The organism is Streptomyces sp. NPDC048295 (assembly GCF_040652135.1).
Taxonomy (GTDB): Bacteria; Actinomycetota; Actinomycetes; order Streptomycetales; family Streptomycetaceae; genus Streptomyces.
This window is the reverse complement of sequence record NZ_JBEZLL010000001.1, coordinates 173,579-287,899: the sequence shown is the minus strand read 5'-3', so window position 1 is coordinate 287,899 and position 114,321 is coordinate 173,579. Positions and strand designations below refer to the sequence as shown.

Below are 114,321 nucleotides of genomic sequence, written 5' to 3'. Positions count from 1 at the left end.
ATGCTGGGCGGTACGGAATTCGTCGGGCGCGCCGTCACCGAGGCGGCGCTGGCGCGGGGCTGGGACGTCACGGTGTTCCACCGCGGCCGGCACGCACCCCCGCCGGGTGTGACGGAACTCCTGGGCGACCGCACCGCCGAGAACGGCCTCGCCGCCCTGGCCCGGCCGGGCGACGACCCCGACGGCGGGTACGCCTGGGACCTGGTCGTCGACACCTGGAGCGGCGCGCCCTCGGCGGTACGGGACGCGGCCCGCCTGCTGGCCGGCCGGGCCGCCCGGTACGCCTATGTCTCCAGCCGCTCCGTGTACGACTACCCGGCCCCGGCCGGCCTGGCGGAGGAGGGTCCGCTGGTGACCGGCGCCTCGCCCGACGCAGGCGGGGACGTCTCGTACCCCCTGGCCAAGCGCGGCGGCGAACTGGCCGCGCTGGACGCCTTCGGCGACCGGGCCCTCCTCGCCCGCGCCGGACTGATCCTGGGCCCCTGGGAGAACATCGGCAGACTGCCCTGGTGGCTGGGACGGATCGCCCGCGGCGGTCCCGTACTGGCCCCGGGCACACCGGATCTGAGGCTTCAGTACATCGACGCCCGCGACCTCGCCGACTGGCTGCTGGACGCCGCCCGCAGCGGACTGCACGGACCGTACAACCTGGTGAGCCGCCCGGGCCACGCCACCATGGGGCAGCTGCTGGAGGCCTGTGTGCGTGTCACCGGCTCCGACGCGGCACTGCGCTGGACACCCGCGGAGAAGATCCTCACGGCGGGCGTGGAGCCGTGGAGCGATCTGCCGGTCTGGCTGCCGCCGGGCGAGCTGTACGACACCCTGCACTGCGGAGACGTCAGCAAGGCGTACGCGACCGGCCTGCGTTGCCGCCCGGTCGAGGAGACGGTCGCCGACACCTGGAAGTGGCTGGAGGAGCTGGGCGGTCAGGCCCCGCAGCGTCCGGACCGGCCCGAGGTCGGCCTGGACCCGGGGGTGGAGGCCGAACTGCTGGCGGACACCGCCTGACCCGCCGCCGAAGCCGCCGAAGGCGACCGCGTATCGCCGGGGACGACCGGCTTGTGACCGACGGCTGTTGACGCACCGCCGGCCTCGGCCCCGCGCGTGACCGCGCGCTCGGGCGATTCCGGTCGCGGCTCCGCTTATCCGGGTGCATCAGGGGTGAACCGGGCGTGGCATTCCTTTCGTTTGGTAAGTAAACCTGCATATTGCCCCTTATGGCAACAGAAGTGCGTAGGCGAGGCAAAGGTATCCGGGCGGCGGTGGCCACGGCGGCGGCCGCTGCCATGGTGGGCGCGATGGCGTCCATCGCTCTGGCCGACCCGTTGCCCGGCGGGCTCGGCCCGTGTCTGGGCAGCGACTGCCCGGACACCTGGCCCGACCCGAACAACGGGCCCGTCAGTTTCCACGACAGCAACATCAACATCTTCGTCGGCGGCGACTTCCTGGTCCGGGAGGCCGCCGCCGAGGCCGAGGGGAAGATCGTCACCCTCGGGCAGTTCGACATGAACAAGCGCGAGGGGGCCTCGCAGGTCTACAACGTCGGCGTGGCCGGCGTGGGCTCCCGGGTGCCGCCCCCCGACGGCTCCGACTATCTGACCGTGGGCGGGCCCCTGGCCGTCGCGACCGGACAGCGGCTGCTCGCCGAGGAAGGCACGAACCACGGCGTGGTCAAGTACGCCGACACCGTCAGCGGAACGGTGATCCCGGCCCCGGTCCACGACCCGGCCGCCACGGCCCCGTACGCGCAACTGCGCGACCAGCTGACCGCGGCCAGCCACTGTTACGCCTACGACGACAACCAGGACCACCGCCGCCCTGCCACGGGCACCGTGGTGAACACCGGTTCCGAGACAGTCTTCACCGGCGACGGCACCTCGTCCCTCCAGGTCTTCGCCGTCGACGCCGACCTGACGACGGCCCAGGGCGGTCAGCAGGGCATCACGTTCAACGCGGTCCCGGCGGGTGCGACCGTCCTGGTCAACCTCTACGGCAGTGCCCGCAACATCAGTACGTACATGGGCTCACTGCCCCAGGCCGGGCTGCGCGAGCACCTTCTGTGGAACTTCCCGGACGCCACCGAGGTCGGCCTGCACGGCACCGGACAGTTCCAGGGCAGCATCCTGATCGGCCAGCAGTCGAGCACGGCCACGCTGGACATGAGCGGGACCAACGGCCGTTTCTACAACGCCGGTTCACTGATTCACACCTCGGCCGGCGAGTCGGGCGGCCAGGAGATGCACTCCTATCCCTTCGACGGGGACCTGCCGACCTGCGGCGAGGAGCCCACCCCGACTCCGACTCCGACGGACACGTCGACCCCGACTCCGACTCCGACGGACACGTCGACCCCGACCCCGACTCCGACGGACACGTCGACCCCGACCCCGACCCCGACGGACACATCGACCCCGACTCCGACCCACACCCCGACCCACACACCGGGACCGAAGCCCACCCCGTCCCACACCTGGCCGCACAAGCCCGACTGGCCGGACAAGCCCGGTCCCTGGCCGGACAAGCCCCATCCCGGGGGCGAGTTGCCGCACACGGGCGCGCACGGAGGTGAGTGGGTACTCGGCGGAATCGCCGCCGCTCTGCTCGTGGCCGGATCGGCGGCCACGCTGATGGCCCGAAGGGCGCGTCGACGCGGTTAGCTTTGGCCCATGGCCGAACTGCTGCTGCACCTCACCGAAGGCCCCCTGTGGGAGGCGGCCCGCGGGATCGGGACGTACGAGATGTCCACCCGCGGCCGCACCCTGCACGAAGAGGGCTTCATCCACTGCTCGCTGCCGCACCAGCTCGCCGGCGTGGCCGAGATGCTGTACGGCGCCGGGAGCGGGGCCGGGACCGGTGACCAGGAACTCGTGGTCCTCGTCATCGATCCCGACCGGCTCCCGGCGCCCGTACGGTACGAGTCCGTCGCGCCCGGCGGCGAGGAGTTCCCGCACATCTACGGCCCCGTCCCGGTGGACGCGGTCGTGGAGGTGCGGCCCTGGCCGCGCAAGGAAGGCGCCCCCGCATGAACAACCCACCCCCCACCGGCCCGGAGACCCCGGGCGCCCCCATCGTCGCCGTCACCGGCGCGGGCGGAGCCGTCGGCGGCCGTGTCGCGCGGCGTCTGGCGCGCGCCGGCGTGCCCGTGCGGCTCCTCGGGCGCGACCCGTCCCGGCTGCCCGAGCTGCCCGGCGCGGTCGCCGCGCCGCCCGCCCCGTACGGCGACGGCGAGGCCATGCGCCGCGCCCTGGCCGGGGCGCACACGCTGTTCCTCGTCTCGGCGCACGAGAGCCCGTACCGGGTGCGCGAGCACACGACGGCCGTGGACGCGGCGGTCGCCGTGGGCGTCGAACGCATCGTGTACGTCTCCTTCCTGGGCGCGGCGCCGGACGCCACGTTCACCTTCGCCCGCGACCACTGGCACACCGAGGCGCACATCCGGGCCGCCGATGTCCGCCACACCTTCCTGCGCGACAGCCTGTACCTCGCCGGGATCCCGGCGATGACCGGTGCCGACGGGGTGCTGCGCGGCCCGGCGGGCGACGGCCGGGTGGCGGCGGTGGCGCACGACGACATCGCGGACGCCGCGGTCGCCGTCCTGCTGGCCGACACCGAGAGCGACGACACCCGCCACGACGGGATCACCTACGACCTCACGGGCCCGCAGGCGTTCACCCTCGCCGAGGCGGCCGAGGAGCTCGGCAGGGTCACCGGCAGGACCGTCACCTACCTGCCGGAGACCCGGGAGGAGGCCTACGCCTCCCGGGCGCAGTACGGTGCCGAGGACTGGGAGGTCGCCGGCTGGGTGACGTCGTACGAGGCCATCGCCGCCGGCGAGATGGCCACGGTCTCGGAGGCGGTGCCGGACCTCACCGGGCATCCGGCGACGAGCCTGGCCGCCTTCCTGCGGGAGCATCCGGACAGCTACCGGCATCTGCTGAAGACGGACTGACCCCGCGGCGGGCGGTGCCGGAGAGGAAAGGGACCTGAGGCCATGCGTACGGAGACCCCGTGGGGCGCCTGGGATCCGCCTCCGCCGGACGAGGCCGCCCGCCTCTTCGCGCCGCTGCGTGTCCCCTGGTGGATCGCCGGGGGATACGCGGTCGAGTTCGCCGTGGGCCGCGCCTTCCGGGAGCACGGCGACATCGACGTACTCCTGCTCCGCCGCGACCAGCTCGCCGCCCAGCACCTCCTGGCGGACTGGGAGTGGTGGGCCGCGGACCCGCCCGGCACCCTGCGCCGCTGGCTCGCCGGCGAGGTCCTGCCGCCGTACGTGCACGACATCTGGTGCCGCCCGGGGCCCGACGAGCCCTGGCGCGTCCAGCTCATGCTCGACGACGCGGAGGGCGGCGACTGGCTGTTCCGCCGCGATCCCCGCATCCGCCTGCCGGTCGGACGGCTCGGCCGGCTCTCCGGGGACGGCGTTCCCTATCTCCGCCCCGAGGTGCAGCTCCTGTACAAGGCGAGATCCCCGCGCCCCAAGGACGAGCGGGACTTCGCCCGGGTGCTGCCGGTCCTCACCGCCGACCAGCGCGCCTGGCTGACCGAGACCCTCACCCTGGCCGAGGGCGCCGGGCACCCGTGGGCGGCCCGTCTGCGGGCGCACCCGGCGGGCTGACGGGCCGGCGCCTTCGGCCGGCGTCCCCGGCTACCCGACGTACGCGCCCGACCGCGCCGCCGCCTCGGCGGCCTCGGCGGCACGGTCCGCGGCCGCCTCGTCGAGCGGGTCGCCGCTGGCCAGCAGCCGGTAGTAGAGCGGCGCCGAGACGGCGCGGATCACCTCGTCCGGGTCCGTGCCCGCGGGCAGCTCCCCGCGCTCGACCGCCTCGGTGACGCAGCCGGACCACTCCTTGATGCGGATCGCGTAGAACCGGTGCAGCGCCTCGGCCGTGCGCGGGTCGCAGGTGGCCGCGGCGATCACGGACTTGAAGAGCGCGCCCTGCCGCGGGTCGGAGAGGGTCCTGACCACCAGTCGGGCGTTGGCCCGGAGGTCCTCGGCCAGCGAACCCGTGGCGGTACGGGGCGAGGACTGCTCGGCCATGTCGTCGAGCAGGTCCGCGATCAGGCCGGTGGGCGAGGACCAGCGCCGGTAGACGGTCGTCTTGCCGACCTCCGCCCGGCGCGCGACATCGGCGAGGTCCAGGCGGTCGAAGCCGTGCTCGGCCAGGGCGTCGCCCGCCGCCCGCAGGACCGATTCGCGGACCCGGGCGGTACGGCCACCGGGTCGGACGCTGCCGGGCTCCACACCCTCAGAAGCCATAACGGGTCTCCAGTTCCATTAGTAACCCTTCCTCTGCTACGGTGACTCCACTTTAACGGAACTGCAGTCCCGTTAAAACCTCTCCCTGAGGAAGGCCATCATGTCCGCACCCAGCCAGGCCCCATCGGATACGACCGGCACCACCGCCGCTTCCCCCTCGCCCTCTCCCTCCCCTTCCCTCGTCCCTGCCCCGTCCCGGACCCGCATGACCGGACGGCAGAAGCTGGTCCTCGCACTCCTCCTCGGCGCCCAGTTCATGATCGCCGTGGACTTCTCGATCCTGAACGTCGCGCTGCCGGTCGTCGGCGAGGGGCTCGGCTTCTCCCTCTCCCATCTCCAGTGGATCGCCACCTCGTTCGCGCTCGCCGCGGCCGGCTTCACCCTGCTCCTCGGCCGGATCGCCGACCTCGTCGGCCGCAAGCGGCTGTTCCTCATCGGGATGGCCGTCCTCGGTCTCTCCTCCGCCCTCGGCGGGCTCGCCGTCTCGCCCGAAATGCTGCTCGTGGCAAGGGTGTTGCAGGGGCTGGCCACGGCGGCCGTCACCCCGGCCGGACTCGCGCTGCTGACCACCGCCTTCAAGGAGGGCCCGCTGCGCGAACGCGCCCTGGGGCTCAACGGGGCGCTGATGTCCGCCGGGTTCACCGCCGGTGCCATCCTCGGCGGCCTGCTCACCGACCTGCTCTCCTGGCGCTGGGCGTTCTTCATCAACGTGCCGGTCGCCGCCCTGGTGGTCGCCCTCGCCCCGGCCGTCATCACCGACTCGCGCCCGGCCGGGCGCCCCCGGCTCGACGTCCCCGGGGCCGTGACCGTCACCGGCGGACTGCTGCTGCTCGTCTACGGTCTGACGCAGGCCGGTGAGTCCGGCTGGACCGGGCCCACCACCCTGGCCGCCCTGCTCGCCGGGCTCGTGCTCCTCGTCGCCTTCCGGGCCGTCGAGAAGAGGGCGGCGGCGCCGCTGGTCCCCGTACACATCCTGAAGCGGCGCAGCGTCATCTGGGGCAACACCGCGGGCCTGATCGCCTTCGTCACCGAGACCTCGCTGGTCTTCCTGCTCACCCTCTACCTCCAGGAAGTCCTCGGCTACTCGCCCCTCGCCACCGGCCTCGCCTTCGGTGTCCTGGGCATCGGCACGGTGATCGGCGGAACGCTCGGCGGCCGTGCGGTCGGCCGGTTCGGGAGCCGTACGACCATCGTCACCGGCGGGGTCGTCCAGGCCGTCGCCACGCTCTCCCTGGTGGCGCTCGGGACGTCAGGGGGCTGGATCACCCTTCTGCTGGCGGCCACCTTCGTCGGCGGTATCGGCAACATGCTGATGATCGTCGGTTTCATGGTCACCGCGACCTCCGGACTCCCCGACGAGGAACAGGGCCTGGCCACCGGCCTCGCCACCATGACCCAGCAGGTCGGCATCACCATGGGCATCCCGGTCATGAGCGCCGTCGCCACCGCCCGGATGTCCGCCCTCGGCGACACCGGCCCCGAGGGCGTCCTCTCGGGAGTCTCGGTCGCGATCCTGGTCAACTCGGCCCTGGTCCTGGCCGGCGCGCTGCTCGCGGGCACCTTCCTCGGACCGCGGCGCGCGAGGAGCGGCGCGCGAAGGTGACGACGGGCAGGGCCGGTCGGGCGCCGGTGCGCGGATGCCGGAGGACACGGATCCACCGACTCCCGTCGGATCCACCTCCGGCATCGCCGCGTCCGCGCGGCTCAGCCCTCGTCGTGCGCCTTCCGCAGCGTGGCGATGTCCAGCTTCTTCATGGTCATCATCGCGGCGGTGGTCCGGGCGGCCTTGGTCCCGTCCGGGTCCAGGAGCAGCTCGGTCAGACCCTCGGGTACGACCTGCCAGGAGAGGCCGTACCGGTCCTTCAGCCAGCCGCAGGGCCCCTCTTCGCCGCCGTCGGTGAGGCTGCTCCAGTAGTGGTCCACCTCGGCCTGGTCCGCGCAGCCGATCTGGAACGAGACGGCCTCGTCGAAAGTGAACTCCGGCCCGCCGTTCAGCCCGACGAACCGCTGCCCGTTGAGCTCGAACTCGACCGTCATCACCGACCCGGCGGGCCCCGGCCCCGCCTCGCTGTAGCGTCCGGTCCTGCCGAGGCGCGAGTTCTTGAAGACCGAGACGTAGTACTCCGCCGCCTCCTCGGCCTGCCCGTCGAACCACAGACATGTGGTGAAGCCCTCGGTGGTCATTGTTGTCTCCCCTCGTGCGCGCAGCCCCGTCGCCCGCGCATGTCCACCCATACCGACCGATCCTGCCCCGAAAGCTCATCGATGGTACGAGGAGCGATTCGACGGGGGACCGGCACAGGCCGACTTCATATGGTCCCCTCGGGAGAGGCGAAACCCCTGGCGACACGGCCGCGTTCCAGGTAAACGGCTTCGCAAACTCCTCCGCGGATCCTTCGCGAACGCCTCCGCGCGCTCCCGAGAACAACTCCGCGTACGGACTCCGCGTACGACTCCGTAAACGCCTTTCTCGCGCCGGGACGTCACCCCTACGATCACCGCAGCGGGACCGCGCGGTCCCGCAGACTGCGGTGCCGTGGCAGAGCGGCCCATTGCGATCGGCGTCCGGAGGTCACCCGTACGCCGACTGGCGGGAACAGGGCGGACCTGCCCTCCCTGCCCGCGGGTTCGAATCCCGCCGGCGTCGCAGTCGACCACAGCATGCCTCCTGGCCCCCGATCCCGGAAACCGGCCCGAGGCCGCGGTGGTTGTCAGTCCCTGCCGCTACCGTCCGGTCGTTCACGATCTTCAGGGAGGGCGGCTTCATGGGTGCCAGTGGATGGGACTACGTCACCGGGTACGACGGGGACGTCGAGGCGGCCCTGGAGGCCTTGCGGACCAGGTTGTTCCGGGAGCAGTACGGCGACGGATCCCGCTACCGCAGCCTGGAGGAACTGTACGAGGACGCGGAGTTCATGGGGAACGAGGGCACCCATACGGTCCTCGACATCGACAGGGTCGTTGCCACGGACGACCCGCCGACGCAGTCCCGTCCCTCCGACCACGGCACCCTTCGCCCTCTGGCGCCCGGCCGAGTGGTTCACCACTTCGGTACGGACCGCCCCACGGTCGCGCGGTACGAAGAACTCGTCGCCGCTGCCGACGATGCCGCGAGCCACGAGGAACACGAGCGGAGCCTCCTGGGCGAGTGCCGGATGCGGTGGACCGGCTATTACGTCGTCCTTTACACCGATGGCGAGCCCACCCACCTCGGAATCTTCGGATTCTCGGGCGATTAGGGCCGATTCGGCGGGACGGGTGACCACTCCTGCCGACGGCGTACCGTAGGAGTCCCGCGCACCGACCGCCCACCGCAGCCGACAAGACGGCAGAACACCCATGACCTCCACATCGATCCGCCTGATCGAGCCCTCCGACGGCTCCGCACTCGCCGGCCTGCTCTCCCGGGACAAGCAGGAGTACGCGCGCTGGCTGCCCGCGAGGCCCGCGGAGTTCTACACGCCCGACGGGCAGGCCGCGGTCATCGAATCCCTTCTGGCCTCCCACGACAACGGGCTCGCATGGCCCGGCGTCGTGGTCTCCGGCGAGACCGTCATCGGGCAGGTCTCCATCAGCTCGATCCTGCGCGGACCGTTCCAGAAGGGATTCCTCGGCTACTGGGTCTCCTCTCTCCACCAGGGACTCGGACACACGAGCCGTGCCGTCGGCCTCGCGCTGCGGATAGCCGAGGACGAGCTGAACCTGCATCGGCTGGAGGCACACACCCAACTGGAGAACGTCGCGTCCCAGGCGATCCTGCGCAGACACGGATTCACTTCCTGGGGCATCGCCCATGACCACTTCTACGCCGACGGCGCATGGCGCGACGAGGTCTTCTGGGAAAGGAAACTGACCGGCGGGCACGTCCACTGACCGCCTGCGGATCCCGGCCGATCCGGCCGAGGCCGAGGCCGCGCCGATAGGCTGCCGCCATGTCGTATCCGCCGATGTCGCTCCAACTCGAAACCGCCCGCCTGACGTTGCGTCCGTGGACCGATTCCGACATCGACGCCCATCGCGAGCTCGTCGCCGAACGCGGCGGCGGCATGCCGTCGATCCAGCACAACCGGCAGATGATCGAGGACGAACGGGCCGCGTCGGTACGGACAGGCATTGCCCTGCTGCCCGTCATCCGTCGCGATGTGGGCGACTTCATCGGGTACTGCGGGCTCACCGTCGGCCGGGCGTCCGTCGACGAGCCCGAGATCGCGTACGAGTTGTTCCGGCGCGTGCACGGACAGGGCTACGCGACCGAGGCGGCCTCCGCGGTGCTCGACGCCGCGATCGCGACCGGACGGCAGAGGCTCTGGTCGACGGTGCGCCCCTGGAACGCGCCGTCGTTTCGCGTCCTGGACAAGCTCGGGTTCGAGCGCGACCACGTATCGACCGACGACCGCGGCGAACTGGTATGGCTCACCCGCTCGCTGCCATGAGAGGAGCGTTGCGGTGGGGCCGGGGCGACGCTCACCGCAGGACCACCGGGCCGACCCGCCGGAGGCCGGCAGTTCCCGGCACACGGTTCCGCTCGACGAGACCGCGACCTGCGTTCTTCGGCGCACCCTGCGGCGCGGCCTTCGAAGCAGTGGAACCGGGTCCGCCTGCGGCCCGGCGGAAAAGTCCGCACCCGGTCCGCCACGGACGCCGTGCTCGGCGGCCTGCGGGCCGGGTGCGGGGAGGCGGGCGATGCGAGCCGCGAGAGCGCGGGTCGGACGGCCCGGCCGGAGATCAGGCCTTCTTCGTCTCCTAGTAATGACCCGCCGGTGACCTGCGGGGATCTTCTCTGTGGGGCGCTGACCTGGCCTTGTGCTGATGGCTCGCGATGGGGTACGACGGTCTTAATCGGGTGTCTTGCGGACTGTGTGCGGACTGCTCTGTCTCTGGTGTACGGATCACGCGCTGACGCTAGGAATCACCATCGTCGGCACGCACCGCCATCAGCACCCTTTGTAGTGTGGTGATACGTGGATCCCCATCCGGACGGATTTCCCGGGCGCGGTCCAGGAGAGATTCAAGCTCCTCCTGCGCTGCGCGGGGCTGTCCGGCCTCCCACAGCAGCTGAGCTCGACGGTACCGCGCGTCCCAGACAGAGTCGTGGTCCGCGCCGCGTGTACGCGCCCAGCCGGCCGCCACTTCCTTGAACTCCTCAGCGCTTTTCGCCGGCTGCCCTGCCCTACTTAGACTCTCGCCGAGGTTCTTGCGCGCCAGCAGCGTCTCCGGGTGATCAGGCCCCAACGTGCGGTCCCGGCGCTCCACGACGTCGCGGAACCGGGGAATGGCCTCCGTGAGTTTTCCCTGGTTTCCCAGTGTCATGGCCAGATTGTGATTATTTGTCAGAGTCTCGGGATGGTCGATTCCGAGGGCCTTCCGGCATGCGGACAGCGCATCGCGGTACTCCGTCTCCGCTTCAGGGAATCGCTCCTGATCGGCCAGTAGGTGTGCCAAGTTCCCTTGGACGGACAGGGTTCTTGGATGATCAGGCCCCATGACGCGGGCTGATAACGACAGGATTTCCCTGAATGCGGCTTCGGCTTCGGTGGCGAACCCCTTGCCATCCAGAATGCGGGCTAGGGAAAGTCGAGTGGTGAGCGACTCGGGGTGCTCAAGCCCGTGCCTGCGTTCCTGGATCTTCAGGATCGCCGAGTGTTCCCTCTCTGCCTCGTCGAGATTGCCCTGGATGCGCATGACGACGGCGAGATTGTGTCGTAGCGTCAGTACCAAAGGTTGATCGTCGGAATGCTTGCAGGCCGCGTCTCTCAGGGCTTCCCGGTAGACGGAAGCTGCCTCCTCGATCCTCCCGAAGTCCTTTAGCGCGACCCCGAGGCTGTTGCGGGCGGTAATCGTGTTGGGATGTGCGGGCCCCGATTTCTTTTGTTCCTGGTCGGCGATCTCCCGCAACTGGAGGATGGCCTCCCGCAGCCTTCCACGCGCGTGCAACACCGCCACCAGGTCGTGTCGCACGTCCAGACGGCGCCCGTCGTCCTCCGGTAGGGAATTCAATGCTTGCTGCAACTGCTCCTCTGCCTCGGCAAGGCTTCCCTGCTGCAGTAGAAGCGTGCCCAGCGATGCTCGAACATTGGTGACGTTGCGGTGAGAGCTGCCCAGCACGGTCTCCTGGAGGGCCAGGACATTGCGCACCTCGGATACGGCTTCGTCCGTTCGCCCGATGCGCCCCAAGGCCATGGCCCACTCGTAGTGGGCGTTGAGCGTGACTGGGTGATGTTCGCCATGGCGCTTAGTTGTCGAATCCAAAATCGACCTGTACTCCGATTCCGCCTGGGTCAGTTCACCCAGAGAACGGAGTGCCGCAGCACGGCTGTTACGACCTGCCAACACGTTGGGATGGTCGTCGACGAGCTGCCTCTTCTGTGCATCGGTCAGCTCCGCGAAGACCACCGCGGCGCTCTTCGCGTCGAGTTCTCCTTGTTGTGTGAGAAGCATGGTCATGCTGTGACGTGCGTCGAGCGTCTCGGGATGATCAGGCCCCAGGATGCGTGTCCGAGCGTCCAGCACAGCCTGAATCTCGCTCTCAGCTGCGGTGAACTCCTGTCGCAGGGCGAGGGTGATGGCCAGATTCGCACGAGTGATCAGCGTGGATGGGTGCTCAGCTCCGAGAACCTCTTCTTCCAGTTCGAGAACCTGGCGGAAAAGCTCCTCGGCATGCTGGTTCTCCCCCTGATCGCGCAGAGAGATCGCGAATTCGTGCTGGGCTTCTAGGACATCGGGGTGGTCTTCTCCCAGCTCGGCTCGCAGTCCTTCCAGCACCAGTCTTCCCTCGTCCGCAGCTTCACCGAGGCGGCCCATGCCTCTGATGCAGATGGCACGACCGTGCCGCGAGCGCAACGTGGTGGCAGCTTCGGCGCCGAACAGCCGGGTCTCATGGCGGATCACCTCGTCGTACTCGCGCTCCGCCTCCTCTAGCTTTCCTCGTTGACATGCCACTCGCGCCCGCTGGTAGCGCACGGTCAGGGTGGTGGAGTCTGCCTCCCCGAACTGCCTGACGCACTCCTCCGCAATGCGGTCAAGTTCGGACTCCGCCGCCGTCAGATCGCCCATCTCCTCGACTGCGACGGCCCGGTGCCTGCGGACATTCACCCGGACCCAGGGCGCGGCTTCTGCGGAATCAGCACGCTCCAACGCTTCGTCCGCCAGTTCGCAGGCGGCAGCGTACTCGCCTCGGAAGTGCAGGTAGGAAACAGCGACCCCGGCACCGATCAACAGCCCATTGAGACGGTCATCGGCCGTGGTACCCCATCGAGGCAATCGTTGCAGCATCACCTGCCAGTGCGGGATGAGCCCCTGCCAAGCCGGCCAGGAACTCGGATCCCGCGGATTCTCCATGTGGGGAGTAGCTGCCACCAGCAGATCGGCGGCCGAGTCCCATACCTCTCGATAGGCCCCGGGCTCTGTGAGGAGTGGGGCGACCGACACCTCGGCCACGAGCCGGTGGATCTGGTAGACGGGTTCCGTAGAACCTGTGTTGACCCCGATGAGGCCGAACCTGCGAAGACCACCCATGGCAGTTCTGATTGCCCGGGGCGGAAGCTTCGCGGGCCACATCGGTAGAGCGGCAATGGCGGAGAGGTCGAGCAGAGCGTTCGGCAGGGAGGCGGTTGGGGCGAAGCAGGACAGCAGTTGTAGCAAGCTGCGGGCATGCTCTGTGCCCTGCCTTTCGAGGAGGGACAGGGACAGCTCCCACGTACCGGCAATGGTCCGGCGGGCCCGGTCCTCCTCGTTGCGTAGATCCCCGTGCATACCCTCGGTCGCGTCGTCGAGGAACAGCGGGGAGCCGTCGAGCACGTCGGAGTATTCGGCGAAGGTCTGTGCTTCGGCCAGTGGATCGCCGTGTGCCATGGCCAGGTATGTGCCCGCCAAGTGCAGTGCAAGGGGCAAGGAGCCCAGCCGGTCGGCCAGAGCCCCGGCGGAGGCCGCGTCCCCTGCCTCACGAGCCAGTTCTCGGAGGACCCCGCCTGCGAATTCGACTTTCAGGACCTCAAGTCGGTGGAAGCGTGCAATTCGGTTGCCCCAGGATCGCTCGTTGCCGTCGCGTGTGGTGACGACTACGCCACGTGACATGCCGATCGGGGGCCTGACCCAGCCCGTGGCGTCGGCGAGCGCGGCCCCTGGGCAGGTCAGCACGTTGAGATCGTCGGCATCGTCGACGACAAGCAGCCAGGGGCGGTCCAGGTCCGCCAGATGGCGCCACACCAGATCGGCTGCAGGCCGTCCGCCCTTCTCCCAGGCATGGGCGACGTGCTCGGCCGGTGCTCCGGCACGGAGAGCCGCCTGCTGCATCCCGTCGGCCACAGCAGCTGCGGATCCGGCCTGGATCCAGAAGACCTCGGCTCCGGCGTCCTTGGCCCGCTCGGCTGCGCTCAGAGCGACCGTTGTCTTCCCCACTCCGCCCATCCCGGATAGGACTTGGATACGGGGATCGTCCACGCTCTGTGTGAGGGCCGTCAGGATGCTGTCACGCCCCAGCACGGCCTGTGGAAGCCTGCCGTAGGGAGCCTCTACCGAGCTGAGTGCGAGCAACTCCTGGAAGGAGGGGGCGGGGGGGGGCTGAGGCCCGTGACGTTAACGGTGACCGAATCGTGGAAATGCGCCGCCGGAGCGTTGAGACCCGTGGAGCCCAAGACGCTGTTAGCCGTTGTGTCCCGAGCGGGTTCGGGGCTCGTCGTCATCGTGCTTGCTCGGACTGACCGAACGACATGTGCACCTCACCGTTGAAGGTTCCCCCAGGCGCATTGAGCCCCTGGGATCCGTGCACGGTGTTGGCGGTGGAGCCAGTGGGCTTAGCGAGGAGCGACAACCACTCCTCCACCTCACGACGGAACTCAGGATCAACCGCGGCCTCACTACGCAGGACCTCGCCAAGTAGAGCGACGGCAGCTGGATCCTCGCTATTTCGCGCCTCAAGGACGGCGACAGCCTGGTCATTGCGCGAGAAGCGGTTCCGAAGACGCTGCCATAGATCCGTTACGACTGCCTCGCTCAGGCTTCCGCTGGCGCCACCCAGCGCGGCAAGTGCCAGTTCGGCCAACGCCAAGTCCATCTGAACCCCCAGGGTGTCGATCAACGAATCGCTCTAGGCGCCACCTTAGTGATGAGAAGCCCCTTGAGGCTGATCTCGGCTAAACGGTCGGCCGACTGCTTCAGTGACTTGTCCGCGTGATCTCGATGGCGAGGGCACTCAGGGCCTCCTTCTCGGGGCCGTAAATCGTGCGGAAGAACAGGAAACCACTGGTGGCACGGTTCGGTGGAATTCCCCTCCAACGGCAGCGAGCGGCGGAACTCGCCGATCGCGAGCCGGTCCGGGTGGACTATCCGCAGAAGGAACTCATCGCGAGACTTCTGGCGGACACCTGCGAGATCTGCGGAAGCAAGGGCAACGTGCAAGTGCACCACGTCCGTGCTCTCGCTGACCTTGCGCATGCCGGATGGCAGCCCTCCGACTGGGCGCGCGTCATGCTCCAACGGCGCCGCAAAACGGTCGTGGCCTGCGACGTCTGCCACGACCGCATCCATTTGGAACAGCCAGCCAGAACGCTCACGCAGTAGTCACTGGAGAGCCGGATGACCGGGAAACCGTCATGTCCGGTTCGGCGGGAGGCCGCGCGGAACAGGACCTGCCACTGCAGGTACCTCACCGCGCGGCCGACCCAACCGCCTGGCTGCACGGCTTCCGGCGCCTCCGCGTTCGCTGGGAACGACGCGACGACATCCACGAAGCCTTCCTCGGCCTCGCCACCTGTCTCATCACCCACCGCCACGTCCAACGCCTTGGGTGGGACCTCTTAGGCGTAGGCGCGCTGGTAGCAGTTGCCGTTGGCCGGGTCGGTGGCCAGTTCGTGCGGGGCGTTGTCGAGGGCACTGAAGGGCACCTCGGTGGGGAGGCCGAAGCGGTCGCGCAGTCGGGCGGCCATGGCGAAGGCCAGGGACTGCACGAGCGAGGTGCCGATGTGCGGGGCGCCGTTGATCTGGGTGCCGACGACCAGCACGATCCGCTCAGGCGGGGGAGTCAGGATGCGCGGGGTCAGGACGTCCTCGGCGTGGTGGAGGGCGTTGGCGAGAACGGTGTTCGGCGAGACGGGGTGCATGGTCACGTGGTGTCTACCTGGGCGCCGGTGGTGTGGGGCGGCATGGGTACGGCCCCGCTGTTGGCACGGTCGAATGCGACCCAGACGCACTTTCCGGGGCCTCTCCGCTCCTTCACGCCCCAGCTGTCGGCGGTCGCGGCGACGATCAGCAGACCGCGGCCGTCGACGGCGGACTCCTCGGGAACGCGCTTCGTCGGCTTGTTCTTGCCGCTGTCGTGGACCTCGATCCGCAGCTCCTCGTCGAGGGACTCCACGCGTACGAGGACCAGTCGGCCCACGGGCGCCCCGTGAAGCACGGCGTTGGTGACGAGTTCCGAGGTGCACAGCCGCATGTCGTCGAGGCGGCTCGTCTCACCCCATTTGGTCAGCGTGGCGGCGACGAAGTCGCGAGCGGTACGCGGTGTGGTCCGGCGGCGGGGGAACAGCATGGCGCGGTGTCGACCCGTGCTCGGAAGGGGGTACAGGGCGGCGTCCTTGGACTGGTTGGTGAGTCTGCTTGCCATGGTCAACAGCAAAGCGGCATAACTCATTTGGGTCGGGAGCCAGCGTGGGGGCCAAGGCGGGGGCCACTATGGGGGCCAGAGGTCACGTGTTCCGAGGGGACGGCATGGGCGACACCGGGATCGGCGCCTTGCTCGTCCGGCTGCGTACCGAGCGCGGCTGGAGCCAGCAGAGAGTTGCCGACGAGTACAACGCCCTGGAGGGGCGTTCCGCGAAGACCGGCAAGGAGATTGGGCGGTACGAGCGCGAAGCCCGAGTCCCTGTTCCCTACACCCGGAATTACCTGGCGCAGGTCTTCAGCGTCGATGTCTCCGTGCTCGACCAAGCTGTTGCCGTCAGTAAGGGGCGGCGGGACGGGTCCGATGCCGCCGAGGTTGAGATTGTGCCGCCGGTGCTGCCGCCCGAAGACACCCACGTCTGTGGAGACCCGCTCTCTGAGGACGCGGTGCGTTCGGCGGACTTCGCCCGCTTCATCGCGCAGCGGAACGCCGACGAGTTCGTCGTCGAGCAGTTGGAGGCGGACGTCGGTCGGCTCGCCCGTACGTACGTCAGCCACCCGCTGATGGAGCAGTACGTCGAGATCAAGCGCTTACGGGACGGGGCGTTCGAGCTGCTCCGCGGGCGGCAGCACCCCAGGCAGACCACTGACCTCTACCTCTCTGCTTCTCGCCTCTGTGGCCTGTCTGCGCACGTCTGCCTCGACCTCGGCGACTACGACTCGGCTGCCACCCATGCCCGCACCGCACGGGCCTGCGCTGAGGCGGCCGGGCACGAGGGGATGCTGGCCTGGGTACGGGCCGTGGAGTCGTTGATCGCGTACTGGACCGGGCGGTACGAGCAGGCGGCCCAGTTGGCGCAGGCCGGCCGGCGGCACAGGGCGCGCGGCAGTATCGGTGCACGGCTGGCGAGTCTGGAGGCGCGGGCGTTGGCGATAGTCGGCGACTCGGCAGGTGCGCTCGCCGCCCTGTCGGATGCCGAACGATCTCGCGAGGCGATCTCGGGTGGGGACGAGGTGCTAGGAGTCTTCGACTTCCCCGCGGCCAAGCAGTTCGCGTACGCCGGAACAACCCTCCTGGCCGTGGGCGGGCAGGAGCACGTCCAGCGGGCCATCGTCAGCGCGGAGACGGCGATCCGCCTCTATCGCGGCGCGGACGGAGATGACCAGTCGGTCGGTGACCTGTTCGCCGCGCACCTCGATCTCGCCAGCGGGCACCTGCTCCTGGGCGACCTGGACGGCACTCAGAAGATGCTCGGCTTCGTACTCCAGTCCTCGCCGGAGCGCATGTCGGCCAGCATTGTGCGCCGGCTCTTCGTTCTCGGGCGGGAGCTGGAAGGGCCGCAGTACGGTGGAGCCGCGCAGGCGGTACACCTGCGCGAACGACTCCAGCACACGGCCGCCCGTGCGTCCCTGCCTGCCGCCCACCCTCCGGAGTTGCCGACGTGACTGAGCTGTCCGCTGCCCACGACGCCGCTGTCACCGACCGGACCCGCCTGGCGGGCAGTGCCTACAACGGAGACCGGGACCTGGCTGCCAGGCAGTCGCTCTACCGATGGCAGACGCCCCGGTACGACCTGCCCGGCATCGTCGCCGAGAAGCTGGGCGACGTACGCGGGCGGGTCGTCGACATCGGCTGCGGCAACGGCAAGTTCATCCAGCGCCTCCGTCAGGACCGTCTGGACCTGTCCCTGCTCGGCCTCGACATCGCTCCCGGAATCCTCGCCGGCGTCCCCGGCCCGGTCGCCGTGGCGGATGCCACGAGGCTGCCGCTGGCGGCAGAGAGCGTCGACGCCGCTCTCGCGCTCCACATGCTTTACCACGTACCGGACATCCCTCAGGCGGTCAGGGAGCTGGCCCGGATCGTGGGCCGCGACGGAATGGTGATCGCGTCCACGAACAGCGACCGCGACAAGGCCGAACTCGACGGCCTCTGGCAGCGGGCAGCCGGCGATGTCCTCGGCATCGGCCGGGGCCCAGCCCGGATCTCGCTCAGCGCCCGCTTCTCCCTGGAGAAGGCCCCGGCCTTCCTCGGCGAGGAGTTCAGCCGCGTGGAGCTGATCGAACTGCCCGGGACCATCACCGTCCCAGTCCCCGACCCTGTCATCGCCCACATGTCTTCGTACCGCGCCTGGGCAGATCAGCACGATGTCCCCTTCGAGGCGACCATCGACCGCGCCCGCACGCTGGTTGCCGACCACATCGCCCATTACGGCGCCTACGAGATCACGTGCCGCGGCGGCATTCTCGTCTGCCGCCGGTGAACCGATCCCGGGGCGGTGGCCAGGGGCCGGCGAGCAGGCGTCCTGCTCCCGGACGATCGCCGGCGCCAGGGGTTCTCGGCCAAGCAGGCCGAGTTCGGTGTGCCGGTCGGGCCACCGCGGCGAGCCGTGCGGGAGCCCGGCGGCGAGGAAGACGCGGTGGTCTGCCGAGAATGTGAGGCCGAACCGCGTCTCGACCGCGTCGAGTTCCCGCTCGGTGAGCCCCGGTCCGATCTCGGTTCGGAGCATGCCCTGAAAGGCACGGGCGGCGTTCAGGGGCAGTAGTGGGGTCGACGGCGTGTTCACGCCTGCCAGCGCGGTGAGCGGTACAGCCGCAGATGCCAGGAGGTTGTGGCAGTCCTCTGCCTCATCGCGTATTCGCTGCGACGGGCCGCGACGACCTCGGTACCGTGGCGCCATGACGGGCAGGGGAGAACCGCAGGTCGTTGCGAACCGATGGGCCGACGTTTCGGATCCGGTGCCGGGAGGGCGCGGGATCTTCCGGGACTTCTGCTCCTGCTTCGACCAGTCCAGGTCCCATCCGCGAGCCCGCGTCGGGTTTCACGCCGAGCGGCAGGACCCCGCCGCGCCGGGCTGGCGGCGCCTGCTGGAGCTGGTCGAGGAGGCTGCCGCCGACGGGCGCGAAGAGTTCAAGCCGCTGATCGAGTTGAGCCCGGAGGAGCGACGGCAGGTCGTCACTCTGCCGCCGAGCATCGCCAAACTGACGGCGGTCAAGCACCTCGTGCTCTACGGCAGCAACCTGGTTCGGCTCCCGCCCGAGATCGGGGCGATGGCCGGCCTGGAGGAGTTCACCCCGTACACCTCCTACCGGCTGCACTGGTTCCCCTACGAGATCACCCGCTGCCGACGGCTGGCCCGCAGTACGGTGAGCACACGAGCCCTCTTCGGCAACTTCAAGCTCCGGCCGCCCTTCCCGAAACTGACGTCGTCCCCGGACTCCCTCATGGCCCTCGATCCGGAACGTCTGGATCCCGGGCGCTGGGGCCCTACAGCCCTCCAAGGATGCAGCGTCTGCGACGGCCCGATTGCACAAGGCGGGCTCCAACAGGTGTGGATCTCCCTGCACGTGGCCACAGACGTGTTGCCGTTGCTGGTCAACGCCTGCTCGCCGGAGTGCGTCGCCTCCCTCCCCGGCGGTGCTCGTGACCACATCCCCACAGCTCACAGGGGCGGTCGAGTCGACCAGCCGCCGTCCTACCGGGACTGATCGGCAAGACGGCTTCGGAAGCTTCATCACCGTCCGGAGCGTGGTCCGTCCGCGGGCGGTATTCGGTTCGGCTTCACGGACGGCGGAGTGGATGCGGCGCGAGGTGCGGCCCGGTGCGGGCCGTGCGTGGCGAGGGCCGGACCGTGGAGGACGTCGCCGAAGGCGGCCAGGCGGGCCCGGGTCATGGCGTCGTCGGCGGAGTCGAGGGGCGTGTGGGTGGCGTGCAGGGCGGATGCGGCCCTGCACCACGTCTGCGCCGGGTCCGACGTCCGCCGGGGGCGGTCCGCCACATCCTGGCTCACGAGGCGTTCGCGCAGGCGGTTGAGGGAAAGGCCGGGAGCGAGCTTGGAAGCGTCGTACCAGACGGATTCGCCTGCGCACCCGGTCCGCCACGGACGCCGTGCTCGGCGGCCTGCGGGCCGGGTGCGGACAGCCGAGCGGCCTGACCCGCGAGAGTGCAGGTCAGGCCGCTCAGAGGGAGATCAGGCCTTCTTGGTCTCCCAGAAGATCTTGTCGATCTGGGCGATGAGGTCCAGCGCCTTCTGGCCCGTCGCCGGGTCCGTGGAGGCCTTCGCGGCCGAAAGGGCCTTGAGGGCGTCGTTGACCAGCTGGTGCAGCTCCGGGTACTTCTCGAAGTGCGGGGGCTTGAAGTAGTCGCTCCACAGCACCGAGATGTGGTGCTTGGCGAGCTCGGCGCGCTGCTCCTTGATGACCACCGCGCGGGCCCGGAAGTGCGGGTCCTCGTTGGCCTGGTACTTCTCCTGGACGGCCTTGACGGACTCCGCCTCGATGCGGGCCTGGGCCGGGTCGTACACGCCGCAGGGCAGGTCGCAGTGGGCGCTGACCTTCACCTTGGGGGCAAACAGGCGGGAAAGCATTGAGCTGTCCTTCCTCGTGATCGTCTTCTCAGGTGGGACATTACTCCGTGAGAGACGTGTTTTCGTGGGTGCCCCCATGGGCTTAGGCCAAAAGTCCAGGGCGAGGATGGGACCAGTGGCCGAATGTACGGAACGCTGTGCAGGACGTGTACTGGACGGACCGGGGAGGTGCCGGAGAGATGCGGGAGGTGCCGGAGGTGCCGGAGCTGACGCAGGGGCAGCCCGGGCGGGGGCTGGCGGGGCGGATGCCGTTCCAGGTGGTGGAGGTGACCGGGCCGTCGATGGTGCCGACGCTCCATCACGGGGACTGGCTGCTCGTGCAGTACGGGGCGCCGGTGCGCCCCGGTGACGTGGTGATCCTCAGGCATCCGTTCCAGCAGGACCTGCTGGTCGTGAAGCGGGCCGCCGAGCGCCGTCGGGGCGGCTGGTGGGTGCTGGCCGACAACAGCTTCGCGGGCGGGGACAGCACGGACTACGGGGTGGTGCCCGAGGAGTTCGTACTGGCCAGGGTCCGGGCGCGCTACCGGCCGTTGAAGAAGGATCAGCGGTCGGTGCTGGGCGTGGTGGCCTGGGCGGTCTCCGCGCTGCGGCCGGTGTCGGCCGCCCGTTCCGTCTCCAGGCGTTTGCGGGCCCGGTAGGCGGCCACATTGGCGCGGGTCGCGCAGCGGTCGGAGCAGTAGCGGCGGGACCGGTTGGTCGAGGTGTCGAGGTAGGCGTTGCGGCACGGCGATGCCTCGCACAGGCCGAGCCGGTCGACCCCGTACGAGGTGAGGTGGAAGGCGAGGCCCATCGCCGCGATGGCGGCGTACCCGGCCGTCGCGTTCGACGGATGGTCGGCCAGGTGCATGTGCCAGTCCGGCTTGCCGTCCTCGTCGCGGGTCTCGTGGCCGGAGATCTGCGGGCTGACCGGGAACTCCAGCAGCAGTGAGTTGAGCAGGTCGACGGCGAGCGTCTCGTCCCCGCCGTCGGCCGCCTCGAAGACCGAGCGCAGCCGCGCCCGTACGGACCTGAAGCGGGTCACGTCCGCGTCGGTCGCCCGCCGGGCCGCCTGGCGGTTGACGCCGAAGAGCTCGCGGACCGCCTCCACGGAGGTGAGGGAGTCCTTGTTGCGGTCCGGCTCCTCGGTGTTGACCAGACGTACGGCGTAGTCCGAGTAATAGGCCAGTTCCACTTGTAGTCCTTACGGCGTCGGTCTATGGTCGATGCAGCGAACGGTGTAATGGGCTTCTACGGGTCCAGGGTATTACATGGAGGTTCCTGGTGACTGAGACATCGACAGGTACGGACTGGCGGGCCTGGCAGGAGAGCTGGGACCGGCAGCAGGAGTGGTACATGCCCGACCGCGAGGAGCGGTTCCGGGTGATGCTGGACATGGTCGAGGCCCTTGTGGGACCGCGGCCGAGGGTGCTCGATCTCGCATGCGGTACGGGAAGTATTACGGACCGGCTGCTCAAGCGGTTCCCGGAAGCCACCAGCACCGGCGTGGACCTCGACCCGGCGCTGCTCGCCATCGCGCGCGGCTACTTCGAGGGCGACGAGCGCGTCACCTTCGTCGCCGCGGACCTCAAGGACCCCGAGTGGACGGCGCAGTTGCCGTACGACTCGTACGACGCCGTGCTCACCGCCACCGCCCTGCACTGGCTGCACACCGAACCGCTCACCGCGCTCTACGGGCACATCGGCGGGCTCGTCAGGGACGGCGGGGTGTTCATGAACGCGGACCACATGATCGACACCGCGACGCCCCGGATCAACGCGGCCGAACGCGCCCACCGGCACGCCGCCATGGACCGCGCCAGGGTCGCCGGCGCACTCGACTGGGCGGACTGGTGGGCGCTGGCCGCCGCGGACCCGGTACTCGCCGCGCCGACCGCCGAGCGGTACCGGATCTACGGTGAGCACGCGGACGGCGACATGCCCTCCGTCGGCTGGCACACCGAGACCCTGCGCGCGGCCGGATTCGGCGAGGCGCGGGCCGTCTGGGCCTCGCCCTCGGACAGCCTGGTGCTCGCTGTGAAGTAGCGGCGGAACGTGCGGTGAGGGGCGGTGCGGGAGGTTGCCCGTACCGCCTCCTCGTTTTCCGGCGTCCGCTGCAACCCGCCGTGCCTCCCACCGCACTGGAAGGGTGAGACGGTCCGCACCCGCGGACCCGGAGAGGGGCGCCGACGATGCGGATCGATGACGATGCCGCGCTGCACGCCTTCGTCGAAGGCAGACGTACCGCACTGTTCCGCAGCGCGTACCTGCTCTGCGCCGACCGGCACGAGGCCGATGACCTGGTCCAGGCGACGCTGGTCAAGGTGGTGCTCGGCGGGCGGCGGTACGGACGGCTCGACAACATCGAGGCGTACGCGCGCAAGACGCTGATCAACACCTTCATCGCATCCCGCCGCAGGTTCTGGCGGCGCGAACAGTCCTACGGCGAACTGCCGGACCGCGCCGGCCGGGCGCCGGACACGGACACCGGCCTGGCGGTACGGGCGGCACTCGCCCGGCTCACGGACAAGCAGCGGGCCGTACTGGTCCTGCGCTACTGGGAGGACCTGAGCGTCGAGGCCACGGCCGGACTGCTCGGGATGCGGGAGAACACGGTCAAGAGCCACGCGGCTCGGGGGCTGGCGGCACTGCGCGCCGAGATGGCGGAGGAATTGGTATGAGCAACGACGTGCACGAGCTCCTGGGGCGGGCCGCGGACGACGCCGGACAGCCGGTCACCACCACCCGGACGGTGTACGCCGGGGCCGCCCGGGTGCGGCTGCGGCGCCGGGTCACCGTCTCGGTCGCGGCGGTCGCCGCGGTCGCGGCCGGAGTCGTGGTCGTGCCGAACCTGGCACCGGAGGACGAGGACACGCGGGAGACCACGGTGGCGGCCCCCGTCGAGCTCGCGGGGAACAGCGGTCGGGCGAAGGACCTGGCGAAGGTGCTGCCCGAGGACGTCGGGGCCGTGGACCAGGTCTCGCTCTCCGTCGTCCTCGACGGCGACACCTCCGAGCGGGAGATGGAGCACCTGCAGGGACCGCTGGACGGCAGCTTCTCCGTACGCAGGGACGGCGGCGTCGGCTATCTCGTCATCGGCTACATCGACACCGGCAGCCCCGTCGCGGGGGACGACCCGTGCAAGCCCGCCCAGGGGATGCCGGGCATGCCGGACTGCGTGAACGAGAAGCTGCCGGACGGACGGGTGCTGACGACCTGGAGCGACCCGATGAACCACGAGGGCGGACCGCGGTGGGGCAAGGAGCTGGCCGGCCGGCTCACCCTGAAGGGCGGCGGGGTGCTGGCCGTCCGTGACAGCACCGGCTTCAAGGGTGAGCGGGCGCAGGGCCCGCTGCTGAAGACGCCGCCGCTGACCCGCGCCCAGCTGCGGGAGCTGCTGCTCAGCCCGGAGCTGCTGCCCGAGAAGTAGCGAGAGGCGGGGGAACGGAAGAGGGCGGTACGGAGATGACCTCCGTACCGCCCTCTCGCCGTGCCGCTACAGCACCTTCGACAGGAACGACTTCGTCCGGTCGTGCTGCGGGTTGGTCAGGACGTCGCGCGGGTGGCCCGACTCGACCACCACACCGTCGTCCATGAAGACCAGCGCGTCGCCGACCTCACGGGCGAAGCCCATCTCGTGGGTCACGACGATCATCGTCATGCCGTCCTCCGCGAGACCGCGCATGACGTCCAGGACGTCCCCCACCAGCTCCGGGTCGAGCGCCGACGTCGGCTCGTCGAAGAGCATCAGCTTCGGCTCCATGGCCAGGGCGCGGGCGATGGCCACCCGCTGCTGCTGTCCGCCGGAGAGCTGGGAGGGGTAGTTCTTCGCCTTGTCGCCGAGGCCGACCCGGTCCAGCAGCCGCTCGGCCCGGGCCCTCGCCACGGCCTTGGACTCGCGCCTGACCTGGACGGGGGCCTCCATGACGTTCTCGATCGCCGTCATGTGCGGGAAGAGGTTGAAGCGCTGGAAGACCATGCCGATGTCCCGGCGCTTCAGCGCGACCTCGCTGTCCTTGAGCTCGTAGAGCTTGTCGCCCTTCTGGCGGTAGCCCACCAGGTCGCCGTCGACGTACAGCCGGCCGGCGTTGATCTGCTCCAGGTGGTTGATGCACCGCAGGAACGTCGACTTGCCGGAACCGGACGGGCCGATCAGGCAGAAGACCTCCTGCGGCGCGACCTCCAGGTCGATGCCCTTGAGGATGTGCGCGGCGCCGAAGGACTTGTGGACGCCCTCGGCCTTCACCATGGCGGTCATGCCATGCCTCCCTTCGGGCGGCCGAGGGACAGGAGATTGGCCCTGACCTTCTGGAACGGGGTGGGCGGCAGGCTGCGGCTCGAACCGCGCGCGTAGTACCGCTCCAGGTAGTACTGACCGATGCTCAGCACCGACGTCATGATCAGGTACCAGGCCGCGGCCAGGAAGTACATCTCGACCGGTGCTCCGGACGCCTGCCCGATGTCCTGGGCGTTCTTGAACAGCTCGTAGAACTGCACGGCCGCCACCAGCGACGTCGTCTTGAGCATGTTGATCACTTCGTTGCCCGTCGGTGGCACGATCACCCGCATCGCCTGCGGGATCACGACACGGCGCAGGGTCTTGCCGTGGCTCATGCCCAGTGCGTGCGACGCCTCCGTCTGGCCCTCGTCGACCGAGAGCAGACCCGCGCGGCAGATCTCGGCCATGTACGCGGCCTCGTTGAGGCCCAGGCCGAGCAGCGCCGTCAGCAGCGGCGTCATGAAGCTCGACCAGTAGTCCTTGTAGATCGGCATCAGGTCGATGTACTCGAAGACCAGGCCCAGGTTGAACCAGACGAACAGCTGGACCAGGACCGGGGTGCCGCGGAAGAACCAGATGTAGAACCAGGCGATCGACGAGGTCACCGGGTTCCTGGACAGCCGCATCACGGCCAGCAGGATGCCGCCGACGATGCCGATGACCATGGACAGGGCGGTCAGCAGCAGGGTCTGGGTGACGCCCTTGAGGATGCGGTGGTCGAAGAAGTAGTCGGGGACCGCACCCCAGTTGATCTTGCCCTGGCTGAAGGCGTAGACGATCGCGGCGAGCGCCCCGATCGCGACGACCGCCGAGACGTACCGGCCGTAGTGGCGGACCGGAATGGCCCTGATCGTCTCGGGGCCGGACGGTGGGGCGGAGGGTATGGGCGGCCGGCCGGCCGGGCCCGTCTTCTCGATGTCAGTCACAGGAAGAACCTTTCAGCGCCGGTGCCTGGTCAGGATCCGCCGTTCACCTTGGCCTCGGTGACCGCGCCGGCCTCCACACCCCACTTGGATATGATCTTGTTGTACTCGCCGTTCTTGATGATCGCCTCCAGAGCCGCCTGAACGGCCTTGGTCAGCTGGTCGTTGCCCTTGGCGACGGCGATGCCGTACGGGGCGGCCTCGACCTGCTCGCCGACGATCTGGAAGTCCTTGCCGCCGCCCGAGGTCTTCACCGCGTACGCGGCCACCGGGAAGTCGGAGGAACCGGCGTCGACACCACCGCTGCGCAGCCGGGTCTGGGCCTCCAGGTCGTTGTCGAAGGTCTCGATGGCGATCTTCTCGCCGCCGGTGCACTTCTTCGACTCGTCCTTGGCGAGGTCGTGCGAGACGGTGCCGCGCTGGACCGCGATCTTCTTGCCGCACAGATCGGCCCAGCTCCTGATCCCCTGGTCGTCGCCCTTCCGGGTGTAGATCGAGACACCGGCGGTGAAGTAGTCGACGAAGTCGACGCCCTCGCCGACCTTCTTCTTCGTCTCGGAGTCGATGCCCTGCTGGCGGTCCTTGGTGTCGGTCATCGAGGACATCGCCAGGTCGTAGCGCTTGGAGCGCAGACCGGTGATCAGCGTGTCGAACGTGCCGTTCTGGAACCGGAGCGTCACGCCGAGCTGCTTGCCGATCGCGGCGGCGATGTCGGGGTCGATGCCGACCGTGTTGCCGGACTTGTCCTTGAACTCGACCGGCGGATAGGCGATGTCCGAACCGACCTTGATGACGCCCTTGTCCTTGATCTCCTTGGGGAGGAGACCGGAGAGCGGGGCCGATGCCGACCTGTTCGTCGACCCGTTCTTGGTCTGGTCGCCACAGGCGGCCAGCAGCATGGTGCCGGCGACCGCGATGGCGCCGACCGCTGCGATCCTGGATTTCGCGGCCGTGCGACGTGTTGTGCTTGCGGTCATGATCGGGGTTCCTTCGGCAGGTGAGGGTGGTGTTACCAGGCGGTATGGACACACGACTGTGGATCTCGCCCCCCTGTGTGATTAGGGCATCTTGCCATTCGGACTGGCTCGAACTTGCCGCTGCGCATGTCAAAATCGGATAACGGGCGATCCCCGAACCCCAAGAGGCCGGTACACAAGGCCGGACCATTCACGGGGTTTCCCCCTTCACGCCGGAAGATCTGCGGCGCGTCTCGACTGGTGGACGCTTTCGTCGCTCGGCGGACTTGTCCAGATATTCGACTATGAGTCATGTCACCGAGTCCATATGGACTCGTCCATGACGCGGTCCGTCGGGTAAGAAAGACCTTTACACCCCTCATCCGGGGCTCAGGGCGCGTGTGCGGCGCGCCCGCGCGTATGTATTTCCCCCTGCCGGGGCGGGCCAACCGTCGACGCGGGGCACGTACGCGGTGCCCGCCCACCCCTCCTCAACCAGGAGTGGCCACCCTCAAACGATGAAGACTTAAGGGGTCAACACCATGGCAGCGGAGATCGTCAATCCTCGCAGCGACAGCACCACCGACAGCACCACCGATGAGCCGTTCGATCCGGCCTTCGCGCTCCACCGCGGGGGGAAGATGGCCGTGCAGGCCACCGTTCCCATCCGTGACAAGGACGACCTGTCCCTCGCGTACACGCCCGGCGTCGCCAAGGTGTGCAGCGCCATCGCGGAGAATCCCGAGCTGGTCCACGACTACACCTGGAAGTCGCAGGTCGTCGCCGTCGTGACGGACGGCACCGCGGTGCTCGGCCTCGGTGACATCGGACCCGAGGCATCCCTCCCGGTGATGGAGGGCAAAGCGATCCTCTTCAAGCAGTTCGGCGGTGTCGACGCGGTGCCGATCGCGCTCGCGACCACCGACGCGGACGAGATCGTCGAGACGGTCGTCCGGCTCGCACCGTCCTTCGGCGGCGTGAACCTGGAGGACATCTCGGCGCCGCGCTGCTTCGAGATCGAGCGCAAGCTCCAGGAGCGGCTCGACATCCCGGTCTTCCACGACGACCAGCACGGCACCGCCGTCGTGACGCTCGCGGCCCTGCGGAACGCCGCGAAGCTGTCCGGCCGCAGCCTCGGCGAACTGCGCGCCGTCATCTCCGGCGCCGGCGCCGCCGGGGTGGCCATCGCGAAGTTCCTGCTGGAGGCGGGGCTCGGCGACGTCGCCGTGGCCGACCGCAAGGGCATCGTGAGCCGCGACCGCGAGGACCTGACCGAGGTCAAGCGCGAGCTGGCCGAGCTCACCAACCGGGCCGGGATCTCCGGTCCGCTGGAGACCGCGCTGGCGGGCGCCGACGTCTTCATCGGCGTCTCCGGCGGTACGGTCCCCGAGGCGGCCGTCGCCTCGATGGCGCCCGGCGCGTTCGTCTTCGCCATGGCGAACCCGAACCCCGAGGTCCACCCCGACATCGCGCACAAGTACGCGTCCGTCGTGGCGACCGGGCGGTCCGACTACCCGAACCAGATCAACAACGTGCTGGCCTTCCCCGGCATCTTCGCGGGCGCCCTCCAGGTCCGGGCCTCCCGGATCACCGAGGGCATGAAGATCGCCGCGGCGAACGCGCTGGCCGATGTCGTGGGCGACGAGCTCGCGGCGGACTACGTGATCCCGTCGCCGTTCGACGAGCGGGTGGCACCCGCGGTGACCGCCGCGGTGGCGGCGGCCGCGCGGGCGGAAGGCGTGGCCCGGCGCTGAGCCGATGGGGCGGGGGCGGGGCGGAGTGGGGCACGGATAAGGGGTGCCTGCGGCCGGCTCCGCCCCTGCCCATGTCCGGGGACTTCGCCCCGGACCCCGCTGCCCGACCGCCGGAGGGGCCGGAACGCGCGGCGCGCGTCACACCGGCGGCCGGTTACGCCCGGCCCGCGCCCGGCCTATCGTCGGGGCCATGTTCGCCGCCTACGCATCCCGCATCGACCGCGACCAGCCCCTCGACGGCCTCGATCTGGGTGAACGCCCAGCCCCAGCGGCCCGCCCCGGCTGGACCACCGTCAACGTCCGGGCCGCCTCCCTCAACCACCACGACCTCTGGTCCCTGCGCGGCGTCGGCCTCGCCGAGGACAAGCTGCCGATGATCCTCGGCTGCGACGCGGCCGGAACCGACGAGGACGGCAACGAGGTCGTCCTGCACTCCGTCATCGGCCAGACCGGTCACGGCGTCGGCCCGGAGGAACCCCGCTCCATCCTCACCGAGCGCTACCAGGGCACCTTCGCCGAGCAGGTCACCGTCCCCAGCTGGAACGTGCTGCCCAAGCCGAAGGAGCTCACCTTCGAGGAGGCCGCCTGTCTGCCGACCGCCTGGCTCACCGCGTACCGGATGCTCTTCACCAACGCCGGGGTGCGCCCCGGCGACTCGGTCCTCGTCCAGGGCGCGGGCGGCGGTGTCGCCACCGCCGCGATCGTGCTCGGCCGGGCGGCCGGGCTGCGGATCTATGCCACCAGCCGCGACGAGGCCAAGCGCAAGCGGGCCGTCGAACTCGGCGCGATCGAGGCGTTCGAGCCGGGCGCGCGGCTGCCCCGGCGGGTCGACGCGGTCATCGAGACGGTCGGCGCGGCGACCTGGTCCCACTCGGTGAAGTCGCTGCGCCCCGGCGGCACGCTCGTCATCTCCGGCGCGACCAGCGGCGACCGGCCCTCGCACGCCGAGCTGACCCGGATCTTCTTCCTGGAGCTGAAGGTGGTCGGCTCGACCATGGGTTCCAAGGACGAGCTGGAAGACCTGCTGGCCTTCTGCGCGACCACCGGGGTGCGGCCCGTCATCGACGAGGTGCTGCCGCTGGACCGGGCCCGCGAGGGGTTCCAACGGCTGGCGGCGGGCGACCAGTTCGGAAAGATTGTGCTCACCTGCTCTTGAGGTGTGCGGGGTGAGCTGCTCTGATCTGCGCCATGCGAATGCGGACGCGGATACGGATGGGCAGCGCACTCACTTCGATCGTCACTTCGTTCGTGCTCGCGGCGGGGGCCCTCGCCCCCGCCGCCGACGCACACCCCGCACCGGCGGAGCAGCAAACCGGCATCCCCCGGCTCACCGACGACCGGGGCCGCACGCTCACCCTGCGCGGCTGGAACGTCGAGGACAAGGCGAACAGCGGTGACCAGGCACTCACCGCCATCACCGAGAAGCACTTCCGCGATCTGCGGGCCAAGGGCTTCGGCTTCGCCCGGCTGCTGATCTTCTGGGACGACCTGGAGCCGCGCCGGGGTCACTACAGCGCCGCGTATCTGCACCGGATCGGCAGGATCCTGGACTGGGCGCGGAAGTACGACATCCAGGTGCTGATCGACGCCCACCAGGACGTCTTCGGCCCGGCGTTCGGCCACCGGGGCATCCCGGCCTGGGCGACCCGCACCGACGGGCTGCCGTTCACCCCGCACCCCGGCGACTGGTTCTCCGAGTACTTCGAACCGGCCGTGCAGCGCGCCTTCACCCATCTCTACGAGGACCCCGACCTCCGGCGCGCCCAGGCGAGGATGTGGCAGGTGCTCGCCGAGCGCTTCGGGCGCCACCCCGCCGTCCTCGGCTACGACCTGATCAACGAGCCGATGGGGGAGCTCCGGGAGGGTGAGGACCTGGCGACGGCCGCCCGCCGCATCGAGGCGCAACAGCTCACCCCGATGTACAACAGGCTGGCCCGCGCGGTCCGTTCGGCCGACCGTGCCAACTGGCTCTTCGTCGAACCCACCCCCATCGTCGGCGAGGGCGTCCCCACCGGACTGGGCGCGATCCGGGACCACCGGACCGTCTACGCCCCGCACTTCTACAACACCGCGATGGAGGCGGGCGCCGACTACGACCCCTCGGCCCGCTGGGTCGAGTCGTACGAGGCCGCCGTCACCGCCTACCCGAAGCGGCGGCACATCCCGGTCGTCGTCGGCGAATGGGGCCCGCTGAACAACAGTCTGCCGATGATGGGCCGCTTCTACCGGGACGCGATGGCCTCGCTGAGCCGCTACACCTCGGGCTGGGCGGGCTATGTGTGGTGCTACGGCGGCGGCTACTGCGCCCTCGACGCGAACGGGGACTTCGCCGCCAACAAGGAGCGGACCGCCACCCCGTACGCCCCCGCCGTCGCCGGAACCGTCCACTCCGACACGTACGACGACAACGCCCTTGTGTACCGGCTCAGTTATACGGCGGGCCGCCGGGGCGCCACGGAGATCTCGCTGCCGCCGACGGCCGGCCGGTGGCGGGTCTCGGTGGACGGCCGCGCCGAGGTCCGCAGGCGCGGGGGAGAGGTGAGCGTCCGGGCCCGCGAGGGGACGCGCGTCACGGTGACGGTGACCGGGACGGCGCGCGGCTGAGCGGGGCCGGCACGGCAGGGTTGTCAATCAAGGTTGACAGTCGAGTCGTGTCAACTTAGATTGACACCATGACGGAAGCAACGGATCTCGCCGCACGCGCCGGTGACCGCGACCCCCGGGTGGGGCTGCGGGCGGTCACCGCGCTGCGCCGGCTGCTGGAGCAGCTCGAAGCCGTGCAGGTCAAAAGCGCCCGGGTACAGGGCTGGTCGTGGCAGGAGATCGCGGCCGAACTGGGCGTCAGCCGGCAGGCCGTGCACAAGAAGTACGGGAGGCATTGATGTTCGAACGATTCACCAGGAGCGCCCGGGACGTAGTGACCGGCGCCGTGACGCACGCCGAACGGACCGATGCCGTATCGGTCACCGAGGAGCACCTGCTCCTCGCCCTGCTGGACCGCCAGGAGGGCCGGGCCGCCTTCGCCTTCGCCTCGCTGGGGCTCGTCGACCGCCGGGCGGACGTCGAGGCCGATCTGGTCGCGGCCCGCCGCCGCGGCGGGCTGACCCGGGCCGATACGGACGCGCTGGCCGGCCTCGGCATCGACGTGGCCGAGATCGTCGCCCGCGTCGAGGAGGCCCACGGCGAAGGGGCGCTGGACCGTGCCCGGCGGCGCGGCGCGGGGCGCCGCCCGTTCACGCGCGGTGCGAAGGACGTCCTGGCGAGGTCGCTGCGGATCGCGGTGGGGCGCCAGGACCGTTTCATCGGCGACGAGCACCTCCTCCTGGCGCTCGCCGCCTGCCCCGGTGTGGTGGCCGACGTGCTCGCCGCGCACGGCGCGACGTACACGACGCTGGACCGCGCGCTCCACGGGGACGGGGGCGGAGAGGGCGACGCGGGGCGGTTCAGGAAGGCGGGCTGAGGCGCCGGCCTCCCGGCCGTCGGGGGTGTGCCCCGGAGTGTGCCCCGGGTCTCCCGGTTCGCGCCCCGGCGCACGACCGACCGTCCGCCCCTCACTTCTCCCCGGTGCCGCCCTTCCGCAGCAGCGCCCCGATGCGGGCCGCCGCCGTCGACAGATGGCCGCGGGCCTCCGCCAGCTGCTCCTCCGTGACGCCGCGGTCCCGGGCCGCGTCGCGGATGTCGTCACGGAAGCGGTCGAGCAGGCGGTCCAGGTCGCGGGCCGGGTCGCCGGTGGAGGCGGTGTCCTTGCCCCAGGCGGGGTCGGTGTCGGCGGGCTCGGGCTTGACGTACGGGGGCCGGGCGCCCGCCCTGGCGAAGCCGCTCAGCTGGCCGGTGATCTCGGCCAGCCCCTCCCGTACGCCCGTGGGCCAGTCGCCCCGGGCGAAGTGCTCCTGGACCTGGCGGGCGGCGTTCTGCATCTGCTCGCGCGCCCGGTCCTGGGCCTCCTTGGCCTGGCGGCGGGCCTGCTGGGCCTCCTCGCGGGCGCGGCGGGACTCGTCCTTCGCCCGGCGAGCCTGCTCCTTCCACTCCTGCTTGGCCTTGCGCAGCTCCTCCTTCGCGGCGCGCCACGTCTCCTTGTCGCCGAAGTCCCCGAAGTCGCCGAAGTCCCCGAAGTCGCCGAAGGGGGACTCCCGGTCGCCCTTGCGGCCGGAACCGGAACCCGTGTGCCTGGTCTCGTCCGCCGCGGCCCGCATCTCGCTGCGCAGCTTGCCGGCGGCGCCGCGTACGTCGTCCCGTATCTCGGCGGCCAGTTCGGAGACCGACTCCCGGATCTCCATTTCCAGATCGGCCAGTTCGCCGGTGCGGCCGGCCAGTTCGGCGCGGCCCGCGTCGGTGATCGAGTAGACCTTGCGGCCGCCCTCGGTGGCGTGGGTGACGAGGCCCTCGGCCTCCAGTTTGGCCAGGCGCGGGTAGACCGTGCCCGCCGAGGGGGCGTACAGCCCCTGGAAGCGCTCCTCCAGGAGCCGGATGACCTCGTAGCCGTGGCGGGGGGCCTCGTCGAGGAGCTTGAGCAGATAGAGGCGGAGGCGGCCGTGGGCGAATACGGGGGGCATGTCAGAGCACCTTTCCGGTCGGCTCGGCATCGTACGGACCGTCCTCGGCCGGCGGGCGGCGCAGCAGGGCGATCGATCCGGAGACGGTCGTCGCCCTCAGCTTCCCGGTCCCGGTGCCGAGCGTGCCGGTGATCTTCTTCGCTCCCCACTGGCCGCTGACCCGCAGATCCTCGAAGCCGTTGGAGACGGAGCCGCTCGTGGTGTTGGCCTCGACCGTCGCGTCCGCCGGGTGCGGCAGCCTGATGGCGACCTCACCGGAGACGGTGGTCAGCCGGATGTCCGTGGGCTTCCCGGTCGGGTCCAGGTCGAGCACCATGTTCCCGCTGACCGATTCCGCCCGCACCGAGGCCCCGGCCCCCTCGACGACCGTCAGATCGCCCGAGACGGAATGGAAGCGGAGCGCGCCGGTGACCGACTGGGCCTCCACGCTGCCGGAGACCGTCTCGGCCAGGACCGGCCCCCCGAGCCCGACGAGCGTGGTGTCGCCGGTGACGCCCCGTACGTCCGTACGCCCGCGGATGCCGGACACGACCGCGCCCGCCCCGACGACGCCGACCTCCACCGCCGACCCGGCCGGCACGGCGAGCGAGACGACCGCGCTGCGGTGCCAGCCCTTGCGGTCGAACCACTTGAGGAAGTTCTGCCAGGGCAGGTCCTCGTAGGCGACCGTGAGCGTGCCGTCCTCCAGGGTCACGATCAGCGGCGGTCCCTCGATCCCGGAGACCTCCAGCCGGGCGGTCGGATCCTCGGTGCCGACGATGTTGACGGCGCCCCCGACGATGCGCACGTTGAGCGAGGTCACGGGGTCGTCGAAGGTCAGCTTCTGGGGCTCGGCGATGTCCCATGTCGACACAGGCATGGATCTGACCTCCCGGGGAGCGTGGATGACGCAACATATCGCGTCTCTTGTTGAACACGATATATCGCGGTTTCGGGAAGTCAAGGCGCACCATGCGATCGCCGGCGGATCAAAGAGCGCCAAATATGGGCAAATTGCCCTAGCGTGTGGCACATGAACGCGACATCCCCCGCAGGGGCGCTGCTGCTGTGCCGTGCCGAACCCGAGACCGTACGGCCCGTGGCCCATCTGCTGCGCGAGCGGATGCTGCTCGCTCCCGCCGGGGACGGCTGGTCCGTCCTCGTGCCCGAAGGAAAGCCCTGGCAGGGCGGTGCCGGTGCAGGTGCCGCGGATGTGGAGCCGGTCGACCGCGTCGTGGCCGGCTGGGCCACCGCGCTCGCGGTCGGCTCGGTCTGGCCCGTGCTCGCCCTGTGGTGGGACGGCGACCGGGCCGGGTGCACGCTCGCGTCCGGATTCCGCCGTCCGGTCGGCTACGTCTGGCTCGCCGACGGCACCCCGGCCGGTGAGGACGAGGCCATGCGCACCCTCGCCGAGCGGCTCGGCCTCGACCCCGTGCTGGACGTCCAGTCGCTCGAAGAACTGACCCGCCCGGACCCGGACGCCGACGCGCGCATCCGGCTGCGCGGTCTGCTCGCCGTCCTGACCCGGATCGGACTGGTCCTTCCGCCGGGTCTGGACCCGGACACACCGGGCGACCGGCTGTACGCCGCGGCGGACGACCGGCCCGAAGCGGAACCGCTCGTCTGGACCGGGTGGCGCGAGGTGGTGAAGGCCGAACTCGACGCGGTCGAGAGCAGCCGTCTCGGCCCCTGGATGCGCGGCCCCAGGGCCCGGGTCCTCGCGGGCGCCCAGCTCGCGGCCGGACTGCCGCTGGTCCTCTGGGGGCTGCGCCGCCGCGGCGGCGGATGGGTGCTGGCCGGGACGCTGCTGCTGGCGCACGGCGCCCTCGGCCTCGCCTACGACCGGCTCAGGGACGCCGAGGACGGGCGCGGCTGACTACTCGTCCTCGTCCTCGTCGTCGAGCCGGGCCAGCCAGGTCGCGAGGCGCTCTACCGGCACCTCGAAGTCGGGATTGAGGTCGACGAACGTGCGGAGCTGCTCGGCGAGCCACTCGAAAGTGACCTCTTCCTCGCCTCGCCGCTTCTCCAGCTCCTCGATACCGCGGTCGGTGAAGTACATGCGGCAAGCCTAATGCCTGGTGACAGCCCCGCGGAGGCCGGGAGCAGGTCCCCGGCCGGGGTTCCCGGCGGCCGGGCGAGCCCGCCGAGAACCGGCCCGCACCGACCCCGCGTCCTGCCCGATGTGCCTCGCATCGGGCGCGTACTGCCGTTAGCCTGCGGGTAGTTGGGGAACGGGGGAGTTTCATGGGTGACGGTGACGCCCGTATTACGCGCATTGAGATGCCCGACGGCACGGAGGTCTGGGCGCGGATCTCCGGCGCCGAGGAGCTGACGCAGCCCGGCTCGGGCCCGTCGTTCGCCGACATCGGCGCCGGGAACATCGCCGACCGGGTGCAGGCCCGGGTCGAGAGCCTGCAGGGGGTCGTGACCAGCGTCGCGCGTTCGCTCGCCGAGCCGCTGCGGGCCGTGCGGCCCGACGAGGTCAGCGTCGAGTTCGGCATCGAGCTCACCGCGAAGTCCGGCAGGGTCGTCGGACTCCTCGCGGACGGCGAGGCCAAGGGGTCCATCAAGGTCACGCTGACGTGGAACGGCGGCGGACCGCCCCTCGACCCGCAGGTGCCCGCGCAGACGCCGGGACAGCAGCCGGCCGCCCCCTCCTCGGCCCCTTCCCCGTCCTCCCCCTCCGTTTCTCCCGCCGGGGCACCCACCGGCGCATCGGCGCATGCGAGCGGCACCGGACCGGACGACGGAAGCGGATCGTGACGCCCCCGCCGGCCGGGGGCGCGTGGCAGGGGCCGAGCGACGCGGAATCCGCGCTGATGAGCCTCGTGAAGGACGCGACGGTGCGCATCCATCGTCCGGAGCCCGGGTATGCCCCTGAAGGATCCGACGGCGACTTCCTGGGGAGCGGCTTCTTCATCGCCCCGAGCTGGGTCCTCACGTGCGCGCACGTCGCGATGGAGGGGAGGGGGCGTCAGGTGGACGTGGTGTACAAGACCGCCCGCGACGGCGACGCCCTCCGGGTCGGGGGCACGGTCAGGGCGGCCCTGCCCGAGCAGCGGCCCGGCACCGGCGGCTGGCCGGCCCCCGACCTCGCCCTCATCCAGCTGCTGCGTCCCGTCGAGCACCCCTGCGTGTACCTCAGTGAACGCTCCACGGGCATGAACCGCGGCGCCTACTACTTCGCGGGCTGGGCGGACGGCGGCGGGGGCGCGCTCAAGCGGCTCGGCCGGGAGTGCCGGGTGGTGGGCACCGTCGACGACTGGTCCGACGGCGACGAACAGGTGCTGATCGAGGCGAGCCAGCTGTACGCGGGCATGTCCGGCGGACCCGTCGTCGACCTGGCCCGGGGCGAGGTCGTCGGCGTACTCAAATCACGCTCCACGGACACGAACGGCGGTACGGCGATCGGCGTGGAGCGGCTGCGCACGCTGCCGGTGCCGGCCGACGCGGCCACGGCCGAGTCCGACGACCCGTACCAGGCCGTGTTCCACGCCCACGACCGCTATCACGCCGACCGGCACAACAACCCCGTCGGCGACGAGGAGACCTGGGCGGACGTACAGCGGGACCTGGGCTGCACGGCGGGCCCGGCGCTCACCCCGCAGCAGCGCGTCGACCTGCTGGGGCGGCTCGCCAAGCTGCCCCCGCCGGTCAGCACCCGCAGCCTGCTCGACATCCTCGGCGGCCTCGGGTACGGCTACCGGACCGTCGGCGTCCCGGCCCCCCGCGGCTGGCGCGACGGCCTGGGAGTCCTCTACGACGCACGCGAGGGCGAAGAGGCGCTGGAGCGGATCCTGCGCTACTGCATGAGCGCCATCGCCGCCGAACGCCCCTATGTGGTGCCGTCCACCAAACTCGCCGAGGACGCCCTGTGGGACTGGGTGAAGGAGACCGCCGAGGACCGGCTCCGGCGGCCGTTCCGCCGTGAGATGGCCCAGCTGCGGTACCAGGGCCGGTACGACCGGGGCACCGGACACCTGCGCACGCCCGAGCCGGCCGACGAGCCGGTCCGGCCGCCGCGCTCCCCGTCGGTCGTCGTGCTGCACCTGGAGCCCCGCGCCTGGCAGCCGGACGAGTACGACTGGCGGGTCGTCGCCCGCCCGGCCGAGGACGACCTGCCGGTGACCGAGAACTACCAGGGGACCAGGGCCGACGAACTGCCGGCCAGGCTCGCGCCGTCCCTGGCGAAGGCGTTCCGGATGTGCGACGAACCCGACAGCCCCGCGGTCCTCCAGGTCGTGGTGCCACCGGCGCTGCTCGACCTGGAGGCCGAGAAGTGGGAGCTGCCCGCCGACGGCAGGCCGCTCGGGGTCCAGCGGCCGGTCGTCATCCGCTGCTCGGACGGGCTCCCCGCCCCCTCCGGGGACGGCGCCCGGGAGCGCGAGGCGCGCTGGAACCGCGTCCACACCGGCCCGATGCGGGCCGCGGTCCTCGACTGCGACGACGGTATGCGGGTACCCGTACCGGTGACGGCGGAGCTGCGCGGACAGGCGTACGAGACCGTACCGGTGCTCTGCCGGTACGGCGGCCGGTCCGACACCCAGAGCACCGCCGGGTTCGGGCGGGTGCTCGAAGCCGGGTACGGCGTGGTCCTGTGGCGCCGCCCGAGGGTCGAACGGGCCGCGGCCTGCACGGAGTTCCACCTCCGCGCCGTCGACACGGTCGACGGGACGGGCGTGGCCGACCGGCTCCCGCAGAAGATCCAGGAGCTGAGAAAAGGGGTGCGCGAGGGCCGCACCGACACGTTCTGGTCGGACGGAATCGCCCTGGTCTACGGCAAACCGCGGGCGGAGCCGCCCGAGCCGTTCCTGCAGGCCCCGTGATGTGGGTTCCGGGGCGCGGACCGGATGGCTACGGTGAACCACGTTCGACTGCTGCTGCCCCTGGCGGACGAGTGATGACGAGGAACACGTTATGAGTGAACCCAGCGAGTGGCTCATCTACCGAGGGGCCGGCGAACCGCACGAAGGAATCGGGCAGTTGCCACCGCCGCCGCCCTGGCGCGACTTCGCGGGCCGGGGCGCCCGGCCCGGCGACGAGCCGGACGGGGACGGCTCCGCCGACCGCCGCCTCGGCGGCCACCGGCACATCGCCGAACTCCACCGGCCGGGCGCCGAAGAGCTCGAAATGATCAATGCCGCGCTCTATCTGCGGCGCCCGCTGCTGGTCACCGGCACCCCCGGCGCCGGAAAGAGCACACTGGCCCACTCCGTCGCCCATGAGCTCGGGCTCGGCCGGGTCCTGCGCTGGCCGATCGTGAGCCGGACGACACTGCTGGACGGCCTCTACCACTACGACGCGATCGCCCGGCTCCAGGACGTGCAGATCGCCGCACACGGCGCGGCAGCCGGTACGGGCGGCGCCGCGGCCGCCGACGGCGTGGGCAGCTACATCCGGCTGGGGCCGCTCGGCACCGCGCTGATGCCCTCGGGCCGGCCCCGGGTGCTGCTCATCGACGAGCTGGACAAGAGCGACATCGACCTGCCGAACGACCTGCTCAACGTGTTGGAGGAAGGCGAGTTCGGCATCCCCGAGCTGGAGCGGATCGCCGACCGGCTGCCCGACGGCGAGGCGGAGGTCCTCGACGACGACGGCAACAAGGTCAAGGTGCGCGGCGGCCGGGTGCAGTGCACGTCGTTCCCGTTCGTGGTGCTCACCAGCAACGGCGAACGGGACTTCCCGGCGCCCCTGATGCGCCGCTGCATCCACCTGGAGCTCGGACGCCCCGACCACCAGCGGCTCGCCACCTTCGTACGCGCCCACCTCGGCGACGAGGCGGCGCGCTCCGGGGACGATCTCATCGCCCACTTCCTGGAGCGGTCGCGCAGCGAACTCCTGGCCACGGACCAGCTGCTGAACGCCATCTACCTCACCGACGCCGCCGCCCCGGCCGGCCGTGACCGCCTCGCCGACCTGCTCATCCAGCGACTCGACCGGCCGAGGTGATGTGCTGATGGCGGGCGCCGGGCCGGAGCGGTCCCCCGATGCGCGTGGCGCCGACGACGCGGGGCTCTACCCCGCGTTCGTGGCACGGCTGCGCGAGGCCGGGCTCGACCCCGACGTCGAGCAGCTCCGCGACGCGCTCTGGCTGGCCCGCTGGGCCCGCCACCCGGACGCACCGCCGCAGGACGAGGAGGCGCGGGGAAGCGTCCCTCCCGTCCGCCTCCCCCCGGAGCGGGCGGACGGGCCGCCCACCGGCCCCGGGCCTGCCGCGGTGCGATCCGCGCCCGGGGAGCCGCGCGACGAACCCCCGCCGCGCGCCGACCCCGGGGACGCCGACCGGATCACCCTCTACCCCGTACCGCGCAACGGTGCCCGCCCGGGGGCGGGCCGGGCGGGGCGTACGGCCGCCCTCACCTTCGGTGTGCCCGCGGCCCCGGCGCTCCCCGCCCCCCCTCGAACTCCAGCGAGCCCTGAGACCCCTGCAGCGCTACCACCCCGCCTCGCCGCCCCTGCGCACCGTCCTCGACGAGACGGCGACCGCCGAACTCAGCGCCCGCGCGGGCGGGCTGATCATGCCGGTGTTCCGGGGCGTCTCCCGGAGGGAGGCGGTCCTGCAGTGCGTCATGGACGCCTCGTCCTCGATGCGGGTGTGGGACCGGATGTTCGGCGAACTCCAGCTGATATTCGGCCAGTTGGGCGCATTCCGGGATGTCCAGATGCGCTATCTGCACCAGGGCCCGGACGGTGCAGCCGCGGTGAGCCGCAGCCCCGACCCGGCCGCGGCGCCCCTGCACTCCGCGGACCGGCTGAGCGATCCGACCGGCCGCCGCGTCACCGTCCTGGTCAGCGACTGCGCCGGTCCGCTCTGGCACAGCGGACGGGCCCACCGGCTGCTGCACCACCTGGCCGCACAGGCCCCGGCAGCCGTGCTCCAGCCGCTGCCGCAGCGGATGTGGAACCGGACCCGGCTCCCGGTCACCTACGGCGCGCTGTCCCGGGGCGACGGACCCGGCGGGGCCGCCGTACTGAAGGTCGTGGAGCAGCCGGGCACCGGCCCCGCCGTCCACCCGGGGGCCCTCGCCGTGCCCGTACTCCCACCGGTCGAGGGGGCGTTGGCGGCCTGGGCGAAGCTGCTCTCCGGCACCGGCTCGGGACGGATCTCCGGCGCGGTCGGCTGGGTGCGGCCCGATCAGCCGGCCGCCGCCGCACAGCGCCCGGGCGGCGGCCTCTCCTCGCTCCAGCTGGTCAGCCGCTTCCGGGCGACCGCCTCACCGGCCGCCGGACAGCTCGCGGTCTACCTCGCGGCGGCCCCGCTGCACCTGCCGGTGATGCAGCTGGTGCAGCGCACGATGCTGCCCCACTCGGGCCCCTCCGAACTCGCCGAGGTGCTGCTGAGCGGGCTGCTGTCACGGAGCACGGGCGAGGACGGCGGCCGGTACGACGGCCAGTGGTACACATTCGTGCCCGGCGTACGGGAGGCGCTGCTCGGCCCGCTGAGCCGCGACGAGGCGCTGCTCGTGCTCAAGCACTGTTCGCAGTACATCGAGCAGCGCTTCGGCAGGGGCGGGCCGAACTTCCCGGCCCTGGCCTTCGCCCAGCTCGGCGATGGCAGATCCGCGGCGCCGCCCACCGCCTTCGGCACGGGCCCCCTGGAGAACGGCACACCCGACGAGGAGAGCGAAGAGGGGGGCGAGAACGGGGAGGGCGACGCGAGCGGCGGGTCGCGCGTCCCCCATCCCTTCGCCGAGGTCGCGGTCCGCGTACTGGAGCGTTTCATGCCCCTGCCCGAGCAGTTCGTGACGAGGACCGGACACGGCGGCCGGCGCGGCACCGCCCAGACCCGGAACGCCGCGGTGGAGAGCGCCCGCACCCTGTTGCGGCAGTTCGAGTCGGACAGCATGGTGCAGTACCTCATCGATGCCGTGCAGCTGTTGCGCGGCGCCACCGAACGCGAGGAGCGGCCGGGCGACGACCCCGGCCTGTGGGCGGAGTACTCCCGCTGCGTGCTGCGGCTGTGGGAGGTCCAGGGCGACGCCGAACTGCTCCGCGAGGCCGAGTACGCCGCCGAGCAGGCCGCCGCGCACCCCACCGCGGTGCGCGAACGGGCCGTACTGGCGAAGGTGCTGCACGCCGCGGCCGACGACCGTCGGCGGCGCGGCGACCGGCGCGGGGCGCTGGAACTGCTGCGCCGCGCCGACCGCGAGTACACGGCCGCCTGCTCGGCCGCCGGCCTGGAGCCCGCCGAGGCCCTGCGGCTGACGCTGGAGCGGGTCCGCGCCCTGGAGGCGCAGTGGCGGCTCGACGGCGACACCGCGCTGCTCCAGGCCGCGTGCGGGATGCTGGAGGCCTTCGCCGACGTCTGGCCCGACCAGGAGAACCGCCCCACCACCCTGCCCCTGGCGCACGGCCGGACCCTGCTGAAGCTGGCCGGGGCCACCGCCGACACCGAGCAGTCCCGGGTGTACGCGGGCCAGGCGGCACGCTCCCTGCGCACCGCGTTCGAACAGGGCGGCGGCCGGCACACCATGGGCACCGAGGTGCGCATCCTGCTGGACCTGGTGGACGCCCTGCTCGGCTCCGGCCAGGAGCCCGACGAGGCCGCGACCCTGATCCAGCAGTCCCTGGCGACCGTACGCGAACAGCGGCTGCGCGCCTCGCTCCAGATCAGGGCGGGCCGGGTCGGTGTCGCGCGGTACGAGCACACCGGTGATCCGGACGAACTCGTGGACGCCGCCGACTGGTTCGCCCGCGCCGCCCGCGGCGTACCGCGCGACTCGCGGGCCCATGCCGACCTGCTCGCCGAGTGGGGCGGCACCCTGCTGCGCCGGGCGCAACTGCCGGACGGGCGCCCGCACATCGGCGCCGCGATCAGGGTGCTGCGGGACTGCCGGACGGAGACGGCGGCGGGGAGCACACGACAGGCCGGGCGGCTGCTGATGCTGGGCCGGGCGCTGATGCTGCGGCACCGGGCCACCGAGGACCGGGTGGACCTCAGGGAGGCCGAGCACCTCTTCGGCCTCGCCGCCCAGGAGGCGGCCGACCCGCTGACCGAGGCGAGCTGCTGGCTGGAGCTGGGCCGCTCCCACCTCGACGCCTCCCGGGTGCTGCAACGTCCGGCCCGGCTCGACGAGGCGGCCGAGGCGTTCCGGAGCGCCGCCGAGGCGGCCGGTGCGGCGGAGGCGGAACTGGACGGTCCGCAACAGTCCGCACAAGCCATCGAGTTGAGTGCTACAGCCAACCACTGGCGGGGTATGACCTACGAGAGGGCGGGCCGCCCCCGGGCGGCCCGCGGGGCGTACCGGGCGGCCCACCGGGAATGGCGCAGACTGCCGGACGGCGGCGGCGCGGCGGGTGAGGCGACTGCCGCGCGGCTGGCGGAACTGGAGCGCTGAGCCGCTCCAGGAGGAGCGCCGGCGGACGGCAGGGTCCATGAGGTCACGGGGAGGAACGATGAACGAGACGGAACACCAGGGCGTACCGGTGGCCGGGCCGTCCGGGGGACCGGGCGCGCTGCCGGATCTGCTGGGGCTCGACCTGGAGTCGCTGCGGACGCTGGACCATCCGGTGCTCACCGAGGTGGTCGCGGATCTGCGCGGGCGGGCCGAGCAGCCGCGGGAGATGCTGTGGGGGTTCACCAACGCCTTCTGAAGCCGCACGATTTCGGTCCGGGGCCCGGTCGAACAGGACATCGTGGTGAGGCACACGTTTGCCCGTACGGCAGGCCAGGGATACTCGCCTCGGGACGGCGACGGGGGCCGTGCCGAAGGACGCGAACGGCGCGGGGGTGCGGGAGTGTCTCGACAGGCGACGCCGAAACCGCGCCAGGACGCCGAAGGCGGCCGACTTCCGTTCTCCTTCGGGCAGTTCATCGTCAAGGTGCACGGCCGCTGCAATCTCGCCTGCCGCTACTGCTACCTCTACGAGGGCCCCGACCGCACCTGGCGCGACCGGCCGGCCGCCGTCGCGCCCGCCGTCCTCGACCGTACCGCGCACCGCATCGCCGAACACGCGGCGGAGCACGGGCTGCGGGACCTCGCACTGGTCCTGCACGGCGGCGAGCCCCTCCTGGCGGGCGCCGCCCGGCTGGCCGCCTTCGCCGACCGGGTACGCGCCCTGACGCCCGACGGCTGCACCGTCCACACCACCGTCCAGACCAACGCCACCCTCCTCACCGAAGGCCGCGTCGCCACCCTCGCCCGGCACGGCATACGCATCGGCGTCAGCCTCGACGGCGGCCGGCCCGCCCACAACAGCCGGCGCACCGACCACGCCGGACGCCCCTCCTGGCCCGCCGCCTCGCGCGGCACCCGGCTCCTCGCCGACCGGCACCCCGAGGCCTACGCGGGCATCCTCACCGTCGTGGACCCGGACACCGACCCCGTCGAGATGTACGAGTCGCTGCTCGAACTGCGCCCCCCGGCCCTGGACCTGCTGCTCCCGCACGGCAACTGGACGACCCCGCCACCGGGCCTGCCGGTCACCGGGCCGGGCCGTGCGACCCCGTACGGCGACTGGCTCACCACCGTCTTCGACCGCTGGTGGGGCTCCGGACGGCGGGAGACCCGGATCCGGCTCTTCGAGGAGTGCATCGCCCTGCTGCTGGGCCTGCCCGGCGCCACCGAGTCCCTCGGCCTCGAACCGGTCGACGCGATCGTGGTCGAGACGGACGGGGCGATCGAACAGGTCGACTCCCTCAAGTCCGCCTACGACACCGCCGCCGCCACCGGCCTCGACGTCTTCCGCCACACCTTCGACGACGCCCTGCGCCACCCCGGCGTCGCCGCCCGCCGGGCGGGCGCCGACGCACTAGCCGCCACCTGCCGGGCCTGCCCGCTGCTGACCGTCTGCGGGGGCGGCCACTACGCACACCGCTACCGAGCGGAGAACGGCTTCGCCAACCCGTCCGTCTACTGCGCGGACCTCGAACGGCTGGTACGCCACATCGCCGCCCGGCTGTCCGACGCAACCGCAGGAGAACGCCGATGATCCCCCCACTCCCGGACCGCATGCTGCGCCAGCTGGGCCGCACCGAGGGCGACGTGGAGACCCTCCACGTCCTCGTACGCGATCAGGACACCCGCCGGCTCCTCCTGCTGCGGGCCCTGCTCGATGCGGCGGAGGCGGCCCCCACCACCCTCTGCCCGCCCCGGGCGCTCGACCGCCTGCGCCAGGACTGGGCGCTGCTGGAGAGGGCCGAGCGCGCCGACCGGACCGCCGTACGCGCCGTCCTGCTCCACCCCCTCGCCGGCCCCTGGGCGCAACGCTGCCTGCGCGGCCTCTCCGCCACCGGCCCCGGGCCCGAACTCCGCGCCGACCTGCACCACTTGAGCGCCCTGGCCGCAGCGGCCGCGATCCGCGCCGGAATCCCGTTCACGTCCCGGCTCACCGCACACGACGGGCTCCTGTCCCTGCCCACCCTGGGCGCCCTGCGCTCACGGTCCGAAGAGGTCGGCATCACCTTCCACGAGGGTGAGGTGACGATGCGCCAGGGGGAGGGCGAGCCACCCGTTTCGGTGCACGCGCAGCCGGACGGCACGACCGGTTCCGCCGACCCGCGCTGGCTGCCGGTGTTCGCCCTGCCCGCCGTGCAGTCCGGCATCGGCCCGATACCCCTGGACGACATCGACCCGTACCGCACCGACGGCAGCGGGCTCCAGCCGCACGGGCTGAGCGCCGCCACCCACATCGACGACCACGAACGCAAGGCGTGGGCCGAGTCCTGGGCCGGAGTGGCACCCCTGCTCGCCGTCGGCGGCGAGCACCGTCTCACCGAGGCGGCGGTCCTGCTGCGCTGCCTGGTCCCGCTCGGCCCGCCGCCCGGCTCCGGGCCGACGGGGGAGAGCGCGGCACATTGCAGCGGAACCAGGCGCGAGGCGTTCGGCGCCGTCCTCAGCAGCAAGCCGGCCACCCCCGCCTACTTCGCCTCCACCCTCGTCCATGAACTCCAGCACACCAAGCTGTCCGCGCTCAGCGCCCTCGTATCCCTGCACCACGAGGACCCGGAACCCCGCCACTTCGCACCCTGGCGTTCCGACCCCCGCCCCTTCGACGGCCTCCTCCAGGGCGCCTACTCGCACATCGCGCTCGCCGACTACTGGCAGCGGTTCGCGCTCGCCGCGCGGCGCGTCACCCACCGCGACCTGGCCTGGGCCGAGCACGCCCGCTGCCGTGAACAGGTCGGGGCGGTCCTGCCCGTGCTGGCCGGATCGGCGGCCCTGACCCGCGAAGGCCGGGTGCTGGTCAACGAGATGATCACGCTCTACCACCGTCTGGACGATTGCCCGCCTCCAACGGGGCACCTCGCGCGCGCGGAGGCGTACGTGGCCACCGCCAAGGTGATATGGCAGCAGAGGAACGGCTCGCACAGGCCGTGAGGGACCCCGGGATTGTCCGCCGGAACGACCATGCTCCGGTGTATGTTGACAAGGCTCGAATCGAGGCAGGGAGACGGTCGAATGCCCGGAACGCGTAGGCAAGTTGGAGCAACCGGGGCGCAAACCGTCACCATCAGTTTCGCCGGATTCAACCGCGCCTGGGCGACCTGGATCGGGGGCCGTCTGGAGCGGCGCGGGGTGACGGTGGTCCAGCAGCGCTGGGACCCCCCGGTGGAGGTCCCGCTGGAGGACTCGCTGCGCGATCTGACCCTCTCCAGAGGCCGTGTCCTGGTGATCCTCAGCGACTGGTACTTCCAGCTGGGGCCGCGCGGTCACGAGGAGTGGAACAGGGCGCTGCGCGAGGTCGTCGCTCCCGACCCCGACCGCTTCGCCGCCGTCTGCGTCACCACCTCCGCACTGCCCGGCGCCACCTCGGCCCTCGCCGCGGCCGACCTGACCAATGTCGGCGCCGAGGAGGCCGAGCGGCGGCTCCTGGTGCGCCTGGGCCTGCCCACCGACCCGCTGCCCGAGCCCGCCGAGGCCCGGCAGGGGCCCCGGTATCCGGCCGATGTCCCGGAGGTGTGGGGCGGGGTGCCGCGCCGCAACACCCGCTTCACCGGCCGGGAGACGCTGCTCAGCAAGGCCTACCAGGCCCTCCAGGACGCCGGACCCGGTGCCGGGGTCGTGACCCTGCACGGCATGTCCGGCGTGGGCAAGACCCAGCTGGCGGCGGAGTACGTCTACCGGTTCGGCTCCGAGTACGACGTGGTGTGGTGGGTGCCCGCCGACCGTCGCGCCCTCTACCGCCAGAAGCTCGCCGAACTCGCCCCCGAACTGGGCCTGTCCACGGGCGCCGAGTACGGGGAGCGGCTGCGGGCGGTCCGCGACGCGCTGCGCCGCGGTGAACCGCACTCCCACTGGCTGCTGGTCCTGGACGGGGCGGACGAGCCCGAGCACATCTGGGACCTGGTGCCGACCGGCCCCGGACACGTCCTGATCACCTCCCGCAACCCGGAGTGGAGCGAGCACAACAGCAACCTCGTCGAGGTCCCCGTCTACGAACGCGACGAGTCGGTCGCCTTCATCCGCCGCCGCGCACCCCGCCTCACCCAGGCCGACGCCGACCAGCTGGCCGAGGCCCTCGAAGACCTCCCGCTGCTCCTGGACCAGACGGCGGGCTGGCTCAACGACTCCGACATGTCCGTCGAGGAGTACATCGAACTTCTCGAAGGCGGCATCGACCAGGACGTCGTCAAGGTCTCCGCCGACTTCCCGCTCGCCTTCCAGACCGCCTGGTCGATACTGCTGAACAAGCTCAAGGAAACCGTCCCGGAATCCGTCGACCTGCTGCGCCTGTGCAGCTTCTTCGCACCCGGCTCCATCCCCGTGCGACTGCTGAGGGAAATGCCCCCCGGCGAACTGCCGGAACAGCTCTCCGGCCTGATGAACGACCCGCTGCTGTGGAACAAGGCGATCGGCCAGCTCCGCCAGTACTCCGTGGTCCGCCTGGAGTCCCACGAGACGGCCGGCGAGGACGCCTCGTCCGGCGAGTCGCTCTACATGCACCGCATGGTCCACCAGATCGTCGGCAAGGACATGCCGGAACGCGACCGCCACGAGTTCGTCGGCGTGGTCCGCAGGGCCCTCGCCGCCGCGGACCCCGGCCGCCCCGCCGACACCCGGCTGTGGCCCGCGTACGCCGAGATCACTCCGCACCTGAAGTGGGCCGACGTACTCAACAGCACCGACCCGGCCGTCCACTCCCTGGTGCTCAACTGCCTGCGCTACATGTACCTCTCCGGCGAGTACCGGGCCGGCATCAAGCTGGGCCGACGGGCCATGAAGGCCTGGCGGGAACTCCTGGGCGAGGACCACCCCAGGATCTGGGACCTCAGCCACCACTACGCGAACGTGCTGCGGGCCGTCGGCGACTACGCCGGCACGGAAGTCATCGAACGCGCCGCCGTCGACCACCTCCGCGCCGAACGCGGCGCGAAGGACCTGGAACACCTGCGCGCCGCCGGCGGCCTCGCCGCCGACCTGCGGGGCCTCGGCCGCTACGACGAGGCGCTGGAGATGTCGGCCTGGATCCTCGCGGGCTACCGCGAGCTCCTGGGCGACCAGGACTCGCGTACGCTCAGCGCGCAGAACAACCTGGCCGTGTCGCTCCGGCTGCTCGGCAGATACGAGGAGTCCCTGGAGCTGTACCGGCGGACACTGGAGGCCAGGCGGCAGGTGCTGCGCCCGCGCCACAGCTGGACGCTCTACTCCGAGATCAACTACGCCACCGATCTGCGTCTGCTCGGCCACTACAACGACGCCCTCTCGCTCCAGAACCAGAGCGTCCGGGTGCACCGGCTGGTCATGGGGCCCGACAACCCGCAGACCCTGCGCGCCGAGCACAATCTCGCGCTCTGCCAGTACCGCTCGGGTGAGCGTGCCAAGGCCGCGACGCTGTTCACCCGGGTTCTCGAACGAAGCGAGCGGGTGCTCGGCGAGACCGACCCGCTGACGATGATGTTCGCGGCCAGCCAGAGCTTCTTCGCCCGCGAGCACGCCGACATCGACCAGGCCAGGGCCATAAGCGAGAAGGTGGTCGACGGCTATGTGGACATGCTCGGCGAGGACCATCCGTACGTGGCGGGAACCCGCGCCAACCACGCCCTGATCCTGCGGAACGTGGGCGAACGCGACCATGCGCACACCCTGTTGGAGGGGGCCCTCGCCGACATGACGCGGGCCGTGGGGGAGCACCACCCCTGGACCCTGGGCTGCGCGGTGAACGCCTCGGCGCTGCGCAACCTGGTGGGCGACCCGGAATCCGCGGCCGCGCTGACGGACGCGGTCATCACCAGGGCCACCGAGGTCCTCGGCCGGACCCACCCGCTGACCCTCTCGGCCCGCATCGCACACGCCGCCGACCTGCGCGGCATCCGTGACCGCGAGCGCGCGGACAAGGTCGAGCGGGAGGCATTGGGCGACCTGGCCGCGACCCTGGGCGCCCAGCACGTCCACACGGTCTCGGCCCGCTCCCGCAACCGTCCGTACTGGGACTTCGAACCGCAGATGATCTGAGCCGATCGACGGAAAGCCGCTCGATAAGTGAATGACCGTCAGTATCCTTTCGGGACACGTCAGTTGCGATGCAACGGGGGAGCGTATGGCGGTCATCGTCGGGTCCACGACACCGGGTGAGGACGGCCCGATACCGGTCGTCGTGGACGCCGAGACCTTCGCGGCGGACCCGGCACCGACCGGGGAGGGTGAGTCCTTCTACAGCCCCGGGGAGACCAGGGGCGGCGCCGACGCCGCCCGGCGGGTCCTGGCCGGCGCCGGTGACCTGTACGGCGACGGACTCGATCTGGCGCGACGCTGCGCCGCCCAGGCGATGCGCCGGCTCGGGGACCTCGGGGAGGGGATGCGGCCCGACGAGATCGAGCTCCAGGTCGGGATCACCTTCGAGGCCGGCATGGCGGCCGTGGTGAAGGCCGGTGCCGAGGCGCAGATCCAGGTCACCTTCCGCTGGCAGCCGGGCAACGAGGGGCAGGCCACTGCCACGGCGACACCCTCATGAGCGAGCCGCGGTCCCGCACCGCCGCCCCGGCACCCCGGGTGCCGATCCTCCCGTACAGCCGGATCGTCGGGCAGGAGGAGCTCAAGCTGGCCCTGGAGCTCAACTTCGTCTCGCCGAGGATCGGCGGGGTGCTGATCACCGGGCAGCGGGGCACCGCCAAATCCACCGTGGTCCGCGCCTTCGCGCTGATGTCCGGCGGTGAACTGCCCGTCACGCTCCCGATCAACGCGACCGACGACCGCGTGGTCGGCGGCTGGGAACTGGACTCGCTGATGCGGGGCGTGGCGAAGCCGCAGCCCGGCCTGCTCGAAGAGGCCGACGGAAAAGGACTGCTGTACATCGACGAGGTCAACCTGCTGGACGACCACCTCGTCAACATCATCCTGGACGTCGTCTCCACCGGTGTGCTGTCCATCCAGCGCGAGGGCATCGACCTGGCCAGGCAGCTGTCGTTCGGACTCGTCGGCACCATGAACCCCGAGGAGGGCAGCCTGCGGGCCCAACTGCTCGACCGGTTCGGCCTGATGGTGGCCGCGTCCGAGCTGGACCTCGACGAGCGCCGGCGGATGATCACGACGGTGCTCACCTTCGAGGAGGAACTGGAGGCCGAGGACTCCGCCTGGCTGCGCGCCGCACAGGACGAGGACGACACACTGCGTGCCGCGCTTCTGGAGGCGAGGGACCGGCTGAAGGACGTCCGGCTCGACGAGAGCGTGAGCGGGCTCTGTGCCGAGGCGGCACAGCTGCTGGGCGCGATCGGGCAGCGCGGTGACCTCCTCGTGGCGAAGACCGCCCGTGCGCTGGCCGCACGGGACGGGCACCGGCAGGTCGAACCCGGCCACGTCCGCCGGGTGCTGCCGATGGCCCTGCGCCATCGCAGACCGGACTCCGCCCACGGCGCCGCCCTCAGCTGGGGGCCGGACGAGGACGACCGCGTCAGCGCCCTCTTCGGCTGAGCCGCCGATGTCCGCACCCTCACCCCGGCCACAGCCCGTCGCGGACGCCGAGGAACTCCCCCGGCGACTGCTCACCGCACTGGTCTGCGCCGCCGTCGAGCCCGGACTGTCCGGGGTGCTGCTGTTCGACCTCCCCGACCCGCACCTCGCCACCGTCGCCGCCGTACTCGACCGGCTGCTCGCCGGTTCCACCGGTACGCCCGTCCCCCGCACCGCCCTGACCGCCGCCACCACGGACGAGGACCTGTGGTCACGGCCCCGGGTGAGCCGAGGTCCGCACGGCCTCGACTTCGCCCTGGACCCCGGACCGCTCACCGAACCCGTGCCCGGCCCGTCCCTCGTCGTCGTCCCCGACCTCGCCAGGCTCAGCGTGCCGGGGAAGCGAGCCGCCGTACAGCTCCTCGGTGCCGATGTCGCCACCGTCGAACAATCCGGGCTGCGCCGCCGCTGGCGGCCCGCGGCCCGTTGGCTGGCTGTCTGCCGCACGGAGGACGTCCCACGCGTCTCCCCGCACCTCCTGGACCGCTTTCCGCTCCGCCTCACCGTCCCCGGGCTGCGCATCGAGCCGGGTGACACCCCGCTCGGCCCCCTCCCGGCCGCCTGGACCCGGGCCCTGGACCGGGCCCGCTCCACCGCCCCCCGGCCGTCGCTCCACCCCGCCGACGACTTCGCCGCCCGGGTCCTGGAACTCCTCGACGACCAGGACGGCACCGGCCAGCGCAGAGCCCTCGCCCTGTCCCGGACCGCCCGCGCCCTGGCCCGCCTCGGCGACGCCGAACACATCACGGCCGACCACGCCGAAGCGGCCGCCCGCCTCATCCGCCTGCGCGGCGCCCGGCGCCCGTCCGCCGAACCCCCGCCCGGCCCCGACACCGTCGACCCCGCACGGGCCGGGGCCCGCATCCTCCCCGAGCTCCGGCCCGGCACCGACCGGTCCCCCTCGCCCGGCACGCCCGTCCTGGAACCGGGACCCGCCGAGCCCATCGGGTCGGGACGCGCGGCCGGTCCCTGGCCGCCCACCGACACCCCGTACCCGGAGGACACCGCCGGACCGCCGCCGGAGGACTCGCCGCTGCGCACCCCGGCCCGGCGCACCACCGGCCCCCGGGCAGTGCGCGGCCCCGTCGTCGGGGTGCGCCCGGCCAGGGACCTGTGGGACCTGGCGCCCGTGCGCACGGCGATGGAAGCGGCCAAGTACCGGGCGGTACGGGACCGGAGCGAGCGACTGGTGATCCTGCCGGGCGACCTGCGCGGGTACGTCCGGGCACCGGAACCGGTCCGGATGCTCACCCTCGTCCTGGACCACACCTGCCGCGAGGACTGGGACTGGCACACGGCTCTCGACCCGTTCCTGCAATGGGCCTATGTCACCCGCGCCCCGGTGCACGTGGTCGAGGTCGGCGGGCGCGGGGCACCGAACGAGGTACGGGCCGAGTCCTTCACCGCCCTGTCCACCCGCTCCCCGCGGATCGCCGCGGCTCTGGCCCGGCAGCCCGGCCGGGCCACCCCGCTCGCCCACGGACTGCAACTGGCCGAACAGACCCTGCGCCGCGCCTTCCAGCACCACCGCGCGGGCCTGGTGGAAGCGCTGCTGGTCGTGGTGACCGACGGGCGCGGCAACGTCCCGCTCGCCGCGAGCCGGCGCGGCACGGCCGGACGCGGCGCCGTGGGCCGCACCGGCATCGACGACGCGCTCGCCGCGGCCGGCCGGATCAGCGGCATGGACCGGACCCGGCTGCACAGCCTGGTCGTCGACCCGGGACAACAGCCGTACCCGGAACTCCCCCATCTGCTGGCCGAGGCCCTCGACGGCAGGGTGGTCCCGGGCAGGCCGGAGCACGAGGCGGCCGGCCATGAGCGGTGAATCCGCTGGGCTCCGCCGCCTGCTGGAGAACTCCGTGGCCACCGGCCGACGGCTGGCCAGGACCCCCGTACCGGCCGGGGTGCGCACCGGACTGCGCGAACGGCTCGGGCTCACGGAGGCCGACGCCGACAGCCGGCCCCCGCCGTACACCGCCCGGATCACGGTCGTCCCGCACCACGAATGCCACGGCGGCGCCCAGACGTTCGGCGTCAGCGCCTGGTGCGAAGGCATCTCCCCGCTCCCGTACACCACCGGGCCGACCCAGCTGCGCCCCACCGGCATCGGCCTGGGCAACGCCCTGGGCGACGGCCCCGCCCCCTCCCAGCTGCTCCGCGACATCCGGCACTGGTCCCGCAACCAGCAGAGGCTCGCCGCCTGGATCAACCGGGCCCGCGCGGTGCACGGCGACGCGCTCCAGGTCACCGTCCACGACGACACCGGCTACGAGATCCCCTGGGAGGCGTTCTGGCTGCCTGCCGATCCGGCCCAAGGGCTGGACGAAGGGCTGCTCGGCGCCCTCGTCGCGGTCACCCGGTGGCTCACCATCCGCAGCACCGAACTGGTGCTGCCCGAAGCGTCCGTGTCGGCCACGGGCGATGTGCTCGGCTACTACTTCCACGACGCGCGCCCGGCCCGCCCGTACCGCGACGGCGTACGGCACATCCATGACATGCGGGCCGACATGGCGGTCTTCCAGGGGTACGCGCACCGCCCGCACCTGACGATCGACGGCTTCCTCGACGAGCTCGACGGATGTCCGGCAGATCCCGTCGGCCTCGTCTACATGGCGGCCCACGGCACCTACGACGACCGGGTCGACGCGCTCACCCTCGCCGAGGTGACCTGGGCCGAGTACGACGACCGCCCGATGACGGTGCTCGACAAGGACCACTCGATGGTCTGTCTCAACGCCTGCCACTCGGCCAGGTTCGTCCGCAACACCGGGCTGGGGGAGACGGACCTGCGGGGTTTCACCGAACTCTTCCTCCGCAAGGGCGCCGGAGGCTGCGTCGTCGCGGCCGGACAAGTCGGCGACAGCGAGGCACGCGAACTGATCGGGCAACTCGTCGGCATCCTGGCGGCCGAACCCTGGCGGCCGGTCGCCGACTCGCTGCGCCTCTTCCGGTCCCGCGCGCTGGACGAGTTCGGCCCCTTGACGAACCTGCCGCGCACCCGGCACGAAGGACGGTTGAACGTGGACGGACAGCGGCCCGTCCTGCGTCTGCTGTACAGCCTCATGTTCCAGTACTACGGGCATCCGCTGAGCACGCTCAGTCTCAGCGGACCACGCCCCGGCACGGCGACGGGCGGGGAAGGGGACGCACGGTGAACGGCGACGATCCGGCCCTGCTCATCGAACCCGTCGTCAGCCGGCCCCGCGAGGCCGAGGCCGGGTGTGCCTACCTCGTCACCGTCGACCTGCGCGGTCCGCTCGGGCCGCGGGGCGAGGAGGACCCGGACGCCTGGCCGTACCAGGACGAGGAGCTGACCTTCACCGTCGCGCTGGACGGGGGACGGCACTTCGTCTGCGAGGTGCTCGACGACCCCGCGCTCGTACTGCACCGCTACGGGGGCACGTACGGCCCGGCCCGGTTCGTCGTCACCGCGGGCCGGGTCACCGGGCCCGCCGAGCTGTGGCTGACCCTCACCAACCAGTGGGGGACACCGGTCCGCAAGGCCGCCCTGCCGTGCCGGATCACCCGGCAGGCGGAGGACGCCCCGGACGCCGCCGCGGTCCTCGGATACGTCCCCGCCGGGCCACCCGCCTCCGAGGACCAGGAACCGCCCGGGGGGCCACGGAGCGAACCGGCCGACATGCCGTGGCTGTCAGGACCGGCGGAGGGGCCCGGAACGGCCGCGAGCGCCCGGCCGGAGGAGGATCGGACCGAGGGCACCGGGGACGGCGCGGCGGACGCCGATGTCCTCGTGCCCTTCGAGGGGCCCCCAGTCCCGCGCACCACGCCCGGTCCGGTGGACCACGTCACCATCAGTTTCGCCGGTTTCAACCGGGCGTGGGCGGCGTGGATCGGGGACCGTCTGGAGCGGCGCGGGGTGACGGTGGTCCAGCAGCGCTGGGACCCGCCGGCGGAGGTTCCGCTGGAGGAGTCGCTGCGCGATCTGACCCTTTCCCGGGGCCAGGTGCTGGCGGTCCTCAGCGACTGGTACTTCCAGCTGGGGCCGCGCGGTCACGAGGAGTGGAACAGGGCGCTGCGCGAGGTCGTCGCCCCCGACCCCGACCGCTTCGCCGCCGTCTGTGTCACCACCTCCGCGCTGCCCGGCGCCGCTTCGGCCTTCGGCGCGGCCGACCTGTTCGGTATCGGCGCCGAGGAGGCCGAGCGGCGGCTCCTGGTGCGCCTGGGCCTGCCCACCGACCCGCTGCCCGAGACGGCCGGGGCCAGGCAGCGGGCGCGGTATCCGGCCGATGTCCCGGAGGTGTGGGGCGGGGTGCCGCGCCGCAACACCCGCTTCACCGGCCGCGACGCACTGCTGGCGGCGACGTACGAGACGCTGCACGAGGACCGCCCCGGTGCCGGGGTGGTGACCCTGCACGGCATGTCCGGTGTGGGCAAGACCCAGCTGGCGGCGGAGTACGTCTACCGGTTCGGTACGGAGTACGACGTGGTGTGGTGGGTGCCCGCCGACCGCCGGTCCTTCTACCGGCAGAGGCTCGCCGAACTCGCTCCCGAGCTGGGTCTGTCCACGGGCGCCGAGTACGGGGAGCGGCTGCGGGCGGTCCGGGACGCGCTGCGCCGCGGCGAGCCGTACTCCCACTGGCTGCTGGTCCTGGACGGGGCGGACGAGCCCGAGCAGATCTGGGACCTGGTGCCGACCGGCCCCGGGCATGTGCTGATCACCTCCCGCAACCCGGAGTGGAGCGAGCACAACAGCAATCTTGTCGAGGTCCCCGTCTACGAGCGCGACGAGTCGGTCGCCTTCATCCGCCGCCGCGCACCCCGCCTGACCCCGGTCGACTCCGGCCGGCTGGCCGAGGCCCTGGAAGACCTTCCGCTGCTCCTGGACCAGACGGCGGGCTGGCTCAACGACTCCGACATGTCCGTCGAGGAGTACATCGGACTCCTCGAAGACGGCATCGACCAGGACGTCGTCAAGGTCTCCGCCGACTTCCCGCTCGCCTTCCAGACCGCCTGGTCGATCCTGCTGAACAAGCTCCGGGAGACCGCGCCGGAATCCGTCGGTCTGCTGCGCCTGTGCAGCTTCTTCGCACACGATTCCATCCCCCTGCGCCTGCTGCACAAGGTCGCCTGGCACACCCTCGCCGGCCTGGAGGCGCTTGCCGACCCCGACCGGCTCGACCAGGCCGTCCAGCAGTTGCGGCGCTACTCGGCCGTCAGGCTGGAGACCACGGTGCCCCCGGGCCGGGGACCGGTTGACCCGCACCGGGCCCTCTACATACACCGCCTGATCCACCGCACGATGCGGGGCGAGCTGACCGCGGCCGACCACGCGGCCTGCGCCGACGCGGCCCGTGGCGCGCTGGCCGCCGTCGACAGGGGGCAGCCCTCCGACGTACGGATGTGGACCACGTACGCCGCGCTCACCCCGCACCTGAAGTGGGCGGAGGTGCTGGAGAGCACCGCGCCCGCGGTGCAGGACCTCGTCCTGGACTGTCTGCGCTACATGTACCTCTCGGGCGAGTACGGCAGCGGCGTGCGGCTCGCCGATCCGGCCATGACCTCCTGGCGGGCCCTGCTCGGCGGCACCCACCCCCGGATCTGGGACCTCAGCCACCACTACGCCAACCTGCTCCGTGCCCTGGGCGACTACGCGACGAGCGCAGGCGTGGAGCGCGAGGCGGCCGACCATCTCGGGGCCGAACGGGGCGAGGACGACCTGGCGTATCTGCGCGCCGCCGGCGGTCTCGCCGCCGACCTGCGGGGCCTCGGCCGTTACGAGGAGGCACTGGGGCTCTCCGTCTCGATCAGGGACCGCTACCTCGCCGTTCTCGGCCCGGAGGACTACCGCACCCTGAATGCGGACAACAACCTCGCGGTGTCGCTGCGGCTCCTCGGCCGGTACGCGGAGGCGCTGGAGCAGGACCGGCACACGCTGGACCTGCGGCGGTCCGTGCTGGGAGGGCAGGCCCCCGCCACCTTGTACTCAGAACTCAACTGCGCCATCGACCTGCGGCTGCTGGGACAGCACCGCGAAGCCGAGGAAGCCCTGGGACAGACGGTCCGAAGACATCTGGCGGCGGTCGGCGCCAACAACCCGCAGACTTTGCGCGCCCAGCACAACCTCGCGCTCTGCCGCTACTTCGCTGATGATCCGGCCGCCGCCCGGTTCGCCCTCGCCCGGGTGCGGCGGGACTGTCTGCGGCTCCTCGGCGAACACCATCCGCTCCTCCTGCTGATCACGGCGAGCGCGGCCTGCGCGGAGCGGCGGGCGGGGGACCCGGACCGGGCCCTGCTGCTGCACGAGCAGGTGGTGGAGGGGTACCGGTCGATGCTGGGCGACGGCCATCCGTACACCATCGGCACGGAGGGCAACCTCGGGCTGATGCGCTGGACGCTGGGGGAGCGGGACGCGGCGGGCCAGGAGATCGAGCGGGCCGGCTCCCTGATGGCCGGGGCCGTGGGGGAAGGACACCCCTGGGCCATCGGATGCGCGCTGAACGCGGTGATCATCCGGATGAGGGACGGACGGGCCGACGAGGCGTACGAGCCGGGCCGGGCGAACGGCCGACGGGCGGCGGCGCTGCTGGGAGCGGACCATCCCCTCACCGTGGCCCACCGGCGGGCGGGGAATCCGGAACAGGCCGGGCAGCCGGACTTCTGGGACTTCGAACCCCAGATCGTCTGAACGGGCTGCGCCCGGCCCGTACGCCGAAGGGCCCGCCCCCGCGATCGTCTCGCGGGAGCGGGCCCTTCGGTTCTGCGTACGGGCGAGCGGTCAGGCCTCGAAGACCTCGGCGACCAGCTGTGCCTGCTCGGCCTGGTGACGCTTGGCCGAGCCGACCGCCGGGGACGAGCTGTGCGGGCGCGAGATGCGGCGCAGGCGCTCACCGTGCGGCACATCGGCGCCGACGGCCAGGTCCAGGTGGTCGATCAGGTTCAGGGCGATGAACGGCCAGGCACCCTGGTTGGCCGGCTCCTCCTGGGTCCAGAGGTACTTCTCGGCGTTCGGGTACTTGGCGATCTCGGCCTGGAGCTCGGCACCCGGCAGCGGGTACAGGCGCTCCAGACGGATGATCGCGGTGTCCGTGACGCCGCGCTTCGTGCGCTCGGCCTCCAGGTCGTAGTAGACCTTGCCGGCGCAGAAGACGACCTTGCGGACGTCGGCCGGGTTCACCGAGTCGTCGCCGATCACCGGGCGGAAGCCGCCGGTGGTGAACTCTTCCACCTTCGACGCGGCCGCCTTGAGGCGGAGCATCGACTTCGGGGTGAAGACGATCAGCGGCTTGTGGTGCGGGTTGTGCACCTGCCACCGCAGGAGGTGGAAGTAGTTCGACGGCAGGGTCGGCATGGCGACCGTCATGTTGTTCTGCGCGCACAGCGTGAGGAAGCGCTCCGGGCGGGCGGACGAGTGGTCCGGGCCCTGGCCCTCGTAGCCGTGCGGCAGCAGCAGCGTGACGCCGGAGGTCTGGCCCCACTTCTGCTCGGCCGAGGAGATGAACTCGTCGACGACGGTCTGCGCGCCGTTGACGAAGTCACCGAACTGGGCCTCCCAGACGACCAGCGACTCCGGACGGGCCAGCGAGTAGCCGTACTCGAAGCCCATCGCCGCGTACTCGCTGAGCAGCGAGTCGTAGACGTTGTAACGGGCCTGGTCGTCGGAGAGGTAGAGCAGCGGGGTGTAGTCCTCGCCGGTCACCTGGTCGACGAGGACCGCGTGGCGCTGGCCGAAGGTGCCGCGGCGGGTGTCCTGGCCGGCGAGCCGGACCGGGGTGCCCTCCATCAGCAGCGAGCCGATGGCCAGGGTCTCGCCCATGCCCCAGTCGATCGTGCCGTTCTCCACCGAGGCCGCGCGGCGCTGCATCTGCGGCATCAGGCGGGGGTGGACGGTGATCCGGTCGGGGATGTTGACCTGGGACTCCGCGATGACCTTCACGACCTCCTGGGAGACCGCGGTGGTCACGGCGACCGGGAACTCGGGCTGGACCTCGGGGGTGTGCGTCGGAGCCGGCAGCGAGGTGGCCTCACGGACCTCCGCGAAGACCTTCTCCAGCTGGCCCTGGAAGTCCTGGAGCGCCTGCTCGGCCTCTTCCAGCGTGATGTCGCCACGACCGATGAGGGACTCGGTGTACAGCTTGCGTACCGAGCGCTTCTTGTCGATCAGGGTGTACATCTGCGGGTTGGTGAACTCCGGGTTGTCGCCCTCGTTGTGACCGCGGCGGCGGTAGCAGATGAGGTCGATCACGACGTCCTTGTTGAACGCCTGCCGGAACTCGAAGGCGAGCCGGGCGACCCGGACGACGGCCTCGGGGTCGTCACCGTTGACGTGGATGATCGGCGCCTCGATCATGCGCGCCACGTCGGTGGCGTACATCGAGGAGCGCGAGGACTCCGGGGCGGCGGTGAAGCCGACCTGGTTGTTGATCACCACGTGCACGGTGCCGCCGGTGCGGTAGCCGCGCAGCTGCGACATGTTGAGCGTCTCGGCGACGACGCCCTGGCCCGCGAAGGCCGCGTCGCCGTGGAGCGCGACGGGCAGGACGGTGAAGTCCGTGCCGCCCTTGTTGATGATGTCCTGCTTGGCGCGGGCGATGCCCTCCAGGACCGGGTCGACCGCCTCCAGGTGCGAGGGGTTGGCGGCCAGCGAGACCTTGATCTGCTCGCCGTCCAGACCGGTGAAGGTGCCCTCGGCGCCCAGGTGGTACTTGACGTCGCCGGAGCCGTGCATCGACCGGGGGTCGAGGTTGCCCTCGAACTCGCGGAAGATCTGCGCGTACGACTTGCCGACGATGTTGGCCAGCACGTTCAGCCGGCCGCGGTGGGCCATGCCGATGACGACCTCGTCGAGGCGGGCCTCGGCGGCGGAGTCGATGACCGCGTCGAGCAGCGGGATGACGGACTCGCCGCCCTCCAGCGAGAACCGCTTCTGGCCGACGTACTTGGTCTGCAGGAACGTCTCGAACGCCTCGGCGGCGTTCAGCCGGCGCAGGATGCGCAGCTGCTCCTCGCGCTCGGGCTGCTGGGCGCGCGGGCGCTCCACCCGGTCCTGGAGCCACTTGCGCTGCTTCGGGTCCTGGATGTGCATGAACTCGATGCCGGTGGTGCGGCAGTACGACTCGCGCAGCACACCGAGGATGTCGCGGAGCTTCATCATCGACTTGCCGGCGAAACCGCCGACCGCGAAGTCCCGCTCCAGGTCCCACAGGGTGAGGCCGTGCTCGGTGATGTCCAGGTCGGGGTGCTTGCGCTGGCGGTACTCCAGCGGGTCCGTGTCGGCCATGACGTGGCCGCGGACCCGGTAGGAGTGGATCAGCTCGAAGACCCGCGCGGCCTTGGTCACGTCGTTGTCGTGCGAGGCGTCGATGTCCGTGAGCCAGCGGACCGGCTCGTACGGGATGCGCAGCGACTTGAAGATCTCGTCGTAGAACTCGTTCTCGCCGAGCAGGAGCTGGGCGACGATCCGCAGGAACTCGCCGGAGGCGGCGCCCTGGATGACCCGGTGGTCGTACGTCGAGGTCAGCGTCATGACCTTGGAGATGCCCAGCTTGTTCAGGGTGTCCTGCGAGGTGCCCTGGAACTCGGCCGGGTAGTCCATCGCGCCGACACCCATGATGAGGCCCTGTCCGGGCATCAGGCGGGGCACCGAGTGGACGGTGCCGATGCCGCCGGGGTTGGTCAGCGAGGCGGTGACCCCGGTGAAGTCGTCCATGCCGAGCTTGCCGTTGCGGGCGCGGCGGACGATGTCCTCGTAGGCCTGCCAGAACTCGAAGAAGTTGAGCGTCTCGGCCTTCTTGATGGCCGCGACGACCAGCTGGCGGTCGCCGTTCGGCTTCACCAGGTCGATGGCGAGGCCGAGGTTCACGTGCTCCGGCTTGACCAGGGTCGGCTTGCCGTCCTTCAGCGCGAAGGAGTGGTTCATCGCCGGCATGGCCTTGAGGGCCTGCACCATCGCGTACCCGATGAGGTGCGTGAAGGAGATCTTCCCGCCCCGGGCGCGCTTGAGGTGGTTGTTGATGACGATGCGGTTGTCGAAGAGCAGCTTCACCGGGACCGCCCGGACGGACGTGGCCGTCGGCAGCTCCAGCGAGGCGTTCATGTTCTTCGCGACGGCGGCGGAGGGGCCGCGCAGCGTCACGTACTCGGGGCCTTCCGGGGCCTCGGTGGCCGGCGCTGCCGCGGCCTTGGCCGGGGCGGGTGCGGCGGCCTTCGCGGCCGGAGCCGGAGCGGCCGGGGCTGCCGGAGCAGCGGCGGGGGCGGCCTGTGCGGGCGCCGGAGCCGCGGGAGCCGGGGCGGGGGCGGCCGGAGCCGGGGCCTGCGCCGGGGCGGCCTGTGCGGGTGCGGCCGGGGCCGGGGTCACCGCAGCTCCTGTTGCCGGGGCGCCGGGAACGGGCTTGTCCGCCGTGCCGGACGCACCCGGCTTGTAGTCGGCGAAGAAGTCCCACCAGGCGCGATCGACCGAATTGGGATCCTGGAGGTACTGCTGGTAGATCTCGTCGACGAGCCACTCATTGGGCCCGAAAGCCGCAGCCGGGTTCGTACCCGGGACGGCTTGGTCGGTCGAGATGCTCGAGTTACTGGGGGACTGAGACGACACGGCGGCAACCGCCCTCTTCCGCTTCACAAGGTGATGGACAGCGGAAATCAAGGCTACGCCTCCCCAGCCGTTCCACGCAGGCCGGGCCGGTCTTCGTCGCGCAAGTCACACTGGAAGGCGGGTTTCGGTGCAGGAATTGGCGGGAAACATGCACGGTTCCGCTTCACTTTGGGTATGCGGGACCGCGGCTACGGCCCCCTGGGCCGTACCCCCCTGAACGGAACACGTAGAACGCGTCCTTCCGGTTCGAACCCTATGTCAACCTCTCGGTTGCGGTACCCCCGGAAGAGTGACCTGAATGCGACAGCCACGAACGGATTCGGCCACGCCGATGCGCCCGCCGTGCAGATCCACCGCCCAGCGCGCGATCGCCAGGCCGAGGCCCGTACCGCCGTCGCTGCCGGGGCCGTGCGGGGAGGGCACCTCGCCGCGGTTGAAACGCTCGAAGACCCGGTGCCGCTCGGACTCCGGAATGCCGGGCCCCTCGTCCAGGACCTCCAGCGCCAGGGACTCCGGCCCGGGCCCGCGCCGCGCCAGTACGGTGACCCGGCCGTGCGGCGGGCTGTGCTTGACGGCGTTGTCGATCAGATTGGCCACCACCTGGTGCAGGCGCTCCGCGTCCGCGTGCGCGGTCAGCTCCGGCGGCGACACGTCCAGATGCAGATGGACGTCCTTGCGCGTGTGGTTCCCGGAGCCGGACGGCAGCCGGCGGTGCGAGACGGCGAGGTTCGCCTCCTTCAGCACGCCGGACAGATAGGGCCACACCTCGAACCGGCGGGCCTTGAGCGTGACCACCCCGTTGTCCAGGCGGGACAGGTCCAGCAGCGTCTCCACCAGCCGGCCGAGCCGCTCGGTCTGCTTCAGCGCGGTACGCATCGTCTCGGGATCGGCGGACGACACCCCGTCCACGACGTTCTCCAGCACGGCTCTCAGTGCCGCGATGGGTGTTCGCAGCTCATGCGAGACGTTGGCGACCAGCTCCTTGCGATGCCGGTCCACGGCCTCCAGATCGTCCGCCATGCGGTTGATCGTCTGGGCCAGGTCGCCGAGCTCGTCGCGCCGGTCGGCGCCGCTCACCCGGCGGGTGTAGTCGCCGTGCGAGATCGACCGGGCCACCGTGGTCATCTCTTCCAGCGGCGCGGTCAGACCGTGCGCCACGAACTGGGTGATCAGCAGGGTCGCGATCACCGAGAACACCGTGATGAACCGCAGCTCGGTCCTGGTGCGCACGGCCACCATCAGCAGCCCGGTCGTGATGAAGACCGAGACCACGACGAGCGTGCTCATCTTGGCCTTGACCGAGAAAGGACGCAGTCCGGAACCGGGCCGGGTCATGGAGCCGGGGTCTCCAGGGCGTAACCCACACCGTGCACGGTACGGATCCGCTCCGCGCCGATCTTCCGGCGCAGCGCCTTGATGTGGCTGTCGACCGTACGGGTTCCGGAGGCGTCCGCCCAGTCCCAGACCTCGGCCAGCAACTGCTCCCGGGAGAGCACCGCACGCGGTGTGTTGGCCAGACAGACCAGCAGGTCGAACTCGGTCGGCGTGAGGTGGACGTCGTCGGCGCGCACCCTGACCCGGCGCTGCGCGTGGTCGATCTCCAGCTCGCCCAGGCGCAGGATCCCGCTGCGCGGCGTCACCGCGGCCAGTGCCGCGCGCTCGACCCGGCGCAGCAGGACGTGGACCCGGGCCGCCAGCTCGCGCATCGAGAACGGCTTGGTCATGTAGTCGTCGGCGCCGACGCCGAGGCCGACCAGCATGTCCGTCTCGTCGTCCCGGGCGGTCAGCATCAGCACCGGCACCGGCCGCTGGGCCTGCACGCGGCGGCAGACCTCCAGGCCGTCGAAGCCGGGAAGCATGATGTCGAGCACCATCAGATCCGGCTGCCACGCCTCGGCCGCGTCCACCGCGGCGGGACCGTCGAGTGCGGTCTGCACCAGAAAGCCCTCGGCCCGCAGCCGCGCGGAAATGGCATCGACGATCGTGGCATCGTCCTCGACCACCAGCACCCGGCGCTGCGCGCCAGGGGTGGCCGCGACGCCGGTCTGGGTGGTGTGTGTCTGTTCCATCGCCCCGCCCCTGCCCGTTCTCACGGGGGCCAGTCCCCCGGACGCACGGTCTTCGCTTGTGGATTTCGTGGGTGATCCCGTTACCGGTCAGCAGCGTAAAGGCAGCGGACTGCTCTCGGCTACGCAGGGTGTAACGCCTCGGGCGCGAGGAAGTGGCGGAGTGTCGGGCTTGTGACACTTGGCCCCCGGGAGTCCGGGGGCGGTGATACCCGGTGGGGGAATCTCAGTCTGTCCGAAGTGCGAGATGCACCACGTCGGGAACACCTCGGGCAACGCTGACCTCTTCGGTTCTTACCCCAACGAATCCGGCATTCCGCAAGGCCTGTTCGAAGTCGACGGACGGTTGTGCGGACCACACTGCGAGAACACCGCCCGGCGTCAGCCGCTCCCGGCAGTCCGCGAGACCGGCGGGGGAGTAGAGGCTCGTGTTGTCCTCGGTGACGGTCCAGTCCGGCCCGTTGTCGATGTCCAGACACAGAGCGTCGTAACGGTCCGTAGTCGTACTCAGATACTCGACCAGATCCGTCGTCAGGATCCGGGTACGCGGATCGGCGAGCGCGGCACCGGAGATCGAGGCCAGCGGCCCTTCCAGGTGCCAGTCCACGATCGCCTGCTCCCGCTCGGCCACGACGATCCGCCCCCACCGCGGCTCGGCGGCGGCCCGGACGAGCGAGAAACCGACGCCGAGACCCCCGATGAGCACCGACGGGGCGGACCGGCCGGCGGGCAGCGCGGCCAGCGCGGCGTCGATCAGCAGCCGCTCGGAGCGTCCGTCCGAGGTGTCCATCAGGAAGCACCCGTTGGCGATGATCTCGAAGTCGTCGCCCCGCTCCCGCAGAACGACCTCGCCGTACGGGCCTTCGCGGCGGTCGAGCGTGACGGGAGAGGGAGCGTCGCAGTGGTGGATCTCGGGCATGGTGCGGGTCTCCGGCGGACGACGGACACGGTCCCCGCCATCCTGTCCGCTCGGCGAGGCCGGGGGCCAGCGGTTTCTCCGATCCGTCCACCACCGGGTCAGCCGCGCTCCGGGCGCGCGCCGCGCACCGCGAGGAGCGCCGCCCCGCCCGCGTACGCCGTCACGGCCACCACCCATGCCGCCTCCTGCGGCCCCGGCTGCATCGGCCAGGCCCACACCGCCGCCGCGCCGCCCGGGGTGCGGGGTGCCGCCAGGTAGACGGCGCCGCCGTAGACCGTCATCGGCAGCCAGCTCAGCCTGGCGCCGAGCAGCGCGACGGAGGCCGCGGCCACCCCCGTCGCGCCGAGCACGTTGCGCACCATGGCCGGTGCGCCGAACGCCTCGGGGTGCCCCGGGACCGCCGCCGCGAGCGCCCCGGCCGTCACTGCGGTCAGCGCCAGCAGATGCAGCAGCCGGCGCGGCCACCAGCGGCCCACGGCGGTCCGGTCCAGCTCGTCGGAGTGCGTGTGCAGACCGGTGCCGATCGCGGCGGAGGCGAGCAGCGGGGCCAGCACGACGACCGGGACGCGGGCGGTGTGGTCGAAGTACGGCTGGTCCTGCAGCCACCGGGCGGCCCATGCGGCGACGAGCGCGATGCAGGCCAGGGTGGCGGCGGTGAGGGGGAGGGCGCGGGAGCGGATGTAGAGGAGGGGGAGAGCCGCGAGGGCCGGGTGTGTGCTCACAGGGCCGGTACCTCCGCGGGCGTGCAGCTCTTCAGGGTGGCCAGGTAGCGGCCGAGCCAGGCCCTGCGGTCGGCATCCGGCATGGCCGTGAGGCGGGTGACGAGGGGGCGGGCGTCGGGGTCCCACGGGGAGTCGTCGCCGGCCAGCCAGGTGCGTACGGCGTCGTCCGTGAGAGCCAGTCGCTCCGCCCCCTTGCGCTCGCTCCGGCGCGAATCGTCCGAACAGTCGCGGAAGGTCAGGCTCAGCGCGGTTTCCGAGGCATACGCCCGAGGGTCGGTCAGCTTGTTCCGCGTGACGCTCCAGCCGCGCATGACATGGGCCAGGGAGGCTTCGCCGTCCTTCGGGGCGGAGTCCACGTATCTGGCCGGTGCGTTCGGAACCCCCTCCAGCCGGGAGAACATCCCCTCCAGTGCCTCGGCCGCACTGGGCAGCACCGGGGCGTCGGGCGCCGTCACGCAGAGCTGCGGTGTGCCGGGTGCCGGTGCCGAGCAGACCCTGCGCGTCGCGGTCGGGTCGTCCCGCAACAGGTCCTCGCCCGTCGGCGCGATCACCGCCCCCGCCGCGAGGGCCAGCGCGAGCGGTACGACGGCCAGGACGCGCCGCCGGGCCGCGTACGCGAGCAGCACGGTGACGGCGATGCCGCCCGTCCAGGCCAGCAGGACCGGTGCGAACCACCAGACCAGGACCTGCCCTTTCAGCGCGTACTGCTCGGCGGGGCTCAGGAACCGGGCGCCCGACTCGACATAGCCCGGGGCCCCCAGGAGTACGTAGAGCAGGGCCGCGAGCACCGGGGCGGTCAGCCGCCACCGCACCAGCCGCCCGACCACGAAGCCGACGAAGCCCAGGGACAGCAGGAGACCGAGATCCACGACGACGACCGAGAACGACGGCCCGCCCGCCCCGGTGTACGGGGCCGTCGCCGCGAACACCACGGCCAGCGCGAGCAGATACCCGGCCGCCGCCCACAGCGCGATCGGCGTCGCGGCCGTCGTCACCTGCGCCAGCCGGCTGCGCGGCACCGAGAGCAGCAGCTCGGCGGTGCGCCGGCGGTGTTCCCGGCCGCCCTGCCGGCAGGCGGCCGCCGCGACGAGCGGACCGCCGAGCAGCGTCGCCGTCGCGTGCAGTTGGGTCTGCGTCTCACCCCAGCTCCCCTGCCACTGGGCCGCCTTGCTCCAGAGCGGAACGAGGAGGGTGAGGGCGACGGCGAGGCCCGTCCAGGGGGCGATCCCGCGCCGGAGCTCGGTCCGCAGGGCGGTGCTCAGGGCTGCGCGGGCCGGGGGTTTCCCGGGCGAGGTCGTTCCGGGCGAGGCCGCTCGGGGCACGGTGGAGGTCGTCATCGGTTCGCCACCGCCGCCCGGTGCGCCCGCAGCGCGCAGGTGTAACCGCGCTCGATCGGGTTGCCCTCGGGCCGCTCCGCTCCGCCGTCCCCGGTGCCGCCGAGCTCCGTCAGCTCCCGTGTCGTGCCCCGGTACGCGACCCGGCCCGCCTCGATCAGCGTGACATCGGCGCAGGCCGCGGAGACGTCCTCGACCAGGTGGGTCGAGACGATCACGGTGGTGGTGCGGCCCAGCTCCCGGATCAGCGCCCGGAACTCGACCCGTTGCTCCGGGTCGAGGCCGGCGGTCGGCTCGTCGAGCAGCAGCAGGTCCGGATCGTTGACGATCGCCTGGGCGATGCCGACGCGCCGCACCATGCCGCCCGACAGGGTCTTCACCCGGGCGTCGATCCGGTCCGCCAGGCCCACCCGGTCCACCGCGCGTTCCACGGCCGCCGGGACCGCCGCCGCGTCCATCTCCTTGAGCCAGGCCACATAGGAGACGAACTCGCGGACCGTGAAACCCGGGTAGTAACCGAACTCCTGCGGCAGATACCCGAGCCTGCGCCGGACCGCCGCCCGGCCGAGGTGGTCCGGCCCGGCGCCGACTTCCTCGCCGAGCAGTTCCACCCGGCCACCGGACGGCGCCGCGACGGTGGCGAGCACCCGGATCAGCGAGGTCTTGCCCGCGCCGTTCGGCCCGAGCAGCCCGTGCACGCCGGGCGCGAAGTCGAGATCGACGGCGTCCAGCGCGATCGTCCTGCGATGCCGGACGGTCAGCGCCCTGACCTCGACCGTGTTCCTGGCCTCGGTGCCGCTCATGCGTTCACGCTCACAACTTCTCCAGGTGGTCGAATGATCTACGGCGTACGGCGAGCAGCGCGGCGCACATCAGTGCGCCCGCCGCCCAGCCGGCCTGTGCGGCGGGCCCGGCGAAGTACCGTGCGGCCTCGGCCGCCGCCTCCGTGGTCCCCGGGCGCGACATGGCGAAGACGGGCAGGACGACCGAGGCCGCCCAGGTCACGGCGATGGACGTGGCCCCGGTGCGGCAGCCGACGTACGAACCGAGGGCGAGCGCCGCCAGCGTCATCGCGAGCCCCGGCAGCAGCCAGGCCGCCGCGCCGGGCCACCCGGCGGCCGGGGGCAGCGCCGCCCCGGCGAGGGTGAGCGCCGGGATGCTCACGGCGAGCACCGCCGCGGTTCTGGTCAGCAGCAGTCGCAGCCCGCCGGACGGGGTGGCGGCGGTGATCTCGTGCATCGGGTCCGCGTGCCGGCCGTAGGAAAGGGCGACCCCGGCCAGCGGCAGCACCGGCGCGACGACGAGGAGCAGCGGGCGGACGGCCTCGCCGGCCCCGGCCCCGTACGCCAGCGCGAGGGCCCCGACGGCCACCAGCACCAGCGCCAGCAGCCACGGAGCGCGCAGCGCGGGCCCGGCGGCCCACAGCAACCGCCCGGCGCGGGCAGCGGCCCCGGGGAAGCGGCGTCGCAGGCCGCGGGCGGACCTGGTCGCGGCCCCGGGGGAGCGGCGCCGGGCGCCGCGGGCGGGCCCCCTCACGGGCGCTTCCTGCGCCGTCACCGCGTCCAGCACCCCCGCACGTACCGCGTCCAGCACCGCCCCCGCCTCCGGCCGGGCCCGTACCGCCGCCGAGACCCGCGCCGCGCACCCCCCGCACGCCTCCACGTGCTTCTCCACGGACCACGCGTCCGTCTCCGGCACCGGACCGGCGGCGTACCGCCCGGCCAGCTCCTCGCTCACATGCCACTCGGGCATGCCGTCACCTCCCCTCGTGGTCATGCCGTTCCTCCCAGCGGTCCGGGCTCCGGGGCCGACCGTTCGAGCGCGGCGCGCAGCTCGCGCCTGGCCCGCATCGCCCGGGTCTTGACCGTGCCCTCGGGTATGCCGAGGAGCCGGGCCGTCTCGCGGGTCGTCAGCCCGTCGATGACCGTGGCGCGCAGGACCTCCCGCAGCTCGGGCGAGATCCGGTCGAGCGCGGCACCCACATCCCCGTACTCCAGCCCGGCGAGCACCCGTTCCTCGGCGGACGGCACGGTGGCGGCCCAGCCGTTGCTCTCGGCCCGGGTGGCGAGATCGGTACGGGCGTGGGCCCGCTGCGCGTCCACCAGCCGACGCGAGGCGATCACCCACAGCCAGCCGCCGACCCGGGCGCCCCGGTGCGAACCGGCGGAGCGCCAGACCGTGACGAAGGTGTCCTGAAGCACCTCCCGTACCGTCTCGGCATCCGCGCACCGCCTCCCCAGCCGGGCCAGCAGCCAGCCGGCATGCCGGTCGTAGAGCGTCGCCAGGGCCTTGGTGTCTCCCTGTGCGACGGCACGCAGCAGGGCGCGGTCGTCGTCCGGGTCCTCCCCCGAGGGGCGCAACAGCTTCACACCCCTTCTATCGAGCCACGGACCCGAGCCGGTTCACGGGCGGCGTGTGCGGCTCACGCCACAGCGGGTCTGAGGGAGGATCACCGAAGGTGAAACGTTGCTCCGGGGGGCTTGTCATGGAAAGGGACCTTGCGCGGTGCATCAGCGTACGGACAGGGCGGTCCACGAAGAACCCCGCGAGGCTCCGCTGCTCGACGCCGTCCCGCGCCAGAACCGCGCGGGCGGCACCGCGGCCCCGCCGCCTCCGGTCCGCAGGGCCCACCGATGGCCGCGGCTGCTGCCGACGCCCACCGGAACCCCCTTCACCTTCGGCTACCTGCTGGTGCTGGTCGCCACGTCCCTCTTCATGGAGTACGCCGACCCCGGCACCGTCGCCGCCGTGCTGCGCGAATCGAGCACGGACGTCGCGCACCTCGGCGAGACCCCGCTGCTCGTCCTGGTCGCCAGCGCCCTGTGGGTCGTCGGCGGGCTCACCTCCCCGTACGTCTTCGCCTTCGCCCTCGTACTGACCGCGCTGGAACGCCGCATCGGGGGGTGGCGGACCGCCGGGGTGTTCGCGCTCGGCCATGTCGTGGCCACGCTCGCCACGGAGATCCCGGTCGGGCTCTCCGTGGTCGCCGGGCATCTGCCGGAGTCGTCCCTGCACCGCCTCGACTACGGCATCAGCTTCGGGCTGATGGCGAGCGTGGGCGCGCTGACCGGGCTGTTCACCCCGCTGCTGCGGGTGCTGGTGCTCGGCGGGGTGGGCGTGATGCTGGCGCGGGACCTGGTCGATCTGAGCAACCCGCTCGCCAACTGGGGCCATCCGCTGGCGCTGCTGCTCGGAGTTGCCTGCTGGCCGCTGCTGCGCCGGGCCGGACGCTCCGGCGGGCGACGCCGCGGCCGGGAGAGGGAGCCGGAGGCCGCACCGTCGGCGCGCCGTGCGGCCATGGCCGTCACGACGGGCGGATCAGGCCCCGGTGACCCTTCGTGGCGGGGTGGTGGGGCGGTACGTGCGCTCCGTTCCGGAACCGCGCGGCGGGACGCGCCCGCTACCGCGTCCGGATCCGGTCGGGGGTGCCGCCCGGACAGCCCTTGATCGTGGTGCGGTGCGGTGCGCGGGCAGTCGGCGCGCTCCGTCGCGCACGGGACTCTGGCCGGCAGGTCATGCGGCCGGGCGGCGCAGCGCCCTGGGCAGGACGAACCACAGGCCGGTGAACATGACGAGGGTGGCGGCCGTGACCGTGACGGCGGCGGTCCGGCCGAGGACGACGTCCATGAGCAGGAGAACGGCGCCGTTGAGCGCGAGGGCGAGGAAGACCAGACCGGTCTCGGCGAGCTGCGCGGACAGGGCGACGATCCGGACCTTGGCGCCCCGGTGGAACAGGCCGCGGTGCAGGGCGACCGGCGTCGCGAGCACCGCCGAGGCGACCACCGTGAGCAGCAACGTCACCACGTACGTGGTGCGCTCGAAGGTGTCGAGGTGCGGAAACTGGCTGGTGAAGGCCACGCCGAGGAGAAAGGCGAAGACGATCTGCACGCCGGTCTGCACGACCCTCAGTTCCTGGAGAAGCTCGATCAGGTTGCGGTCGGCCCGCTCCGCGGGCGTCTCCCGGGCAACGGGCGTCTCCCGGTCAAACGGAGACGGGCCACCGTCCGGCGGAATGTGGGACATGGGGCTCATTGTTCTCCCGCTGCCCGGTCACATCATGCGGCGCACCGCATCACGTCTGAACGGGCCAAGGACTTCCGCGCGGCGGCCGAAGCCCTCGGCCCCACGGCCCGACCGGGACAGCGTCCGGCCGATCGCTCACAGCGAACACTCCCCGGGGAACAATGAGCGGCTCAGGAGCATTGAGTCTGCATAGCTCAACTTGACTGCCGAAGGGGAGATCATGGCTACCGATTCCGATGCGGTCACTCCGCTCGCCCTACCCGTGCTGCCGCTCGACGACGAGGTCGTGCTGCCCGGGATGGTGGTGCCTCTGGACCTGTCCGACACCGATGTACGTGCCGCCGTCGAGGCCGCACAGGCCGCGGCCCGGGACGGCGGCGGCAAACCCGAGGTGCTTCTGGTGCCGCGGATCGATGGGACGTACACCGGAACCGGTGTCATCGGCACCGTCGAGCAGGTCGGACGGCTTTCGGACGGGGATCCGGGCGCGCTGATCCGCGGCCGGGGCCGGGTGCGGATCGGGGCCGGGACCAGCGGGCCGGGCGGGGCGCTCTGGGTGGAGGGGACCCGGATCGACGCGGTCCTCCCCGATCCGCTCCCCGGTGCCGCCGCCGAGCTGGTCAAGGAGTACAAGGCGCTCGCCACCAGCTGGCTGAAGAAGCGCGGCGCCTGGCAGGTCGTGGACCGGGTCCAGCAGATCGAGGACGTCTCCGCGCTCGCCGACAATTCCGGCTACTCGCCCTTCCTCACCACCGCCCAGAAGGTACGGCTCCTGGAGACCACGGACCCGGTCGCCCGGCTGAAGCTCGCCATCCAGTGGCTCGGCGAACACCTCGCCGAGCAGGACGTCGCCGAATCCATTGCCAAGGACGTCCAGGAGGGCGTCGACAAGCAGCAGCGCGAGTTCCTGCTGCGGCGCCAGCTCGAAGCCGTGCGCAAGGAGCTCTCCGAGCTGAACGGCGGTACCGGTTCCGGTGCGGACGAGTCCGACGACTACCGGGCCCGCGTCGAGGCCGCCGACCTTCCCGAGCACGTCCGCGAGGCCGCGCTCAAGGAGGTCGACAAGCTGGAGCGCTCCTCCGACCAGAGCCCCGAGGGCTCCTGGATCCGGACCTGGCTCGACACCGTCCTCGAACTGCCGTGGACCGAGCGGACCGAGGACGCCTACGACATCCGGGGGGCCCAGGAGATCCTCGACGCCGAGCACGCGGGGCTCCAGGACGTGAAGGAGCGCATCACCGAGTACCTCGCCGTCCGCAAGCGGCGCTCCGACCGCGGCCTGGGGGTCGTCGGCGGGCGGCGCGGCGGTGCCGTGCTGGCGCTGGTGGGGCCTCCGGGCGTGGGCAAGACCTCGCTCGGCGAGTCCGTCGCGCACGCCATGGGCCGCAAGTTCGTCCGCGTCGCGCTCGGCGGTGTGCGGGACGAGGCGGAGATCCGGGGCCACCGGCGTACGTACGTGGGTGCCCTCCCCGGACGTATCGTGCGGGCTGTCAAGGAGGCCGGTTCGATGAACCCGGTCGTCCTGCTCGACGAGATCGACAAGGTCGGCTCCGACTTCCGGGGCGACCCGGCCGCCGCCCTGCTCGAAGTCCTCGACCCGGCGCAGAACCACACCTTCCGCGACCACTACCTGGAGGTCGAGCTAGACCTCAGCGACGTCGTCTTCCTGGCCACGGCCAATGTGCTCGAAGCCATCCCGGAGGCCCTGCTCGACCGCATGGAGCTGGTGAGGCTGGACGGCTACACCGAGGACGAGAAGGTCGTCATCGCCCGGGACCACCTGCTCCCGCGCCAGCTGGAGCGGGCCGGTCTGGAGAAGGACGAGGTGACGCTCGACGAGTCCGCGCTGCGCAAGCTGGCCGGCGAGTACACCCGTGAAGCGGGCGTACGCAATCTGGAGCGGGCCGTCGCCCGGCTGCTCCGCAAGGTCGCGGCCCAGCACGAACTGGGCGACCGGGAGCTTCCGTTCACGGTCACCGAAGCGGATCTGCGTGTTCTGATCGGGCGTCCGCACCACGTTCCCGAGTCCGCCCAGGACCCGGCCGAGCGCCGTACGTCGGTGCCCGGTGTGGCCACCGGACTCGCGGTGACCGGCGCGGGCGGCGACGTGCTGTTCGTGGAGGCGTCGCTGGCCGACCCGGAGACCGGGGCGTCCGGACTGACCCTCACCGGCCAGCTCGGCGACGTCATGAAGGAGTCCGCGCAGATCGCGCTGAGCTTCCTGCGCTCGCACGGCGCGGAGCTGGAGCTGCCGGTCGCGGACCTGAAGGACCGCGGCGTGCACATCCACTTCCCGGCGGGCGCGGTCCCGAAGGACGGCCCGAGCGCCGGCATCACCATGACGACGGCGCTGGCCTCGCTGCTCTCGGGACGGCTGGTCCGTACGGACGTGGCGATGACCGGTGAGGTCTCGCTGACCGGACGGGTGCTGCCGATCGGCGGCCTGAAGCAGAAGCTGCTGGCCGCGCACCGGGCCGGGATCACCACCGTGGTGATCCCGAAGCGGAACGAGGCCGACCTGGACGACGTCCCGGCCGAGGTCCTGGACACGCTGGAGGTCCACCCGGTGACCGATGTCCGCCAGGTCCTGGAGATCGCCCTGGCCCCGGCCGCCGCGGCACGGCCCGAGGAGCGGATCCCGGCCGCCGCCTGAGGGTTTCGTCCGGGCCGGACCGGACCGGAGTGCGTGCCGGACCCGCGGGCCCCGGCGTGATCCGGACGGGAGGCCCCGGACCGGGTCCGTGAAGTCCCGCCTGCCCGGCAACGGGTGGGCGGGACTTTCCCTGCCCGGCTCAGGGGCGGTAGATGGTCCCCGGGACCGGCTCGGCGGGCGCCATCAGCTGCGGGACGGTGACGAAGGTGTAGCCCTGCTTCTTCAGTTCGTCGATGATGCCCGGCACCGCGGGCACCGTGCCCTTGTAGATGTCGTGCAGCAGGATGACGCCGTCCTTGCTCGCCTGGTCCAGGATGCGCTTCTTGATCAGCGCCGAGTCGGTCGTGGAGTAGTCCTTCGCGGTGGCGCTCCACAGGATCTGGGAGAGCCCCAGGTCGCGGCTGATGTCCGAGACGGTGTCGTCGGTGCGGCCCTGCGGCGGGCGCATGAGGCGCGGCTTCTTGCCGGTTATCTCCGCTATCGCGTCCTGCGTCTTCTTCAGCTCGGCGCGTATCGCGGCCGGCTTGCGGTCCGTCAGGACCTGGTGCGTCCAGGTGTGGTTGGCCACCTCGTGCCCCTCGGCGGCGATCCTGCGCACGGTGTCGGGGTGCTTCTTGACGTGGTTCTTGCCCAGCAGGAAGAAGGTCGCGTGCACCTTCTTCTCCTTGAGGATGTCCAGCAGGTGCGGGGTGTCCTCGCCCGGTCCCGCGTCGAAGGTCAGCGCTATGCACTTCGCCTTGCGGCAGTCCACCGGACCGAAGGAGCCCTTGGCGTCGGAGCCCGCGTCACCGCGCGCCGAGGCGGGCGCGGTGGTCTGCATGGAGCAGCCGCCCAGCGTCAGGGTGAGTGCCGTCACAAGGGCGGCGGCCAACCCCGTACCGATCGACTTCGTCTTCATGGACAAGGCGGGTCACTCCTCCGTAGCTGAACAGGACGCACGATGTGCGGCAGAGAAGGACTATACATAGGGCGTATACACCTGATGTATAGGGGGTCCGCTGTTGGCTCGGAGGCGAAGAATCCCTGGTCGGAGGCGTGGAACGAGCAGAGCCCCGGGGATCTTCCGATCACCGGGGCTCTGCTGTGTGGAGTGGTGGGACGCGAGGGCGCGTCGGGCGGGCTCAGCCGTTGGCGAGGGCCTGCACGCGGTCGAGGGCGCCGTTGAAGCGGTCGTGGTCGCCGACCGTGGGGCCGGACGAGGTGTACTGCCATATCGTGTAGAAGCCCCAGCCGGCCGGGAGCTCGCCGACCGTGGCGGCGTAACGCGCCACCCAGAGCGGGTTGGTGGCACCGAAGCTCGCGTTGTTACCGGTGCAGGTCTGCCACCAGCTGGTGGCGGTGTAGATGACCGCGTCGCGTCCGGTGCGCGCCTTGTACGTGTTCACGAAGTCGCGGATCCAGGAGACCATGCCGGCCTGGCTCAGGCCGTAGCACTGGTCGCCGTACGGGTTCCACTCGATGTCGAGCACGCCGGGCAGCGTCTTGCCGTCCCGCGACCAGCCGCCCCCGTTGTTCACGAAGTAGTTGGCCTGGGTGGCGCCGCTCGTGGTGTTCGGGGTGGCGAAGTGGTACGAGCCCCGGATCATGCCCACGTTGTACGAGCCGTTGTACTGCTGCGCGAAGTACTCGTTCTTGTAGTACGTGCCCTCGGTGGCCTTGGTGTAGGCCCACTTCACACCGCTGTTCCAGAGCGTCGACCAGGCGACGTTGCCCTGGTGGCCGGAGACGTCGACGCCTTCGGTCTGGACGGCGCGGGTGTCCCGCGGAAGTCCGTCCTGGCCGTCGTGGGCGATGACGCCCATGCCCATCGTGGCCGTGCCGCGGGCGGGCTTCTTGGCGGCTGCGTCATGGGCGCCGGCGGCGCTGGCCGCACCGGGCAGGGTGAGCAGCAGGGAGAGGGCTGCGAGCAGGGTTCCGGCCGCCGCGAAGCGCGAGCGGCGGGACGTCTTGGAAGTGGATCTGAGCACCGGCATGGGGAGTGCCTCCGAGGACGTGGTGGGGGGACGTGCTGATCCCAGGGGGGCGTGGGCGCACCCCTGCAGACATGTAATGGTGTGAACATGCCATGCATGACGCTACGCACGTAGACCCGTGCTGCGGAAGGGGGCCTGGTCGCCGCCGTTGGTCTACGCCTGCGAAATACTGGCGGAGCTGCGGCGATGACCAGCGGTGAAAGAAATTTTCAGTGACAGGAAAGCTCACGAGGGGTGTTGACGTGCACGGGAGCGAAAGCGGTAGTGAACCCGGCGCGACCGGGGGGAGTGGTGTGGACCACGCATTCCTCGCCCTGGAGCGGGAGTTGGCCGTCTTTCTGCGCCGTGCGCGGGCGAATTCGGGAGAGATGGCGCGCGAGGTCCACCCGGAACTGGAGGCCGCCGCGTACGGACTTCTCGTCCGGCTGGAGTCGGCGGGACAGCAGCGGGCCACCGATCTCGCGGCCTACTTCGGGGTGGGCAAGGCGACCATGAGCCGTCAACTGCGCGCTCTGGAGGACCTCGGACTGGTGGCTCGTGAACCCGATCCGGCCGACGGCCGGGCCTTTCTCGTCCACCTCACCGCCGAGGGGCTGGACCGCTACCGCAGTGTGCGCGACGCCCGCCGCGAGCGCTATGTCCGCAAGCTCGACGACTGGGACCGTGCCGAGGTGGCCGAACTGGCCCGGCTGCTGCACCACTTGAACGCCCGCGCCGAAGACTGAGGCACGGCTGCCGGTGCGCCGTCACAGCACCGCGTACACGGCCGTCGCGTCGTCATGGGTCTTGCCGCGAAGCAGCCGCCTGCGCCCGGTGTCCGCGTCCTCCAGGGCCCTGACGCGGTCGATCAGCCCCTGTGTCCCCTCCTTGTGGAGGACGCCGAGGCAGTCTGCCCAGTCGCCCTCGTGGAACATCTCGGTCCAGCGGGCCGCCCCGTCGGTCAGTGCGGCGATCGCCCGCACCCGGTCGATCGGGGTGCGCCCGGTGACCGCGCGGGAGGCCACGGACGGATCGGCTGCGGCGGTGAAGAAGCCGCCCTCCTTGTTCCGCGCCCGGGCGTCGGCGATCGCCTCGCTGCTCAGCGTGCCGGGCGGCAGCCGGTCGAGCCGGTCGTCGAGCAGGGGGCGCACGCTTCCGTCGTGCGCCTCGAACAGCAGTACGGAATCGGAGAGCACCAGATGCTCGACCCCGTGCTCGTTCCAGCGAGCCATGACGACCGTCGCCTGCGGTGTGCGTACGTGAGAAAGGTCACACGAGGAGCGGTGCGTGTCGGCGGTGCGTCGGATGGACACTTCCAGAATCTCCTGGAGGGTCAGATCCGGCCGCGAACCGGACAGTTCGACCAGTGCGCCGCCCAGTCGGGCGGTGAACCAGGGGACCGAGTGCACACAACCGCCCCCGTCCCGCGGCGGGGTCACCCCGTCGAGCAGGATCAGGGCTCCACCCTGGCCGGAAGCGGGAAGCGCGGTGGCGGCCCAATCCTCGTTCGGGCGTTCCGGGCTGCCGGCGGCGGTGGCCAGTTCGATGCGCATACGGCCAGTCTGCACGACGCCTTCACGAACCCTGCACCTGGCGCGGATTGGCCTGTACCAGCAGGTCAGGTGAGTGGCCGGAGCGGAAGGAATGGCTCCGTGGGGCGTGCGGGCGGGCATCCTGCCAAAGGCTGCGCGGAAGTTCCAGCCGACGGACCAGGTGTGGCCGAAGGGCGCCCGGGGCAAACTTGTTCGCCAACTCTGGAGTGATGTTCACTCGTTCAGGTGGCGGAGTGGTTGATGCGCGCCCCCCTCTCAAAAGCACTGGAATGGTCAGAAGCCGTACAGGGGTCGGGGCGCTCATTACATGTGACCGTGCGTCACCTCTGCTTCAAGGGCGGACGAGTCAAGATTGCGAGCACCGGTGCAGAAGAAGCGGCCTCGGAGCAAGGGCGGCAAGCAGCACGGTTCCGGGGTGACGCCACCGGCACCTGCCGAGAGCGAGGGCGCCCGGCGTACCGTGCGCGTACGGAGCCGGCTGGTCGCCGGTGTCGCGGTCGTCGGTATCACCGTCATCGCCGCGGGCACGCCCGCGATCCTCGCCGCCTCCTCCGAACTGAACGAATCGCAGCGGCTGGTCACTCTCGCCGAGCTGAACCAGCAGGCCATCGCCCTCGCGCACGCCCTCGCGGACGAGCGCGACGAGATCACCGCCCGGATCGCCGCCGGGCGTGACGAGAAGTCCGGTGCGACGGACAGCAAGGACGGCTCCGGCAGCCGCAGCGCCCGCGTCGACCAGCAGGTCGACGAGATCAGGGCCACGGCCCCGGCCGCACTGCGCCGCGACCTCTCCACCATCCCCTCGCTGCGGCGCGACGCGCTCAGCGGCAAGGGCACGGCGCTGGAGGCCCATCAGGCCTTCTCCGAGGTCATCGCCAAGCTCCACGACCTCGCCGACGAACTCGCGGAGAAGACCCCGCCGCGCGCCGCCGAGGCCACCCGTGCCCCGCTCGCCCTCGGGCAGGCCACCGAGCAGGCCTCCGCCACCCGCGGGCTGCTGATCGCCGCGCTCTCGGTGCCCCGCAAGGTCACCGTCCCCCAGATCGACCCGGTGACCGGACTGCCGGTGCAGACCTCGGTCGGCGGCAGCGACAAGGACGACCGCACCCGTGACGAGCTGAGCGCCGCCGCCCAGCAGGCCCGGGTCCGCGAACTCGCCTCGCTCGCCGACTTCGACCAGGCCGCGGGCGCCACCGCCCGCGACAAGCTGTCCTCCACCGTCACCGGTCCCGAGGTCAACAGCGCGGAGAAGTACCTCAACACCCTCACCGACCGCCCCGAGCTGTCGGACTCCGACCAGAGCACCAACCGCAAGAAGGCCGAGGCGGCGCTCTCCGCCCGGATCGACCGGATGCGGAGCGTCGAGTCCGCCCTCGGCACCGAACAGATCCAGCACCTGGAGCAGTTGCGCGACGACGACGTCACCGCGCTCGAACTGCGTATCGCGCTGCTCGGCGGCTGTCTGCTGGTAGCCGTCGGCGTCTCCACGGCCGTGGCCCGCACCCTCACCCAGCCGCTCGCCGTCCTGAGGATCGGCGCCGCCCGCCTCGCCGCGGAGCCCGACACCGCCGAACCGGTCCGCTACACCGGCCGCAACGACGAGTTCGCCCAGGTCGTACGGTCCCTCAACAGCCTGCACGGCAGGCTCCACGGGCTCCTGACCGAGTTCAACGGCCGCTTCGAGAGCCTGCAGACCGAGCGCGGCGAGCTGATCGCCGGGCGCGAGGCCCTCACCGTCCAGCGGGCCGAGCTCCAGGTCCTGGCCACCGACCTCACCGCCCAGCTGGAGCGGCTGAAGAACACGGTCCACCACACCTTCGTCAACCTCTCGCTGCGTACTCTCGGCCTCGTCGAGCGTCAGCTCGGGGTCATCGAGAGCCTGGAGGAGCGGGAGCACGACCCGGAGCGGCTCGCCACCCTCTTCAAGCTCGACCACATGGCCACTGTCATGCGCAGGCACAGCGAGAACATGCTGGTCCTCGCGGGCGCCGAGCACGGCCACGGGCACGCGGGACCGATCCCGCTGGTCGACGTGTTGCGTGCGGCCGTGTCGGAGATCGAGCGGTACGAGCGGGTCACCATCCAGTCCCTGCCGCCGCACGCACAGATCGCCGGCTTCGCCGCCGACGACCTCAGCCACCTCGTCGCCGAACTCCTGGAGAACGCCACCTCCTTCTCGCCGCCGGACTCCCATGTCCAGCTCTCCGGCTGGCTGCTGGAGAGCGGCGAGGTGATGCTCTCCGTCGAGGACGCGGGCATCGGGATGTCGGCCGAACGGATCGGCGAGCTCAACACCCGGCTCGGCGACCCCACCCTGTTCGAGGCGGGGGAGCGGGACGACAAGGGGGCGTCCGGGGCCGGCCTCGGCCTCCAGGTCACCTCCCTGCTGGCCGCGCGCCACGGCGTACGGGTCCAGCTGCGCGACCACAAGGGCAGCGGGGTCACGGCGGTCGTCGTCCTGCCCCGGACCCTGCTGCCGAAGGCGCCCCCGGCGGCCACTCCGCCGCCGGTGCGGGTCTCCGGGGACGCCCCCGCGCTGAACCTGCCGGGATCGGTCGCCGAGGCCAACTCCAACGCGCTGCCGGCCCGTGCGCCCGGGCAGCCCGAGGACCCGCTGATCGCCGCCGCAGAGCAGACGATCCGCGAGGCGGGCGCCCAACCGGCACCCGCGGCCCCTTCGCCCGCCCCGGCAAAGGCGCAGGCGCAGGCCCCGGCCCGCGCGGAGACCCCGGCCCCGGCCCGTGCGGAGTCCCCGGCTGAGGCGCAGGCACAGGCTCCGGTAGAGGCGGAGTCCGAGGTCACGATGCAGGTCCGGCTGCCGGTGGTTCCGGCGTCCGCGGACGCTGCCGGGACCGAGGCGCCCGATCCGTACGCCATCGGCCCCGACCGCCACGAGCGCGCCCCGGCCCCGGAGCCGGAGCCGTACACCCCGGCCCCGGAGCCGGAGCCGTACACCCCCGCCCCGGCCCCCACGCCCCTGGCGGAGGCGCTGCCCGGTCCCCGGCAGCCGGACCAGCAGCCGCAGCAGACCGAACGCATCACGGACAAGGGGCTGCCCAAGCGCACCCCCAAGGTCGTCAAGCCCGCCGAGGCCCCCACCACCGAGCGCAAGGGCAGCCTGGACAAGGAGGCGCTGCGCCGCAGGCTCGGCGGCTTCCACCAGGGCGCGAAGGACGGCCGGCGGGACGTGGAGGCCGAGATCGCCGAGATCACGGCCACCCAATCCCTCCCGGGAGCCACCGCACCCGGTGGACACCCGGCGCGGACCGACCAGACGGATGAGACGGGGGACACAGTCGAGGAGGCACGCAGTTGACTGCGCCCAGCACATTCGGGCTGAGTACCGAGGCCCGTAACCTTCACTGGTTGCTGAGCAATCTGGTGGAGGAGGTGCCAGGGGTCCACTCGGTCACCGTCGTCTCGTCGGACGGGCTGATGCTGCTCTCCTCCGACCCCGGCCATCTGGTCACCCGGAGCACCGGCGGGCAGGACGGACCCAAGGGCTCCAGCGCCGACCTGGCGACCATCGTTTCCGGCATCGGCAGCCTCACCATCGGCGCCGCCAAGCTGATGGACGGCGGCGGCGTCAAACAGACGATGGTCGCCATGGACGAGGGCAGCGTCTTCGTCATGTCGATCAGCGACGGTTCGCTGCTCGGCGTGCACGCCACCCCGGACTGCGACATGAGCGTCATCGCCTACCACATGGCGCTCTTCGTCGGCCGGGCCGGACACGTACTCACCCCCGAACTCCGCAGTGAACTGCGCAAATCGATGGAGAGCACCCAGTGAAGCCCGCTGCTGAACCCGCCCGCAGGCTCCCCGTCCGCGGGTCCGACCGAAGGCCCGCACGGGTCCGTCCGTACTCGCTCACCGGCGGACGCACCCGCTTCGGACACGTCCTGCTCGTCGAGACGTTCGTCGCCGCGCTCGAAGCGCCCGAGGAGCGCCGCGAGCTGACCAATGGCAATCTGGCCGGCCGCGTCATGCCGGAGCTCCAGGCCATCGTCGAAATCTGCCGCCGGATGCGTACCGTCGCGGAGATCTCGGCCCTGTTGAAGATGCCGCTCGGTGTGGTCCGGGTGCTGCTCAGCGACTTGGCCGACCAGGGAAAGATCCGCGTGTACGGGACCGGTCACGGCACCGGCCAGCCCGACCGCGCACTGCTCGAAAGGGTGCTCAATGGACTCCGCCGTCTCTGAGTCGCCGCTCTTCGCCCCGCGTCAGCCGGGCGCCAGGGACCAGGCCGAGGAATCGCTCCAGGCCTGGCAGTTGGACCACACCAGGGCCCCCATCGCCACGAAGATCGTGGTCGCGGGCGGCTTCGGCGTGGGCAAGACGACCTTCGTCGGGTCGGTCTCCGAGATCACCCCGCTGAAGACCGAAGCGATGATGACCCAGGCCAGCGAGGAGACCGACGATCTCTCCGCGACGCCCGACAAGGTCACCACGACCGTCGCGATGGACTTCGGCCGGATCACGCTCGACGACGACCTCGTGCTGTACGTCTTCGGCACACCGGGCCAGCAGCGCTTCTGGTTCATGTGGGACGACCTGGTGCGCGGCGCGATCGGCGCGGTCGTGATGGCCGACACCCGCCGGCTCGCCGACTGCTTCCCCGCCCTCGACTACTTCGAGAGCTGCGGGCTGCCGTACATCGTCGCCGTCAACCACTTCGAGGGAACCCCCGGGTTCGAGGCCGAGGACGTCCGGGAGGCCCTGACGGTTCCGCCGCATGTGCCTGTTGTGATCATGGACGCGCGTAACAAGATCACCGTCATCGAGTCGCTGCTGGCCCTCGTGGGCCACGCCCTCGACGCAACCCCGGCATAGCCACACACAACGGAGAACCGCGATGCGGAAGATACTCATAGTCGGAGCCGGCCAGTCCGGGCTCCAGCTGGCCCTGGGACTGCAGTCCCGGGGTTACGAAGTCACCCTGATGTCCAACCGCACGGCAGACGAGATCCGCTCCGGCCGGGTCATGTCCACGCAGTGCATGTTCCACACGGCGCTCCAGCACGAGCGTGACTACCAGCTCAACTTCTGGGAGTCCCAGGCCCCGCGCATCGAGGGCCTCGGCGTCTCCGTAGCGGCACCGGACTCCTCGCGCGCCGTCGACTGGGTCGGCAAGCTGGACGGCTTCGCCCAGTCCGTCGACCAGCGCGTGAAGATGGCCGGCTGGATGGAGACCTTCGCCCAGCGCGGCGGACAGCTCGTCATCCACGGCGCGGCCGTCTCCGACCTGGACTACTTCTCCCGCACCTACGACCTGGTGATGGTCTCCGCCGGCAAGGGCGAGCTGGTCTCCATGTTCGGCCGGGACGCCTCCCGTTCGCCGTTCGACGCCCCGCAGCGCGCCCTGGCCGTCGCGTACGTCCACGGCATGGGCCCGCGCCCGGAGCACCCCGAGTTCGACGCGGTCCGCTGCAACCTGGTCCCCGGGGTCGGCGAGCTCTTCGTGATGCCGACGCTGACCACCTCCGGCCGTGCCGACATCCTGTTCTGGGAAGGCGTCCCGGGCGGCCCGCTCGACGTGTTCCAGGGCATCAAGGACCCCTCCGAGCACCTGGCGAAGACGCTGGAGCTGATGGAGCGGTTCACGCCGTGGGAGTACGCCCGCGCCACCAAGGTCGAACTGACCGACGCCAACGGCACCCTGGCGGGCCGCTACGCCCCGACCGTACGCAAGCCGATCGGCCGGCTGCCCGGCGGCGGTCTGGTGCTCGGCGTCGCGGACGTCGTCGTCGCCAACGACCCGATCACCGGCCAGGGCTCCAACTCGGCCTCCAAGTGCGCCGACGCCTACCTGGACTCGATCATCGAGCACGGCGACCGGGAGTTCGACGCCGAGTGGATGCAGGCCGCGTTCGACCGTTACTGGGACACCGCGCAGCACGTCGTGAAGTGGACCAACGCGATGCTCGGCGTACCGCCGGAGCACGTACTGAACCTGATCGGCGCCGCCGGCCAGCTCCAGCCGGTCGCCGACCGCTTCGCCAACGGCTTCAACAACCCGGCGGACTTCGACAACTTCTTCTTCGACCCCGAGAAGACCAACGCGTACCTCGCCGAGGTCTCCGGGGCGGCTCAGACCGCCTGAACGACGCCAGCGGGGCCGGGACCGTCGGACATCCGACCGGTCCCGGCCCCGCTGCCGTTCCCGTGCCCGCCGTCTACTGCCCGGCGCCGGAGGGGGCCGACGACGAGCTGTACCCCGCGTCCGGGCCGGAGGAGGCCCCCTGCGGGATCACCGGCGGCTGGTACGCGGACAGCGGCGCGCTCCGCGGGTCGGGCCGTACGGCGCCGAGCAGCGGGTTCGACGCCACCGGCGAGACCTTCACCCGCGAGCCCGGCCGGGGCGCCTGCACCACCAGGCCGTTGCCGATGTACAGCGCCACGTGCGTGGCCTTCGGGAAGTAGATCACCAGGTCGCCCGGGCGCAGCGCGTTCACCGGCACCTTCCGCAGCTGCCGCCACTGCTCCTGCGACGTCCGCGGGATGACCAGGCCCGCCTTGGCCCAGGACTGCGAGGTGAGCCCCGAGCAGTCGAAGGAGTCCGGCCCCTCCGCGCCCCACACGTACGGCTTGCCGACCTGGGCGAGCGCGTACTTCACCGCCGCGCCGCCCGCTTCGGACGGCGGCCTCGTGGAGGACAGCGCCCCCGAGGCGGCCAGGGCGCCCTGCGCATTGTCCATGTCCCGCTGTTCGAGGCGGGACAGCTCGGCGAGCTGCGGGCCGGAGAGTGTGGCCAGCATCTTCTCGACGGCCTTCAGCCGCGACCGGACCGTGTCCCGCTGCTTCTTCCGCTTCGCGGCCAGCACCTGCTGCCGGTCGAGCACCTTGCGGGACTCGGTGGCCAGTTCGTCGGCGCGCTTCTCGGCGCCGGTGAGCCGCTTCACGGTCGCCGCCCGCGCCGACGCCGCGCGCCGGATCACATGCTCCTGGTCCAGGAGGTGTTCGGGGTCCCGGGACAGCAGCAGCCGCATGTACGCGGAGAAGTCGGACCGGCCCTGGTACTGCTCCCGGGCCAGCCGCCCGGCCTCGTCGCGGCTGTCGGCCAGCGCGGTCCGGGCGGCGACGAGCTCGGCATCGAGCTTCTTCGCCTGCGCCGCGCGCTTCTTCAGCTCCGCGGCGGTCCCGTTGTACGCCTCGGTGGCCTCCTCGGCCTGCTGGTACAGCTGCCTCAGCTCGGACAGGAGCTGGGGGACGCTCCTTTTCGCAGCCGCGGGCGCCGCGGGCGCCTTCGCCGTGCCGCCCGCCGCGGGGTCCGGGGCCACGGGCGCGGCGGCCGCCGGCGAGGCCGCGACGAGCGTGGCCAGGGCGGCGGCGCAGGCCGCACGCAAGACTCCGCCTGACACGACATCACCTCCGATGACGGGGCGATCATGGGACTACCCCAAGAGTGAGCGCAACGGGACAATACGGTCACCCGGTGTCAGGAGATGCAAGAACCGCGCGGTGTGGCGGCGGACGGGTTCGCCCGGAAGGCCGCGAGGCGCTCCGGCCGGGTCTGCTCGTGCGCGGAACGCGGCGGGGCCGCCGGGGCCCACGAGGTCTGCGATCGCCGGTGGGAGCGCGCGATCGGCCGGTGCCTGCGGCTTGATTCGTTCGGTTGTGCGAGCTCTTTGGTGATCTCAGGCATGCACATGACGGAATGTGTGTAGGTTGTGACCGCCTGCATGGGGAGTGCGGGTTTCGTGGTCCTGTTGTGGCTCATGTGGTTGTCCTGGGGGGACACGGTGCGCGTGCGCGGCGAAAAGTTCGGGGTACGACTTTCCACGCTCCGGCGGTCATTGACCGTCGGTGTCCTGGTGCTCGCGCTGGCAGGTGGCGCGGTCTCCGCGGAGGCGGCACCGGATCCGTCTCGTCCGCCTGTCCCCTCTGCGACAACTCCTGCCGACGGGGCGGCAACAGTGGCCCCCGGCGGACGGCCGAGCGGCAGCCCGTCCTCCTCGGCGCTGCCCGCGGAGCCTTCACGGCCCGGAACGGTCGCGCCGAAGGGCGAGGCCACGTCGGCCGACGCGCCGACGACCAGCGACGCGGTGTACGCCTACGACGCGGCCGGGCGTCTGGTCGGGGTGAGCGATCCGGGCGGTGAGACCGCCCGCTACCGCTACGACGAGGCCGGCAACCGGCTGGGAGTGGACCGGTTCCCTTCGAGCGACCTGTCGGTGCTCTCCCTGGTACCGGCCAGTGCGGCAACCGGTGCGACCGTGACGATCTCCGGTACGGGTTTCGCCGAGACACCGACGTCAAACACGGTCACGTTCGGGTCGGCGGTGGCCGAAGTCGTGTCCGCTGCCACGACCAGGCTCAAGGTCAAGGTGCCTGCGGGAGCGCCCGGTGGACGTGTCTCGGTCACGACCGGCGGTAAGACCGTTCAGTCCGCGGAGTCCTTCAGTCCAGCAGCGCCGGCACCCTCGGTCACCAAACTGGCTCCGACATCCGGAAGGGTGGGTGCCGAAGTCGTCCTCACCGGGTCAGGTTTTGCACCAGCGCTGACGGACAATGTGGTCCGGTTCGGCGGGGGAGTGCTTGCCCAGGTCAAGTCCCTCACGGACAGCGTGCTGACGGTGATCGCGCCTGCAGGGGCCGTCACAGGACCGATCGAGCTCACCACTCCAGCCGGCACCACCGCCAGCCCTTCGAGCTATCAGATCCTGCCGAGCGGCTCCGAGATCGAGTCGTCGGAGAAGACATCGGTGACAGACGAAGCACCTCCGACAGTATCGGTGACGACACCGGGTAACCGTGCCGAGGTGCTGTTCGACGCCGATCAAGGCGACAACATCAGCTTCGGATTCACCGGATCGACGTTCGACGTGCCTGTGCCGGTACAACTCATCGCACCGACCGGCGAACAGGTCGGCACCGGGTCTTTCTCCAAGCCTGCGGGAGACTGGCAGGTCAGAGACCTGCCAGTGGTGGGACGCTACACCCTGATGCTGACCCCCGGCTCGAACAATATTGGTGCAGTGACCGTGACGGTCTCGAAGACCAAGACCGGTGTGGCCGACCCGATGGGCCCCGCCACCGACGTGATTCTGGCCAGGGCCGGCCAGAAGGCACTGCTCACCATCGACGCTCAGCTCGGGCAGTCGCTGAACGTGGGCGTGGACGCAGCAGCCATGACCACGTCCGTCAACACACGGCTGTATTCACCGTCCGGCAAACAACTGGACCTCCTCTACACAGCAGCCAAAGGAAAAGCCTCATCGGTCATTGCGTCACTGACCGAGTCCGGCCAGTACCTGTTGTCCGTCGAACCCGATCGGGCCGGAACCGGAGCGGTCAGGATCACTGGATCCCACCCCATCCAGGCAGGCGGGCTGAGCGACACCGGACCAGAAGTCGCGATACCGATCGGCAGGCCAGGGCAGAGCGGTTCCGCCACCTTCGCTGCTCAGGCGGGGCAGCGCATCTCGCTGGGTGCCACCGCAGGCGACTTCTCGTCCTTCAACACGCTGGAGGTCCGAGGCCCGGCCGGGGAACTCATCGGCAGCAAGTTCGCGGTTTCGGCGAACTCGCGCCTGCAGTGGGACAGCCCGCAGCTCCCGAGTACGGGAACCTACACGGTCACCACCAAACCGGATGGACTCGGAACCGGGACGGTCACGCTGCTTCTGTCGACCCCCGTTGTCTTGGGAGGCGTATCCGCCGGCGGTCCCGCGGTCGCCGTCGACATCCCGCGCTTCGGACAGGACGCAGAAGCGACACTCCAGGCTGAAGCCGGCGACGACCTGGCACTGGGCGTCAACAGCAATACCTTCACCACCGCCGTGAACATTACGGTGACTGCCCCGTCGGGACTGAAGGTCGTCAGCGCACAGTACGTAGCTCCCGGCGCCGCCGGCACGGTAGGCCTGTCCGATCTGCCTGAATCCGGCACCTACCAGATCACCGTCGCCCCGAACCTGGGTGGGACCGGAACCCTCCAACTCACCCTGTCGCCGGACGCCATCACAAGCCTGGAGCCTGACGGGGCCTCGGTGCAGGGCTCCCTCTCACGGGCCGGCCAACGACTTCGCGTCGAGTTCACTGCCCCGGACACGGTCTCCCTGGGCTTCGCTGTCACAGCGAACAACGTCACCCAGGGCACGGATGTCCGCCTGATCGGACCGGAGGGCGGCAACGGCAGCTCCATAGGAACGGTGCCGGCCGCCACATCCGCGACCAACTACCTTTCCGGGCTGACCCCGGGAGCCAAGTACGTCCTGCTCCTCGCCCCCGGTGGCGCCGCAACCGGCACCATGACCCTGTGGCTCTCGAAGCCCACCCTCGCCTCCCTCTCGGTGTCCGCCCCGAGCGTGACCGCTGAGATCACCCGGCCGGGGCAGCAGCTTGCGCTGGCCATAACGGCCGCAGCAGGCGACGGCGCCGCTGTCGTGTTCACCGGCACCACACTCACAGAGACCGCTCAGGTCGCGCACCAGGCGCCCGGTGCCACCACCAGCACGTACCTCACGTCGATATCCAAGACGCCATCGGACGCCGACCTCCTTGCCCCCTTGGCAGCCGGCACCCATTACGTGTTCGTTCGGCCCAGCAAACCCGCAACAGGCAGCACCACCGCCACACTCGTACCGGATGCCGACGGAGGCACCCTTCAGGCCGACGGACAGAAGAAACCGGCAAACCTCACCCAGGCCGGCCAGAACGCGCACTACACCTTCACCGCCACCAAAGGTGACAAACTCACGCTCGCTCTCGACACTCCACCGCATCCCTACTGGACTCTGTACGTCTACGGACCAGACGGTAAACCCCTGGTCAACGGCCGGTACATGCCCATTACGACCCTGACGACCGACCTGCCGGCACTCACAGCCACCGGTACCCACACCCTCGTCGTGGAGCCAGGACCGATGGAGACCGGCACCTACAACCTCGGCCTCAAGCCAATCGGCACCATCGGCGCACCCACCTCCGCACCAGCCCAGGACAACAAGCCCGCAGAACCGGAAGCTGCGGCCAAAGCCGTTCCTACCGGTAAGGATGCCTGGCAGCCCGGCAAGCCCCAACTGGACGGCCGGGACTGGATCACGGCACGGGGCAAGACACCCAAGACCCCACCGGCTCTGCGAGCCCCGGCCGGCTCCACGGCCATGACCGGGCATGTACTGCGACTCGATGGCACACCACTGCCCAAGGTCACCGTGACCATCGGCCGGAACGCAACCCGCACCGACAGCCAAGGCAGGTTCTTGCTCGCCGGGATCAGTTCCGAGGCCACGACCCTGGTGGTCGACGGGGCCGGTGCGAACACAAGGGAGCGGAGCTACGGCCGGTTCGACATCCGCATCCGCCCCAAGACCGGCACCACCACGGACCTCGGGTTCCCCGTATGGATGACACCGCTGGACACCGAGCACACCGTGCAGTTCTCGGCTCCGGCCGGGGCCGAGATCGTACTGAAGACCCCGAAGATCCCCAGCCTTGAGGTGCGGATCCCCAAGGGCTCCGTGGTCCGGGACGACAAGGGCAAGCCGGTCACCGAACTCGGGATCTCGGCCATCCCGATCGATCGACCGCCGTTCCCGCTCCCGAAGAACAGCGTGGTGCCGGTCTACTTCACCGTCCAGCCGGGCGGAACGTACGTCTTCCCCCAGGGCGCACAGGTCATCTATCCCAACTACACGCACGAAGCCCCGGGTACGCGCGTCGAGTTCATGGACTACGACCCGAAGGCGAAGGGTTGGCACGTCTACGGACACGGCGAAGTCTCCGCGGACGGCCGCCAGGTCGTGCCTGACGCCAAGACCCGCGTCTGGTCGTTCCACGGTGCCATGTTCAACGTAAGCAGCCTGGTTCCCTGGGACACATCCTGGCTTTCGGACGTCATCGACTGGCTCTCCGGAGACCCCGTCGATCTCACGACCGGCATGCTCACGGACTCCCGCACCGACCTGGCAGTCGCCGACCCGCGAGGCCCGGCCGAGATCACCCGCACCTACTGGCAGGGCGACACCCGTAAGCGCGCTTTCGGCATCGGCCGCGATCTCCCGTACAACGCCTTCTTCCACTCCGAGAAGCAGTGGCAGGAAGTCGACCTCTACCTGCCCGGCGGCAACAAAGTCCACTTCACCAGGACATCGCCGGGCACAGGAGTCGCCGACGCGGTCTTCGAACCCCTGGACACGCCAACCGGGTTCCGCGGCTCAAAGATCATCAACAACGGTGATGGCGAGTGGGAACTGCGGTTCCGCGACGGAACCGTATGGGTCTTCCCGCACTACTCGCCTCTGAAGGAGATCCGCGACCGGCACGGCAACGCGCTCAAGCTGACCCGCCTGGCCGGGACCAAGGGCGAGATCACCCGCATCACGACACCGGGAGGCCACTGGATCTCCCTCGCCTACGACACCGAGCACCGAGTGAAGACGGCCACCGACAACACCGGCCGTACCACCTCCTACACCTACGACAGTGCGGACCGGCTGAGCACGGTGACCGACCCGGCCGACAAGGTCAGCCGCTACACCTACGAGGGCTCCTCGAACCGGATCTCGACAGCGACGGACGCCCGCAACATCACGTACATGACCAACTCGTTCTATCCGGACGGAAAGGTCAAGGAGCAGGTCCTCACCGAGGGTGCGAAGTACTCCTTCGCCTACACCCAGACGGACACCGGCCGGATCACCTCCACCGAGGTGACGCAGCCGGGCAACGCGGTACGCCGGGTCGAGTTCGACTCGGCCGGGTACGGCGTCCTGGACATTGCCGCACGCGGATCGTCGCTGGAACGCAAGACGCAGTACGTCCGGGGACCGAACCACCGCATCGACGCGGTCATCGACCCGTACGGGCGGCGTACCGAGCTGACCTACGACGCCAACGGCCATGTGACCCGGTCCGTCGAGCAGGCCGGTACCGCCGACGCCCGTTCCTCGGGCACGGCGACCTTCGACGGGCCCTACGACCAGCCCAGCAGGGCGACCGATCCGCTGGGCAAGGAGACCGTCTTCGGCTACGACGCCCGGGGGAACCTGCAGACGGTCACCGACCCGGAGAACCGCAGGACCACCCTCGCCCACGCGCCGGACGGGCAGATCAGATCCGTCACCGACAACGCCGACGCGGTCACGGAGTTCACCTACCGCAACGGCGACCTGGTCTCCGTCAAGGATGCGGAGGGCAGGGTATCGAGCCAGTTCACCGACGCCGCCGGAAGGGCGTCCGCACTGACCGACACGGCCGGGTCGCTCACCACCGTCGTCTACGACAAGCTGAACCAGCCCCGCAAGGTCACCGATCCCCTGGGCCGGTCGACGGGCTTCGGCTACGACGACAACGGCAACCTCACCACCCTCACCGATGCCCGCAACAACAAGGTCAGTTGGGAGTACGACGACGCGGACCGCCCCGAGTCGGCAACCGACGCCGTGGGCGCCCAGGCCACGTTCGAGTACGACGCGGCCGGTCTGCTCAAGAAGGCGACCAGCCGTTCCGGGAAGATCGCGCTCGCCACCTACGACCTTCTGGGCCGGGCCAAGACCGCCCAGTACGGCGTCGACATCGCCGGCCAGGCCGAATCCAGTGTCAGTTACGACTACGACAGCCACGACCTGCTCAAGCAGATCAGCGACAGTCAGGCCGGCAACCAGTCCTTCACCTACGACACCTACGACCGTCCCAAGACAGTGACCGGCCCCACCGGCACCGTCGGCTACGACTACGACGCGGCCGACCGTCGCAGGACGATGACCGCGGGTGGCCGGACGACCAGCTACGGCTTCGACACGTCCGGCATCCTCACCTCCATCACATCCGGCACCCAGGAAATCGGGTTCGAGCTGGACGCGGTGGGCCGGGAGAAGACCGCCACGATGCCCGGCGGCATCACCCGCACCACCGGCTACGACAAGACGGGCACCATCACATCCATCGCCTATGCCCGGGGCGCCGGCAACATCGGCGGCCTGAACTACACCCGCGACGAACGGGCCCTGCAGACCGGCCTGTCCGGCTCCCTCGCGAACGTCGCTCTGCCGGCTGCCGAGACGGGCACCGTCTTCGGCAAGGACAACCGCATCACCACCTACGGCGGCCGCTCCTTCACCTACGACGCGGACGGGCAGCTGAAGACCGACGGCGTCCGCGACTACACCTGGAACGCGCGCGGCCAGCTCTCCGGCCTGACCAGGGCCGGAGAGAACAGCAGCTTCGGATACGACGCCCTGGGCACCCGCAGCACGAAGACCGTCGGCGGGACGACGAACAAGTTCCTCACCGACGGCAGCAACCCGCTGGTCGAGCAGAACGGCACGGGCGACACCACCGCGACCGTGGCCACCTCGGGGCTGGACGAGTTCCTCACCCGGACCGAGAACGGTGCCACCCAGGTCTACCTGACCGACGCACTCGGCTCGGTGATCGGCCTCGCCGACAGCGACGGCACCATAACCACCCGATACACCTACGACCCCAACGGCCAGGCCACCACCACCGGCGCGGCCTCCTCCAACCCGTACACCTTCACCGGGCGTGAAAACGACGGCACCGGCCTGCTCTACTACCGCGACCGCTACTACGACCCCGAAACCGGCCGCTTCATCTCCCAGGACCCCATAGGCCAGGCCGGCGGCACCAACCTCTACCAGTACGCCCTGTCCTCACCCACCACCTACACCGACCCCACCGGCGACAACCCCATGATCGCCGCCTGCGCCGTCGGCGGCCTCATGGACGGAGGCATCGACTGGGCCTTCCAACGACTCTCCGGCCGCAAGGTCAACTGGGGACAGGTCGGCAACGCAGCCCTGACCGGCTGCATGATGGGCATGGCCGGCGAAGCCCTGGGCGCCTTCCTGGCCGCCAGGGGCACCCTGCGCTACACCGGCTGCCCGGTGCGCAACAGCTTCACCCCCGACACCCCGGTCGTCATGGCGGACGGCACCAGCAAGCCGATCAAGGACATCGGGATCGGCGACAAGGTCCTCGCCACCGACCCGCAGACCGGCGAAACCGGACCCCGCGCCGTCACCGCACTCATCGAGGGCAACGGGGAGAAACAACTCGTCGACCTCACCATCGACACCGGTCAAACGCAGAACACGAAGACCGGCAACATCACCGCCACCGAGGGCCACCCGTTCTGGGTCCCCGCACTCCACCAGTGGGTAGAGGCAGGAAGCCTCAGAGCCGGGCAATGGCTCCGGACAAGTGCCGGCACCTGGGTCCAGATCACCGCCACCAAGCATCATGCTCAGTCAGCGAAGGTTTACAACCTCACCGTTGATGACCTGCATACGTACTATGTGCTGGCGGGCGCCACGCCGGTCCTGGTTCACAATTGTGGTGGTGCGCTAGAGGGCGCTCAGGGAGTCGCTGATGCGTCAGCTTCCATTCGCCCTTCCGCAGCAAGGCCGGCGGTTGCGGAAGCGATTCAGTTGCCGAGTGGGCGGGTCATAGCGAGTGCCAGTGTTCGCGGAGCAACGGTTCGCATACACCCGGCCGTTCAGGCAGTCCTCAACACGGTTGCTCCCGGCGCCCGCGGCGTCGGTCATGGACAATGTGGGATGGCTGTATGTCTCTCGCAGGCGCTCTTTAGCGGAGAGAGCCCAATGGGAGCCGATGCGGCAGCAGTCCTGATCAGAGGCGACGTTGGTCACCCCAAGCACGGATTCCCGGTGGGCCCGTGTAATAGCTGCAAGGCTCTTTCTGAGCACTTCAACCTCAACTTCTTGACAGGTGACTAGGGTGAGTGATCTATCCGAAGAGGCTGAGCGGGCACTCCTGCTCACAGGTTGGACGCCTGGCCGGTGCGTTGATACATCGGCCTGGCGTGCCCGACTGGAGGACTCTGGATTCGTCATGCACGAGGCGGCCGAGAGCTTCCTCTCCGAATTTGGTGGCCTGTCTTTCGAGTACAGCGGTTATGGGATTTCGCGGGCGCGAGAAGCCTTCGAATTTGATCCACTACTCGCACTCGGCGAGGATGACAGATTTAGCGAGTGGGGTGAATTGGCCGGGGTGACACTGTTCCCGATTGGTGAACTCGATCAGGGCAGGTACTTCCTTGGTCTCGATGAAGCGGGGACGATCTACCTTGTAGCCGATTGGCTCGCGCAGTTTGGTGTGGGCCTCAACGGGATGGAAAGTCTCATTCTGGGCGTCGCGCCAGAAGTGCTCTACGATTGCTATCCGCAACCTTGATTACCGGAGTTCGACTCAAGGCCGTCACGGCTTATCGAGTTTGACGGAACGGTTGCAGCCAGAAGCCCGCCGGTTGATTTCCGGTGGGCTTCTGGGGTGTTTGACGGCAACGGTGACGGCAACGTCAGCGGACGGCTGCTGTCGGAGGTGAGTCGGCAGGGTGGCCGTCGAGAGCGTCGTTGAGGGTGTCGATGGCTTGACGTTGGAGGCGGAGCTTTACGTGGGCGTAGACGCCGGCGGTAACGCCTATGTGGGCGTGACCGAGGAGTTCTTTGATGACGACGAGGTCGACGCCCTGCTCCAGCAGCAGGGTGGCGGTCGAGTGTCGTAGGTCGTGGAAGCGGATGCGGCGGAGCCCTGCACGGTCGAGGAGGCCGCGGAAGCGGCGGGTGAGGTTGGCGGGGTCGAGGGGGCCACCGGTGGGGGTGGTGAAGGCGAGCCCTCGTTCCTTCCAGCCCGTTCCGGGACGGCGCGCTCCGTCTCCTGGCGTTCCCGGTGGCTCTTCAACGACTGGACGCACCCCGTGGGCAGGGCGATGCGGCGTTCGGATGCGCGGGTCTTGGTGGGCAGGGCGGTCAGGCCGCTGGTGCGGGTGCGCTGGAGGGAGCGTCGGATGCTGGCGGTGCCTGCGTCGAGGTCGAGGTCTTCCCACTTCAGGCCGAGGAGTTCGCCTTTGCGGAGTCCGGTGCGCAGGGCGAGTTCGTACAGGGCGTGCAGCCGGTCGGTCTCGGCTGCTCGGAGGAACTGGCGTGCCTCTGCCGCTGTGAGCGGTGTGAACCGGCGCGGACGCGCAGTTGTTGCGTTGACGTTGCGGGCGACGTTGCGGGGCAGCTCATCTTCGCGGACTGCGTGCTCCAGGGCGGATTTGAGAACGGAGTGGACGTACGTCACGGTCAGCGGGGACAGCCGCTTGCCGCAGCACTCGCTGATGGCGCAGCAGCGCCGCTGGGCGGTGTCGAGTCCCTGGGTGCAGCACTGGCAGGTGGTGCGGAGCCGGTCGAGGAAGGTGCGTACGTCCTTGGCGGTGAGGTGGGCGACCTTCTTGGTGCCGAGTCCGGGGATGAGGTGGAGGCGGACGCAGGCGGCGTAGCGGGTGTGGGTGTTCTCGCGGAGCCGGTGGATGGCGACGCTGCCCAGCCAGTAGGTGAGGTAGTCGCCGACGGTGCTGTCGGCGGTGGCGACGGGGAGGCCGCGGTTGCTGTCGGCGATCTTCTCGGCGAGCTTGTCGGCCGCGTTCTTGCGGGTGGTGCCGTAGACGCGGACGCGTTTGCGGGTGCCGTTGGCGGCGAGGACGTAGCCGGCGGCTTCCCAGCGGCCGTCCTTGCGCTGGTAGATGGTGCCTTCGCCGTTGGCGCGGGTCTTCTTGCGCTTGGGGGCGGTCATCAGGCGGCCTCTTCCAGGTGGCGCTGAACGTAGTCAGCGAGGGCGTGGGCGGGGATGCGGCGGGCGCGGCCGATGGTCAGCGAGGCCAGGCGGCGGGTGCGTAGGAGGTCGTAGAGGGCGGAGCGGCCGATCTTGAGACGGGCCATCGCCTCGGGGACGGTGAGGAGTTCGTCGTCACGCACGAGTCGCCACTGCCTGTTCGCGCGTCGGGCCGCCGCCGACGAGAGCGGCGAGGCGTTCAAGGTCGGGGGTGAGGCCGGTGCCGTCGTGGGCCCAGTGGGCGAGGACGAGGGTGGTCGGTGAGGGCAGAGGGGTGTGGCGGCGGTGCCAGGCTGCTCGGGTGGCCCGGAGGGTGCCGAGGGTGGTGGAGTAGGCGCGGGTCTTGGTGGAGAAGTGGCCGCGGAAGCCGAGCATGTGGGCCCACTTGCGCAGGTTCAGGTGCTTGAGGTCGTCGCGGCTGTCGAGGGTCCAGGCGGTGCGGATCATGCGGGCGGCGTGCTCGGGCACGGACTCGAACCAGAGGTCGGTGATCCTCTTCAGCCGGTGGTCGAGGGTGCCGGTCGCGGCTTCGGTGCCCTTGGTGGCGTACTTGGCGACGTATCCGGCGACCTTGCCCTCGGTGATCGTGGTCCCGCCCTGGAACGCCTTAGACCGGATGATCCTTGTGTCGATCTGCTTGCCAAAGGCGAAGGCGCGGGCACGCCCGTTGATCTTGGGCCCGTCGATGTGGGCGCGGGTGGCCGCGATCCGGATCGCGTCGGCGAGGAGTTCGGGTGTGGCCCATGCGGGTGGTGGGGTGTAGGGGCCTGCTGGGCCGTCGAGGCGGATCACGGCGTGGAAGTGGATGAGTCCTCGCTGCTGGTACTCGGCGACCTTGGCGTACGACACGCGGACGACCTTGTGCAGCAGACGCTGCGGGAGTCCGGCTGCGGCGGCGATGGTGCGGCGCAGGTGGAGCATGAAGCGGGCCCACAGGACGGGGGCGTGGGCGTTCCACAGCACCGCGCCGGTGTAGTCGTACCGCTCAGGGTCGAGCGGGATGCCGAGGAGCGGGTCGCTTTTGGGGTGGGTGCGTCCGCAGCGGCAGCGGGCGGAGTCGCCAGTGCGTCGGCCGTGCACCGGCCCGTACGAGGGGGCGGTGAGCGTGGCGAACACGCGTGGATGGGTGGCGACCTGGTCGGGGATGTTCTTGCCGCCGCGTAGGCCGGCGGCGATGAGCTGGTAGGTGTCCTGGCGGTAGAGCTCGGCGCAGGAGGGGCAGCGACTGGTGCGGCGGTTGCCGCAGCGGACCAGGAGGTGCCCGGCGGGCAGTTCCTTGGACTTCAGTTCGCGCAGGATCTCGCCGGTGAAGGCGTCGATCTCGGTGCGCTGGCCTTCGAGCCGGATCGGCTGGGCGCAGCCGCCGAGCGAGGACAGCTGTCGTATCAGGCCGAGTAGGTCCCGGTACCCGGTGAACGTGGGCGGGGCGGCTGCGGCCGGTTCCGGGCGGGGGATTGTGGCGGTGGGGTCGTGCGGTGGCATGCTGGCGGGACCTCTCTGCACTGCGGCACACGTGTGCCGTGGATGGATGGGAGGGAGACCCCGGCAAGGGCGAGGGTTTGGCGACTACACGCCCTTGCCGGGGATCACTGCGAGGCAGGACCAGGAGGCGGCGGTCACGCGGCCTTGTCCAAGTCGACGCGGTCGGGCAGCTCGCGGACCTTGAGCCCTTCGGCGCACATCAGGTCGTTGATCTGCCAGCAGGCTTCGGTGGGCAGGTAGACCGAGCGCAGCCGGACGGGGGTTCGCATGTCGCCGACGGAGGCGATGGACACGCCCTGGGGCATGGTGCGGTCGGCGGCGGTGATGTCCAGCTCCCGGCCGTCGGGGAAGAGGTGCAGGAAGTCCTCGACGGTGTCGACGCGGTGGCAGATCCGGGCGGACAGGTTGGTACGGACGGCGGTGGTGAGCACGTCGGCGGAGGGCTTCTGGGTGAGCAGCCACAGCCGCACACCGAACTTGGCGCCCTGGCTGGCGATGGCCAGCAGCTCGGCCTCGAAGCGTTCGCGGGCCTTGCGGTCCGGGTGCCGGGTGTAGTTCGCCACCTCATCGATCACCACGAGCAGCAGCGGCAGCTCGGGGCTGAACTCGGTGATGCGGTCGGTGCGACCGGACCAGAACAGCCGCTCGCGGCGCTGCATCTCCGCCCGCACCCAGCGCAGGATCTCGGTCGGCTCGTCGGGGTCGATGGCGTCGGAGACCTTGTAGGCGGTACGCCACCAAGGCGCGACCGCACCGAGGTTGGGATCGATCACGATCAGACGCACGTCCCGCATCAGGGACGCGTAGGCGAGCAGCGTGTTGACGGTGATCGACTTGCCGGAGCGGGTGAGGCCGGCGACCAGGGCGTGGGCGGAGTAGGCGAGATTCAGCACGATGGGGGTGCCGTCCTCGTCCCAGCCCAGCAGCACGTCATCGGTGGAGACGAACTGCCCCGGTCGGCAGACGGGGGAGCCGTCCGGGCCGAGGAGTGGTGAGCGGATCACCGCCTCCAGCGGCTCCCGCCGAAACCCCCGGGCGACGATCACTCCGGGCTTGGGCTGGCCGATGCGGATGCGACGCATGCCCCAGGCGTCGCACAGGCCCTCGCCGGCGTCCTGCCAGGAGCTGAGCCCGACCTGCGGCAGGGCATCAGCGGTGACGGTGACGCCGAAGGCGTCGGCGCGGGTGTGCAGGCGCGGCACCAGCATGCGCGGCTTGGCAGGCGGCTCCTGCGGGCCGTACTGCTGGAGCACGGTCGGGGTGGCGTCTTTGACCGCGAGGTCGAGCATCGGCGCGAGCCGTTTCCAGCCCCACCGCATCCGCCGCGCCTGCCGCAGGCTGACCCGGGTTTCGGCATCGGCCCGGTACCAGCGGGCGAAGCGGTACCCGGCCCAGCCCAGCAGCCCAAGCGCGACCAGCACGGTGAGGACGAGGAGCGCGAGCCCAAGGCGGTTGTCGGGCATCAGGCGCCTGCCTTGACGGTGATGGCGTCGGCGCGCACGGAGACACCGTGACGGTCCTTGCCGTTGATCTCGTTCTCCCAGGCCGAGGCGACAAGCCCGGTGAAAACGACCGGCAGGCCGACCTTCAGACCCTTGCCGAGACCCGGCTCGGGGACCTTCACGGCGATCACTTCGGCGCGGCCGTTGAACGCGAACATCACGTCCACCAGGTACACGTGGGCGCCGGTGCCTCGGTCGATCGCGGGCTGCTGGCCCTCGCGGTCCTTGAACTGCGGCCGGGGCTCGGAGGCCAGGATCAGCAGGGCCTGGGACTGGTCGATGGGCATGGTCTTCACGGCAAACCTCCAGAGAGAGGGATGTGATTCACCCGTGTGGGTGATCACGTGCCGCACAACATAACATCAATCCTTAGTCCATCCATAGTCATTTCCTAATGAGTCCATTCGTTGCTGCGGTGGTCCATCCATCGGGCCGCTACCCTGACCCCGTGGGCTGAGCTGGCGAAATACGGCGGCAGCGAGCAGCCCTGCGAGATGAAGCGAACCGGGACCAGGGATGGACATGCCTGCTGACGAAGCGCGTTTGACGTTCGAGCGCATCGCGGACGATCTGCGGCAGGAGATCCGGGACGGCAAGCTGCGTCCGGGCCAGTTGCTCCCGACGCAGACCCAGCTCATGCAGACCTACAAGGCGTCGAGCCTGACCGTGCAGAAGGCGATCCGGCTGCTCAGGAACGAGGGCTGGGTCATCGCCCGCCAGGGGCGCGGCACCTTCGTCACGCGCTCGGCCGACTTCGAGGACGCCTTCGAGAAGGTCGCCGGCGATCTCACGCAGCAGATCTACTCCGGCACCCTGGCCCCCGGCGCCAGACTGCCCGCGCGCGAGGTCCTGGCGGAGCACTACGCGGTGCCGCTCAACGTGGTCACCAACGCCATCGCCCTGCTGGCCGGCAACTTCCTCCTGCGCTACCCCGGCGAACTGCCCGGCGACGAGGTCTACGTACGCGACTGGGACGACCACGGCTTCGCCACCCAGCTCACCCACGGCCGCCTGGTCCGCAAGATCAGGGACGGATCACTGGCCAGGGGCGCCACGGTCACCGTGGACGAGGTGGTCGACACGATCGGCGGCGACCCGGAATCCGCCGACCAGGCACTGACCTTCCTCGCCCTGGAGGGCAGGATGAAGAAGGCCCACCAGCGCAACGGGTTGATGGCGTATGTCGTCGTGGGGGGCGAGTTCGGCACCGAGGTACCGGTGGCGGTGCAGCCGGTGGACGAGCCGGACGAAGCGTCGACCGCCCCGCAGAAGGAGTTCCCGGCGATGGCCGGAGTGGCGGATCTGGCCTACAAGCTGGAACGAGCCCTGGAGCGGATCGAGGAGCTGGAGGAGCGCGTCGAACGCCTTGAAGGCCGCGACGCCAACTGAGACGGGCGCGTGAACGACAGCGTCCCCGAAGGCCGCAGGTTGGCTTTCGGGGACGCTTCGTGTGGATCGGTCAGGGCTGGTACTCGTAGCCGATGGTGAACAGGGGAGGGAGACACCATTCCCCGTACTCAATGATCCCTTCTGCGTCCGACCAGCGGTGGGCGCCGGCCAGGATCGAGGAGCCGACCGGCAGCCCCAGTGCGCTTGCCTCTCGGGCGTCGGCGGGGCGGGCGTGCATGTCGTCGCGGGCGTGGGTGATCGTGCGCCCGGTGGCTTCCAGGACTCGGGTGGACAGTCCGTGATTGCGGCCGGGGGCGGTGTTCAGCAGGTCTGGTACGAGGGCGGCGAACGGGGCCGGGTACCAGGTGACCGCGAACACGGTTCGGGTCTTGCCCCGGCCGGCCAGCCACTCGCGCCGTACCACCTGGTCCCCGGCTTCCAGGTCGAAGATCTCCGCCACATAGAGCGGCGGGATGATCAGCTCGGCTGCCGTGACCCGGCTCGTCTCACCCTCGGCCAGGAAGGATTTCACCCGCTGGACCCGGGCGAGCCGGTCCCGCGCCGATAGCGTCCAGCGCGGGTCATCGGCGACATAGGTACCCCTGGGGGTGGTGCGGATGAAGTTCTCCACCTGGAGGGCCTGCAAGGCGCGGGAGACGGTGGCGGCCGCAGCCTGCCACTGGCCGGCGATCTCCCGGTTCGTCGGCAGCTTGGCGCCCGGCTCAAGCTCTCCTGACAGGATGCGCTCCCGGAAGTGATCCGCGATCTTCGTGAACGTCTTGGGACTGGGCATAAGGCGTGCCCCTCCGTTGAGTTGACGTGATGTCAGTGAAGGCACACTAGTGCACTACGAACCGTAGCGGGAGTGCTTCGGCCACTCGAATACTGAACTAGAGCACCGACCTGTCAAGAGGTCGGCCATGTGACGTTCGAGAGGTGGCGATGTGCAGTGACGGAGCCGACCAGGTACTCCACCCAGCCGGTCGAACTCCCCTTGCGCCTGGAATTGGAGCCGACTCCCGTTGAAGGCTGCGCGGGCTGTGCCGAACTGGCCAACGTACGCGACCGGGCCCGCGTGGTCGGAGACATGACCACCGTCAGCGACTGCAACGTCTACATGCGACGCCACCCGGAGGGCCACCAGTGAGCCCCCGCGCCGTATACCGGCACGTCACCCACACCATCCGCCACGCCCCTGAAGGTGGCATCACCTACGAGGCGTTCTGCGCCGCTGCCAACTGCGGAGCCGAATCCGGACCCCACGCCGAGCAGGAAGCCGCACAGGACTGGGCACTCCGCCACACCGGACGCACCGGCCACGACCTCTTCAGACGCGTCGTCACCGACCACGCCAAGGTCACCCGAGCCGAGTGAATCACCACCAGTCGGAACAGGACCCACAACCCGCAAGCCATCACACCAGGCCAGCAGCCCAGCCGGACGCTCGGCCACCGACCACGGCGTACCGCCGAAGAGGGATGCGTCCAAACTTTCTTTACGTCTTCAAGGCGACCCGCTGACGCGGGTCGCGCGCGGCACGGCCGCCCGCCCGGCCCGCTCTCGGCTCCGCCACCGCGGGCCGGCCAGCGGCCAGGCCGCGCAGAGACAGCACAGCGGACGACCGGAGGCGTGGAGGAAGCCGGACGCGCCAGCGAGGCGAGCGCCAGGTCGACGGCGAGGCAACGGCGGGGAGTTGGCCGGGGCGGAGGCCCGGAGGTGGGGTCGGTCGGCTCCGTGGGCTTTACCCACCTCCCCGGGGCGGGGCCCGCGTCGGGCAAGGCCAGGGGGCCACTCGTTCAAATTCCGGGCAGCTCCAAAGCCTGCCCGAGTTGCCGGCCAGCGTACGGCCCCCTGACCATGCCCGACCCCAACCCGGGCAGGACACCGGCCAAAGCCCACTCCACCGCCCTCACGCGGGTAGCCGTCTGACGGCAACGCCGACGGCAACAGGGGTGCACAACGCGGTACTTCCACGCACATCGACGGACTGGCCGAATTCTGCTGACCTGCGAAAACGCAGATGACGGCACCTCAGCCAGCACACGTACTATGTGCTGGCGGGGGCCACGCCGGTCCTGGTTCACAATTGTGATCTTGCCGAAGCGGCAGCCAAGCACCGAGCCAATGCAAATGGCGGCCTCGGCGTTAAGGCTGACAAGAATATTGCCGTGGCGCGGGTGCGGGTTAATGGGTCAGATGAAGTCATGACGGCGACGAGTGGGAAGCATGTCAACCCGGGAGAGGTCGGTATGCCTTCCACTCGACAGTTCAATCCCGGAACTCGTCCGTATGACTCGGAGACTCATATTTTCGAATCTTTGGCGCAGCGACTCACTCCTGATGCTAAAGGTGCGATAGATCTGTACTCGGAGCGCCCAGTCTGCGCCAGTTGCAGTGGCCTGATTGACCAGTTCAAGCAGGCGTTCCCTGGTATTCACATCAACATTTCGACGGGAGTAGGCTGATGCTTTCCATCTCAGACATTGCTGCGGGGGCGGGGAGGGCCGACCCTGATTCCTTCGCAGGGCTGACCGATGCGGAGCTTGACCGTGTTCGCGAGCTGTGGGGCGTTCACAGGCTCCCTGAGCGGTATGGAGAGTTCCTGTCCCTGATGGGACGTGGCGCCGGTGGGATCCTCCGTGGGACCGATGCCTTTTTCCCGGAGATCCTCGATATGCGACGAGCATCCGATGAATTTTTCTCCGATAATCTCGGAGGAATGAACCTGCCTGAAGGTGCCGTTGTATTCGCCATGCATCAGGGGTATCAGGTCTATTGGATGGAGTCGATGACCCTGCAGGACCCTCCCGTGTCCCTCTATATGGAAGGGGAGGGTGCTCCGATGGTTCGGTGGAGCTCTTTCACGGAGTTCATGAACTCTGAATACATGAACGCCTATCCAGGTTCTTGATTGGCCCGGATTCGTCGCAGCCGGCTGAGGAGGCCCTGCCGCAATGTCCGGCGGATGGCAGCCGTGCCACTGTCAGGTCGAGGTCTTCCCCATGGAGGCCGAGGAGTTCGCCCTCGCGGAGCCCGGTGTGGAGTGCGAGCTCGAACAGGGCGTGCAGCCGGTGTCCGCGCGTGGCGGTAATGAGTCGGCGGGCTTCAACTGCCGTGAGCGGTTCGAACCGACGGGGCGTGGTGTGCCGGTGCGGACGTTGCGGGCGACGTTACGGGTGATCTCCTCCTCACGAACGGCGTGCTCCAGGGCGGACTTGGGGACGGAGTGGATGTACGTCAGCGTCAGCGAGGAGAGCCGATTGGAACAGCACACTCCGGCAGCGCAGCAACAGGCCTGATCACGGCGGCCGTCGATGCTGCGGGCGCAGCACTGGCAGGTGGTGCGGAGCTGGTTGAGCCAGGTGCGGACGTCTTTGGCGGAGAGCTTGGCGAGCTTCTTCTTGCCCAGGCCGGGGATGAGGTGGTGGTTGACGCAGGCGGTGTGCGGGTTTGGGTGTTCTCGCGGGAGCGCAGGAAGGTCAAAGAGGAGAAGAGCCGACGCGGACTGTTCCTGCCGCCCCTCCATGACGACGACGCTGAGCTGGACGTGTTGCCGAGCGAGTAGCTGAACACCGCACTGGCCAATTCGAAGTAGCGCCGGCAGCAGCGACCCCGGCCATCGGCCTGGCCAGTGGGAGAGCTGTTCAGAGTTTCTTTACTTGATCAAGGGCGTCCCGCTGGCGCGGGCCGCCGCGCGCAGGCGGTCGGTGATCGCCGCCCGATCCTGTCTGTCGCCCCGCTGGCGACGGCCGCCGACCGCTCGGCGCGCAGAGCCCGGGAGCGTAAGCCGGACCACCAATCGGAAGCCCAGGTCCGACCGCTCAGCAGCAGACCGCCCGGGCACCCGAGAGGCCGCCCGGCGGGCTTCGCGCCGTTCCGGACGCCCATGCTTGCTGCCTGGCAGAGGCCAGAACCCTTGTAGGCACGGCACGTACATGAGGGCCCGTCCCTGCCGGGGCTGACGAGTGCGGGGGAGCCTCGATCGGCTGCGCCCGGCAGGGACGGGAGCCGGGTGGGGCAGCGCGGTGCGGCGCCTGGGCGAGCGAGGTGGGTCACATCTGGCGCCAGGTCCGCCATGGGCGGGCGATGATCTCCCGGTAGGTGTGGTGGGACGGGTTCTGGCCGCAGTGTCGCAGTACCCAGTCCTGCGGTTCGGCGAAGTCCTCGCTTGTCGGTGAGGTCTCTCCGTCCACGGCGCACTGCATCGCGTACAAGACCGGCTCCGAGTCCGGCTCGCGGTCGGGCTGGAGCGTCCAGGTCTCGTAGCGCAGGACCGAGCGAGGCGTCACCGTCCCCACCTCCGGTTGGCCACGGCCACCTTCACGCTCAACTCCTCCGTCGGAGTCGGCGGACGAACGTCCTCGGGCGGCACGTCCCACTCCCGGCCGCCGCGCGGCGGCCGAAGCTGCACGTACGACCCCACCTGCCCCATCACCACGCCCACCTTGTCGTTCCGGCGGTCGACAACCAGGGCGCCGGCATCAGGCGAGACGGTGTGCCCGTCGGGATCAGGGGTGGGGGCCCTCATCGTGACCACCCCGGCGAGGCGGTGCGCGACCGGGCATCCAGTCGCAGGGCGGGAACACATGGGGTGGTGCTCTTTCGCACGGTGACGCTCCTCGGTGGCGTGGATGCGTTCCCTGGGCCCGTTGGTGCCGCAGGGTCGGCACCGATCCTCACGCCGGTCACCGGGACGAAGGAACCTCCACCAAACCCCACTTACGGACGTCCTGCACCGTGTAGAACGTCCCTAGTGCCGTCCTGAGACGAGGGGGGAGACTCGTGCCGAACGAGAGACTACGAGCCGTCATGGCGGCGGGAGGCTGGACGCACGCCGCACTCGCTCAGCAGGTCGAAGTCGACCCCAAGTCGGTCGAGCGCTGGGTGAACCTCGGGCGTATCCCACGTCGTGCCACCGCCCTCCAGGCGGCCAAGGCCCTGGGAGAAGATGTGCACGCACTCTGGCCGGCGCTCCGCCAGGCCCGCCCCGCCCGCGCCATCAGCCCTGAGCTGGTGGCGCTCTACGAGCAGCGGGCCGACATCCCGGTCTCGGTGTTCACCGACCTGATGGCCCAGGCCCGGGAACGGATCGACATCCTCGTCTACGCGGCCGTCTTCCTCCACGAGGCGTACCCGCGGCTGAACGAACTCCTCGCCGAACGTGCCGCCGAAGGCTGCACCGTCCGCATCGCGATCGGGGACCCCGACAGCGACACCGTCCAAGCCCGCGGCCAGGAAGAACGCTTCGGCCACGGCATCGAATCCCGCTGCCGCCTCGCGCTCATGCACTACAGACCGCTCGCCAGCACCCCGGGCATCGAAGTCCGCACCCACGAAACCACGCTCTACAACTCCCTCTACCGCGCCGACGACCAGCAACTCGTCAACGCCCATGTCTGGGGCGTCAACGCGTACGCCGCCCCCGTATGGCATCTTCGCCGACACGAGACAGACGGCATGTTCGACACCTACGCCGAGAGCTTCGACGCCGTGTGGACGACAGCAACCTCCGTACGAGAGGAAGGCTGACCGTGGCCCGCACTGAGTACTACGACGACCCGAACGCGCCCAAGCCGAACAGCATGGTCGTCGCCGCCTCCGCCGTCGTCACCGACGACCACGGGCGCATCCTCCTCCAGCGCCGCCGCGACAACGACCTATGGGCGCTGCCCGGAGGCGGAATGGACCTCACCGACTCCCTGCCAGGCACGGCCGTCCGCGAGGTCAAGGAAGAAACCGGCCTCGACGTCGAGATCACCGGCCTGGTCGGCACCTACACCGACCCGAAACACATCATCGCCTACACCGACGGCGAGGTCCGCCGCCAGTTCAACGTCTGCTTCACCGCCCGCATCACCAGCGGCCAACTGGAGATCTCCGACGAGTCCACCGAACTCCGGTTTGTACCGCCGGAAGAGAGCGGGCAGTTGCCGATGCACCACACCCAACGACTCAGGCTCCAGCACTTCCTGGAACAGCGCGAGAAGCCGTACCTGGGCTGAACCGGCTGACGGCAGTAGCCGACGGCAACAACCCCGCACAACCGCGGACAGTCACGCACGTCATCGGACCAGCAAACTGCACTTGAACAGCGAAAAAGCAGGTCGAAGGCTTCGCCCCGGTACTCGTCCACAACGCCGGCGGGGATCCGGCCACACCAAACATCATTCTGCCTAGAGCCTGTCTCTGGGAAGTGCGGTGCGAAGGGTGCTGCATGCCGGATCGATAATCTGTGTCGGTGTCGGCAGCATGGTGCGAAACTTCGGTCCATGTCCTCACCCGAGCTCAGTGACCTGGACTATCTCCGGGAGATCGAGCGTCTCGCCAGCCGCGTCAGTATGGAGGCATCCAACGAAGGTTGGCTCTCGTGTCAGGTAGAGCCGGAAGAGGCAACTCCACTCCAGCGCAGCGTGAACATGCTTGCTCAGGCTCTGCGCCACTACCACTTCGAGGGTGACGGTTGCCTGGACGAGGACCGGCCTCTGATCCGCCTCGTCGGAGCCTCGGTGTTGAAGCCCGGGGCCGTGCCGGCCGGGGTGGAGGAGGCGTACGAGGAGGTGTGTGCGCGGATAGGCGTCGACCCCAGGCCGGAGGGCTGGGCGCTGTGGAACACCTGGAGCGACGGGGACTTGAAGGTGACCATGGTGGTGTCCACGGTCGAGACGACCGAGGGGCTGTTCGAGAACTGGGCCCGCGGGAGGGCACTCGACCCGGTGTCACCGCTGCCCTCCCAGATCGCCCTCGTCCGCCAGGGTTGGATAGGGCCGATGACGTTCTCACCTCGCGGCGTCAGACGGACTGGCTTTGGCGGTCGGCCGCTGTCCTAGGCTCTGGCTCTCGGTCAGCGCCGTGTCCGCATGAGAATCGCAGCGAGGTGCAGTGCGGCCTTGTAGGCGACGGCGAGTTTGTCGGTAGCCAGCGAGGGTGAGGCCGCGTAGGCGGGCGATGCCGAGCATGGCGTGGTGGACGCCGTCGCATGGTGAGGTTGGTTCGCCAGTACGAGGCGACCAGCAGCACCCGGTTCTCCAGTGACAGCTTCCACGGTCGGCCCCGGCCGCCGACGTCGGCGCCTGCGTTCCGCAGTTGAGTCACCAACTTGCCGAAGGTGCCGGGGCTCGGCCCGGTGAACGGGGCTGTCCAAGACGGTTCCGACGCCGTGATCACACCAGCCACGGCGAGATCATTCCACTGTCGGCCTGCTGGCCGGGTCCTGCCCACAGCATGGAAATCGGGCGACCCGGCCCGGCGCATTGTCCAGGATGGTCCCATGAGCCAAGACCTTGTGACGTTCGTCCACGCGCGGCTGGACGAGGAGGCCGACCCGACCCGACCCGGCCCGGCGCTGCGACGCGGCGGTCAGTGACTGCAACGTTCATATGCGACGCCACCGGGGGCATCGTTCTACGAGACGGTTTGCGTTGCCGAGGATTGCGGCGCCGAATCCGGCCCGCACGTCAGGCAAGAGGCTGCACAGGGCTGGGCACTTGTCCACGCTGAACGCACTGGCCACGGTCGATTCAGGCGCGTCGTCACCGGCCATGCCAAGGTCACCCGAGCCGACTGGAAGCCCATCGCAAGTCGGAGGTCCCCTATAGATTTGCGGTTCGGAGCAGACGTGACGCGATGTCCTGGGCCGGTCCTGGCACTCAAGGTCGGCCCCGGGGTGAGGATGTGGGCGTGAGAAGCAGAAGAGGCATATTGCTGGGTGCGACCGTGGTGGCCGCCGGAGGGGTCGGCGTGATCGCGACGAATGCCTCGTCCTTCCGGGCGTCACCAGGTGATTCCATGCGCTCGTCGGCTGCTCTGCGAGGCATACTGCCTGCTGCTTGTGCGCGAGTACTGGCCCTTGATCTGTCTGGTGAGCTGTCCGGCCAGGAGCCCCGAGCGGCGAAGGCTGCCTTGACCCGGTTGCAGCAGTCGGTTGCGGCCGCTGACAAGGACGGCGTGGACGCCTGGCTCGCGTTGGGGAGTGGTGTTTTCGCCGGGGAGGTGTCCGGAGGGGCGCGACGTCCGCGCCAACTGAAGGAAATGCCTTCCTCTGCCGGGGATCTGCTCGATCCCGCACAGTCGCACGGGGACGTGCTCGTGCAGGTGGCCGGTGCCGGCGAGAAGGCGGTACGGGAGGCTGCCGAGCAGGTGGTGAGGCAGGCCGCCGGGTGGCGTGTGCGGTGGCAGGTCGACGGGGTCCGGGACGAGAACCGGGTCGAGGCCGGAAAGGGGCTATCCCGCAATCCGTTCCACTTCACCGAAGGGTTCGGGAATCCGGGCACCGAGCGTGAGGTGACCGATCGGGCCGTTGTGCGCAGTGGGCAGGGCGAGCCGGACTGGGCCGTGGGCGGCAGCTATCAAGTGGTGCGGATCGTGCGGTTCGCGACCGAGCTGTGGGACAAGGATTCCGTCCGCGAGCAGGAGCGCGTCATCGGGCGTCGGCGCGACGGCCGTTGGCTCGACGGTGCCCCGGCCGGTGAGCAGCCCGGCTTCGCCGCGGACCCCGACGGCAGGGCCACACCGCTGGATTCACATGTGCGGCTCGCTGCCCCCGACCGGCGCAACCCACCGCCCCTGGTGCGGCGCAGCTACAACTACGACCGTGGCAGCGGCGACAGCGGGCTGATCTTCTCCTGCTTCCAGCGGGACCTGGCCACCGGGTTCGAGGCCGTACAGAAGCGCCTGGCGGGCGAGGCCATGGCCAAGTACATCCTCACCACAGGCGGCGGGTACTTCTTCGTGCCGCCACCCGGGGACGCCTGGATCGACGCGCTGTTCGCTCAGGCGACCGGGAACGCGTAGAAGATCCGGTCGCGTTGCACGACGGCCGTACTCCCGGCCGTCAGTACCCGGTACGGGGCGGTGACCGTGGGGCCCTTCGGGTCCTGGGCGCCGATGTCCTGGAACTTCCACAGTCGCCGCCCGTCCTCGGCGGCGAACGCGGTGACCTGGGAGCCGTCCGCGGCCAGCAGGGTCCGGCCGGTCGTGCTGAGGGTGACGGCGGGGGCGGCGGTGGTGATCGCCGCCTCCGTCGAGCGGCGCCAGCGCAGCCGCCCGGTCTCCCGTTCGACCGCGCCCACCTCCTGGCTGCGGTTGGTGGTGTGCAGCACGGTTCCGGTGACCACGGGGGTGCCGTACGGGGTGCCGCCGGTGCCGTTCAGCGTCCACTTCGGCTTGCCGGACGGGGTTTCGAAGGCCTGGAGATCGTCGCCCACCGCCGCGTACAGCAGGCCCCGGTCGTCGCCCATGGCCGCCGCGTCCGGGGCGACCGTGCCGAACTGCTTGCTCCACAGCGCCTTGCCGGTCCTGCGGTCGAAGCTCCGGAAGACCGCCTTGCCCTTGGCGGCCCTGACGTCGCCGGGGGCGAGGGTGGCCGGGCTCTGACGTACCACCAGATCGTTCTGGCGGACCGCGATCAGCCGGTGGCCGGGGGCGGCGGTGCCGCGCCCGGCGGGTACGGGGGTCCGCCACAGCTGCTCGCGCCGCACGATGTCGTACGCGAAGAGGTAGGCCCTGACGACCTGGCTGTCCTTGCCGCGCTTCTTGCCCTTCTTCGGGGGCGGGGCCGTGACGGTGACCGTCTCGGAGCCGGTGAACCAGATCACCGGCCCGGACGCGCCGACGAACGCCGGCGCCGAGAGCTTCGGCATCTCCGGGGACAGGGCCGCGTGTTCCGCCCGGTGCACGGTCTTCCCGTCCTTCGGCGAGAGCCAGAGGAACCCGGAGGGGGCGGCGACGAAGCAGAGGTCCTTGCCGGCGGGGAGGGCGGCCTCCGCGTCGGCGGCGTCCGCGTTCTGCCAGGTCCGGCGTCCCGTGCGCAGGTCCACGGCGGTCGCACCGTTCTTTCCGGTGAGCACCAGCAGCCGCTCGTTCCAGACGGCGGCGGTGAGCGGTGCCGGTTCCGCCGCCGGATGTGTGTACACCCACTGGGGTTGCGGCGGCAGTCCCGCGACGGTGGGGCCGCTGTGGCCCGGCGCGGGCTTGGGATCGGCCGTGTCCCCTCCGCCGCCGCCCAGCGCGAGCACACCGCCGCCCCCGACGACCAGCCCGGCGGCACCGGCGGCGAGCCCGATCAGCAGAGCGCGCCGGTCCGCGGCGGGGGAGGAGGCCGGGAGGGGGCGGGGGGTCACCGGGACCATGGGCGGAGGCACGGCGGGCACCCCGCCGGACAGGGCGGGGACTGCGGGACGGCCGGTGAGCTCGGGTGGGACGGACAGCTGGGTCGTCGGCCGGTCGGTCCTCGGGACATGGCGCCCGATGTCCCCGAGCTGAGCGGTCCGGGTGTCCAGGACAGGGAGCGGAGCCGGGGCCGGGGCCGGGGCGGGGACCACCGCGTCGGCCGGCGCAGCGGCCGCGACCGCCTCCCGTACACGCACCCCCTGCTCCGCCACCGCCGCGGCCAGCGCCTCCGGCAGCCAGCCGCCCTTCGCCAGGCCCGCCGCCCCCTCCAGGGCCAGCTCGGCCGCCACCGCCCCGGCGCTCGGCCGGTCGGCCGGGTCCTTCTCCAGGCAGCGGGCGATCAGTCCGCGCAACTCCTCGGGAACCGCGCCGAGTTCGGGAGCGGTGCGGGCGATCCGCTCGGCACCCTCGGCGGCCGGGCCGTCGGCGAGCGGGGTCGTGCCGGTCGCCGCGTACGCCAGCAGCAGGCCCAGTACGAAGAGATCGGAAGCCGGTCCGGGCTCCTCGCCCTCGACCTGCTCCGGGGTGAGATAGCCGAGCCGTACGGACAACTGCCCGCCGGGCCGGGCCTCCGCGTCGGCCGCCGCGCCCAGCGGGCCGAACGCGGTGAGCCTCGGTCCGTCCTCGGCCAGCAGCACCGTCCGGGGAGCCAGGCCCTGGAGCACGGCTCCGGTGGCGTGCACCCGGGAGAGGGTCTCGGCGAGGCCCGCGCCCAGTATCCGCACGGCACGCTCGGGCAGCGGCCCGGTGAGCTCGATCGCCTCGGCGAGCGTCAGCGCCGGTACGTACGGGCCCGCCGTCCACAGCGGCTCTTCGTCGGGGATGTCGTCCGGGCCGCCCAGCAGGGGCTGGACCCAGCCGCCGGTCAGCCGGTCCGCGGTGCGGGCCTCCGCCTGGAACCGGCGCCGGAAGGCGGGCAGCGCGGCGAGTTCGGGGCGGGCGGCGGTGACCACCACCGCGTCCTCGGAGGCCGTCTCGCGAACGAGGAACTGCACGCTGCTCGCGGTACCGCGCAATCTCGCCAGCACGGTGTACGGGCCGAAGCGGCGTGGATCGTCCTGACGCAGCGCCTCCATGGCGCACCCCCTCGCTGACCGTGCCTGGGCACCAGAGCGTCGATCTTAGACGGACCGGCGGTGCTCCCTCGGGCCCCGTACCCTCAGTCCGGCTTGGACCAGGGCCACTTGGGGCTGTGCCGTTCGCGGCCCCCGGGAGCGTACTCGTACACCCAGCCGCGCGGGAGGCCCAGTCGCTTGGTGTGCCCGGCCGGCACCCTGCGGTACGCGTACACGGTGGGGGGACCGCCGTCGGCGGCCGGTACGGGGACCTCGTACCACTTGGGCGGATGGCCGGTCGGGCCGACGAGGACGGGCAGTACCCGCCCGTCCAGGGGCCCGCCGGTGAAGGCGGTGTTCTCGCTTCTCACCGTTCCAGTCTGACCGATCAGCCGCCCTCGGGCAGCAGATGGGCCGCCTCGCCGAGCACCGGGACCAGCCGTCCGGCCAGCCGCCCGGCCGGACCCCCGGCGCTCTCCAGCGGCAGCAGCGCCGCCACCGCCGAAGCGGTCTCCGGATCCGTCGCCGCCGTGGCGGCCAGCAGCACCATCAACTGGTCCACCAGCCAGTCGCGCAACTCGGCCGCGGCCGGCTGCTTCCCCTCGTCGAGCCAGATCAGGGACGCCGCCTCGACGGCCGCGATCCAGGTGCGCACCATCATCCGCAGCCTCGGGCCGGCCGCCGCGCCACTGCCCAGGTGCAGCAGGATCTGCTCGGCCGCCGCCCGTCGCACCTCGTCGACGATCGCCGAGGTGCGGGAGGTCTCGACGACACAGCCCCCGCGCAGCAGTGCGCTGAACCCGGTGTCGTGCTCGTCGACGAAGGCGAGATAGCGGTCCAGCACCCGGGTCACCCGCTCGGTGGGCGCTCCCACCGGCGGCTCGCCGAAGCACAGGATCAGCTGCTCGGCGGCGGACCTCAGCGCCGCCTCGTACAACTGCTGCCGCCCGCCGGGGAAGTAGCGGTAGACGAGCGGGCGGGACACCCCGGCGACCGTCGCGACCTCGTCGAGCGAGACCTCGTCGGGGGCCCGGTGGGCGAAGAGGGTGAGGGCGGCACCGAGGAGCTGGGCCCGGCGTTCCTCGACGCCGAGCCTTCGGTACGCGCGGGCCGGCGGCGCGGAGGCGGCAGCAGGGGTCATATGCCGAAGCCTAGGCCCTTTCCCCCGTACCGGGCCGGTTCAGGCCAGCAGGCCCGAGCGCTTCCACAGCCTGCGCCCCACCCCGTTCAGCACCCCGATGTCGTCGAAGAAGTCCGTCAGCCGCTTCGCGCCCGACTGCATGACCTCCGCCCGGTGGCCGCTCGCCTTCACCTGGGCGACGGCCTCGTGGCGGTCCAGGCCGACGTTCGCGTACACCTGGGGGTTGACGAAACAGACGGAGAAGACGCGGGCCGCCTCGCCGCTGCTCAGCCGGGTCAGTTCGCGCTCCCAGCGCGGGGCGGTCACCATCTGGCGGCGCAGCTCCTCGCGGGCGTAGCGGACGTGCCGTGCCTCCTCGACCACGTGGATGCGGGTCACGCCCCGCACCAGCGTCTGGACGCGCTCGTCCGGGAAGGTCAGCCGCTGCATCCAGTCCAGGATCTCCTCGCCGAGCAGGGTCGCGGCGAACGAACCGGGGGTGGTGGAGATGGTCTTCAGCACCCGCGCGAGGTTGTGATAGACGCGCGGCACGGGGTAGTCGGGCGAACCGCCCCACTTGATCATGCGGCCGAACATCATCGAGTGTCGGCACTCGTCGGCTATCTCGGTGAGCGCGTAGCGGACATGATTGCTGGTCACCGGCCGGTCGTAGATGTGCCGGACGAGCAGCTGCATGAGGATGATCTCGAACCAGATGCCCAGCGAGGCGAGCGAGGCCGCCTCGTGCCGGGACAGCTCCATCCGCTGCTCCTCGGACATCTTCCGCCACAGCGGGGTGTCGTAGAGCGAGACCAGCTCGGGCGGCCAGAACCACTTGCCGTCCTCGGCCGGCGCGTCCCAGTCGAGTTCCTTGTCCGGGTCGAAGGAGTGCTTGGCCGAGGAGTCGAGCAGTCGCTCGGCGATCTGTTCCCGGTCCCGGAGAGGGCCGAGTGCGTCGCGAAGCAGCTGGACGTCGCGTTCGCTCACTGTGGTCATGCTGGAGGCACCTCGCACATGGGTTACCGGCGGTCACTCCTTATGAGACTCCTCGTCAGCAAGGCCGTCAATCCCTTGCGTGCGACTTGTTGACCCGGTGTCTACCAACGTGTGAACCTGCCAACTGACGCAACCGCCAAGGGAATTGCCGAAACATGCCAGGCGAAGGAGCCGTCCGTGTCGACACACGACCTCTACACCACCGCCCCCGAAGCGCCGCTGTGGCAGGTACCCGCCTCCGGCGCCGCCCGCTTCAGCTGGGACTACGACGACGGCCGCGAACGCCTGCTCGCCCTCTACCAGAAGGGCAAGGACAAGCAGTGGGACGGCAACAAGCGCATCGACTGGTCCCTGGAGGTAGACCCCGCCGACCCGCTCGGCACCCCTGACGAGGCCCTCACCCTGTACGGCACCCCGCACTGGGCGAAGATGACCGAGAAGGACCGGGGAGAGCTGCGCAAGCACTACACCTCCTGGCAGTTCAGCCAGTTCCTCCACGGCGAGCAGGGCGCGATGGTCTGCGCGGCCAGGATCGTGGAGTCCGTCCCCGACCTGGACGCGAAGTTCTACTCCGCGACCCAGACCATGGACGAGGCCCGGCACGCCGAGATCTACGGACGGTTCCTGCACGAGAAGATCGGGATGCTCTACCCGATCAACGACAACCTCCAGGGGCTGCTCGGCGACACCCTGCGCGACTCCCGCTGGGACATGCCCTACCTCGGCATGCAGGTCCTCATCGAGGGGCTCGCCCTGGCCGCCTTCGGCATGATCCGCGACACGACGACCAGACCGCTGCCCAAGCAGATCCTCGCGTACGTCATGCAGGACGAGGCCCGGCACGTCGCGTTCGGGCGGATGGCGCTGCGCGACTACTACAAGCAGCTGAGCGACGCCGAACTGCGCGAGCGCGAGGAGTTCGTCATCGAGGGCTGCCACCTGATGCGGGACCGGCTCAGCGGCGTCGAGGTACTGGAGAACTTCGGCATCGGCAAGCAGGAGGCCAAGCAGCTCTCCGAGCACTCGGAGTACCTCCAGCTCTTCCGCAAACTGCTGTTCAGCCGGATAGTGCCGTGCGTCAAGGACATCGGCCTGTGGGGCGAACGGCTCCAGAAGGCCTATGTGGACATGGGCGTCTTCGAGCTCGGCGACTCCAGCCTGGACCTGCTGATGGCCCAGGACGAGGAGATAGCCGAGCAGCTCGACCGGGACCGGTTCGAGGAGGAGGAACGGGCCAGGGTCGCCGAGGTCGAGGAGGCGATAGCGCAGGGCGCACCGGGGGAGTGACCGGAACGCACGCCCTCGCGGACCCGGAACGGGTGTACGCCATCGGCCGGCGCGGGGAGTATGGCGGGCATGACGACTCCGACCCCGCCTCTCGCCGCCGGCCCCGCGGCCGCCCGCCGGAGCCTCGAAGGGCTGTCCCTGGGTGACGCGTTCGGCGAGCGGTGGTTCCCGCTCTTCCGTGCGCCCCGCCGGGCGTTCAACGAGATCAAGGCGCGTCGCGTCCCGGAGGAGCCGGTCTGGCACTGGACCGACGACACCGCCCTCGCCCGGGCCCTGCTGCGCGTCCTCGACGAGCACGGCCGGGTCGAGCAGGACCGTCTCGCGCTCTGTTTCGCCCTCGCCTTCGAGGCGGACCCGGCCCGCGGCTACGGCCACGGCATGCACATCCTGCTGCCCGAACTGCTGGCCTCCCCCGCCGACTGGCGGACCCTGGCTCCCGAGCTGTTCGAGGGCGGCAGCCTCGGCAACGGCGCCGCGATGCGGGTCGCCCCGCTCGGCGCCCGCTTCCACGAGGACCTCGGTCTCGCCGCCGGGCAGGCCGCACTCCAGGCGGCCGTCACCCACGCGCACCCGGACGGGATCGCGGGCGCGGTGGCCGTCGCGGTCGCGGCGGCACTCTCGGTCCGCGGCGAGTTCACCCTGGCCGCGGTCGCCGACCGGACCCCGGAAGGGCCGGTGCGCGACGGGCTGCGGCGGGCCGTGGACGTCCCCTTCGCCACCGAACCGTGGAAGGCGGCCGATCTGCTGGGCAACGGGCAGCGGATCCGTGCCGACGACACCGTCCCGTTCGCCCTGTGGACGGCGGCCCGGCACCCGGACGACCTGGAGGCCGCGCTCTGGGCGACTGCCGAGGGCCTGGGCGACGTCGACACGACCTGCGCCATCACCGGCGGCGTCGTGGGCGCGGCCACCGGGGTCGACGGGATGCCCGAGCAGTGGCTGCGGCGCCGCGAGCCGCTGGGCTGAGGTCGCGCGGGTGGGGCGGTCTGCCGGCCCGTCGGCGTGGGCGGGCTGGTCGGCCCTTTGCGGTCGTTGCCCCCCTCCACCGCGCAGGCCATGCCGCGAGCCGCCGGCCCGCCCGCGTGCAAGGGCCGCTCAGCCCCTTGCGGTCATCGCCTCCTCCACCGCACAGGCCATTGCCAGCAGCGGGACATCGGCCCCGCGCTCCGCGACCAGCTGGAGTCCGACCGGGCAGCCGTCCGCGGTGAATCCGGCGGGAACACTGGCCGCGGGATGGCCGCTCAGATTGAACGCCCAGGTCAGCGCCGTCGAGAAGAGCTCGCCCGGACCGTCGTGGCCGTGCGGGCGGTTGGGCGTGGTCGGTGTGAGCAGCAGCGGGGTACGGGCGAACAGGGCGTCCAGCACGGCGTCGTTCGCGCGCCCGACCTCCGCGGCGCGCGCGGACGGCGACCCGCCCCGGATCGCCTGCCACGCCTCTCGCGGGTCGAGCAGCTCGCACGTACGGTCCACGAGCCGCACCACCCCGGCCGCCACGAGCCGCCCCACCGCCCGCCGGACGACGGCCGTGACCTCCGGGTCGACCTCGGCGTACCCCAGATCGGTGCTGAGGACGGCCGGTACGGGCAGGACGGGCGGCACCGGCTCGCAGTCGCCCAGGACGGCGGCCAGATATGTCCGGGCCCCGGCCGCCGACCGGGTCAGCACTCCGGCGGAGGCCAGCCCGGTGCGGTCGGGGGAGGGCAGCAGACCGTTCGTCGTCTTCAGGCCGAACACCCCGCACCACGCCGCCGGGATCCGTACCGACCCCGCCCCGTCGCTGCCGGTCGCCAGCCCCACGAGGTCCGCCGCGACGGCGACCGCCGAGCCCGCGGAGGAGCCGCCCGGGGTGCGGTCGGGGCGCCACGGGTTGACCGTACGGCCGTGGGCGCCCAGCCCCCAGGTCTGCCAGGGCGTGCCGGGGCCGGGCACCGAGGTCGCGCCGACCGGCACCCCGCCGGCCTCGATCAGCCGCCGGGCCGCGTACGAACGGATGCCGGCAGGCCCCTTGACCGCGAACGGCATCCCGGCCAGCGGGAGCCCCCGGGCTCGCTCCACGTCGGCGAGCGCCCGCTCCGGCCATACCTCGATGAACGCGTGGAGCCGGGGATCCTCCCGCCCGATGCGCTCCAGCGCCCGGCCCACCCCGGTCCGTGCCCGAGCCTCGGTCATCCGGTCAGTCTCGCAGGGCCGCCTCCATGACGGAACGGGCGATCGGGGCCGCGCTGCCGCCGCCGCTGATGTCCGCCCGGTCCGCCGCGGCGTCCTCCACGACCACCGCTACCGCGACGGCCGGCTGTCCCGAACGGGGCGACTGGGCCCAGGCGATGAACCAGGCGTACGGCCTGCCCGAGTTGTCGATGCCGTGCTGCGCGGTGCCGGTCTTGCCGCCGACCGTCACCCCGTCGATCGCGGCGTTGGAACCGGTGCCGTTCTCCACGAC

General features: G+C 70.8%; 97 protein-coding genes, 1 tRNA gene and 4 pseudogenes (1 of these 102 running past the window's edge). 58 read left to right on the top strand and 44 right to left on the bottom strand.

The genetic code is table 11. The annotated features are described in order from the left end of the window. The 5 genes from AB0D53_RS01240 (at nt 1) to AB0D53_RS01220 (ending at nt 4,615) form a co-directional block, all read left to right on the top strand. Nucleotides 1-1,008, top strand: a complete 1,008-nt coding sequence (locus AB0D53_RS01240) for an NAD-dependent epimerase/dehydratase family protein (protein WP_362438812.1) — start codon at nt 1-3, stop codon at nt 1,006-1,008. 290 nt (nt 1,009-1,298) lie between these two features. Then, nucleotides 1,299-2,657, top strand: a complete 1,359-nt coding sequence (locus tag AB0D53_RS01235) for a choice-of-anchor A family protein (protein WP_362438185.1) — start codon at nt 1,299-1,301, stop codon at nt 2,655-2,657. Between the two features lie 9 nt (nt 2,658-2,666). After that, nucleotides 2,667-3,026, top strand: a complete 360-nt coding sequence (locus AB0D53_RS01230) for a DUF952 domain-containing protein (RefSeq protein WP_362438182.1) — start codon at nt 2,667-2,669, stop codon at nt 3,024-3,026. After that, nucleotides 3,023-3,949 carry an NAD(P)H-binding protein gene (locus AB0D53_RS01225; protein ID WP_362438179.1) on the top strand — a complete coding sequence of 309 codons (927 nt, stop codon included), beginning with the start codon at nt 3,023-3,025 and terminating at the stop codon, nt 3,947-3,949. Before AB0D53_RS01230 ends, AB0D53_RS01225 begins: the two co-directional genes overlap by 4 nt. 42 nt (nt 3,950-3,991) lie before the next feature. Continuing rightward, the gene (locus tag AB0D53_RS01220) at nt 3,992-4,615 is read left to right on the top strand and encodes an amino acid transporter (RefSeq protein WP_362438176.1); all 624 of its coding nucleotides are present in this window, start codon (nt 3,992-3,994) and stop codon (nt 4,613-4,615) included. A 30-nt stretch (nt 4,616-4,645) separates the two neighbouring features. On the opposite strand, the gene AB0D53_RS01215 is transcribed toward AB0D53_RS01220, so the two are convergent. Then, nucleotides 4,646-5,257 (bottom strand): TetR/AcrR family transcriptional regulator, encoded by a 612-nt coding sequence (locus AB0D53_RS01215; RefSeq protein WP_362438173.1) that lies wholly within the window; start codon nt 5,255-5,257, stop codon nt 4,646-4,648. Between the two features lie 205 nt (nt 5,258-5,462). On the opposite strand from AB0D53_RS01215, the gene AB0D53_RS01210 reads away from it, so the two are divergent. Further along, nucleotides 5,463-6,860 carry an MFS transporter gene (locus tag AB0D53_RS01210; protein WP_362438170.1) on the top strand — a complete coding sequence of 466 codons (1,398 nt, stop codon included), beginning with the start codon at nt 5,463-5,465 and terminating at the stop codon, nt 6,858-6,860. A 101-nt stretch (nt 6,861-6,961) separates the two neighbouring features. Here the strand turns inward: AB0D53_RS01210 and AB0D53_RS01205 are convergent, their stop codons facing one another. Beyond that, the gene (locus AB0D53_RS01205) at nt 6,962-7,441 is read right to left on the bottom strand and encodes a VOC family protein (RefSeq protein ID WP_362438167.1); all 480 of its coding nucleotides are present in this window, start codon (nt 7,439-7,441) and stop codon (nt 6,962-6,964) included. 346 nt (nt 7,442-7,787) lie between these two features. Here AB0D53_RS01205 and AB0D53_RS01200 point away from each other — a divergent pair. The 4 genes from AB0D53_RS01200 to AB0D53_RS01185 all read left to right on the top strand — a co-directional run bounded on the left by AB0D53_RS01200 (nt 7,788) and on the right by AB0D53_RS01185 (nt 9,690). Then, nucleotides 7,788-7,904, top strand: a tRNA-OTHER gene (locus AB0D53_RS01200). 118 nt (nt 7,905-8,022) lie between these two features. Beyond that, a complete protein-coding gene (locus AB0D53_RS01195; protein ID WP_362438164.1) occupies nt 8,023-8,496 on the top strand; it encodes a hypothetical protein in 474 nt (157 codons plus the stop codon). 100 nt (nt 8,497-8,596) lie between these two features. After that, nucleotides 8,597-9,130, top strand: a complete 534-nt coding sequence (locus tag AB0D53_RS01190) for a GNAT family protein (protein ID WP_362438161.1) — start codon at nt 8,597-8,599, stop codon at nt 9,128-9,130. 59 nt (nt 9,131-9,189) lie between these two features. After that, complete coding sequence (locus AB0D53_RS01185) at nt 9,190-9,690, top strand: GNAT family N-acetyltransferase (protein ID WP_362438158.1); 501 nt, start codon at nt 9,190-9,192, stop codon at nt 9,688-9,690. A 469-nt stretch (nt 9,691-10,159) separates the two neighbouring features. Here the strand turns inward: AB0D53_RS01185 and AB0D53_RS01180 are convergent, their stop codons facing one another. Both AB0D53_RS01180 and AB0D53_RS01175 read right to left on the bottom strand, forming a co-directional pair. Continuing rightward, nucleotides 10,160-13,654, bottom strand: a complete 3,495-nt coding sequence (locus tag AB0D53_RS01180; RefSeq protein ID WP_362438155.1) for a tetratricopeptide repeat protein — start codon at nt 13,652-13,654, stop codon at nt 10,160-10,162. A 280-nt stretch (nt 13,655-13,934) separates the two neighbouring features. Further along, complete coding sequence (locus AB0D53_RS01175) at nt 13,935-14,333, bottom strand: hypothetical protein (RefSeq protein WP_362438152.1); 399 nt, start codon at nt 14,331-14,333, stop codon at nt 13,935-13,937. Between the two features lie 167 nt (nt 14,334-14,500). Here AB0D53_RS01175 and AB0D53_RS01170 point away from each other — a divergent pair, with 167 nt between their 5' ends. Beyond that, nucleotides 14,501-14,815 carry a hypothetical protein gene (locus AB0D53_RS01170; protein WP_362438149.1) on the top strand — a complete coding sequence of 105 codons (315 nt, stop codon included), beginning with the start codon at nt 14,501-14,503 and terminating at the stop codon, nt 14,813-14,815. Nucleotides 14,816-15,054: 239 nt separating this feature from the next. Here the strand turns inward: AB0D53_RS01170 and AB0D53_RS01165 are convergent. Both AB0D53_RS01165 and AB0D53_RS01160 read right to left on the bottom strand, forming a co-directional pair. Then, nucleotides 15,055-15,360 (bottom strand): annotated as a pseudogene (locus AB0D53_RS01165) (hypothetical protein); the annotation flags it as partial. After that, complete coding sequence (locus AB0D53_RS01160; protein ID WP_362438809.1) at nt 15,357-15,782, bottom strand: ATP-binding protein; 426 nt, start codon at nt 15,780-15,782, stop codon at nt 15,357-15,359. The pseudogene AB0D53_RS01165 and the gene AB0D53_RS01160, both read right to left, overlap by 4 nt. A gap of 179 nt (nt 15,783-15,961) precedes the next feature. On the opposite strand from AB0D53_RS01160, the gene AB0D53_RS01155 reads away from it, so the two are divergent. From AB0D53_RS01155 to AB0D53_RS01145, 3 genes are all read left to right on the top strand, one after another. Continuing rightward, a complete protein-coding gene (locus AB0D53_RS01155) occupies nt 15,962-17,299 on the top strand; it encodes an XRE family transcriptional regulator (RefSeq protein WP_362438146.1) in 1,338 nt (445 codons plus the stop codon). Beyond that, nucleotides 17,296-18,114, top strand: a complete 819-nt coding sequence (locus AB0D53_RS01150) for a class I SAM-dependent methyltransferase (protein WP_362438143.1) — start codon at nt 17,296-17,298, stop codon at nt 18,112-18,114. Before AB0D53_RS01155 ends, AB0D53_RS01150 begins: the two co-directional genes overlap by 4 nt. Nucleotides 18,115-18,529: 415 nt before the next feature. Beyond that, nucleotides 18,530-19,339, top strand: a complete 810-nt coding sequence (locus AB0D53_RS01145) for a leucine-rich repeat domain-containing protein (RefSeq protein ID WP_362438140.1) — start codon at nt 18,530-18,532, stop codon at nt 19,337-19,339. Between the two features lie 482 nt (nt 19,340-19,821). On the opposite strand, the gene sodN is transcribed toward AB0D53_RS01145, so the two are convergent. Continuing rightward, entirely contained in the window at nt 19,822-20,217 is a 396-nt protein-coding gene (gene sodN / locus AB0D53_RS01140) for a superoxide dismutase, Ni (RefSeq protein ID WP_093549788.1), read from the bottom strand. A gap of 179 nt (nt 20,218-20,396) precedes the next feature. Here sodN and sodX point away from each other — a divergent pair, with 179 nt between their 5' ends. Next, nucleotides 20,397-20,855, top strand: coding sequence for a nickel-type superoxide dismutase maturation protease (gene sodX, locus AB0D53_RS01135; RefSeq protein WP_362438137.1), 459 nt, complete (start codon nt 20,397-20,399; stop codon nt 20,853-20,855). Here the strand turns inward: sodX and AB0D53_RS01130 are convergent. Next, on the bottom strand, nt 20,759-21,388 hold the full coding sequence (locus tag AB0D53_RS01130) for a CGNR zinc finger domain-containing protein (RefSeq protein ID WP_329815969.1): 630 nt from the start codon (nt 21,386-21,388) through the stop codon (nt 20,759-20,761). The two genes, sodX and AB0D53_RS01130, sit on opposite strands and share 97 nt — an antisense overlap. An 89-nt stretch (nt 21,389-21,477) precedes the next feature. On the opposite strand from AB0D53_RS01130, the gene AB0D53_RS01125 reads away from it, so the two are divergent. From AB0D53_RS01125 to AB0D53_RS01115, 3 genes are all read left to right on the top strand, one after another. Beyond that, nucleotides 21,478-22,239: a class I SAM-dependent methyltransferase gene (locus AB0D53_RS01125; RefSeq protein ID WP_362438133.1), complete on the top strand. Its 762-nt coding sequence runs from the start codon at nt 21,478-21,480 to the stop codon at nt 22,237-22,239. Between the two features lie 146 nt (nt 22,240-22,385). Then, the gene (locus AB0D53_RS01120; protein ID WP_362438130.1) at nt 22,386-22,874 is read left to right on the top strand and encodes a sigma-70 family RNA polymerase sigma factor; all 489 of its coding nucleotides are present in this window, start codon (nt 22,386-22,388) and stop codon (nt 22,872-22,874) included. Next, nucleotides 22,871-23,623 carry a hypothetical protein gene (locus AB0D53_RS01115; RefSeq protein WP_362438127.1) on the top strand — a complete coding sequence of 251 codons (753 nt, stop codon included), beginning with the start codon at nt 22,871-22,873 and terminating at the stop codon, nt 23,621-23,623. Before AB0D53_RS01120 ends, AB0D53_RS01115 begins: the two co-directional genes overlap by 4 nt. A gap of 66 nt (nt 23,624-23,689) precedes the next feature. Here the strand turns inward: AB0D53_RS01115 and AB0D53_RS01110 are convergent, their stop codons facing one another. Genes AB0D53_RS01110 through AB0D53_RS01100 form a run of 3 tightly spaced genes read right to left on the bottom strand, consistent with a single transcriptional unit; the run spans nt 23,690 to nt 26,372 of the window. Further along, nucleotides 23,690-24,451 (bottom strand): amino acid ABC transporter ATP-binding protein, encoded by a 762-nt coding sequence (locus AB0D53_RS01110; protein WP_329815973.1) that lies wholly within the window; start codon nt 24,449-24,451, stop codon nt 23,690-23,692. Continuing rightward, the gene (locus AB0D53_RS01105) at nt 24,448-25,398 is read right to left on the bottom strand and encodes an amino acid ABC transporter permease (protein ID WP_362438123.1); all 951 of its coding nucleotides are present in this window, start codon (nt 25,396-25,398) and stop codon (nt 24,448-24,450) included. Before AB0D53_RS01105 ends, AB0D53_RS01110 begins: the two co-directional genes overlap by 4 nt. 29 nt (nt 25,399-25,427) lie before the next feature. After that, nucleotides 25,428-26,372 (bottom strand): ABC transporter substrate-binding protein, encoded by a 945-nt coding sequence (locus AB0D53_RS01100; protein WP_362438120.1) that lies wholly within the window; start codon nt 26,370-26,372, stop codon nt 25,428-25,430. Nucleotides 26,373-26,893: 521 nt separating this feature from the next. Here AB0D53_RS01100 and AB0D53_RS01095 point away from each other — a divergent pair. From AB0D53_RS01095 to AB0D53_RS01075, 5 genes are all read left to right on the top strand, one after another. Next, the gene (locus tag AB0D53_RS01095; protein ID WP_362438117.1) at nt 26,894-28,105 is read left to right on the top strand and encodes an NADP-dependent malic enzyme; all 1,212 of its coding nucleotides are present in this window, start codon (nt 26,894-26,896) and stop codon (nt 28,103-28,105) included. Between the two features lie 190 nt (nt 28,106-28,295). Then, nucleotides 28,296-29,261, top strand: coding sequence for a zinc-binding dehydrogenase (locus AB0D53_RS01090; RefSeq protein WP_362438114.1), 966 nt, complete (start codon nt 28,296-28,298; stop codon nt 29,259-29,261). Between the two features lie 32 nt (nt 29,262-29,293). After that, complete coding sequence (locus tag AB0D53_RS01085) at nt 29,294-30,709, top strand: cellulase family glycosylhydrolase (RefSeq protein ID WP_362438111.1); 1,416 nt, start codon at nt 29,294-29,296, stop codon at nt 30,707-30,709. 68 nt (nt 30,710-30,777) lie between these two features. Further along, a complete protein-coding gene (locus AB0D53_RS01080; protein ID WP_362438108.1) occupies nt 30,778-30,987 on the top strand; it encodes a sigma factor-like helix-turn-helix DNA-binding protein in 210 nt (69 codons plus the stop codon). Continuing rightward, a complete protein-coding gene (locus AB0D53_RS01075; RefSeq protein ID WP_362438105.1) occupies nt 30,987-31,565 on the top strand; it encodes a Clp protease N-terminal domain-containing protein in 579 nt (192 codons plus the stop codon). The genes AB0D53_RS01080 and AB0D53_RS01075 overlap by 1 nt, the downstream gene beginning before the upstream one ends. Before the next feature lie 91 nt (nt 31,566-31,656). Here AB0D53_RS01075 and AB0D53_RS01070 read toward each other — a convergent pair whose 3' ends face one another. Both AB0D53_RS01070 and AB0D53_RS01065 read right to left on the bottom strand, forming a co-directional pair. Then, nucleotides 31,657-32,658 carry a helix-turn-helix transcriptional regulator gene (locus AB0D53_RS01070; protein ID WP_362438102.1) on the bottom strand — a complete coding sequence of 334 codons (1,002 nt, stop codon included), beginning with the start codon at nt 32,656-32,658 and terminating at the stop codon, nt 31,657-31,659. Between the two features lies 1 nt (nt 32,659). Continuing rightward, complete coding sequence (locus tag AB0D53_RS01065; protein WP_362438099.1) at nt 32,660-33,517, bottom strand: DUF4097 family beta strand repeat-containing protein; 858 nt, start codon at nt 33,515-33,517, stop codon at nt 32,660-32,662. Between the two features lie 153 nt (nt 33,518-33,670). On the opposite strand from AB0D53_RS01065, the gene AB0D53_RS01060 reads away from it, so the two are divergent. Further along, nucleotides 33,671-34,513: a hypothetical protein gene (locus AB0D53_RS01060; RefSeq protein ID WP_362438096.1), complete on the top strand. Its 843-nt coding sequence runs from the start codon at nt 33,671-33,673 to the stop codon at nt 34,511-34,513. Here AB0D53_RS01060 and AB0D53_RS01055 read toward each other — a convergent pair whose 3' ends face one another. After that, nucleotides 34,514-34,696 (bottom strand): DUF6104 family protein, encoded by a 183-nt coding sequence (locus tag AB0D53_RS01055; RefSeq protein WP_003961784.1) that lies wholly within the window; start codon nt 34,694-34,696, stop codon nt 34,514-34,516. A 185-nt stretch (nt 34,697-34,881) separates the two neighbouring features. Here AB0D53_RS01055 and AB0D53_RS01050 point away from each other — a divergent pair, with 185 nt between their 5' ends. The 13 genes from AB0D53_RS01050 to fxsT (AB0D53_RS00990) all read left to right on the top strand — a co-directional run bounded on the left by AB0D53_RS01050 (nt 34,882) and on the right by fxsT (AB0D53_RS00990) (nt 56,172). After that, the gene (locus AB0D53_RS01050) at nt 34,882-35,400 is read left to right on the top strand and encodes a CU044_2847 family protein (protein ID WP_362438093.1); all 519 of its coding nucleotides are present in this window, start codon (nt 34,882-34,884) and stop codon (nt 35,398-35,400) included. Further along, nucleotides 35,397-37,463, top strand: a complete 2,067-nt coding sequence (locus tag AB0D53_RS01045; protein ID WP_362438090.1) for a trypsin-like peptidase domain-containing protein — start codon at nt 35,397-35,399, stop codon at nt 37,461-37,463. Before AB0D53_RS01050 ends, AB0D53_RS01045 begins: the two co-directional genes overlap by 4 nt. Nucleotides 37,464-37,554: 91 nt before the next feature. Further along, nucleotides 37,555-38,586, top strand: a complete 1,032-nt coding sequence (locus AB0D53_RS01040) for a MoxR family ATPase (protein ID WP_362438087.1) — start codon at nt 37,555-37,557, stop codon at nt 38,584-38,586. Between the two features lie 38 nt (nt 38,587-38,624). Continuing rightward, on the top strand, nt 38,625-41,975 hold the full coding sequence (locus AB0D53_RS01035; RefSeq protein ID WP_362438084.1) for an SAV_2336 N-terminal domain-related protein: 3,351 nt from the start codon (nt 38,625-38,627) through the stop codon (nt 41,973-41,975). A 58-nt stretch (nt 41,976-42,033) separates the two neighbouring features. Continuing rightward, nucleotides 42,034-42,231: an FxSxx-COOH cyclophane-containing RiPP peptide gene (fxsA, locus tag AB0D53_RS01030; RefSeq protein WP_362438081.1), complete on the top strand. Its 198-nt coding sequence runs from the start codon at nt 42,034-42,036 to the stop codon at nt 42,229-42,231. Between the two features lie 219 nt (nt 42,232-42,450). Next, a complete protein-coding gene (locus AB0D53_RS01025; RefSeq protein WP_362438806.1) occupies nt 42,451-43,569 on the top strand; it encodes an FxsB family cyclophane-forming radical SAM/SPASM peptide maturase in 1,119 nt (372 codons plus the stop codon). Continuing rightward, nucleotides 43,566-44,957, top strand: coding sequence for an HEXXH motif-containing putative peptide modification protein (locus AB0D53_RS01020; RefSeq protein WP_362438078.1), 1,392 nt, complete (start codon nt 43,566-43,568; stop codon nt 44,955-44,957). Before AB0D53_RS01025 ends, AB0D53_RS01020 begins: the two co-directional genes overlap by 4 nt. Nucleotides 44,958-45,038: 81 nt before the next feature. After that, nucleotides 45,039-48,032 (top strand): FxSxx-COOH system tetratricopeptide repeat protein, encoded by a 2,994-nt coding sequence (gene fxsT, locus AB0D53_RS01015; protein WP_362438075.1) that lies wholly within the window; start codon nt 45,039-45,041, stop codon nt 48,030-48,032. An 85-nt stretch (nt 48,033-48,117) separates the two neighbouring features. After that, complete coding sequence (locus AB0D53_RS01010; RefSeq protein ID WP_362438072.1) at nt 48,118-48,531, top strand: CU044_2847 family protein; 414 nt, start codon at nt 48,118-48,120, stop codon at nt 48,529-48,531. Then, entirely contained in the window at nt 48,528-49,487 is a 960-nt protein-coding gene (locus tag AB0D53_RS01005; RefSeq protein ID WP_362438069.1) for an AAA family ATPase, read from the top strand. Before AB0D53_RS01010 ends, AB0D53_RS01005 begins: the two co-directional genes overlap by 4 nt. 7 nt (nt 49,488-49,494) lie before the next feature. Next, on the top strand, nt 49,495-51,351 hold the full coding sequence (locus tag AB0D53_RS01000; RefSeq protein ID WP_362438066.1) for a hypothetical protein: 1,857 nt from the start codon (nt 49,495-49,497) through the stop codon (nt 51,349-51,351). Next, nucleotides 51,341-52,681, top strand: a complete 1,341-nt coding sequence (locus AB0D53_RS00995; protein ID WP_362438063.1) for a CHAT domain-containing protein — start codon at nt 51,341-51,343, stop codon at nt 52,679-52,681. Before AB0D53_RS01000 ends, AB0D53_RS00995 begins: the two co-directional genes overlap by 11 nt. Further along, nucleotides 52,678-56,172: an FxSxx-COOH system tetratricopeptide repeat protein gene (fxsT, locus tag AB0D53_RS00990; protein WP_362438060.1), complete on the top strand. Its 3,495-nt coding sequence runs from the start codon at nt 52,678-52,680 to the stop codon at nt 56,170-56,172. Before AB0D53_RS00995 ends, fxsT (AB0D53_RS00990) begins: the two co-directional genes overlap by 4 nt. A gap of 90 nt (nt 56,173-56,262) precedes the next feature. Here the strand turns inward: fxsT (AB0D53_RS00990) and AB0D53_RS00985 are convergent, their stop codons facing one another. The 9 genes from AB0D53_RS00985 to AB0D53_RS00945 form a co-directional block, all read right to left on the bottom strand. Then, complete coding sequence (locus tag AB0D53_RS00985; protein ID WP_362438057.1) at nt 56,263-60,078, bottom strand: multifunctional oxoglutarate decarboxylase/oxoglutarate dehydrogenase thiamine pyrophosphate-binding subunit/dihydrolipoyllysine-residue succinyltransferase subunit; 3,816 nt, start codon at nt 60,076-60,078, stop codon at nt 56,263-56,265. Between the two features lie 258 nt (nt 60,079-60,336). Then, nucleotides 60,337-61,413 (bottom strand): HAMP domain-containing sensor histidine kinase, encoded by a 1,077-nt coding sequence (locus AB0D53_RS00980; RefSeq protein WP_362438054.1) that lies wholly within the window; start codon nt 61,411-61,413, stop codon nt 60,337-60,339. Continuing rightward, nucleotides 61,410-62,147 (bottom strand): response regulator transcription factor, encoded by a 738-nt coding sequence (locus tag AB0D53_RS00975; protein WP_018521091.1) that lies wholly within the window; start codon nt 62,145-62,147, stop codon nt 61,410-61,412. The genes AB0D53_RS00980 and AB0D53_RS00975 overlap by 4 nt, the downstream gene beginning before the upstream one ends. 223 nt (nt 62,148-62,370) lie before the next feature. After that, the gene (locus tag AB0D53_RS00970) at nt 62,371-63,063 is read right to left on the bottom strand and encodes a spermidine synthase (RefSeq protein ID WP_362438050.1); all 693 of its coding nucleotides are present in this window, start codon (nt 63,061-63,063) and stop codon (nt 62,371-62,373) included. Between the two features lie 98 nt (nt 63,064-63,161). Next, the gene (locus AB0D53_RS00965; protein ID WP_362438047.1) at nt 63,162-63,785 is read right to left on the bottom strand and encodes a hypothetical protein; all 624 of its coding nucleotides are present in this window, start codon (nt 63,783-63,785) and stop codon (nt 63,162-63,164) included. Continuing rightward, entirely contained in the window at nt 63,782-65,122 is a 1,341-nt protein-coding gene (locus AB0D53_RS00960; protein ID WP_362438044.1) for a hypothetical protein, read from the bottom strand. Before AB0D53_RS00960 ends, AB0D53_RS00965 begins: the two co-directional genes overlap by 4 nt. Further along, nucleotides 65,119-65,922 carry an ABC transporter ATP-binding protein gene (locus tag AB0D53_RS00955; protein WP_362438041.1) on the bottom strand — a complete coding sequence of 268 codons (804 nt, stop codon included), beginning with the start codon at nt 65,920-65,922 and terminating at the stop codon, nt 65,119-65,121. The genes AB0D53_RS00960 and AB0D53_RS00955 overlap by 4 nt, the downstream gene beginning before the upstream one ends. A 10-nt stretch (nt 65,923-65,932) precedes the next feature. Continuing rightward, nucleotides 65,933-66,895 (bottom strand): zf-HC2 domain-containing protein, encoded by a 963-nt coding sequence (locus AB0D53_RS00950; RefSeq protein WP_362438038.1) that lies wholly within the window; start codon nt 66,893-66,895, stop codon nt 65,933-65,935. Beyond that, nucleotides 66,892-67,488, bottom strand: a complete 597-nt coding sequence (locus tag AB0D53_RS00945; protein ID WP_362438035.1) for an RNA polymerase sigma factor — start codon at nt 67,486-67,488, stop codon at nt 66,892-66,894. The genes AB0D53_RS00950 and AB0D53_RS00945 overlap by 4 nt, the downstream gene beginning before the upstream one ends. Before the next feature lie 136 nt (nt 67,489-67,624). Between AB0D53_RS00945 and AB0D53_RS00940 the strand changes: the two genes are divergently transcribed. Then, entirely contained in the window at nt 67,625-68,566 is a 942-nt protein-coding gene (locus AB0D53_RS00940; RefSeq protein ID WP_362438032.1) for a rhomboid-like protein, read from the top strand. A 66-nt stretch (nt 68,567-68,632) separates the two neighbouring features. Here the strand turns inward: AB0D53_RS00940 and AB0D53_RS00935 are convergent, their stop codons facing one another. After that, a complete protein-coding gene (locus tag AB0D53_RS00935; protein ID WP_362438029.1) occupies nt 68,633-69,142 on the bottom strand; it encodes a DUF6328 family protein in 510 nt (169 codons plus the stop codon). Nucleotides 69,143-69,362: 220 nt separating this feature from the next. On the opposite strand from AB0D53_RS00935, the gene lon reads away from it, so the two are divergent. Further along, nucleotides 69,363-71,795 (top strand): endopeptidase La, encoded by a 2,433-nt coding sequence (lon, locus tag AB0D53_RS00930; protein WP_362438026.1) that lies wholly within the window; start codon nt 69,363-69,365, stop codon nt 71,793-71,795. A 139-nt stretch (nt 71,796-71,934) separates the two neighbouring features. Here lon and AB0D53_RS00925 read toward each other — a convergent pair whose 3' ends face one another. Further along, nucleotides 71,935-72,693 carry a polysaccharide deacetylase family protein gene (locus tag AB0D53_RS00925; protein WP_362438803.1) on the bottom strand — a complete coding sequence of 253 codons (759 nt, stop codon included), beginning with the start codon at nt 72,691-72,693 and terminating at the stop codon, nt 71,935-71,937. Between the two features lie 223 nt (nt 72,694-72,916). Further along, nucleotides 72,917-73,768 carry a lysozyme gene (locus tag AB0D53_RS00920; RefSeq protein ID WP_362438023.1) on the bottom strand — a complete coding sequence of 284 codons (852 nt, stop codon included), beginning with the start codon at nt 73,766-73,768 and terminating at the stop codon, nt 72,917-72,919. A gap of 242 nt (nt 73,769-74,010) precedes the next feature. Here AB0D53_RS00920 and AB0D53_RS00915 point away from each other — a divergent pair, with 242 nt between their 5' ends. After that, nucleotides 74,011-74,493, top strand: a complete 483-nt coding sequence (locus AB0D53_RS00915; RefSeq protein ID WP_362438020.1) for a MarR family transcriptional regulator — start codon at nt 74,011-74,013, stop codon at nt 74,491-74,493. A 21-nt stretch (nt 74,494-74,514) separates the two neighbouring features. Here AB0D53_RS00915 and AB0D53_RS00910 read toward each other — a convergent pair whose 3' ends face one another. Further along, on the bottom strand, nt 74,515-75,300 hold the full coding sequence (locus AB0D53_RS00910; protein ID WP_362438017.1) for a hypothetical protein: 786 nt from the start codon (nt 75,298-75,300) through the stop codon (nt 74,515-74,517). 364 nt (nt 75,301-75,664) lie between these two features. Here AB0D53_RS00910 and AB0D53_RS00905 point away from each other — a divergent pair, with 364 nt between their 5' ends. The 5 genes from AB0D53_RS00905 to AB0D53_RS00885 are packed head-to-tail and all read left to right on the top strand — an operon-like array spanning nt 75,665 to nt 81,403. After that, complete coding sequence (locus tag AB0D53_RS00905; RefSeq protein WP_362438014.1) at nt 75,665-78,616, top strand: nitrate- and nitrite sensing domain-containing protein; 2,952 nt, start codon at nt 75,665-75,667, stop codon at nt 78,614-78,616. After that, entirely contained in the window at nt 78,613-79,092 is a 480-nt protein-coding gene (locus AB0D53_RS00900; protein ID WP_329816015.1) for a roadblock/LC7 domain-containing protein, read from the top strand. Before AB0D53_RS00905 ends, AB0D53_RS00900 begins: the two co-directional genes overlap by 4 nt. Then, complete coding sequence (locus AB0D53_RS00895) at nt 79,089-79,502, top strand: DUF742 domain-containing protein (protein ID WP_266414359.1); 414 nt, start codon at nt 79,089-79,091, stop codon at nt 79,500-79,502. The genes AB0D53_RS00900 and AB0D53_RS00895 overlap by 4 nt, the downstream gene beginning before the upstream one ends. Further along, the gene (locus AB0D53_RS00890; protein ID WP_266414357.1) at nt 79,483-80,133 is read left to right on the top strand and encodes an ATP/GTP-binding protein; all 651 of its coding nucleotides are present in this window, start codon (nt 79,483-79,485) and stop codon (nt 80,131-80,133) included. Before AB0D53_RS00895 ends, AB0D53_RS00890 begins: the two co-directional genes overlap by 20 nt. 22 nt (nt 80,134-80,155) lie before the next feature. Next, nucleotides 80,156-81,403 (top strand): styrene monooxygenase/indole monooxygenase family protein, encoded by a 1,248-nt coding sequence (locus AB0D53_RS00885; RefSeq protein WP_362438009.1) that lies wholly within the window; start codon nt 80,156-80,158, stop codon nt 81,401-81,403. Nucleotides 81,404-81,476: 73 nt separating this feature from the next. Here the strand turns inward: AB0D53_RS00885 and AB0D53_RS00880 are convergent, their stop codons facing one another. Continuing rightward, a complete protein-coding gene (locus AB0D53_RS00880) occupies nt 81,477-82,661 on the bottom strand; it encodes an NlpC/P60 family protein (RefSeq protein WP_362438006.1) in 1,185 nt (394 codons plus the stop codon). A gap of 555 nt (nt 82,662-83,216) precedes the next feature. Here AB0D53_RS00880 and AB0D53_RS00875 point away from each other — a divergent pair. Together AB0D53_RS00875 and AB0D53_RS00870 are read left to right on the top strand one after the other, a co-directional pair. Continuing rightward, nucleotides 83,217-91,004, top strand: a complete 7,788-nt coding sequence (locus tag AB0D53_RS00875; protein WP_362438003.1) for an RHS repeat-associated core domain-containing protein — start codon at nt 83,217-83,219, stop codon at nt 91,002-91,004. Next, the gene (locus AB0D53_RS00870) at nt 90,997-91,461 is read left to right on the top strand and encodes an SUKH-3 domain-containing protein (RefSeq protein WP_362438000.1); all 465 of its coding nucleotides are present in this window, start codon (nt 90,997-90,999) and stop codon (nt 91,459-91,461) included. The genes AB0D53_RS00875 and AB0D53_RS00870 overlap by 8 nt, the downstream gene beginning before the upstream one ends. 124 nt (nt 91,462-91,585) lie before the next feature. Here AB0D53_RS00870 and AB0D53_RS00865 read toward each other — a convergent pair. The 5 genes and pseudogenes from AB0D53_RS00865 to AB0D53_RS00845 all read right to left on the bottom strand — a co-directional run bounded on the left by AB0D53_RS00865 (nt 91,586) and on the right by AB0D53_RS00845 (nt 96,154). Beyond that, a pseudogene (locus AB0D53_RS00865) lies at nt 91,586-92,844 on the bottom strand (tyrosine-type recombinase/integrase). Beyond that, a complete protein-coding gene (locus AB0D53_RS00860) occupies nt 92,844-93,026 on the bottom strand; it encodes a helix-turn-helix domain-containing protein (protein ID WP_043409963.1) in 183 nt (60 codons plus the stop codon). Before AB0D53_RS00860 ends, AB0D53_RS00865 begins: the two are co-directional and overlap by 1 nt. Then, nucleotides 93,019-94,365 carry a replication initiator gene (locus AB0D53_RS00855; protein WP_362437996.1) on the bottom strand — a complete coding sequence of 449 codons (1,347 nt, stop codon included), beginning with the start codon at nt 94,363-94,365 and terminating at the stop codon, nt 93,019-93,021. The genes AB0D53_RS00860 and AB0D53_RS00855 overlap by 8 nt, the downstream gene beginning before the upstream one ends. Nucleotides 94,366-94,499: 134 nt before the next feature. Further along, nucleotides 94,500-95,828, bottom strand: a complete 1,329-nt coding sequence (locus AB0D53_RS00850) for an FtsK/SpoIIIE domain-containing protein (protein ID WP_362437993.1) — start codon at nt 95,826-95,828, stop codon at nt 94,500-94,502. Then, nucleotides 95,828-96,154 (bottom strand): hypothetical protein, encoded by a 327-nt coding sequence (locus AB0D53_RS00845; RefSeq protein WP_362438800.1) that lies wholly within the window; start codon nt 96,152-96,154, stop codon nt 95,828-95,830. The genes AB0D53_RS00850 and AB0D53_RS00845 overlap by 1 nt, the downstream gene beginning before the upstream one ends. A 235-nt stretch (nt 96,155-96,389) precedes the next feature. Between AB0D53_RS00845 and AB0D53_RS00840 the strand changes: the two genes are divergently transcribed. Then, nucleotides 96,390-97,256 carry a GntR family transcriptional regulator gene (locus AB0D53_RS00840; RefSeq protein ID WP_362437990.1) on the top strand — a complete coding sequence of 289 codons (867 nt, stop codon included), beginning with the start codon at nt 96,390-96,392 and terminating at the stop codon, nt 97,254-97,256. A gap of 70 nt (nt 97,257-97,326) precedes the next feature. Here AB0D53_RS00840 and AB0D53_RS00835 read toward each other — a convergent pair whose 3' ends face one another. After that, a complete protein-coding gene (locus AB0D53_RS00835) occupies nt 97,327-98,049 on the bottom strand; it encodes a GntR family transcriptional regulator (RefSeq protein WP_362437987.1) in 723 nt (240 codons plus the stop codon). 156 nt (nt 98,050-98,205) lie between these two features. Between AB0D53_RS00835 and AB0D53_RS00830 the strand changes: the two genes are divergently transcribed. The 4 genes from AB0D53_RS00830 to AB0D53_RS00815 all read left to right on the top strand — a co-directional run bounded on the left by AB0D53_RS00830 (nt 98,206) and on the right by AB0D53_RS00815 (nt 100,167). Then, entirely contained in the window at nt 98,206-98,403 is a 198-nt protein-coding gene (locus AB0D53_RS00830) for a hypothetical protein (RefSeq protein ID WP_360424914.1), read from the top strand. Continuing rightward, nucleotides 98,400-98,630, top strand: coding sequence for a hypothetical protein (locus AB0D53_RS00825; protein WP_362437984.1), 231 nt, complete (start codon nt 98,400-98,402; stop codon nt 98,628-98,630). The genes AB0D53_RS00830 and AB0D53_RS00825 overlap by 4 nt, the downstream gene beginning before the upstream one ends. 830 nt (nt 98,631-99,460) lie before the next feature. Then, the gene (locus tag AB0D53_RS00820; RefSeq protein WP_362438797.1) at nt 99,461-99,721 is read left to right on the top strand and encodes a deaminase domain-containing protein; all 261 of its coding nucleotides are present in this window, start codon (nt 99,461-99,463) and stop codon (nt 99,719-99,721) included. Continuing rightward, nucleotides 99,721-100,167: an SMI1/KNR4 family protein gene (locus AB0D53_RS00815; protein ID WP_362437981.1), complete on the top strand. Its 447-nt coding sequence runs from the start codon at nt 99,721-99,723 to the stop codon at nt 100,165-100,167. Before AB0D53_RS00820 ends, AB0D53_RS00815 begins: the two co-directional genes overlap by 1 nt. Before the next feature lie 35 nt (nt 100,168-100,202). Here the strand turns inward: AB0D53_RS00815 and AB0D53_RS00810 are convergent. The 3 genes and pseudogenes from AB0D53_RS00810 to AB0D53_RS00800 all read right to left on the bottom strand — a co-directional run. Further along, nucleotides 100,203-100,698: pseudogene (locus AB0D53_RS00810) on the bottom strand (site-specific integrase); the annotation flags it as partial. A gap of 610 nt (nt 100,699-101,308) precedes the next feature. Continuing rightward, nucleotides 101,309-101,554 carry a hypothetical protein gene (locus tag AB0D53_RS00805; protein ID WP_362437978.1) on the bottom strand — a complete coding sequence of 82 codons (246 nt, stop codon included), beginning with the start codon at nt 101,552-101,554 and terminating at the stop codon, nt 101,309-101,311. Beyond that, on the bottom strand, nt 101,542-101,793 hold the full coding sequence (locus tag AB0D53_RS00800; protein WP_362438794.1) for a hypothetical protein: 252 nt from the start codon (nt 101,791-101,793) through the stop codon (nt 101,542-101,544). The genes AB0D53_RS00805 and AB0D53_RS00800 overlap by 13 nt, the downstream gene beginning before the upstream one ends. A 272-nt stretch (nt 101,794-102,065) precedes the next feature. Between AB0D53_RS00800 and AB0D53_RS00795 the strand changes: the two genes are divergently transcribed. The 3 genes from AB0D53_RS00795 (at nt 102,066) to AB0D53_RS00785 (ending at nt 104,083) form a co-directional block, all read left to right on the top strand. Further along, nucleotides 102,066-102,785, top strand: a complete 720-nt coding sequence (locus tag AB0D53_RS00795; protein ID WP_362438791.1) for an XRE family transcriptional regulator — start codon at nt 102,066-102,068, stop codon at nt 102,783-102,785. A 2-nt stretch (nt 102,786-102,787) separates the two neighbouring features. Then, nucleotides 102,788-103,258: an NUDIX domain-containing protein gene (locus AB0D53_RS00790; protein ID WP_362437975.1), complete on the top strand. Its 471-nt coding sequence runs from the start codon at nt 102,788-102,790 to the stop codon at nt 103,256-103,258. Between the two features lie 267 nt (nt 103,259-103,525). After that, nucleotides 103,526-104,083: a hypothetical protein gene (locus AB0D53_RS00785; protein WP_362437972.1), complete on the top strand. Its 558-nt coding sequence runs from the start codon at nt 103,526-103,528 to the stop codon at nt 104,081-104,083. Nucleotides 104,084-104,225: 142 nt separating this feature from the next. Here AB0D53_RS00785 and AB0D53_RS00780 read toward each other — a convergent pair. Continuing rightward, a pseudogene (locus AB0D53_RS00780) lies at nt 104,226-104,429 on the bottom strand (IS5/IS1182 family transposase); the annotation flags it as partial. A gap of 450 nt (nt 104,430-104,879) precedes the next feature. Between AB0D53_RS00780 and AB0D53_RS00775 the strand changes: the two are divergent. Next, nucleotides 104,880-106,046, top strand: a complete 1,167-nt coding sequence (locus tag AB0D53_RS00775; protein ID WP_362437969.1) for a Dyp-type peroxidase — start codon at nt 104,880-104,882, stop codon at nt 106,044-106,046. On the opposite strand, the gene AB0D53_RS00770 is transcribed toward AB0D53_RS00775, so the two are convergent. The 4 genes from AB0D53_RS00770 to AB0D53_RS00755 all read right to left on the bottom strand — a co-directional run bounded on the left by AB0D53_RS00770 (nt 106,025) and on the right by AB0D53_RS00755 (nt 110,594). Continuing rightward, a complete protein-coding gene (locus tag AB0D53_RS00770; protein WP_362437966.1) occupies nt 106,025-108,499 on the bottom strand; it encodes a PQQ-binding-like beta-propeller repeat protein in 2,475 nt (824 codons plus the stop codon). The genes AB0D53_RS00775 and AB0D53_RS00770 overlap by 22 nt on opposite strands. An 83-nt stretch (nt 108,500-108,582) precedes the next feature. After that, entirely contained in the window at nt 108,583-108,849 is a 267-nt protein-coding gene (locus tag AB0D53_RS00765) for a hypothetical protein (RefSeq protein WP_329814044.1), read from the bottom strand. A gap of 17 nt (nt 108,850-108,866) precedes the next feature. Continuing rightward, complete coding sequence (locus tag AB0D53_RS00760) at nt 108,867-109,619, bottom strand: TetR/AcrR family transcriptional regulator (protein ID WP_329814043.1); 753 nt, start codon at nt 109,617-109,619, stop codon at nt 108,867-108,869. Between the two features lie 39 nt (nt 109,620-109,658). Beyond that, on the bottom strand, nt 109,659-110,594 hold the full coding sequence (locus AB0D53_RS00755; protein WP_362437961.1) for a diiron oxygenase: 936 nt from the start codon (nt 110,592-110,594) through the stop codon (nt 109,659-109,661). Between the two features lie 177 nt (nt 110,595-110,771). Between AB0D53_RS00755 and AB0D53_RS00750 the strand changes: the two genes are divergently transcribed. Together AB0D53_RS00750 and AB0D53_RS00745 are read left to right on the top strand one after the other, a co-directional pair. After that, nucleotides 110,772-111,881, top strand: a complete 1,110-nt coding sequence (locus AB0D53_RS00750) for a ferritin-like domain-containing protein (RefSeq protein ID WP_362437958.1) — start codon at nt 110,772-110,774, stop codon at nt 111,879-111,881. A 69-nt stretch (nt 111,882-111,950) separates the two neighbouring features. Continuing rightward, on the top strand, nt 111,951-112,847 hold the full coding sequence (locus tag AB0D53_RS00745) for an ADP-ribosylglycohydrolase family protein (RefSeq protein WP_362437956.1): 897 nt from the start codon (nt 111,951-111,953) through the stop codon (nt 112,845-112,847). A 129-nt stretch (nt 112,848-112,976) separates the two neighbouring features. Here the strand turns inward: AB0D53_RS00745 and AB0D53_RS00740 are convergent, their stop codons facing one another. Then, on the bottom strand, nt 112,977-114,050 hold the full coding sequence (locus tag AB0D53_RS00740) for an amidase (protein ID WP_362437953.1): 1,074 nt from the start codon (nt 114,048-114,050) through the stop codon (nt 112,977-112,979). 4 nt (nt 114,051-114,054) lie between these two features. After that, on the bottom strand, nt 114,055-114,321 hold the 3' end of the coding sequence (locus AB0D53_RS00735; RefSeq protein ID WP_362437950.1) for a penicillin-binding transpeptidase domain-containing protein. 1,191 nt of this gene lie beyond the right edge of the window; only the last 267 of its 1,458 coding nucleotides appear in the window; the start codon falls outside the window, past its right edge; the stop codon is at nt 114,055-114,057.

What these genes read in the sequence shown, in the direction of transcription:
- AB0D53_RS01240 (WP_362438812.1), top strand. Translation starts at nt 1, where the DNA reads ATGCTGGGCGGTACGGAATTCGTCGGGCGCGCCGTCACCGAGGCGGCG.
- AB0D53_RS01235 (WP_362438185.1), top strand. Translation starts at nt 1,299, where the DNA reads ATGGCGTCCATCGCTCTGGCCGACCCGTTGCCCGGCGGGCTCGGCCCG.
- AB0D53_RS01230 (WP_362438182.1), top strand. Translation starts at nt 2,667, where the DNA reads ATGGCCGAACTGCTGCTGCACCTCACCGAAGGCCCCCTGTGGGAGGCG.
- AB0D53_RS01225 (WP_362438179.1), top strand. Translation starts at nt 3,023, where the DNA reads ATGAACAACCCACCCCCCACCGGCCCGGAGACCCCGGGCGCCCCCATC.
- AB0D53_RS01220 (WP_362438176.1), top strand. Translation starts at nt 3,992, where the DNA reads ATGCGTACGGAGACCCCGTGGGGCGCCTGGGATCCGCCTCCGCCGGAC.
- AB0D53_RS01215 (WP_362438173.1), bottom strand. Translation starts at nt 5,257, where the DNA reads ATGGCTTCTGAGGGTGTGGAGCCCGGCAGCGTCCGACCCGGTGGCCGT.
- AB0D53_RS01210 (WP_362438170.1), top strand. Translation starts at nt 5,463, where the DNA reads ATGACCGGACGGCAGAAGCTGGTCCTCGCACTCCTCCTCGGCGCCCAG.
- AB0D53_RS01205 (WP_362438167.1), bottom strand. Translation starts at nt 7,441, where the DNA reads ATGACCACCGAGGGCTTCACCACATGTCTGTGGTTCGACGGGCAGGCC.
- AB0D53_RS01195 (WP_362438164.1), top strand. Translation starts at nt 8,023, where the DNA reads ATGGGTGCCAGTGGATGGGACTACGTCACCGGGTACGACGGGGACGTC.
- AB0D53_RS01190 (WP_362438161.1), top strand. Translation starts at nt 8,597, where the DNA reads ATGACCTCCACATCGATCCGCCTGATCGAGCCCTCCGACGGCTCCGCA.
- AB0D53_RS01185 (WP_362438158.1), top strand. Translation starts at nt 9,190, where the DNA reads ATGTCGTATCCGCCGATGTCGCTCCAACTCGAAACCGCCCGCCTGACG.
- AB0D53_RS01160 (WP_362438809.1), bottom strand. Translation starts at nt 15,782, where the DNA reads ATGCTGTTCCCCCGCCGCCGGACCACACCGCGTACCGCTCGCGACTTC.
- AB0D53_RS01155 (WP_362438146.1), top strand. Translation starts at nt 15,962, where the DNA reads ATGGGCGACACCGGGATCGGCGCCTTGCTCGTCCGGCTGCGTACCGAG.
- AB0D53_RS01145 (WP_362438140.1), top strand. Translation starts at nt 18,530, where the DNA reads ATGACGGGCAGGGGAGAACCGCAGGTCGTTGCGAACCGATGGGCCGAC.
- sodN (WP_093549788.1), bottom strand. Translation starts at nt 20,217, where the DNA reads ATGCTTTCCCGCCTGTTTGCCCCCAAGGTGAAGGTCAGCGCCCACTGC.
- sodX (WP_362438137.1), top strand. Translation starts at nt 20,397, where the DNA reads ATGCGGGAGGTGCCGGAGGTGCCGGAGCTGACGCAGGGGCAGCCCGGG.
- AB0D53_RS01120 (WP_362438130.1), top strand. Translation starts at nt 22,386, where the DNA reads ATGCGGATCGATGACGATGCCGCGCTGCACGCCTTCGTCGAAGGCAGA.
- AB0D53_RS01115 (WP_362438127.1), top strand. Translation starts at nt 22,871, where the DNA reads ATGAGCAACGACGTGCACGAGCTCCTGGGGCGGGCCGCGGACGACGCC.
- AB0D53_RS01110 (WP_329815973.1), bottom strand. Translation starts at nt 24,451, where the DNA reads ATGACCGCCATGGTGAAGGCCGAGGGCGTCCACAAGTCCTTCGGCGCC.
- AB0D53_RS01100 (WP_362438120.1), bottom strand. Translation starts at nt 26,372, where the DNA reads ATGACCGCAAGCACAACACGTCGCACGGCCGCGAAATCCAGGATCGCA.
- AB0D53_RS01095 (WP_362438117.1), top strand. Translation starts at nt 26,894, where the DNA reads ATGGCAGCGGAGATCGTCAATCCTCGCAGCGACAGCACCACCGACAGC.
- AB0D53_RS01090 (WP_362438114.1), top strand. Translation starts at nt 28,296, where the DNA reads ATGTTCGCCGCCTACGCATCCCGCATCGACCGCGACCAGCCCCTCGAC.
- AB0D53_RS01085 (WP_362438111.1), top strand. Translation starts at nt 29,294, where the DNA reads ATGCGAATGCGGACGCGGATACGGATGGGCAGCGCACTCACTTCGATC.
- AB0D53_RS01080 (WP_362438108.1), top strand. Translation starts at nt 30,778, where the DNA reads ATGACGGAAGCAACGGATCTCGCCGCACGCGCCGGTGACCGCGACCCC.
- AB0D53_RS01075 (WP_362438105.1), top strand. Translation starts at nt 30,987, where the DNA reads ATGTTCGAACGATTCACCAGGAGCGCCCGGGACGTAGTGACCGGCGCC.
- AB0D53_RS01070 (WP_362438102.1), bottom strand. Translation starts at nt 32,658, where the DNA reads ATGCCCCCCGTATTCGCCCACGGCCGCCTCCGCCTCTATCTGCTCAAG.
- AB0D53_RS01065 (WP_362438099.1), bottom strand. Translation starts at nt 33,517, where the DNA reads ATGCCTGTGTCGACATGGGACATCGCCGAGCCCCAGAAGCTGACCTTC.
- AB0D53_RS01060 (WP_362438096.1), top strand. Translation starts at nt 33,671, where the DNA reads ATGAACGCGACATCCCCCGCAGGGGCGCTGCTGCTGTGCCGTGCCGAA.
- AB0D53_RS01055 (WP_003961784.1), bottom strand. Translation starts at nt 34,696, where the DNA reads ATGTACTTCACCGACCGCGGTATCGAGGAGCTGGAGAAGCGGCGAGGC.
- AB0D53_RS01050 (WP_362438093.1), top strand. Translation starts at nt 34,882, where the DNA reads ATGGGTGACGGTGACGCCCGTATTACGCGCATTGAGATGCCCGACGGC.
- AB0D53_RS01040 (WP_362438087.1), top strand. Translation starts at nt 37,555, where the DNA reads ATGAGTGAACCCAGCGAGTGGCTCATCTACCGAGGGGCCGGCGAACCG.
- AB0D53_RS01035 (WP_362438084.1), top strand. Translation starts at nt 38,625, where the DNA reads ATGCGCGTGGCGCCGACGACGCGGGGCTCTACCCCGCGTTCGTGGCAC.
- fxsA (WP_362438081.1), top strand. Translation starts at nt 42,034, where the DNA reads ATGAACGAGACGGAACACCAGGGCGTACCGGTGGCCGGGCCGTCCGGG.
- AB0D53_RS01020 (WP_362438078.1), top strand. Translation starts at nt 43,566, where the DNA reads ATGATCCCCCCACTCCCGGACCGCATGCTGCGCCAGCTGGGCCGCACC.
- fxsT (WP_362438075.1), top strand. Translation starts at nt 45,039, where the DNA reads ATGCCCGGAACGCGTAGGCAAGTTGGAGCAACCGGGGCGCAAACCGTC.
- AB0D53_RS01010 (WP_362438072.1), top strand. Translation starts at nt 48,118, where the DNA reads ATGGCGGTCATCGTCGGGTCCACGACACCGGGTGAGGACGGCCCGATA.
- AB0D53_RS01005 (WP_362438069.1), top strand. Translation starts at nt 48,528, where the DNA reads ATGAGCGAGCCGCGGTCCCGCACCGCCGCCCCGGCACCCCGGGTGCCG.
- AB0D53_RS01000 (WP_362438066.1), top strand. Translation starts at nt 49,495, where the DNA reads ATGTCCGCACCCTCACCCCGGCCACAGCCCGTCGCGGACGCCGAGGAA.
- AB0D53_RS00995 (WP_362438063.1), top strand. Translation starts at nt 51,341, where the DNA reads ATGAGCGGTGAATCCGCTGGGCTCCGCCGCCTGCTGGAGAACTCCGTG.
- AB0D53_RS00980 (WP_362438054.1), bottom strand. Translation starts at nt 61,413, where the DNA reads ATGACCCGGCCCGGTTCCGGACTGCGTCCTTTCTCGGTCAAGGCCAAG.
- AB0D53_RS00975 (WP_018521091.1), bottom strand. Translation starts at nt 62,147, where the DNA reads ATGGAACAGACACACACCACCCAGACCGGCGTCGCGGCCACCCCTGGC.
- AB0D53_RS00970 (WP_362438050.1), bottom strand. Translation starts at nt 63,063, where the DNA reads ATGCCCGAGATCCACCACTGCGACGCTCCCTCTCCCGTCACGCTCGAC.
- AB0D53_RS00960 (WP_362438044.1), bottom strand. Translation starts at nt 65,122, where the DNA reads ATGACGACCTCCACCGTGCCCCGAGCGGCCTCGCCCGGAACGACCTCG.
- AB0D53_RS00955 (WP_362438041.1), bottom strand. Translation starts at nt 65,922, where the DNA reads ATGAGCGGCACCGAGGCCAGGAACACGGTCGAGGTCAGGGCGCTGACC.
- AB0D53_RS00950 (WP_362438038.1), bottom strand. Translation starts at nt 66,895, where the DNA reads ATGACCACGAGGGGAGGTGACGGCATGCCCGAGTGGCATGTGAGCGAG.
- AB0D53_RS00935 (WP_362438029.1), bottom strand. Translation starts at nt 69,142, where the DNA reads ATGTCCCACATTCCGCCGGACGGTGGCCCGTCTCCGTTTGACCGGGAG.
- lon (WP_362438026.1), top strand. Translation starts at nt 69,363, where the DNA reads ATGGCTACCGATTCCGATGCGGTCACTCCGCTCGCCCTACCCGTGCTG.
- AB0D53_RS00925 (WP_362438803.1), bottom strand. Translation starts at nt 72,693, where the DNA reads ATGAAGACGAAGTCGATCGGTACGGGGTTGGCCGCCGCCCTTGTGACG.
- AB0D53_RS00920 (WP_362438023.1), bottom strand. Translation starts at nt 73,768, where the DNA reads ATGCCGGTGCTCAGATCCACTTCCAAGACGTCCCGCCGCTCGCGCTTC.
- AB0D53_RS00910 (WP_362438017.1), bottom strand. Translation starts at nt 75,300, where the DNA reads ATGCGCATCGAACTGGCCACCGCCGCCGGCAGCCCGGAACGCCCGAAC.
- AB0D53_RS00890 (WP_266414357.1), top strand. Translation starts at nt 79,483, where the DNA reads ATGGACTCCGCCGTCTCTGAGTCGCCGCTCTTCGCCCCGCGTCAGCCG.
- AB0D53_RS00885 (WP_362438009.1), top strand. Translation starts at nt 80,156, where the DNA reads ATGCGGAAGATACTCATAGTCGGAGCCGGCCAGTCCGGGCTCCAGCTG.
- AB0D53_RS00855 (WP_362437996.1), bottom strand. Translation starts at nt 94,365, where the DNA reads ATGCCACCGCACGACCCCACCGCCACAATCCCCCGCCCGGAACCGGCC.
- AB0D53_RS00850 (WP_362437993.1), bottom strand. Translation starts at nt 95,828, where the DNA reads ATGCCCGACAACCGCCTTGGGCTCGCGCTCCTCGTCCTCACCGTGCTG.
- AB0D53_RS00845 (WP_362438800.1), bottom strand. Translation starts at nt 96,154, where the DNA reads ATGCCCATCGACCAGTCCCAGGCCCTGCTGATCCTGGCCTCCGAGCCC.
- AB0D53_RS00840 (WP_362437990.1), top strand. Translation starts at nt 96,390, where the DNA reads ATGCCTGCTGACGAAGCGCGTTTGACGTTCGAGCGCATCGCGGACGAT.
- AB0D53_RS00835 (WP_362437987.1), bottom strand. Translation starts at nt 98,049, where the DNA reads ATGCCCAGTCCCAAGACGTTCACGAAGATCGCGGATCACTTCCGGGAG.
- AB0D53_RS00820 (WP_362438797.1), top strand. Translation starts at nt 99,461, where the DNA reads ATGACGGCGACGAGTGGGAAGCATGTCAACCCGGGAGAGGTCGGTATG.
- AB0D53_RS00815 (WP_362437981.1), top strand. Translation starts at nt 99,721, where the DNA reads ATGCTTTCCATCTCAGACATTGCTGCGGGGGCGGGGAGGGCCGACCCT.
- AB0D53_RS00795 (WP_362438791.1), top strand. Translation starts at nt 102,066, where the DNA reads ATGGCGGCGGGAGGCTGGACGCACGCCGCACTCGCTCAGCAGGTCGAA.
- AB0D53_RS00785 (WP_362437972.1), top strand. Translation starts at nt 103,526, where the DNA reads ATGTCCTCACCCGAGCTCAGTGACCTGGACTATCTCCGGGAGATCGAG.
- AB0D53_RS00775 (WP_362437969.1), top strand. Translation starts at nt 104,880, where the DNA reads ATGTCCTGGGCCGGTCCTGGCACTCAAGGTCGGCCCCGGGGTGAGGAT.
- AB0D53_RS00770 (WP_362437966.1), bottom strand. Translation starts at nt 108,499, where the DNA reads ATGGAGGCGCTGCGTCAGGACGATCCACGCCGCTTCGGCCCGTACACC.
- AB0D53_RS00760 (WP_329814043.1), bottom strand. Translation starts at nt 109,619, where the DNA reads ATGACCCCTGCTGCCGCCTCCGCGCCGCCGGCCCGCGCGTACCGAAGG.
- AB0D53_RS00755 (WP_362437961.1), bottom strand. Translation starts at nt 110,594, where the DNA reads ATGACCACAGTGAGCGAACGCGACGTCCAGCTGCTTCGCGACGCACTC.
- AB0D53_RS00745 (WP_362437956.1), top strand. Translation starts at nt 111,951, where the DNA reads ATGACGACTCCGACCCCGCCTCTCGCCGCCGGCCCCGCGGCCGCCCGC.
- AB0D53_RS00740 (WP_362437953.1), bottom strand. Translation starts at nt 114,050, where the DNA reads ATGACCGAGGCTCGGGCACGGACCGGGGTGGGCCGGGCGCTGGAGCGC.